The sequence below is a fragment of the Sulfitobacter sediminilitoris genome (genome assembly GCF_010667575.1).
GTDB classification, from domain to species: Bacteria; Pseudomonadota; Alphaproteobacteria; order Rhodobacterales; family Rhodobacteraceae; genus Sulfitobacter; species Sulfitobacter sediminilitoris.
Genome location: NZ_JAABNT010000006.1, coordinates 53,898 through 162,681, shown reverse-complemented (window position 1 = coordinate 162,681; position 108,784 = coordinate 53,898). Strand labels below are relative to the sequence as shown.

The 108,784-nt window shown below is 58.1% G+C and carries 125 protein-coding genes, 1 tRNA gene and 1 pseudogene (2 of these 127 only partly in view); 68 read left to right on the top strand and 59 right to left on the bottom strand.

Annotated elements, in window-relative coordinates; genetic code table 11:
* A protein-coding gene (locus GV827_RS11920; RefSeq protein ID WP_235930332.1) for a helix-turn-helix transcriptional regulator crosses the window boundary here: on the top strand, window positions 1-824 show its 3' portion. The gene continues 103 nt to the left of window position 1, outside the view; only the last 824 of its 927 coding nucleotides appear in the window; the start codon falls outside the window, past its left edge; its stop codon occupies window positions 822-824.
* The gene (locus tag GV827_RS11915; RefSeq protein ID WP_164354025.1) at window positions 821-1,333 is read left to right on the top strand and encodes a 3-hydroxyacyl-CoA dehydrogenase family protein; all 513 of its coding nucleotides are present in this window, start codon (window positions 821-823) and stop codon (window positions 1,331-1,333) included. The genes GV827_RS11920 and GV827_RS11915 overlap by 4 nt, the downstream gene beginning before the upstream one ends.
* 143 nt (window positions 1,334-1,476) lie before the next feature.
* Here the strand turns inward: GV827_RS11915 and GV827_RS11910 are convergent, their stop codons facing one another.
* The 6 genes from GV827_RS11910 to fahA form a co-directional block, all read right to left on the bottom strand.
* A complete protein-coding gene (locus GV827_RS11910) occupies window positions 1,477-3,159 on the bottom strand; it encodes an ABC transporter substrate-binding protein (RefSeq protein WP_164354024.1) in 1,683 nt (560 codons plus the stop codon).
* 485 nt (window positions 3,160-3,644) lie between these two features.
* Complete coding sequence (locus GV827_RS11905; RefSeq protein ID WP_164354023.1) at window positions 3,645-3,842, bottom strand: DUF2783 domain-containing protein; 198 nt, start codon at window positions 3,840-3,842, stop codon at window positions 3,645-3,647.
* Complete coding sequence (locus GV827_RS11900; protein ID WP_164354022.1) at window positions 3,839-5,443, bottom strand: FAD-dependent oxidoreductase; 1,605 nt, start codon at window positions 5,441-5,443, stop codon at window positions 3,839-3,841. The genes GV827_RS11905 and GV827_RS11900 overlap by 4 nt, the downstream gene beginning before the upstream one ends.
* A gap of 9 nt (window positions 5,444-5,452) precedes the next feature.
* Window positions 5,453-5,716 carry a hypothetical protein gene (locus tag GV827_RS11895; RefSeq protein ID WP_164354021.1) on the bottom strand — a complete coding sequence of 88 codons (264 nt, stop codon included), beginning with the start codon at window positions 5,714-5,716 and terminating at the stop codon, window positions 5,453-5,455.
* 27 nt (window positions 5,717-5,743) lie between these two features.
* Window positions 5,744-6,694, bottom strand: coding sequence for an MBL fold metallo-hydrolase (locus GV827_RS11890; protein ID WP_164354020.1), 951 nt, complete (start codon window positions 6,692-6,694; stop codon window positions 5,744-5,746).
* Between the two features lie 64 nt (window positions 6,695-6,758).
* Window positions 6,759-8,012 (bottom strand): fumarylacetoacetase, encoded by a 1,254-nt coding sequence (gene fahA, locus GV827_RS11885; protein ID WP_164354019.1) that lies wholly within the window; start codon window positions 8,010-8,012, stop codon window positions 6,759-6,761.
* Window positions 8,013-8,039: 27 nt separating this feature from the next.
* Between fahA and GV827_RS11880 the strand changes: the two genes are divergently transcribed.
* Window positions 8,040-8,204: a hypothetical protein gene (locus GV827_RS11880; protein WP_164354018.1), complete on the top strand. Its 165-nt coding sequence runs from the start codon at window positions 8,040-8,042 to the stop codon at window positions 8,202-8,204.
* A gap of 7 nt (window positions 8,205-8,211) precedes the next feature.
* On the opposite strand, the gene hmgA is transcribed toward GV827_RS11880, so the two are convergent.
* Window positions 8,212-9,573 carry a homogentisate 1,2-dioxygenase gene (gene hmgA / locus GV827_RS11875; protein ID WP_164354017.1) on the bottom strand — a complete coding sequence of 454 codons (1,362 nt, stop codon included), beginning with the start codon at window positions 9,571-9,573 and terminating at the stop codon, window positions 8,212-8,214.
* Window positions 9,574-9,651: 78 nt separating this feature from the next.
* Here hmgA and GV827_RS11870 point away from each other — a divergent pair, with 78 nt between their 5' ends.
* Together GV827_RS11870 and GV827_RS11865 are read left to right on the top strand one after the other, a co-directional pair.
* Entirely contained in the window at window positions 9,652-10,101 is a 450-nt protein-coding gene (locus GV827_RS11870; protein WP_164354016.1) for a MarR family winged helix-turn-helix transcriptional regulator, read from the top strand.
* Window positions 10,102-10,127: 26 nt separating this feature from the next.
* The gene (locus GV827_RS11865) at window positions 10,128-11,015 is read left to right on the top strand and encodes a DMT family transporter (protein WP_164354015.1); all 888 of its coding nucleotides are present in this window, start codon (window positions 10,128-10,130) and stop codon (window positions 11,013-11,015) included.
* Between the two features lie 38 nt (window positions 11,016-11,053).
* Here GV827_RS11865 and GV827_RS11860 read toward each other — a convergent pair whose 3' ends face one another.
* On the bottom strand, window positions 11,054-11,863 hold the full coding sequence (locus GV827_RS11860) for a division plane positioning ATPase MipZ (protein ID WP_164354014.1): 810 nt from the start codon (window positions 11,861-11,863) through the stop codon (window positions 11,054-11,056).
* Between the two features lie 307 nt (window positions 11,864-12,170).
* Between GV827_RS11860 and GV827_RS11855 the strand changes: the two genes are divergently transcribed.
* Together GV827_RS11855 and GV827_RS11850 are read left to right on the top strand one after the other, a co-directional pair.
* Window positions 12,171-14,231 carry a Hint domain-containing protein gene (locus tag GV827_RS11855; protein WP_164354013.1) on the top strand — a complete coding sequence of 687 codons (2,061 nt, stop codon included), beginning with the start codon at window positions 12,171-12,173 and terminating at the stop codon, window positions 14,229-14,231.
* A gap of 178 nt (window positions 14,232-14,409) precedes the next feature.
* On the top strand, window positions 14,410-15,372 hold the full coding sequence (locus GV827_RS11850; RefSeq protein WP_164354012.1) for a hypothetical protein: 963 nt from the start codon (window positions 14,410-14,412) through the stop codon (window positions 15,370-15,372).
* Between the two features lie 76 nt (window positions 15,373-15,448).
* Here the strand turns inward: GV827_RS11850 and rpmE are convergent, their stop codons facing one another.
* Entirely contained in the window at window positions 15,449-15,670 is a 222-nt protein-coding gene (gene rpmE, locus GV827_RS11845; RefSeq protein WP_164354011.1) for a 50S ribosomal protein L31, read from the bottom strand.
* Between the two features lie 14 nt (window positions 15,671-15,684).
* On the bottom strand, window positions 15,685-16,059 hold the full coding sequence (gene rplS / locus GV827_RS11840) for a 50S ribosomal protein L19 (RefSeq protein ID WP_164354010.1): 375 nt from the start codon (window positions 16,057-16,059) through the stop codon (window positions 15,685-15,687).
* A 322-nt stretch (window positions 16,060-16,381) separates the two neighbouring features.
* On the opposite strand from rplS, the gene ppk2 reads away from it, so the two are divergent.
* A complete protein-coding gene (gene ppk2, locus GV827_RS11835; protein WP_235930343.1) occupies window positions 16,382-17,266 on the top strand; it encodes a polyphosphate kinase 2 in 885 nt (294 codons plus the stop codon).
* Window positions 17,267-17,312: 46 nt separating this feature from the next.
* A complete protein-coding gene (locus GV827_RS11830; RefSeq protein WP_164354008.1) occupies window positions 17,313-17,558 on the top strand; it encodes a YdcH family protein in 246 nt (81 codons plus the stop codon).
* A gap of 18 nt (window positions 17,559-17,576) precedes the next feature.
* Here the strand turns inward: GV827_RS11830 and trmD are convergent, their stop codons facing one another.
* The 8 genes from trmD to GV827_RS11795 all read right to left on the bottom strand — a co-directional run bounded on the left by trmD (window position 17,577) and on the right by GV827_RS11795 (window position 21,908).
* Window positions 17,577-18,365, bottom strand: coding sequence for a tRNA (guanosine(37)-N1)-methyltransferase TrmD (trmD, locus tag GV827_RS11825; RefSeq protein WP_164354007.1), 789 nt, complete (start codon window positions 18,363-18,365; stop codon window positions 17,577-17,579).
* Window positions 18,362-19,150: a hypothetical protein gene (locus GV827_RS11820; protein ID WP_164354006.1), complete on the bottom strand. Its 789-nt coding sequence runs from the start codon at window positions 19,148-19,150 to the stop codon at window positions 18,362-18,364. Before GV827_RS11820 ends, trmD begins: the two co-directional genes overlap by 4 nt.
* Window positions 19,150-19,671: a ribosome maturation factor RimM gene (rimM, locus tag GV827_RS11815; protein ID WP_164354005.1), complete on the bottom strand. Its 522-nt coding sequence runs from the start codon at window positions 19,669-19,671 to the stop codon at window positions 19,150-19,152. The genes GV827_RS11820 and rimM overlap by 1 nt, the downstream gene beginning before the upstream one ends.
* Before the next feature lie 175 nt (window positions 19,672-19,846).
* Complete coding sequence (locus GV827_RS23390) at window positions 19,847-19,996, bottom strand: hypothetical protein (protein WP_204325850.1); 150 nt, start codon at window positions 19,994-19,996, stop codon at window positions 19,847-19,849.
* Window positions 19,996-20,625, bottom strand: a complete 630-nt coding sequence (gene bluB, locus GV827_RS11810) for a 5,6-dimethylbenzimidazole synthase (protein WP_164354004.1) — start codon at window positions 20,623-20,625, stop codon at window positions 19,996-19,998. Before bluB ends, GV827_RS23390 begins: the two co-directional genes overlap by 1 nt.
* Window positions 20,626-20,643: 18 nt before the next feature.
* Window positions 20,644-21,060 (bottom strand): 30S ribosomal protein S16, encoded by a 417-nt coding sequence (gene rpsP / locus GV827_RS11805; protein WP_164354003.1) that lies wholly within the window; start codon window positions 21,058-21,060, stop codon window positions 20,644-20,646.
* 42 nt (window positions 21,061-21,102) lie between these two features.
* Entirely contained in the window at window positions 21,103-21,399 is a 297-nt protein-coding gene (locus GV827_RS11800; protein ID WP_164354002.1) for a chorismate mutase, read from the bottom strand.
* Window positions 21,396-21,908: a GNAT family N-acetyltransferase gene (locus GV827_RS11795; protein ID WP_328823142.1), complete on the bottom strand. Its 513-nt coding sequence runs from the start codon at window positions 21,906-21,908 to the stop codon at window positions 21,396-21,398. Before GV827_RS11795 ends, GV827_RS11800 begins: the two co-directional genes overlap by 4 nt.
* Here GV827_RS11795 and GV827_RS11790 point away from each other — a divergent pair.
* The gene (locus tag GV827_RS11790) at window positions 21,897-22,136 is read left to right on the top strand and encodes a hypothetical protein (RefSeq protein WP_164353857.1); all 240 of its coding nucleotides are present in this window, start codon (window positions 21,897-21,899) and stop codon (window positions 22,134-22,136) included. The genes GV827_RS11795 and GV827_RS11790 overlap by 12 nt on opposite strands.
* A gap of 40 nt (window positions 22,137-22,176) precedes the next feature.
* Here the strand turns inward: GV827_RS11790 and ffh are convergent, their stop codons facing one another.
* From ffh to GV827_RS11775, 3 genes are all read right to left on the bottom strand, one after another.
* Complete coding sequence (gene ffh / locus GV827_RS11785) at window positions 22,177-23,673, bottom strand: signal recognition particle protein (RefSeq protein WP_164354000.1); 1,497 nt, start codon at window positions 23,671-23,673, stop codon at window positions 22,177-22,179.
* Between the two features lie 162 nt (window positions 23,674-23,835).
* The gene (locus GV827_RS11780; RefSeq protein WP_164353999.1) at window positions 23,836-24,327 is read right to left on the bottom strand and encodes a hypothetical protein; all 492 of its coding nucleotides are present in this window, start codon (window positions 24,325-24,327) and stop codon (window positions 23,836-23,838) included.
* Between the two features lie 143 nt (window positions 24,328-24,470).
* A complete protein-coding gene (locus tag GV827_RS11775; protein ID WP_164353998.1) occupies window positions 24,471-25,055 on the bottom strand; it encodes an FMN-dependent NADH-azoreductase in 585 nt (194 codons plus the stop codon).
* Window positions 25,056-25,164: 109 nt separating this feature from the next.
* Between GV827_RS11775 and GV827_RS11770 the strand changes: the two genes are divergently transcribed.
* Both GV827_RS11770 and GV827_RS11765 read left to right on the top strand, forming a co-directional pair.
* Window positions 25,165-26,043, top strand: a complete 879-nt coding sequence (locus tag GV827_RS11770; RefSeq protein ID WP_164354117.1) for a LysR family transcriptional regulator — start codon at window positions 25,165-25,167, stop codon at window positions 26,041-26,043.
* Window positions 26,040-26,933 (top strand): DMT family transporter, encoded by an 894-nt coding sequence (locus GV827_RS11765; RefSeq protein ID WP_268895738.1) that lies wholly within the window; start codon window positions 26,040-26,042, stop codon window positions 26,931-26,933. The genes GV827_RS11770 and GV827_RS11765 overlap by 4 nt, the downstream gene beginning before the upstream one ends.
* Before the next feature lie 272 nt (window positions 26,934-27,205).
* Here GV827_RS11765 and GV827_RS11760 read toward each other — a convergent pair whose 3' ends face one another.
* Window positions 27,206-27,547, bottom strand: a complete 342-nt coding sequence (locus tag GV827_RS11760; RefSeq protein WP_164353997.1) for an ArsR/SmtB family transcription factor — start codon at window positions 27,545-27,547, stop codon at window positions 27,206-27,208.
* Window positions 27,548-27,942: 395 nt separating this feature from the next.
* Here GV827_RS11760 and GV827_RS11755 point away from each other — a divergent pair, with 395 nt between their 5' ends.
* From GV827_RS11755 to GV827_RS11730, 6 genes are all read left to right on the top strand, one after another.
* Window positions 27,943-28,815: a LysR substrate-binding domain-containing protein gene (locus GV827_RS11755; protein ID WP_204325849.1), complete on the top strand. Its 873-nt coding sequence runs from the start codon at window positions 27,943-27,945 to the stop codon at window positions 28,813-28,815.
* Between the two features lie 189 nt (window positions 28,816-29,004).
* On the top strand, window positions 29,005-29,334 hold the full coding sequence (locus GV827_RS11750; RefSeq protein WP_164353995.1) for an AtpZ/AtpI family protein: 330 nt from the start codon (window positions 29,005-29,007) through the stop codon (window positions 29,332-29,334).
* A gap of 1 nt (window position 29,335) precedes the next feature.
* Window positions 29,336-30,094 carry a F0F1 ATP synthase subunit A gene (locus GV827_RS11745; protein WP_164353994.1) on the top strand — a complete coding sequence of 253 codons (759 nt, stop codon included), beginning with the start codon at window positions 29,336-29,338 and terminating at the stop codon, window positions 30,092-30,094.
* Between the two features lie 56 nt (window positions 30,095-30,150).
* Window positions 30,151-30,375 (top strand): F0F1 ATP synthase subunit C, encoded by a 225-nt coding sequence (locus GV827_RS11740; protein ID WP_011567586.1) that lies wholly within the window; start codon window positions 30,151-30,153, stop codon window positions 30,373-30,375.
* Between the two features lie 83 nt (window positions 30,376-30,458).
* Window positions 30,459-30,986 (top strand): F0F1 ATP synthase subunit B', encoded by a 528-nt coding sequence (locus tag GV827_RS11735; RefSeq protein ID WP_164353993.1) that lies wholly within the window; start codon window positions 30,459-30,461, stop codon window positions 30,984-30,986.
* Between the two features lie 4 nt (window positions 30,987-30,990).
* A complete protein-coding gene (locus tag GV827_RS11730) occupies window positions 30,991-31,551 on the top strand; it encodes a F0F1 ATP synthase subunit B (protein WP_164353992.1) in 561 nt (186 codons plus the stop codon).
* A 107-nt stretch (window positions 31,552-31,658) separates the two neighbouring features.
* Here GV827_RS11730 and GV827_RS11725 read toward each other — a convergent pair whose 3' ends face one another.
* From GV827_RS11725 to def (GV827_RS11700), 6 genes are all read right to left on the bottom strand, one after another.
* Window positions 31,659-32,426 (bottom strand): FadR/GntR family transcriptional regulator, encoded by a 768-nt coding sequence (locus GV827_RS11725; protein WP_164353991.1) that lies wholly within the window; start codon window positions 32,424-32,426, stop codon window positions 31,659-31,661.
* Between the two features lie 75 nt (window positions 32,427-32,501).
* Window positions 32,502-32,738 carry a hypothetical protein gene (locus GV827_RS11720; protein WP_164353990.1) on the bottom strand — a complete coding sequence of 79 codons (237 nt, stop codon included), beginning with the start codon at window positions 32,736-32,738 and terminating at the stop codon, window positions 32,502-32,504.
* A gap of 3 nt (window positions 32,739-32,741) precedes the next feature.
* Window positions 32,742-33,656, bottom strand: a complete 915-nt coding sequence (fmt, locus tag GV827_RS11715; RefSeq protein ID WP_164353989.1) for a methionyl-tRNA formyltransferase — start codon at window positions 33,654-33,656, stop codon at window positions 32,742-32,744.
* 38 nt (window positions 33,657-33,694) lie between these two features.
* Window positions 33,695-34,192, bottom strand: a complete 498-nt coding sequence (def, locus tag GV827_RS11710) for a peptide deformylase (RefSeq protein WP_164353988.1) — start codon at window positions 34,190-34,192, stop codon at window positions 33,695-33,697.
* Complete coding sequence (def, locus tag GV827_RS11705) at window positions 34,189-34,686, bottom strand: peptide deformylase (protein WP_164353987.1); 498 nt, start codon at window positions 34,684-34,686, stop codon at window positions 34,189-34,191. Before def (GV827_RS11705) ends, def (GV827_RS11710) begins: the two co-directional genes overlap by 4 nt.
* On the bottom strand, window positions 34,683-35,201 hold the full coding sequence (def, locus tag GV827_RS11700; protein ID WP_164353986.1) for a peptide deformylase: 519 nt from the start codon (window positions 35,199-35,201) through the stop codon (window positions 34,683-34,685). Before def (GV827_RS11700) ends, def (GV827_RS11705) begins: the two co-directional genes overlap by 4 nt.
* Window positions 35,202-35,300: 99 nt before the next feature.
* Here def (GV827_RS11700) and GV827_RS11695 point away from each other — a divergent pair, with 99 nt between their 5' ends.
* The gene (locus GV827_RS11695; protein ID WP_164353985.1) at window positions 35,301-36,470 is read left to right on the top strand and encodes a MalY/PatB family protein; all 1,170 of its coding nucleotides are present in this window, start codon (window positions 35,301-35,303) and stop codon (window positions 36,468-36,470) included.
* Window positions 36,471-36,568: 98 nt separating this feature from the next.
* On the opposite strand, the gene GV827_RS11690 is transcribed toward GV827_RS11695, so the two are convergent.
* On the bottom strand, window positions 36,569-36,922 hold the full coding sequence (locus GV827_RS11690; RefSeq protein ID WP_164353984.1) for a hypothetical protein: 354 nt from the start codon (window positions 36,920-36,922) through the stop codon (window positions 36,569-36,571).
* Between the two features lie 169 nt (window positions 36,923-37,091).
* Here GV827_RS11690 and GV827_RS11685 point away from each other — a divergent pair, with 169 nt between their 5' ends.
* Window positions 37,092-38,066, top strand: coding sequence for a glutathione S-transferase family protein (locus tag GV827_RS11685; protein WP_164353983.1), 975 nt, complete (start codon window positions 37,092-37,094; stop codon window positions 38,064-38,066).
* Here GV827_RS11685 and GV827_RS11680 read toward each other — a convergent pair.
* Window positions 38,063-38,428 carry a response regulator gene (locus tag GV827_RS11680; RefSeq protein WP_164353982.1) on the bottom strand — a complete coding sequence of 122 codons (366 nt, stop codon included), beginning with the start codon at window positions 38,426-38,428 and terminating at the stop codon, window positions 38,063-38,065. The genes GV827_RS11685 and GV827_RS11680 overlap by 4 nt on opposite strands.
* A gap of 198 nt (window positions 38,429-38,626) precedes the next feature.
* On the opposite strand from GV827_RS11680, the gene GV827_RS11675 reads away from it, so the two are divergent.
* The 4 genes from GV827_RS11675 to GV827_RS11660 are packed head-to-tail and all read left to right on the top strand — an operon-like array spanning window position 38,627 to window position 42,073.
* Window positions 38,627-39,577, top strand: a complete 951-nt coding sequence (locus GV827_RS11675; protein WP_235930330.1) for a threonine-phosphate decarboxylase — start codon at window positions 38,627-38,629, stop codon at window positions 39,575-39,577.
* Window positions 39,574-40,485: an adenosylcobinamide-phosphate synthase CbiB gene (gene cbiB, locus GV827_RS11670; protein ID WP_164353980.1), complete on the top strand. Its 912-nt coding sequence runs from the start codon at window positions 39,574-39,576 to the stop codon at window positions 40,483-40,485. The genes GV827_RS11675 and cbiB overlap by 4 nt, the downstream gene beginning before the upstream one ends.
* An 8-nt stretch (window positions 40,486-40,493) precedes the next feature.
* On the top strand, window positions 40,494-41,663 hold the full coding sequence (locus GV827_RS11665) for a lytic murein transglycosylase (RefSeq protein WP_164353979.1): 1,170 nt from the start codon (window positions 40,494-40,496) through the stop codon (window positions 41,661-41,663).
* A 14-nt stretch (window positions 41,664-41,677) separates the two neighbouring features.
* Complete coding sequence (locus GV827_RS11660) at window positions 41,678-42,073, top strand: rhodanese-like domain-containing protein (RefSeq protein ID WP_164353978.1); 396 nt, start codon at window positions 41,678-41,680, stop codon at window positions 42,071-42,073.
* Between the two features lie 19 nt (window positions 42,074-42,092).
* Here GV827_RS11660 and GV827_RS11655 read toward each other — a convergent pair whose 3' ends face one another.
* The 10 genes from GV827_RS11655 to GV827_RS11610 form a co-directional block, all read right to left on the bottom strand.
* Window positions 42,093-42,440, bottom strand: a complete 348-nt coding sequence (locus GV827_RS11655; protein ID WP_164353977.1) for a hypothetical protein — start codon at window positions 42,438-42,440, stop codon at window positions 42,093-42,095.
* Window positions 42,441-42,482: 42 nt separating this feature from the next.
* Window positions 42,483-45,938: a chromosome segregation protein SMC gene (gene smc, locus GV827_RS11650; protein ID WP_164353976.1), complete on the bottom strand. Its 3,456-nt coding sequence runs from the start codon at window positions 45,936-45,938 to the stop codon at window positions 42,483-42,485.
* Window positions 45,939-46,070: 132 nt separating this feature from the next.
* A complete protein-coding gene (locus GV827_RS11645; RefSeq protein WP_204325847.1) occupies window positions 46,071-46,469 on the bottom strand; it encodes a hypothetical protein in 399 nt (132 codons plus the stop codon).
* 69 nt (window positions 46,470-46,538) lie between these two features.
* Window positions 46,539-47,162, bottom strand: coding sequence for a trimeric intracellular cation channel family protein (locus GV827_RS11640; RefSeq protein ID WP_164353975.1), 624 nt, complete (start codon window positions 47,160-47,162; stop codon window positions 46,539-46,541).
* Window positions 47,159-47,611, bottom strand: a complete 453-nt coding sequence (gene rnhA, locus GV827_RS11635; protein WP_164353974.1) for a ribonuclease HI — start codon at window positions 47,609-47,611, stop codon at window positions 47,159-47,161. Before rnhA ends, GV827_RS11640 begins: the two co-directional genes overlap by 4 nt.
* Entirely contained in the window at window positions 47,604-48,197 is a 594-nt protein-coding gene (locus GV827_RS11630; RefSeq protein WP_164353973.1) for a class I SAM-dependent DNA methyltransferase, read from the bottom strand. The genes rnhA and GV827_RS11630 overlap by 8 nt, the downstream gene beginning before the upstream one ends.
* Window positions 48,194-48,646: a DUF3429 domain-containing protein gene (locus tag GV827_RS11625; protein ID WP_164353972.1), complete on the bottom strand. Its 453-nt coding sequence runs from the start codon at window positions 48,644-48,646 to the stop codon at window positions 48,194-48,196. Before GV827_RS11625 ends, GV827_RS11630 begins: the two co-directional genes overlap by 4 nt.
* Before the next feature lie 10 nt (window positions 48,647-48,656).
* Window positions 48,657-49,271 (bottom strand): LysE family translocator, encoded by a 615-nt coding sequence (locus GV827_RS11620; RefSeq protein WP_164353971.1) that lies wholly within the window; start codon window positions 49,269-49,271, stop codon window positions 48,657-48,659.
* 89 nt (window positions 49,272-49,360) lie between these two features.
* Window positions 49,361-50,311, bottom strand: coding sequence for a 4-hydroxy-3-methylbut-2-enyl diphosphate reductase (ispH, locus tag GV827_RS11615; RefSeq protein ID WP_164353970.1), 951 nt, complete (start codon window positions 50,309-50,311; stop codon window positions 49,361-49,363).
* Window positions 50,312-50,462: 151 nt separating this feature from the next.
* Complete coding sequence (locus GV827_RS11610; protein ID WP_164353969.1) at window positions 50,463-51,008, bottom strand: LabA-like NYN domain-containing protein; 546 nt, start codon at window positions 51,006-51,008, stop codon at window positions 50,463-50,465.
* Between the two features lie 132 nt (window positions 51,009-51,140).
* Between GV827_RS11610 and folK the strand changes: the two genes are divergently transcribed.
* From folK to recO, 12 genes are all read left to right on the top strand, one after another.
* Entirely contained in the window at window positions 51,141-51,752 is a 612-nt protein-coding gene (folK, locus tag GV827_RS11605) for a 2-amino-4-hydroxy-6-hydroxymethyldihydropteridine diphosphokinase (protein WP_235930329.1), read from the top strand.
* A 72-nt stretch (window positions 51,753-51,824) separates the two neighbouring features.
* The gene (gene rpoZ, locus GV827_RS11600; RefSeq protein WP_164353968.1) at window positions 51,825-52,178 is read left to right on the top strand and encodes a DNA-directed RNA polymerase subunit omega; all 354 of its coding nucleotides are present in this window, start codon (window positions 51,825-51,827) and stop codon (window positions 52,176-52,178) included.
* Window positions 52,179-52,212: 34 nt separating this feature from the next.
* The gene (locus tag GV827_RS11595) at window positions 52,213-54,357 is read left to right on the top strand and encodes a RelA/SpoT family protein (RefSeq protein WP_164353967.1); all 2,145 of its coding nucleotides are present in this window, start codon (window positions 52,213-52,215) and stop codon (window positions 54,355-54,357) included.
* A gap of 57 nt (window positions 54,358-54,414) precedes the next feature.
* Window positions 54,415-55,080, top strand: a complete 666-nt coding sequence (locus tag GV827_RS11590; protein ID WP_164353966.1) for a DUF2062 domain-containing protein — start codon at window positions 54,415-54,417, stop codon at window positions 55,078-55,080.
* A gap of 12 nt (window positions 55,081-55,092) precedes the next feature.
* Window positions 55,093-55,842 carry a pyridoxine 5'-phosphate synthase gene (locus GV827_RS11585; protein WP_164353965.1) on the top strand — a complete coding sequence of 250 codons (750 nt, stop codon included), beginning with the start codon at window positions 55,093-55,095 and terminating at the stop codon, window positions 55,840-55,842.
* The gene (locus GV827_RS11580; RefSeq protein ID WP_164353964.1) at window positions 55,839-56,318 is read left to right on the top strand and encodes a nucleoside deaminase; all 480 of its coding nucleotides are present in this window, start codon (window positions 55,839-55,841) and stop codon (window positions 56,316-56,318) included. Before GV827_RS11585 ends, GV827_RS11580 begins: the two co-directional genes overlap by 4 nt.
* A gap of 8 nt (window positions 56,319-56,326) precedes the next feature.
* A complete protein-coding gene (acpS, locus tag GV827_RS11575) occupies window positions 56,327-56,734 on the top strand; it encodes a holo-ACP synthase (RefSeq protein ID WP_164353963.1) in 408 nt (135 codons plus the stop codon).
* 126 nt (window positions 56,735-56,860) lie between these two features.
* Window positions 56,861-57,697, top strand: a complete 837-nt coding sequence (gene lepB, locus GV827_RS11570; protein ID WP_164353962.1) for a signal peptidase I — start codon at window positions 56,861-56,863, stop codon at window positions 57,695-57,697.
* The gene (rnc, locus tag GV827_RS11565) at window positions 57,694-58,380 is read left to right on the top strand and encodes a ribonuclease III (RefSeq protein ID WP_164353961.1); all 687 of its coding nucleotides are present in this window, start codon (window positions 57,694-57,696) and stop codon (window positions 58,378-58,380) included. Before lepB ends, rnc begins: the two co-directional genes overlap by 4 nt.
* Window positions 58,377-59,285 carry a GTPase Era gene (gene era / locus GV827_RS11560; protein ID WP_164353960.1) on the top strand — a complete coding sequence of 303 codons (909 nt, stop codon included), beginning with the start codon at window positions 58,377-58,379 and terminating at the stop codon, window positions 59,283-59,285. Before rnc ends, era begins: the two co-directional genes overlap by 4 nt.
* Before the next feature lie 15 nt (window positions 59,286-59,300).
* On the top strand, window positions 59,301-59,630 hold the full coding sequence (locus GV827_RS11555; protein WP_164353959.1) for a DUF1491 family protein: 330 nt from the start codon (window positions 59,301-59,303) through the stop codon (window positions 59,628-59,630).
* Complete coding sequence (recO, locus tag GV827_RS11550; RefSeq protein ID WP_164353958.1) at window positions 59,630-60,355, top strand: DNA repair protein RecO; 726 nt, start codon at window positions 59,630-59,632, stop codon at window positions 60,353-60,355. The genes GV827_RS11555 and recO overlap by 1 nt, the downstream gene beginning before the upstream one ends.
* Here recO and GV827_RS11545 read toward each other — a convergent pair.
* From GV827_RS11545 to GV827_RS11535, 3 genes are all read right to left on the bottom strand, one after another.
* Window positions 60,339-60,731, bottom strand: a complete 393-nt coding sequence (locus tag GV827_RS11545) for an META domain-containing protein (RefSeq protein WP_164353957.1) — start codon at window positions 60,729-60,731, stop codon at window positions 60,339-60,341. The two genes, recO and GV827_RS11545, sit on opposite strands and share 17 nt — an antisense overlap.
* Before the next feature lie 9 nt (window positions 60,732-60,740).
* Window positions 60,741-61,256, bottom strand: a complete 516-nt coding sequence (locus tag GV827_RS11540; protein ID WP_164353956.1) for a TetR/AcrR family transcriptional regulator — start codon at window positions 61,254-61,256, stop codon at window positions 60,741-60,743.
* A gap of 116 nt (window positions 61,257-61,372) precedes the next feature.
* Window positions 61,373-63,064: an acyl-CoA dehydrogenase family protein gene (locus GV827_RS11535; protein WP_164353955.1), complete on the bottom strand. Its 1,692-nt coding sequence runs from the start codon at window positions 63,062-63,064 to the stop codon at window positions 61,373-61,375.
* A 145-nt stretch (window positions 63,065-63,209) separates the two neighbouring features.
* Between GV827_RS11535 and GV827_RS11530 the strand changes: the two genes are divergently transcribed.
* The gene (locus tag GV827_RS11530) at window positions 63,210-63,974 is read left to right on the top strand and encodes a sulfite exporter TauE/SafE family protein (protein WP_164353954.1); all 765 of its coding nucleotides are present in this window, start codon (window positions 63,210-63,212) and stop codon (window positions 63,972-63,974) included.
* A 10-nt stretch (window positions 63,975-63,984) separates the two neighbouring features.
* On the opposite strand, the gene GV827_RS11525 is transcribed toward GV827_RS11530, so the two are convergent.
* Window positions 63,985-64,344 (bottom strand): helix-turn-helix domain-containing protein, encoded by a 360-nt coding sequence (locus tag GV827_RS11525; RefSeq protein WP_164353953.1) that lies wholly within the window; start codon window positions 64,342-64,344, stop codon window positions 63,985-63,987.
* Between the two features lie 151 nt (window positions 64,345-64,495).
* Here GV827_RS11525 and GV827_RS11520 point away from each other — a divergent pair, with 151 nt between their 5' ends.
* Both GV827_RS11520 and GV827_RS11515 read left to right on the top strand, forming a co-directional pair.
* Window positions 64,496-65,437 (top strand): helix-turn-helix domain-containing protein, encoded by a 942-nt coding sequence (locus tag GV827_RS11520; RefSeq protein ID WP_235930328.1) that lies wholly within the window; start codon window positions 64,496-64,498, stop codon window positions 65,435-65,437.
* 99 nt (window positions 65,438-65,536) lie between these two features.
* The gene (locus GV827_RS11515; RefSeq protein WP_164353952.1) at window positions 65,537-66,253 is read left to right on the top strand and encodes a hypothetical protein; all 717 of its coding nucleotides are present in this window, start codon (window positions 65,537-65,539) and stop codon (window positions 66,251-66,253) included.
* Window positions 66,254-66,315: 62 nt separating this feature from the next.
* On the opposite strand, the gene GV827_RS11510 is transcribed toward GV827_RS11515, so the two are convergent.
* Window positions 66,316-67,914, bottom strand: coding sequence for a phosphoenolpyruvate carboxykinase (locus GV827_RS11510; protein ID WP_164353951.1), 1,599 nt, complete (start codon window positions 67,912-67,914; stop codon window positions 66,316-66,318).
* 350 nt (window positions 67,915-68,264) lie between these two features.
* On the opposite strand from GV827_RS11510, the gene GV827_RS11505 reads away from it, so the two are divergent.
* Genes GV827_RS11505 through GV827_RS11475 form a run of 7 tightly spaced genes read left to right on the top strand, consistent with a single transcriptional unit; the run spans window position 68,265 to window position 73,639 of the window.
* Complete coding sequence (locus tag GV827_RS11505; RefSeq protein WP_067288024.1) at window positions 68,265-68,966, top strand: response regulator transcription factor; 702 nt, start codon at window positions 68,265-68,267, stop codon at window positions 68,964-68,966.
* A 33-nt stretch (window positions 68,967-68,999) separates the two neighbouring features.
* Complete coding sequence (locus tag GV827_RS11500; protein WP_164353950.1) at window positions 69,000-70,694, top strand: sensor N-terminal transmembrane domain-containing protein; 1,695 nt, start codon at window positions 69,000-69,002, stop codon at window positions 70,692-70,694.
* A gap of 7 nt (window positions 70,695-70,701) precedes the next feature.
* On the top strand, window positions 70,702-71,139 hold the full coding sequence (locus tag GV827_RS11495) for an HPr kinase/phosphorylase (protein ID WP_164353949.1): 438 nt from the start codon (window positions 70,702-70,704) through the stop codon (window positions 71,137-71,139).
* The gene (gene rapZ, locus GV827_RS11490) at window positions 71,136-72,041 is read left to right on the top strand and encodes an RNase adapter RapZ (protein ID WP_164353948.1); all 906 of its coding nucleotides are present in this window, start codon (window positions 71,136-71,138) and stop codon (window positions 72,039-72,041) included. Before GV827_RS11495 ends, rapZ begins: the two co-directional genes overlap by 4 nt.
* A 9-nt stretch (window positions 72,042-72,050) precedes the next feature.
* Window positions 72,051-72,443 carry a PTS sugar transporter subunit IIA gene (locus GV827_RS11485; RefSeq protein ID WP_164353947.1) on the top strand — a complete coding sequence of 131 codons (393 nt, stop codon included), beginning with the start codon at window positions 72,051-72,053 and terminating at the stop codon, window positions 72,441-72,443.
* Between the two features lie 11 nt (window positions 72,444-72,454).
* Window positions 72,455-72,724: an HPr family phosphocarrier protein gene (locus GV827_RS11480; RefSeq protein WP_164353946.1), complete on the top strand. Its 270-nt coding sequence runs from the start codon at window positions 72,455-72,457 to the stop codon at window positions 72,722-72,724.
* A gap of 33 nt (window positions 72,725-72,757) precedes the next feature.
* On the top strand, window positions 72,758-73,639 hold the full coding sequence (locus tag GV827_RS11475) for a lysophospholipid acyltransferase family protein (RefSeq protein ID WP_164353945.1): 882 nt from the start codon (window positions 72,758-72,760) through the stop codon (window positions 73,637-73,639).
* A gap of 73 nt (window positions 73,640-73,712) precedes the next feature.
* Here GV827_RS11475 and GV827_RS11470 read toward each other — a convergent pair whose 3' ends face one another.
* Window positions 73,713-74,588 carry a 3-hydroxybutyryl-CoA dehydrogenase gene (locus GV827_RS11470; RefSeq protein ID WP_164353944.1) on the bottom strand — a complete coding sequence of 292 codons (876 nt, stop codon included), beginning with the start codon at window positions 74,586-74,588 and terminating at the stop codon, window positions 73,713-73,715.
* 157 nt (window positions 74,589-74,745) lie between these two features.
* On the opposite strand from GV827_RS11470, the pseudogene GV827_RS11465 reads away from it, so the two are divergent.
* Window positions 74,746-75,579: pseudogene (locus GV827_RS11465) on the top strand (DUF6473 family protein).
* A gap of 69 nt (window positions 75,580-75,648) precedes the next feature.
* Here the strand turns inward: GV827_RS11465 and GV827_RS11460 are convergent.
* Together GV827_RS11460 and GV827_RS11455 are read right to left on the bottom strand one after the other, a co-directional pair.
* Complete coding sequence (locus tag GV827_RS11460; protein ID WP_164353943.1) at window positions 75,649-76,578, bottom strand: electron transfer flavoprotein subunit alpha/FixB family protein; 930 nt, start codon at window positions 76,576-76,578, stop codon at window positions 75,649-75,651.
* Entirely contained in the window at window positions 76,578-77,336 is a 759-nt protein-coding gene (locus GV827_RS11455; protein WP_164353942.1) for an electron transfer flavoprotein subunit beta/FixA family protein, read from the bottom strand. Before GV827_RS11455 ends, GV827_RS11460 begins: the two co-directional genes overlap by 1 nt.
* Before the next feature lie 184 nt (window positions 77,337-77,520).
* Here GV827_RS11455 and GV827_RS11450 point away from each other — a divergent pair, with 184 nt between their 5' ends.
* Complete coding sequence (locus tag GV827_RS11450; RefSeq protein WP_164353941.1) at window positions 77,521-77,886, top strand: VOC family protein; 366 nt, start codon at window positions 77,521-77,523, stop codon at window positions 77,884-77,886.
* Window positions 77,887-77,927: 41 nt separating this feature from the next.
* Here the strand turns inward: GV827_RS11450 and GV827_RS11445 are convergent, their stop codons facing one another.
* The 4 genes from GV827_RS11445 to GV827_RS11430 all read right to left on the bottom strand — a co-directional run bounded on the left by GV827_RS11445 (window position 77,928) and on the right by GV827_RS11430 (window position 80,329).
* Entirely contained in the window at window positions 77,928-78,518 is a 591-nt protein-coding gene (locus tag GV827_RS11445; RefSeq protein WP_164353940.1) for a cob(I)yrinic acid a,c-diamide adenosyltransferase, read from the bottom strand.
* Window positions 78,518-78,724, bottom strand: a complete 207-nt coding sequence (locus GV827_RS11440; protein WP_164353939.1) for a twin transmembrane helix small protein — start codon at window positions 78,722-78,724, stop codon at window positions 78,518-78,520. Before GV827_RS11440 ends, GV827_RS11445 begins: the two co-directional genes overlap by 1 nt.
* Window positions 78,725-78,783: 59 nt before the next feature.
* Window positions 78,784-79,623, bottom strand: coding sequence for an SDR family NAD(P)-dependent oxidoreductase (locus tag GV827_RS11435; RefSeq protein WP_386333726.1), 840 nt, complete (start codon window positions 79,621-79,623; stop codon window positions 78,784-78,786).
* Window positions 79,624-79,690: 67 nt separating this feature from the next.
* Entirely contained in the window at window positions 79,691-80,329 is a 639-nt protein-coding gene (locus GV827_RS11430) for an SH3 domain-containing protein (protein WP_164353938.1), read from the bottom strand.
* A gap of 196 nt (window positions 80,330-80,525) precedes the next feature.
* On the opposite strand from GV827_RS11430, the gene GV827_RS11425 reads away from it, so the two are divergent.
* Genes GV827_RS11425 through GV827_RS11415 form a run of 3 tightly spaced genes read left to right on the top strand, consistent with a single transcriptional unit; the run spans window position 80,526 to window position 85,287 of the window.
* Window positions 80,526-82,832: a DNA topoisomerase IV subunit A gene (locus GV827_RS11425; RefSeq protein ID WP_164353937.1), complete on the top strand. Its 2,307-nt coding sequence runs from the start codon at window positions 80,526-80,528 to the stop codon at window positions 82,830-82,832.
* Window positions 82,833-82,843: 11 nt separating this feature from the next.
* Complete coding sequence (locus tag GV827_RS11420; RefSeq protein ID WP_235930327.1) at window positions 82,844-84,196, top strand: DUF898 domain-containing protein; 1,353 nt, start codon at window positions 82,844-82,846, stop codon at window positions 84,194-84,196.
* A complete protein-coding gene (locus GV827_RS11415) occupies window positions 84,193-85,287 on the top strand; it encodes a M48 family metallopeptidase (protein ID WP_164353936.1) in 1,095 nt (364 codons plus the stop codon). Before GV827_RS11420 ends, GV827_RS11415 begins: the two co-directional genes overlap by 4 nt.
* 9 nt (window positions 85,288-85,296) lie before the next feature.
* On the opposite strand, the gene GV827_RS11410 is transcribed toward GV827_RS11415, so the two are convergent.
* Together GV827_RS11410 and GV827_RS11405 are read right to left on the bottom strand one after the other, a co-directional pair.
* Complete coding sequence (locus tag GV827_RS11410; RefSeq protein ID WP_164353935.1) at window positions 85,297-86,262, bottom strand: class I SAM-dependent methyltransferase; 966 nt, start codon at window positions 86,260-86,262, stop codon at window positions 85,297-85,299.
* Window positions 86,263-86,338: 76 nt separating this feature from the next.
* On the bottom strand, window positions 86,339-87,730 hold the full coding sequence (locus GV827_RS11405) for a cytochrome P450 (protein ID WP_164353934.1): 1,392 nt from the start codon (window positions 87,728-87,730) through the stop codon (window positions 86,339-86,341).
* A 134-nt stretch (window positions 87,731-87,864) separates the two neighbouring features.
* Here GV827_RS11405 and GV827_RS11400 point away from each other — a divergent pair, with 134 nt between their 5' ends.
* From GV827_RS11400 to GV827_RS11375, 6 genes are all read left to right on the top strand, one after another.
* Window positions 87,865-88,443, top strand: a complete 579-nt coding sequence (locus GV827_RS11400; protein ID WP_235930326.1) for a hypothetical protein — start codon at window positions 87,865-87,867, stop codon at window positions 88,441-88,443.
* A gap of 120 nt (window positions 88,444-88,563) precedes the next feature.
* Entirely contained in the window at window positions 88,564-89,739 is a 1,176-nt protein-coding gene (gene tuf / locus GV827_RS11395; RefSeq protein ID WP_164353910.1) for an elongation factor Tu, read from the top strand.
* 174 nt (window positions 89,740-89,913) lie between these two features.
* On the top strand, window positions 89,914-90,456 hold the full coding sequence (locus GV827_RS11390) for a hypothetical protein (RefSeq protein ID WP_235930325.1): 543 nt from the start codon (window positions 89,914-89,916) through the stop codon (window positions 90,454-90,456).
* Between the two features lie 117 nt (window positions 90,457-90,573).
* Window positions 90,574-91,230 (top strand): CatB-related O-acetyltransferase, encoded by a 657-nt coding sequence (locus tag GV827_RS11385; protein ID WP_204325845.1) that lies wholly within the window; start codon window positions 90,574-90,576, stop codon window positions 91,228-91,230.
* A gap of 222 nt (window positions 91,231-91,452) precedes the next feature.
* Window positions 91,453-92,298 (top strand): FAS1-like dehydratase domain-containing protein, encoded by an 846-nt coding sequence (locus GV827_RS11380; RefSeq protein ID WP_164353933.1) that lies wholly within the window; start codon window positions 91,453-91,455, stop codon window positions 92,296-92,298.
* A 1-nt stretch (window position 92,299) separates the two neighbouring features.
* Window positions 92,300-93,541, top strand: a complete 1,242-nt coding sequence (locus GV827_RS11375) for a CoA transferase (RefSeq protein ID WP_164353932.1) — start codon at window positions 92,300-92,302, stop codon at window positions 93,539-93,541.
* A 75-nt stretch (window positions 93,542-93,616) separates the two neighbouring features.
* Here GV827_RS11375 and GV827_RS11370 read toward each other — a convergent pair whose 3' ends face one another.
* Window positions 93,617-94,114: a ferritin-like domain-containing protein gene (locus GV827_RS11370; protein WP_164353931.1), complete on the bottom strand. Its 498-nt coding sequence runs from the start codon at window positions 94,112-94,114 to the stop codon at window positions 93,617-93,619.
* A gap of 137 nt (window positions 94,115-94,251) precedes the next feature.
* Between GV827_RS11370 and GV827_RS11365 the strand changes: the two genes are divergently transcribed.
* Window positions 94,252-94,327: transfer RNA gene (locus GV827_RS11365), tRNA-Trp, on the top strand.
* A gap of 33 nt (window positions 94,328-94,360) precedes the next feature.
* Here GV827_RS11365 and GV827_RS11360 read toward each other — a convergent pair.
* The gene (locus GV827_RS11360; RefSeq protein ID WP_164353930.1) at window positions 94,361-95,044 is read right to left on the bottom strand and encodes a helix-turn-helix transcriptional regulator; all 684 of its coding nucleotides are present in this window, start codon (window positions 95,042-95,044) and stop codon (window positions 94,361-94,363) included.
* A 99-nt stretch (window positions 95,045-95,143) separates the two neighbouring features.
* Between GV827_RS11360 and GV827_RS11355 the strand changes: the two genes are divergently transcribed.
* The 4 genes from GV827_RS11355 to nusG all read left to right on the top strand — a co-directional run bounded on the left by GV827_RS11355 (window position 95,144) and on the right by nusG (window position 97,836).
* Window positions 95,144-95,995 carry a DMT family transporter gene (locus GV827_RS11355; protein ID WP_164353929.1) on the top strand — a complete coding sequence of 284 codons (852 nt, stop codon included), beginning with the start codon at window positions 95,144-95,146 and terminating at the stop codon, window positions 95,993-95,995.
* A gap of 110 nt (window positions 95,996-96,105) precedes the next feature.
* The gene (locus GV827_RS11350) at window positions 96,106-96,798 is read left to right on the top strand and encodes a hypothetical protein (RefSeq protein WP_164353928.1); all 693 of its coding nucleotides are present in this window, start codon (window positions 96,106-96,108) and stop codon (window positions 96,796-96,798) included.
* Between the two features lie 90 nt (window positions 96,799-96,888).
* Window positions 96,889-97,086 (top strand): preprotein translocase subunit SecE, encoded by a 198-nt coding sequence (gene secE, locus GV827_RS11345; protein WP_164354108.1) that lies wholly within the window; start codon window positions 96,889-96,891, stop codon window positions 97,084-97,086.
* Window positions 97,087-97,302: 216 nt separating this feature from the next.
* Window positions 97,303-97,836, top strand: coding sequence for a transcription termination/antitermination protein NusG (gene nusG / locus GV827_RS11340; protein ID WP_164353927.1), 534 nt, complete (start codon window positions 97,303-97,305; stop codon window positions 97,834-97,836).
* Between the two features lie 75 nt (window positions 97,837-97,911).
* Here the strand turns inward: nusG and GV827_RS11335 are convergent, their stop codons facing one another.
* Window positions 97,912-98,481, bottom strand: coding sequence for a Hint domain-containing protein (locus GV827_RS11335; protein WP_164353926.1), 570 nt, complete (start codon window positions 98,479-98,481; stop codon window positions 97,912-97,914).
* 20 nt (window positions 98,482-98,501) lie between these two features.
* Window positions 98,502-98,942 carry a hypothetical protein gene (locus GV827_RS11330; RefSeq protein WP_164353925.1) on the bottom strand — a complete coding sequence of 147 codons (441 nt, stop codon included), beginning with the start codon at window positions 98,940-98,942 and terminating at the stop codon, window positions 98,502-98,504.
* 351 nt (window positions 98,943-99,293) lie between these two features.
* Between GV827_RS11330 and rplK the strand changes: the two genes are divergently transcribed.
* Together rplK and rplA are read left to right on the top strand one after the other, a co-directional pair.
* On the top strand, window positions 99,294-99,719 hold the full coding sequence (gene rplK / locus GV827_RS11325; protein ID WP_164353924.1) for a 50S ribosomal protein L11: 426 nt from the start codon (window positions 99,294-99,296) through the stop codon (window positions 99,717-99,719).
* Between the two features lies 1 nt (window position 99,720).
* A complete protein-coding gene (gene rplA / locus GV827_RS11320) occupies window positions 99,721-100,425 on the top strand; it encodes a 50S ribosomal protein L1 (protein ID WP_164353923.1) in 705 nt (234 codons plus the stop codon).
* Window positions 100,426-100,633: 208 nt separating this feature from the next.
* On the opposite strand, the gene GV827_RS11315 is transcribed toward rplA, so the two are convergent.
* The gene (locus GV827_RS11315) at window positions 100,634-101,083 is read right to left on the bottom strand and encodes a hypothetical protein (protein ID WP_164353922.1); all 450 of its coding nucleotides are present in this window, start codon (window positions 101,081-101,083) and stop codon (window positions 100,634-100,636) included.
* A 532-nt stretch (window positions 101,084-101,615) separates the two neighbouring features.
* On the opposite strand from GV827_RS11315, the gene rplJ reads away from it, so the two are divergent.
* From rplJ to rpoC, 4 genes are all read left to right on the top strand, one after another.
* Entirely contained in the window at window positions 101,616-102,128 is a 513-nt protein-coding gene (gene rplJ / locus GV827_RS11310) for a 50S ribosomal protein L10 (protein ID WP_164353921.1), read from the top strand.
* Window positions 102,129-102,200: 72 nt separating this feature from the next.
* The gene (gene rplL / locus GV827_RS11305; RefSeq protein WP_164353920.1) at window positions 102,201-102,575 is read left to right on the top strand and encodes a 50S ribosomal protein L7/L12; all 375 of its coding nucleotides are present in this window, start codon (window positions 102,201-102,203) and stop codon (window positions 102,573-102,575) included.
* 285 nt (window positions 102,576-102,860) lie between these two features.
* Complete coding sequence (gene rpoB, locus GV827_RS11300) at window positions 102,861-107,000, top strand: DNA-directed RNA polymerase subunit beta (RefSeq protein WP_164353919.1); 4,140 nt, start codon at window positions 102,861-102,863, stop codon at window positions 106,998-107,000.
* A gap of 100 nt (window positions 107,001-107,100) precedes the next feature.
* Window positions 107,101-108,784, top strand: the 5' portion of a protein-coding gene (rpoC, locus tag GV827_RS11295) for a DNA-directed RNA polymerase subunit beta' (protein WP_164353918.1). 2,561 nt of this gene lie beyond the right edge of the window; only the first 1,684 of its 4,245 coding nucleotides appear in the window; its start codon is at window positions 107,101-107,103; its stop codon lies beyond the right edge, outside the window.

Here is a 108,784-nt window from a genome sequence, read left to right as displayed (position 1 = left end):
TTGCCGAGGTACGTAAAAAGCGGGGTCTGCCCCGTCGCGTCCTGTCCGAGATGTCGGGCGTATCACCGCGCTATCTGGCGCAGCTTGAAGCCGGAGAAGGCAATATATCTGTCATGCTGTTGCAGCGGGTGGCTGAAGCGCTTGACGTAAGGATCGAGGCGCTTCTGGCTGAGGAAGTGCCGTTGGACCACGATGTGCAGCGGATGGCCGTCCTCTTTCGGCAAGCCCCGCTGGAGATCCAGCATGAGGTGCGCCGTCTGCTGGCGCCGCAAAACCCGGCGATGATGCGCGCGGGGCGCATCTGCCTGATTGGATTGCGCGGTGCAGGCAAATCGACCCTGGGACGCATGGCTGGTGAGGCGCTGGGCATCCCCTTTGTTGAGCTGAACCGGGACATTGAGGAACATGCGGATATGCCGCTGGCCGAAGTTATGGCGTTCTATGGGGACACAGGGTATCGACGCTTGGAAGCCGAAGCGCTGGAGCGGATCAGTGCGAAATACGACCGGGTGATCCTTGCCGTGGCAGGGGGCATCGTGGCCGAGGAAAAGACCTACGCCCATCTGCTTGAACGTTTCCACACGGTCTGGATCAGGACCAGCGCGCCAGAGCATATGCAGCGTGTCCGCGCGCAGGGCGATCACCGCCCGATGCAGGGCAATCCGGCTGCGATGGCGCATTTGCGCGAGCTTCTCAAAGCGAGAACACCGCTTTATGCGCAGGCAGAGGCGCAGGTGAACACGGCAAATAAGACAGTCCAGTCATCGCTTAACAACCTCTTGGCGGTCATCGCCAACAAGCGGTTTCTCGACCCAGGCACATGAAGGACTTGGACGCCGTCGTTGCGCTTCAGGATGCATTCTGGCTGGCGGGCGAGGACCTTTTGTATCACCATACAAACCCTTGGGAGCTGGATGAAGCATTGACGGCGTGGGGGTATGACATGGGCCCCTGCGAGGCACAGGATCTGGTTGGGCTTGAGAAGGTGCTGGCGCGACAGCCGGATCGCCCTACGCCCGTACTTTCCCGTATGGTAGCGGAAGGCCGTATGGGAAAAGGCGGTGGCGTGGGGTACTATCGCTATCCCGGTGGCGGTGGTGCAGTGATTGATCCACTGATCGAAGATCTGATCCTTGAAGAGGCTTGGTTTGGCAAGGTAGCGCGATCTGAGTTATCCGATGAGGCGCTGGTCGCGCGCATGCATGATGCACTTGGACCGGTATGTGCACGACTGCTGGGAAAAGGAATGCGGAAAGGCGAATTGCGCAGTTTGCTGCAAACAGCTTTGCACTTTCCCAAGACCGGGGACCTGTCGGTGGTTGGCATCAGTTAAGATTCAAGCTGCGGATCTGACCTTGCGTCTGACAAGAAGACGCTAACGATCTCCAAATCATTCTGATGGTAGTTCAGACATCTCTCGGAAAACGAAAAGGGCCGCGACGAGCGCGGCCCTCTCTAAATTGACTAAAACGAGGCTTATGCGTCGCCGGTCCATGCCATCCGTGCTGGGTGGTACTCAAAGCTGATGTGGTGCTCTGCGCCAACCAGACCTTCTTTGGTGTGGTTATAGAGCGACCGCCAGTACGGCTGGATCGTCACGCCATCTTCTTGCAGCAGGGCTTCGGCCTCTGCCATGATCGCGCGACGCTTTTCAACGTCCGCTGTTGCCAGTGCCTTGGTCAGCAGACCGTCAAACTCATCGCTGGCATAGCCAAATTCGTTCCAGGCTTCGCCCGAACGGTAAGCAAGCGCCCAGACCTGAACGCCCAGTGGACGGTGGTTCCAGTTGGTTGAGCTGAACGGATACTTTGACCAGTCGTTCCAGAACGTCGAGCCGGGCAAGATGGTCCGCTTGACCTTGATGCCTGCGTCACGCAGCTGGGCTGCCACCGCATCAGTGGTATCCTTGCGCCACGCGTCGTCAATCGACATCAGCTCGTGCTCAAAGTCTGCCATGCCGGCTTCTTCCATCAGGGCTTTGGCACCTGCGGGATCAACCTTGCGTGGGGGAAGCTCAGCATACTCTGGGTGCATCGGGCCGACATGATGGTTCTCGGCAGGGATGCCGCGACCAGCATAGCCAAGCTCAAGCAGAACGTTGTTGTCGACAGCCATGGAGATCGCCTGACGCACACGCTTGTCTGCATATGGCTTCATGCCGTCGACTTCCGCCAGCTGGTTAGGGCGGATCACGATGGTCGCAGCCGTCGCGATGGAATGCTCAACCCAGCCGTCCAGTGTGGACATGATGTCGATGTACTCACCTTCCATAGAATAGAAGGCGTCGACTTCCTCGGCCTCGGCCGCCGCGATCCATGCGGAGGGGTCAGTGCCGTAGTCAATGTATTCCAGACGGTCAATGTAGGGTCCGCCAAACACGTCGGTGCCCCACCATGTGTGGCCTTCGTTCTTGACCAGAACGCCTTTGACGCCGACTTCCAGCGACTCTGGCAGGTATGGGCCTGTGCCGACAGGGTTTGCTGTTGGATCAGTTGCGTCAAAGTCCGCAGGCACAATCGCCGCAGGATAGTCCGCCATGCCAGCGATCAGCGTGATGTCGGAGGCAGGCAAGTTCAGCTTGACGGTGTGGCTGTCCACAACCTCGATCGCACCTTCGATGGCCTTGTTGGTGTCGCCGTCGATCAGTGTCGCGAAACGGCCGGCCATTGAGTTACCCTCAACGTCCTTATCACACCAGCCTGTGATGTTACGCGCGACGTCTTCGGCAGTGAAATCATCGCCGTTATTCCACTTGACGCCTTTGCGGACGTTCAGCGTGTACTCTGTCGCGTCATCGTTGATCTCCCAGCTTTCCAGCAGAGCAGGAGAGAACGTACCGTCGTTCTCGTAGATCGCCAGATACTCAAGCCAGCCGCGTGAGAAGTTTGCAATCTGGGACCAGTCGTAGGTACGTGGGTCTTTCAGTGCGCGCACTTCCTGCTGCATGCGAACGGTGCCGCCCATCTTTTTGTTGGCATGGGCTGCGGCATGAGCGGGTGCTGCCATGCCGATCATGGAATAGGCTGTCGCGGCTGTTGCACCAAAGGCGCTTGCCAGCGCAAGGAACTCGCGGCGGTTGACCGGGTTCTTCTTGGCCGCTTCAGCCGAGTCTAGAATGGACTGCGGTAGTGGCTTACCAGTACGTGTCAGAAAACTCATTATTCTTCCTCTCTGTTGTAGGTGGCTGCATTCGTGGCAGCCGGTAGGTGATGCGGGTTTGCCGCTTTTGTTCTTGTGCGTCGGATCGGCGCATCGCGGACAGTCAAACACAGTGGCGCGTCAGGTCAAGGGTGACTGTCAAAGTTGTATAGTAGAGTGAGCGCTCTTGACGGTGCAAATCACTGCGCCCTTGCCTCGTGATTGTGCTCAGGCCTGTCCCGATAGAATACGGTCGGGGCGGTGATGCCGGTATTATGCTTCTATTCCGCCGTTTGAGCCTATCGTGATGTCGTTTTTGTACAATCACGGACTGCGCGTTTTGCCTTGTTTTATGGACCGTTTCCGCCGTTCGAAGGCGTTTCGGTTATAATGAGAAAACTTGGCTGAACGGTCATTTTTGAAACCGCCGCACTCAAAAAACGGCGGATTGTCGGTTCTTTTGGATCCGATTGACATGATTCTTTGTCTGTTCGCCACGTTGGCCGTTACTTAACGTCTGCCGCCTGAGTAGCAGTAGAGAGCAGGTTTTTGAGTGTAGTCAAATCACCGATCTGGTTGGCCATGATCAGAACGAGCCGCGCATTCAACGCATGACTCTCCGCTTCGCTCAGTCCTTCATGTGCATCCATCAACGCATTGTAGAATGCGTCGCCGTCAGCCCCCAGATTATCTTGCATGATCATGTCGCCATCCCCCTTGCGCGGTTGTAGGCGGTCTGGATTGCCGCATTATCAGCGCTGTCAAATACCGCGCAGATATGTCCGTCAGGACGGATCAGATAGATGTGGTCGGTTCCGAAGCGTCGCCTTGCGTGCCCTTCACTGTCATCAAAGCACGGATAGGCGTGCTGGCCGCCGATACCCAATCTGGCAATCCCTTCAATTTCTGGCAGCTCGGTATCGCCAAAGCCAAGCAGCGTAAACTGTCCTTTGACCTCGGAGATCAGCCAGGTTGGACCGTCCGGTCCGCTGAGCGGTGCGTCGATCAATGGCGCGCCGGGCGGCTGCGGTGCGCTACCCGGTGTTTGAAGGGATTTCCCTTCAAGTGAACAAGGGCGCGAGAGGCGTCCTGAATTGATCAGCTTCCGCGCGAAAGGATGGTCGCTTGCAAGGTTTAGCACCTCGTCTCGGAACAAGGCCTCGATGGGTGACTTCGGCGTCATGAAATTCGTGGCGCGTGAGGAATTCAAGATGTTCTCTGCCGACCCGTGAGTACGTTCTTCGCTATAGGTCTCTAACAACGTTTTGGGCGCATCGCCTTGCAGCACGGCGGCCAGCTTCCAGCCTAGGTTGTCAACGTCCTGAATGCCGCCATTGCCTCCGCGTGCGCCAAACGGGCTGACGACGTGGGCGCTGTCCCCGACAAAAAGGACGCGGTTATGCACAAAGCGATCCAGTTTGGCGCAGCGGAACTTGTAGACGCTCATCCAATCGAGGCGAAAAGGCGTATCACCCACGATGGCCTTGATGCGCGGTATGACTTTCTCTTCGGTGGCTTCTTCCGTCGGGTCCGTTTCTGGTCCGAGTTGCAGATCGATCCGGTAGATGTTGTCGGGCTGCTTGTGCAGCAGCGCGGACTGTCCTTTATGAAAGGGTGGTGCGAACCAGAACCAGCGTTCAGGCGTGTCGTGATCGCCAAACGGGGATTGCTCCATTTCCACATCAACGATGAGGAAATGCTCTTCAAATGTCTGTCCTTCGAACGGCAAATCCATACGCTGCCGTGTGGGAGAGCCTGCGCCCTCGCAGGCAATGTAGAATTCTGTCTCAAGTCCGTAGGTGCCGTCGGGTGTCTCGACCGTCAATTCCACATGATCGCCATGGTCTTTGTGATCTATCACCTTGTTCAGGAACCGCAGGTCGATCAGGTCGGGAAACTCTTGTGCGCGTTCGACCAGATATTGTTCGACATAGTATTGCTGCAGGTTGATGAAGGCGGGGTATTTGTGGCCGGGTTCTGGCAACAGGTCAAAACTGTAGACCTCCTTGTCGCCGTGAAACTGGCGGCCGACCTTCCATGTCACGCCCTTTTCCAGCATCCGCTCGCCCACGCCGAGGCGGTCAAAAATCTCTAACGTACGTTTGGCCCAGCAGATCGCACGCGAGCCAACTGAGACGACGTTGTTATCATCCAAGATCACGGATCTGACGCCGTGCTGGGCAAGGTCAATGGCCATGGCCAGGCCAATGGGACCAGCGCCGACGATGACAACAGGATGCCGGGCCTCTGGTTCGGTCAGGCCGGGTGGTGCGACGTAGGGGAATGGGGCGTAATCATAGGGCATGTCAGGTTCCTAAGGGTTGGGTGTTGCTGACAGGAAGAAAAGATAACCAAGCAGGAAAACGGCAAGTGTCATCAGCAACAGTTGCCGACGCTCGCGCTGAAAGTCTGGTTCGCGCAGCCAAATCCCCCACTCGTGAAGTGTGTCGAGGGGACCGGGCCAAGTTTTGCCAGTACGCGCGACCGCTCTGCGGCGCAGGGAAAAGAGAACGCGGAACATTGAGAAAGCCCACATCAAGAAAACAAGGCCGCTCATTAGTAGTGATATGATCTGCATCGGTGTCCTCCACGCTCCACGTTTCGCTCAGCCTTGCAACTGTTCCCACATCTCGATGTCACGTTTGTCAGTCCAGATGCGGGGATGCAGGATACCGCGCGCCTCGTCATAGGCGCGGCTGACATTGAAGGGGAGGCAGTGCTCGTAAATCGCATAATCCTTGAATTTCGGATCACATTCGGCACGGACGGCGTCCCATGCTTCCTTGAGTGTACCGCCACGGGCGGCGACACGTGCGGCAGGCGCATAGGTGCTGTTGACGAAGTCGCGGGTGGATTCAATGGCACGCGCGACGGCGTCCTTGCCGACGAGCGCGTCGCCGCGACCGGGCGCGATGGCATCCACGTCATAGGATTTGATCGCGTCGAGCGTGTTGCCCCAATCCGCGAAATAGCCATCGCCGCAGTAGCAGGCAGAGTGGTCTTCGACGATGTCCCCGGTGAACATCACGTTTTCATCAGGCACATGGATCACCGCGTCACCGGCGGTATGGGCACGCCCGATATGTTTGATGTCGATCCGTCGTTTGCCAAGGTAGACGGTCATGCTGTCGCTGAAGGTCGTGGTGGGATAGGTCAGGCCCGGGATACTCTCGTGCCCTTCAAACAGGCGGGGAAAGCGTTGGAATTCACTGTCCCAATCCTCTTGCCCGCGTTCTTCGACCATGCCGCGTGCGACATCGGACATGATAATCTGGTCAGCGTTGTAGGCCGATGCCCCAAGTACGCGCACTGCGTGGTAATGCGTCAGCACCAGATGGGTGATCGGCTTATCCGTAACCTCGCGCACCTTTTCGATGACCTTGTTCGCTAGTCGTGGTGTCGCCTGCGCCTCAACGATCATGACGCTGTCATCGCCGATGATCACGCCTGAGTTCGGGTCACCTTCGGCGGTGAAAGCCCAAAGGTCGCGCCCCACCTCGTCAAAGGTGATCTTTTTTTCTGTCAGGTCGCCTTGGGAGGCAAATGCTTTGGCCATTTATATGTCCTATCGTTCGGTTCGGCCCGAAACGGGCGTGTGGTGATTTGTGACTGAGCGCCAGTCAGGGAAAACTGACGGCAGGTGCGATCTTGCCCACGCAGGCACCAAAACCGATGCGGAAGCCGTCGCCTTGCGCGTGACCGGTCAGGATCATCGTGTCGCCGTCCTCAATAAAGCTGCGGGAGGTGCCGTCCTGGAGAGTAATGGGTTCTTTTCCGCCCCAGCTCAGTTCCAGCAAGCTGCCACGCTGGTCCTTTTCGGCTCCTGAGATGGTACCAGAGCCCAAGAGGTCTCCTGCGTTCATCGCGCAGCCAGATGAGGCGTGATGTGCCAGTTGCTGGGCAGAGGAATAGTACATCTCTTTGTAGTTGGTGCGCGCAATAACTTCCTGTTCGCCGCCATCAGGTTGAATGATGACCGACAGGTCGATGTCATAGAGCATGGGGCCGGGTTCCTGCAGATAGGGCAAGAGTTCGAAGTCACGCTCAGGCGTAGAGGTTCGGAACGGCTCAAGCGCTTCCTTTGTGACGATCCAGGGAGAGATCGAAGTCGCAAAGGCCTTGGCCTGAAAGGGTCCGAGCGGCTGGTATTCCCATGCCTGGATGTCTCTCGCGGACCAGTCATTCAGGATCACGTAGCCAAAGATCATTTCGTCCGCCTCGGCCGTGGTGACGGGCTGGCCCATCTCGGTCGAGGTGCCGACGATGGCGCCCATTTCCAGCTCGATATCGAGGCGCTTGCAGGGACCAAAGCCTGGCACATCGGCGTCAGGCGCTTTGAGTTGACCATTCGGACGGGTGATATCCGTACCGGAGACAACGACAGTTGAGGCGCGGCCATTATAGCCGATGGGGATATGCAGCCAATTTGGGGGCAACGCGTTTTCTGCCCCGCGGAACATAGTGCCGACATTGGTGGCGTGGTGACGGCCTGCGTAGAAATCGGTGTATTCGGAAACAACCATCGGCATGTGCAGATATGCATCTTCCATTGGCACCAGATGAGGGGCCACCAGTGCTTGTTCTGACGCGTCCGTCTGCAGCAGTTCGGTCAGGCGATTGCGCAGGGCACGCCATGTCTCTGGTCCCATCTCCATCACGTCATTCCAGTAGGGGACGTCAAACACCGGATCTTCGGACAATATGATGATGCCTGCTTCTTCCAACGCGGCCATATCAAGGATCTGATCGCCAATGGCCACGCCACAGCGTGCCTCAAGACTGTTCGTAGAGAACACGCCGTATGGCAGGTTGTTCAGCGGAAAATCAGTGTCTGCGCTGTTTGCGCTTTCCACCCAAGAGCTCATCAATGTCATTTGGTATCCTTGCAAGTGTTTGTCGGCATGCCGCTGCTCTGGTCAATCTCCACCAACGTCAAAACCGCCCGCACCAGCGTCGGCGGCATTGCCTTTGGTTTTTCGAAGTCCTCGTGCCTGGGCGCTCGGGTCGGGGTCAGCCATATGATCGCACCGACCGCGAACGCCAAAGAAATCAGGATCAAGAACTGATCTGCGGTCATTTTTCACCCGGTGTGCCGTCGAACTTCTTTTCAAGGCTCTCCCAGCAGTCGATATAGTCGTCCTGCAAAGGTGCTTCCTTGGCCGCAAATTCTGTCAGGTGCTGTGGAAAGCGCGTTTCGAACATGAAGGACATGGTGTTGTCCAGTTTTTCCGCTTTCAGGTCTGCATTTGATGCGCCTTCAAAGGCGTTCTTATCCGGCCCATGTGGCAGCATCATGTTGTGCAGGCTCATCCCGCCGGGGACAAAGCCCTGCGGTTTGGCGTCATACTGGCCGTAGATGTTGCCCATCAGTTCGGACATGACGTTCTTGTGGTACCATGGCGGGCGGAAGGTGTTTTCGGCCACCATCCAGCGTTCACGGAACAGAACAAAGTCAATGTTTGCCGTCCCCGGGGTGCCCGACGCCGCTGTCAGCACGGTAAAGATTGAGGGATCGGGGTGATCAAACAGGATCGCACCGACCGGGCAATAGGTACGCAGGTCGTATTTCACCGGCGCGTAGTTGCCATGCCATGCCACCACATCGAGAGGCGAGTGACCAATGTGGGTCTCGTGAAACTGACCGCACCATTTGATGGTGACGGTCGACGGTGTCTCACGATCCTCGAACGCGGCCACCGGCGTTTTGAAATCACGGCGGTTTGCCATGCAGTTGGCGCCGATGGGACCACGGCCCGGCAGTTCGAACTTTTGACCATAGTTTTCACAGACAAAGCCCCGCGCAGGGCCTTCCAACACCTCAACGCGGTAAAGCAGTCCACGCGGCAGAATGGCAATTTCCTTGGGTTCAAGGTCGATGATGCCAAGTTCTGTGCAAAAGCGCAGCCGGCCCTCCTGCGGGACGACCAGCAACTCGCTGTCGGCAGAATAGAAATAGCTGTCTACCATACTTTGGGTCACAAGGTAGATATGGCTTGCCATGCCCACTTGGGTATTCACATCACCAGCAGTGGTCATTGTGCGCATGCCCGTGAGCCATGTCAGTTCTTCGTCTGCGTGTGGCACCGGGTCCCAGCGGTATTGACCCAGCGATGTAACGTCCTCAGGGATATGGGGAGCGGATTTCCAGTAGGGAAGGTCAATTCGTTCGTAGCGATGCGAGTGCTTTACAGATGGGCGGATGCGATAGCACCATGTGCGCTCATTCTGGTGACTGGGGGCTGTGAAGGCCGTACCGCTCAACTGCTCCCCGTAAAGACCGTAATTACATTTCTGAGGTGAATTCATGCCCTGCGGCAGTGCGCCGGGCAGGGCCTCGGTTTCAAAATCATTGCCGAAACCGGGCATGTAGCCTTCGTGCGTACCCATTGGCGTGGAGGCAGTGACCATGTCACTTGGGTTTAGCTGGCGGTTCATCGTACATCCCCTTTTGGCTCTGTTCAGAATCTGTTGCATGTGTAATAGTTGATTTTGTAACTAACAACAAATGATCCTATGGCTGGCGCAAAATTCGAGCTTGAGACATTCCTTCCCTACATGCTGAACCAGGCTGCCGAGGTCAGTTCGCTGGCCTTCCAGAAAGTGTACAAAGAACGCTATGGCATGCTGCGTACCGAATGGCGCGTTCTGTTTCATCTGGGTCTTTATGGTCAACTTACCGCAAGTGAGATCAGCAGCCGGGCCCGCATGCACAAAACCAAGATCAGCCGGGCCGTTCAGCGGCTCTCAGAACGCCGGTTTGTCGAACGGGCGCGGGATGCGAATGACCGGCGTGTCGAACATTTGACGCTGACGTCACAGGGGCGGGCGGCCTATCAAGATTTGCGTACCGTGGCTGAACGGTATGAGCGTGCGTTGATCCATGATCTGAATGAAACGGAAACAGCGGCACTGCGCCGCGCGCTTGGCAAACTGGCCAATACAGCGCCTGCCGACTTTACTTGAGCGGCAATTCCGGTCACCGATGACGCATGAGCGATCAGGTCAAAGGTCTTTTGATTACGTTTCTTGGCGTCTTGTTTGTGGTGCCGGACTCTCTATTCGTTCGCCTGATTGACGCGGATGCCCTGACGATCGCCTTCTGGCGTCTTCTGTTGGCTGGCGGGATTTCCGCGATTTGGATTTTGGCGACGAAAGGGACGAAGCCATTTCGCGCAGTGCTGGCAACCGGTCGCTATGGTCTGATCTACATGCTGGGTGTGGGCGGCAGTGGTGTCTTGTTCGTGGTGGCGGTCAGCCTGACCTCGATCGCCAACGTTGTTTTCATCATCGCATCACTGCCGGTATTCGCGGCGGTGTTCAGCCGCATATTCCTGTCCGAACCATTTAGTCAGCGTACACTGCTGACCATCGCGGCGGTGGTGCCCGGATTGGCGATTATCGCTTATGGCTCGGGTGAGACGGAAAATGCGAGCCTTGCCGGTGATCTGCTGGCCCTGAGCGTGTCGGCGTTGTTTGCCGCCGGGCTGACCGCGGCGCGACATGCCCGGGCGACGTCCATGGTGCCCGGTGTCGCCATGGGATACGTCATCGCCGCCCTTGTGATCGCACCTTTTTCGGCGCCCTTATCGATGCCGCTTGGGCAGACCCCTCTGGTGCTGGGCCATGCGGCGGTGATTTTGGTCAGTTCAGTCATGCTGGCCATTGGTCCGCGTTACATCACCTCTGCCGAGGTTGGCCTGCTGGTGCTGTTGGAGTCTGTTTTGGCCCCGCTACTGGCCTGGGCGGTGATTGCGGAATATCCAGGTGCGAACACATTGATCGGTGGCGCGATTGTTATCGGGACTCTTTTTGTTTCAAACATGATGCTGCTGTCGCGGCAACGACGGACCAAAAACCGATCTGGCCTAAAGCCTTAGCGGATTGTGAGGCACAAGAAGCGTATCTGCCCCCAGCCTTAGAAATCAGCCGTGACGCCGGGAAGGTTCAGCGCCTTGATCAGATCGCGCAATTCCTGTCGCGCGGCCACGTTTGAAATGTTGAGTTGTTTCACCCCGATATCCTTGAGGTCAAGCAGCGTCAGACCGCGTGGGAACAACTCGCGAAAGATCACACGTTCGTTAAAGCCGGGGGCGATACGGAAGCCGATGCGCTTGGCAAGCTTGTTGACCGCGCGCTCCATTTTTTCCTTGTTCACCATGCGCTGTGCGCCCATCCGGTTACGCACCACGACCCAATCAATAGGGGCCAAACCCGCCTGCGCTCGCAGCTGTCGTGCGCTCCAGACCATTTCTGAATAGACCGAAGGCCCTGTGATTTTCTCTCCAGTTGCATCTGTGTGGGCCAGAAGATCAAAGTCGATGAAACTGTCATTCAGCGGTGTGATCAGGGTGTCGGCCAATGAATGTGCAACTTGGCTGAGCCGCGTGTGCGAGCCGGGACAGTCGATCAGGATAAAATCGTTCTTGGGTTCCATTTCGGCCACAGCCGCACTCAGCCGGTGATCATAAACGTTCTCGCCGGGTTTAAGGCTGCTGGCCTCGATCTCGGGCAGTTCAGCGAGATCTGGGCTGGGCAGGTCCAGCCCGGTTTGCTGGAGAAATCTTCGGCGGTTCTCAATATAGCGTCCAAAAGTGCGTTGCCGCAGGTCCAGATCAAGTCCGCAGACCTTATGGCCCATCCGGGCCAGCGCAGTCGCCACATGCATGGAAACGGTCGACTTGCCAGCGCCGCCCTTTTCGTTACCGACGACGATAATATGCGCCATTGCCTGTTCCTCTGCTCGCCTGCGATTGGTGCAGGCTTTTATTGAGGCCACTATATGTGGGGTTTCGTGCTTTGGGAAGTCTGGCTTTGGTCTTGTACACACAAGATTTGCTGACGTAGCGGCAGGACACATCGTCATCAGTCGGTAACTTCAGACAATTTGCCTCAAATTTGCCGCGTCTGGCCTCCCAATAAGCACATTCTCCGCCAATCGCCGCCACACTCAACAATTAAATTCAAATTCGAAACAATAGAACAGTTCGCGCTGAGAATCGGGATCTGTTCTCCACATTCGCTGGATGGCAGGCATGGACGTTAGACTTTATGAATTCGACCCCTTGGGCGTTTTCAATACGACAATCGGGGGTACAACTACCTACACCGGGCCCTCTGTCCCTGCGGGAACCGCGACGATCATCGACACTGCGGGTGGCACGAATGGTCTTTACCTCGACGATATCGCTAATGAAACGGCGACGGCCACTACCACGATCAACGGGGTAACGGACGCGGCAGGTGCCCCAGTCTATGCGGAAGAAACCTGGACATTGGTCGATCAGACAACCGGCCAGGAATTCCAGCTGATTACTTTCCGGGTAAATTCGGGGCCAAACGCCGGATACTACACATTGTCAGAGCTCCCTCTTGTTGTGGGCCGTGTCTACCAGACGACGGGTTATGACACGGTGCCCAATGCCAGCGCGGGTGATGCGGCGTTCCTTTACACAGACTATGTGGAATCTGACGACATTGTAGAAGGCACTGCTGGCGATGATGTTATTGATGAAAACTACACCGGTGATCCCGGCAACGATCAGATCGATCAGTCTTTCACGGCACCCACGCCATCCGAATTCAACTGGTCAGACTACGCAGACGAACAGGACCTGCGCGGCGGTGTCACGCAGAACACCGGCGGTGTCGAGGTGCAGGTCACCTACGATGACGTTCAGACCAACGAGAACTTCTCGGCAGAGCTGAGCGGCGGTGGGGCCGATGCCATCTACGTTGCACCCGGTGAGACCTTTAGCAACAATTCAGCCGGATACCTGTTTGCCAATGGTAGCGCGGACAACTCCACAATTACCTTCGATTTCGCGGCGACGACCGGATCTGGGTTCGAAGGCGCAGTTCAGAACGTGCGGTTCAGGATCAGCGATATTGATGGCCTGAACGACGGGACGAACAATTTTCAGGACATCGTCACGGTCCGCGCCTATGACGCCGATGGCAACGAGATTGCGGTCAATATCACCGGTGGCAGCAATCACACCGTTTCCGGCAACACAATCACCGCAGGTCTGACAAACTATACCCCCAGCAGTGTCGAAGCATCCGCACTGATCGAAATCGCAGGGCCAGTTTCGCAGATCGTAGTCACCTACGACAATGGCGGCACCACGCAGCAGGCGGTGTATTTCTCGGATATTGAATTCGACGCCATTCCAGAAGGATCGAATGACGACACCGTTGAGGCGGGTGCAGGCAATGACCTGATTGATGCTGGTGCCGGTAACGATTCAGTCAGCGGCGGTACCGGCAACGATACCATCTTTGGCGGGCAGGGGGCGGACACGCTTTCCGGTGATGCGGATGATGACACGATTTATGTCGGCAGCAACGATGTTGCGACCGGTGGTGACGGTGACGATACGTTCCTGATCGACGACACGCAGATGAACGGCGGCAGCCTGAGCATCACGGGTGGCGAAGGGGACGAAACAACCGGCGATACGCTCGACTTTAATGGTCAGCTTCAGGTTGGATCGGTGGTCATTACCACCGATGGCGAAACGGCCGGGGGCAAATCAGGCACGGCCACATTGCTTGACGGTACTACGGTCACGTTTTCGGAAATCGAGAGCATCATCTGCTTTACCAAAGGTACACGGGTCGAGACGCCCTACGGCCCTCAGCCGCTGCGCTGGATGGGGTCGCGCAGCGTGGTGGGCGAAGGATCCTTTGCGCCGATTGAATTCGCACCGGGTAGCATTGGAAACGAGCGACTGTTGCGCGTATCGCCCCAGCACCGGATGCTGATCGAGGATTATCGCGCCGCGATGTATTTCGGCGAGGATGAAGTCATCACAGCCGCAGACTTCCTTGTAAACGGCGATACAATCATTCAGCGCGAAGTTGATTTGGTGACTTACTATCACCTGCTTTTCGACGCGCATGAATTGGTTTTGTCCTCGGGTGCATGGTCAGAAAGTTACCAACCGGGCAGCTACAGCTTGCCGGGGCTTGAGGATAAGTCACGCTTGGAATTGTTTGAGTTGCTTCCTGATCTGCGAACAAATCCGAATGGATATGGTCAGGCCGCACGTCAGAGCGTGAAGCGGCAACAGGCGCGGCTTCTCGCCGCTTGAGTGTCTTGGTTGCCACCAGAATTCGCCCGGCATCCTAGAGTAGTGACGTTTGCCCGCTCTGCGCGGCTTTCCATGATGCTTGATCTGAGCGAGAAAATCACACGGTCTTTTGCCAGCGATGCTTCAAACACCGGAGCGAGATCGTTTTTTTATATATGTATTCATGGAGCAACTTATGGTGACCCGAACACCCCAAGAGGTTATGGAGGATCGCAAGATCGCGGTCATTCTGGATGATCTATTGGAGACCTGCATTGACAGTCTGTCTGATGCCAAAAAGATCACAAATGGCAGCACTTTCAAGGCCTTGGATAGTGACTCAAAATCCAAGTTCAACAAATGCCAGGACAGTGTTCTGACCGCGACCGAAGCCACCGAAAAAGAACGCGACAATTGCCTATCTGGCAAATCGAAGGACCTCAACAAGATGAAGTCCTGTTTGAACAAGCAGCTTGATGCGCTCGACAACATGGAGGAATTCAATGGTCGGATGCAGGTGCTGGAGGATGCAGCACTAGAAGCGAAGTTGATCGCCTTTTTCGCCGTGGTCGGTCAGTTCCAAGGCTATCTTGGTGAACTGAAGACGCTGGAGAAGAAATTCAACGACGCTGCAAAGAAGATCGAAAAAGCCATCAAAGCTTGCCGCGATGCCAAGATTAAAGGGGTACTTGGCGCTGGTCTGGGTGCTATCGGTCTTTGCCTCGTCCCTGTTGGCGGCGGCATTGCGCTGGGCGGTGGCATCGCGCTTGCGGGGATTGAATTCGCGCTTGGCTGTGCGCTTAAGGGAAATGAAGAAACGACACTGAAGAAGGCTTGGAACTATGGCTCAACAGCGGGTGCTGTCGCCGATGGTCTGGGCAAGATGCCAAAGACATTCGCTCCGGCTATGCTGATCGTGACGGGGGCAGTTGATCTGCGCGAAGCGTTCTTGAACGAAAAGGAACTGGCAACGCTGCAAAAGGAACTCAAAGGCATCCAGGCCGATATCAAACGTTTGGGGCCGAAGGTATCGAAGCTTTATGCCGAGTTTCAGAAACTGGCGACCTCAACAGCGGCTGCGTACAAGAAAGCCGTGGCGGGGGTGAAGTCCTTCAAGCCAAGCAAAGGCGCCTACCACAGACTGCCCTCTTTGCTGAAATAGCAAACCTGATCTCAAAAACGCAAAAAAGCGCAGCCCGCAAGCTGCGCTTTCATGTCTTCCGCAAGGATTGCGCTGATTACAGCGACAGACCCGCGTACTTGTTCTTGAACTTGGACACGCGGCCACCGGTGTCCATCAAGCGGCTTGTACCGCCGGTCCATGCAGGGTGCACGGTTGGGTCGATGTCGAGCGACAACTGGTCGCCTTCCTTGCCCCATGTAGATTTCATTTCCAAGATCGTGCCGTCTGTCATCTTGACGTTGATCATGTGGTATTCGGGATGTGTATCGGCTTTCATCTGTCCGGCTCCCCTCAGGCTTTTTTGGCTTTGTAGTTGGCGTTCTCGGCGATACGTGCGGATTTACCGCGACGCGAGCGCAGATAGTACAGCTTGGCGCGACGCACACGACCACGGCGTACCACGGTGATGCTGTCGATGTTGGTGGAGTGCAGCGGGAATACGCGCTCAACACCTTCGCCGAAGCTGATCTTGCGCACGGTGAACGATCCGGCGATGCCGTGACCGTTGTTGCGTGCAATGCAGACACCTTCGTAGTTCTGCACACGGGTACGTGTACCCTCGGTCACTTTAAAGCCGACGCGAATGGTGTCACCCGCACGGAAATCCGGGATCTCTTTGCCCAGCTCGGCGATTTGTTCCGCCTCGAGTTCTGCGATCAGGTTCATCTGACCTTCTCCTTTGATGCTCGTGGTGTTCCACGAAGATTGTTACGCGATCAGAGCTTCGGTCTGTCTGTCGGGTCAGTCAGGGCCGCCCACCGGAGAGTGCATCGTCATTCCTTATCAGCAATGCGAAAAACGCAAAGCACCGGAGTCGCGCCAAGCGATTCCGGATGGGCGGGGTATAGGCAGGTGTGGGCGCGGGATCAAGGGCGGATTTATCTCACGGGCCCCGCGTGGGTTTGATCCACGTCAATGCAGAAAAGGCCCCGGTTTCTTATCGTCAGGTCGCTACCGCATTGCGAACAGAAAAGGCGATAAGATGGCCATGCAGACAAAGACAGCTTCGGCAAGCGAAGTGGACAGTAAAACTACAGCGATCCTTGGGTTCGAGCAAGGCGAATATCCCTACGCGGAAAAGATGGACCGCAAGACCTATGAGGCTGAGAAATCCGCATTGCAGGTCGAATTGCTGAAAGTGCAGCATTGGGTACAGGAAACGGGGCAAAAATTCGTCCTGCTTTTCGAAGGCCGCGACGCGGCAGGCAAGGGCGGTACGATCAAGCGCTTTACCGAACACCTCAATCCCCGCGCTGCCCGTGTCGTGGCACTGAACAAACCAACGGATGAAGAGCGCGGGCAGTGGTATTTTCAACGCTACATCAAACACCTTCCTACCGCAGGTGAGATCGTCCTTTACGACCGCTCTTGGTACAACCGGGCAGGTGTGGAGCGGGTGATGAACTTTTGTCAGCCGACGGAGTACCTTGAATTCATGCGGCAGACGCCTGAGTTCGAGCGCATGCTGGTCCGCTCTGGCATCAAGCTTTTCAAATACTGGTTCTCGGTCACGCAGGATGAGCAAAAGGCCCGTTTCGCGTCGCGTGAGACGGATCCTCTGAAACGCTGGAAGTTGTCCCCGATTGACCGTGCATCGCTGGACAAGTGGGACGATTACACCGAAGCTAAAGAAGCGATGTTCTTTTACACCGACACCGCTGATGCACCTTGGACCGTGATCCGATCAAACGACAAGAAACGCGCGCGGCTGACCTGCATGCGGCATTTCCTGTCTCAACTGGATTACCCGGACAAAAATCTGAAGGTTGCAACACCGCCCGATCCGCTGATCTATCATCAGGCCGAAGCGGTCTTGAACAAATCGGATCATATCCTCGCTGCGTCATTGCATCCGCAAGCGCGCAAGACCTGAACCCAACACTCAACCGGCTATAGATAGCTAAGAAGGAAGACCAATAATGTCTCACGTACCCCACGAACTGCCCGAAGAGTTTCCAGATATGGTGGAGCAGATGGCAGCATTGCGCCAATCTGATGCTCATTTCGCCAAGCTGTCGGACAGCTACCATGAACTCAACCGTGCGCTCCACCGCGCCGAGACGGATGTTGAGCCGACAAGCGATGAACATATGACCGAAATGCGCAAGGAACGGATGGCGCTCAAGGACGAAATCTACGCCTATATCAAGGCACACGCCGCCTGATGCGGCGGGTGAGGGCGCTTAGCTGCCCTCACCCTCTTCCTTCAAAAGATCGGGGCGCCGCGCGCGGGTCAGTGCTACGGATTGCGCATGTCGCCACTTTGCAATTTCCTTGTGATTGCCAGACATGAGAACAGGCGGTATCTCACGGCCTTCCCAGACTGCGGGCCGGGTGTATTGCGGATGCTCAAGCAGCCCGTTTGAATGGCTCTCTTCTACCGTGCTTTCAGCGTTGCCCAGCACACCGGGCAAAAGTCGGACGGTCGCGTCGATCATTGCCTGCGCTGCCAGTTCTCCGCCAGTCATCACGAAATCACCCAAGGACACTTCGGTGATCTTGTAGTGTTCGATCACGCGCTCATCCACGCCCTCGAAGCGACCGCACAGCATAGTGGCCCCGGTGCAGGTCGCCAGATCACGCGCCATTGCCTGATCAAAGCGGCGTCCGCGCGGCGACATGTAAAGAATAGGCCAGCGCCCGCGTGCGTGTGCCTGTGCTGCTTCGATGGCAGGGCCAACCACGTCGGCGCGCATCACCATGCCAGCGCCGCCGCCCGCAGGTGTGTCATCCACGTTGCGGTGCTTGCCGATGCCAAACTGGCGCAGATCGTGAGTGTGCAATTGCCACAGCCCGTCCTGCAAGGCCTTGCCGGTCAGACTGGCCCCCAGCACGCCGGGAAATAGTTCAGGAAACAGCGTGATCACGCGCGCTTGCCAGACATCGCGGTAGTCCGGGTTGGGCTGCATCAACTCGCGCGGCTTAAGGCTGGCCTGCACCGATTGGCGACCGTGAGAGCGGGAAGGTTTCATGCGTTGCGCGCCTCTGCAAGAATGGCTGCTTTGGCCGCGTTGCGTGCGGCAGGGGTTTTGTGAATTCGGTTGGCTTCCAGCATCGCGTGCAAAACGTCATCGCCAAGCCGTTCGTTGCTGGGGGGAACAGCGACCAGTTCAGACCGAAGCGTTTGCGGAAGATCACACAGGTCCAGCAACGGATCAGCGGGGCCAAGCGCGAGATCTCGGCAGTCCTCAAGCGCATGGGCGTACACGGGTGCCGGGACGCGGCTTGCGATTTCGGTCACCATGTCATCCAGTTTTGCAGCCTTTATATAGCGCGTGCTGAAAGCGTCGAAATCCATCGTCATATTCGATGACTTCACATGCTCCCAATATGCCGATGCCAGCCAGGCAGTGGGGGACCGCGTAGAGAGATAGATCAAGACCTCTGCTTGCGGATAGCGGGCCTTGGCAATCTCCCAATAAGCATAAATTAGCACGGGTGCTGCGGCGTAATCCATAAGGTCACCCCGCCCCGGCAGGTGGCCACTTAGTTCCTCTGCCGAGATGATAAGTGTCCGGCGCGGCATGCCGGGAAGCGCGTTCATCATCGACCCGAAACGGGATTGCACTTTGATAAGGGCAAGTGGGTCCTGATCCGTAGAGTATCCCCTGCTGGCAGCGACGATGTCTTTCATGTGCCAGCGCAGGCGAAGTGCGATATGTTTCTTTAGTGTGGTGCGATTTTCGCGCAAAGTCGCCTGAAGAGTGGTCGTGCCTGTCTTGTGAAAGCCTGCGTGTATGATGATGCGGCGAGGCATCAGTCCGCGTCCTCCTCCGGCAGAATACCCAAAGGCGGGTCGGCAACGATACGACCTGAGGCTAGGTCCACGGTCGGGACGGCCGCCTTCGTAAACGGCAAGAATACCGTGGCGGACGTACCGGCAAGTTGAAGTTCCAGCAGATCATCCGCGCCATGGTTCTGAACCGTTTTGACATGTCCCAGCAGCACACCGCCGGTATCATAGACCTCAAGCCCGATCAGATCGGCATGATAGAATTCGTCATCAGGCAACGACGGCAACTGTCCGCGCTCCGCATATAGTGTCGTGCCGCGCAAGGCGTCGGCCTCTTCCTTGGTCGCTATTTCGGAGATGCGCGCTGCAAAGCCGTTCTTGATCGGGTGCAGGATGGCGAGGGCGAAGGTCTTGCTGCCATCCTCATTGGAAAGCGGGCTGTAGTTTTCGATGTCTTCTGGCACCGCGCAATAGCTCTTCACGCGCAGCTCGCCGCGCACGCCGTAAGCACCGGCGATGGCACCGACAGGGATAAGATCGGTCATTGTGATTTCTCCGCTATGGTGCAGAATCCGTCGGCCCATTTTCCTTCAGACAACAGACACTCGGTGTGCATCGCAGATATGCTGGAGGATGAACCGGCAAAAAAGCCTGCCGCGAAGACGGTTGAGAGGACAACAAACGAAAGCACGATTTGCCGTCCAGCGGAGCGTAGTAAGTTCATTGCAGCAACTCCGAATTCACGCAAATTGTACCGGTCCATTCGCCTTCGCCATTGGCGCATTCCACAGTCATTTGATGCCTGTCATACCAGATGCCCAAGCCAAAGCCGACAAACAGAGTAAGCACAAGAATGACAAGACGAAGCATCAGCGGCTCTCAATTTTCAGGCGGGTGGAGCGGGCCTCCCAGCCTTTGGTTTCCAACTCTGGCGTCAGCGTGTTTTCCTGCGGCCAGCCGAGGCACAGATAGGCGACCAGCGTCCAGCCCTCTGGCACCTCAAGATCAGCGTTGAGGCGATCAGGGTCAAGGATGGAAACCCACCCGACACCAAGGCCCAAGGCGCGGGCGGTTAACCACATCAGCGTGACAGCGCCCACAACGGAGTATCGCCGCATTTCAGGCATGGACACCGCCCCAAGGCCAGCGCCCTTGGCGGTTTCGTCATCGCAGTAGATGGCCAGATGTTCCGGCGCATCCTGCATCCCCGAAAGCTTGAGAGACGCATAAAGTTTCGCCTGATCGCCGGTGTAGCCAGCAAGAGCTTTGGCGTTGGTGTCTTTGAAATTCAGTATTGCCGCGTCGCGCATGGTTTCTGATCTGACACGGACAATGCGCCATGGTTCAGACAGACCAACGGAAGGGGCAAGGGAAAAGGTATCTAGGCACTGCTGGAGCAATGCCTCATCCACCGGATCGGTGCGAAAGTGGCGTACATCGCGCCGCCATCGCATCAGATCGTGCAGCCCGGCACGGAAATCGTCAGTAAAGGCGTCCATGCCGGGCAGCTCTTTTGCTTATTCAGACGCCGCTTCTTCTGCGGGTGCCTCATCAGCAGGCGCTTCTTCGGCAGGCGCGTTTGCTGCTTCGGCGGCCGCAGCTGCCTTGTCGGCTTTCTCCTGTGCGCGCTCTTGCGCTTTCTTGCCCGGTGTACCCTTGTTGGGGTTGTTACGCTCGGTCTTGGGCAGGGCGCCTGCGGCTTCCAGCATGCGGCGGACGCGGTCCGTGGGCTGTGCACCCTTAGAGATCCACTCTTGAACCTTCTCCACGTCCATTTTCACGCGCTCTTCGCTGTCTTTGGGCAGCAGCGGGTTGTAGGTGCCCAGCTTTTCGATAAAGCGGCCGTCGCGTGGCATGCGGCTGTCAGCTGCAACGATACGGTAAAATGGGCGCTTCTTGGAGCCGCCGCGGGCGAGACGAATTTTCATTGCCATGATGTGGTTTTCCTTTGGTTGGAGCGGTGGGGGTCACCCACCTTACGATTGATGTTGTTTATGGTGCTGAATGACTTCAGCGATGATGAAGTTGAGAAACTTCTTGGCGAATTCGGGATCGAGGTCAGCCTCTTTCGCCAAATCTTCGAGCCGTGCGATCTGATCCGCTTCGCGGTTGGGATCGGACGGGGGAAGGTCGTGTGTGGCCTTGAGTTTCCCCACGGCCTGCGTGTGTTTGAACCGCTCGCCCAGCGTGTAGACGAGGATGGCATCCAGCCGGTCAATAGAAGCGCGGTGTTCTTTCAGCACCTCGGCTGCAAGCTTTACGGGGTCGGTCATGCGGCCTCCTTGGGGTGGCGCCAGATCTGGCAGGGGGTGCCCATTACCGCGCCGTCGCGTTCATAGGCGGCACCGAGCTTCTCGGCCAGTGCGCGAGAGCGGGTATTGTCGGGGTGAATGTAGCTGATCAACCCATCGAGCTTGAATTCCTGTGCGGCGAAGGCGCGGGCCGCGCGGGCGGCCTCGAAGGCGTAGCCTTTGCCCTCGGCATGGGCGAAGAGCGTCCAGCCCAGTTCAGGTTCGTCCCAACCGGGCGGGTTGATGATGCCAGCCCAGCCCAGAAAATCGCCATTCTCGCGGCTGTCGATGTGCCAGAGCCCGTAGCCGAGCACGGCCCAATGGCCGATGCGTGCGGTCAGCTTGGTAAACGCGCCTGTCGCATCCGCCGGGCCCCCGACCATATGGCTGCGCTCCGTTTCGAAAAAGGCGGTCAGCGTCGGAAGATCGGCCTTCTTCGGCGCACGTAGCGTCAGGCGCTGGGTATCGAGCACCGGGATATGATCGAGCATCGCGCTCATGACGTGATCCTATTGCCGCGCGGGCGCGCGACGACATGCTTGGCGGCGGATGAGGTGTTTTCGCAGGAGATCACCGGGGCGCAGGTCGAGGGCAAGGCCCCATTCGCTGAGAGGCGCTTGAGGGCGCAATGCGTCCTCAAGGCACCTTTTCGAGGTTGCGTGGCGATTCTCCACGGCCTCAAGGACAAGCCGCGCAAGCGCGGTGCTGCGCATCCTTGACCCCGTGCAGAATCACCGGAAGGTATCTGGAACGCTGGCGTCATTTCTTCTTGCCGAAACCGCTGAGACCGGGGGGCAGTTGCATGCCGCCGCCACCAAAGGGGTTTTTGCCGCCCATCTGCTTGGCCGCGGCTTCCAGCGCCTTGGGGTCCATGCCCTGCGCCATGGCCGCCGGATCCATGCCGCCCTTGCCCATCATGCCTTTCATGGCCTGCTTGAGCATGCCGCCTTTACCCATCTTGCCCATCTTCTTCATCATGTCGGACATCTGGCGGTGCATTTTCATCAGCTTGTTCAGGTCAGAGACCTCCATGCCAGCACCTTTGGCGATCCGCTTTTTCCGGGACGCCTGCAAAAGCTGCGGATTGGCGCGCTCTTTTTTCGTCATGGACTGAATGAGCGCGATCTGCTGCTTGAGCATCTTGTCATCAAGGCCTGCGTCTTCGACCTGCTTGGCCATTTTGCCCATGCCGGGCATCATGCCCATCATGCCCTGCATGCCGCCCATCTTGATCATCTGCTCAAGCTGCATCTTGAGGTCGTTCATGTTGAACTGACCCTTGGCCATGCGCTTCATCATGCGTTCGGCCTGTTCGGCCTCGATGGTTTCCTGCGCCTTTTCAACCAAAGCGACGATGTCGCCCATGCCAAGGATGCGGCCCGCGATGCGCTCTGGCTCGAAGGTTTCGAGCGCGTCCATCTTTTCGCCAAGGCCCACGAATTTGATGGGCTTGCCGGTGACCGCACGCATCGACAGCGCCGCACCACCACGCCCGTCGCCGTCCATCCGGGTGAGAACCACGCCGGAGATGCCGATACGTTCGTCAAAATTCTCAGCCGTGTGCACGGCGTCCTGACCTGTCAGGCCATCAACAACCAAGAGGGTCTCACGCGGGGTGACAACGTCACGGACAGCTTCGACCTGCTGCATCAGCTCTTCGTCGATGGAGAGGCGCCCGGCGGTGTCGAGCATGTAGACGTCGTAGCCGCCCAAGCCCGCCTGTGTTTTGGCGCGTTTGGTGATGGCGACGGGGTCCTCGCCCTTGACGATGGGCAGGGTGTCAACGCCGATCTGCTGACCAAGGATGGCAAGCTGCTCCATCGCGGCAGGACGGTTCACGTCAAGCGAGGCCATCAGCACGCGCTTGCCCTCTCTTTCTTTCAGGCGCTTGGCGAGCTTTGCTGTTGTTGTCGTCTTACCACCACCTTGCAGACCGACCATCAGGATCGGCGCGGGCGGGTTGTCGATCTTGAGCGCGCCGGGTTCGCCTTCGCCCTTGAGCACGTCAATCAGCGCATCATGCACAATCTTGACGACCTGTTGCCCCGGCGTGATCGACTTTGTAACAGCCTGACCGGTCGCCTGCTCCTGAACCGCTTTGACAAAGTCACGAGCAACGGGCAGCGACACGTCAGCCTCAAGCAGCGCCACACGTACCTCGCGCAGGGCGGTTTTGACGTCGTCCTCGGACAGCGCGCCCTGCTTGGTCAGGCGGTCAAAGACACCGGACAGGCGTTCGCTCAGGTTTTCAAACATGGGGCAAGCCCCCTCTCTCGTTTCGGTTGCGGAATACATCCTAGATAGGAAGGTCCGCTCAAATGCACAAATGCCTCCGTGGGCGTATAACGCTGACGGAGGTCGATCCCTGCCTTATGGCAATGGGACCGGAAGGCTTTGCTTCCGGGATTTCAGGGCCGTTTAGGGGGTGGGCGGGGATGAGTCAAGCGCGGCGCACCAATCGTTGATGGCGTCCACGGCACGGCGGGCACCCCGGCCGCTGGAATAGACTGATGTGATCGGGTGTGTCCCCGCGTCCATTCCGCCCCTGATCACCAGCGCTGCGCGGTGCGTGTCGGTGTCACCGGAATGCGAGGTCTCGACGACGGCTCCGCCAAGATGCTCCAAACTCCAGCTTAGCACCGAATAGCCAAGCCACGAGCGACGGCGTAGTTCCACCAAGTTACGCGGCCTGTCGAGGATCAGCTGCGTGCGGCGAATGAAGATCATGTTAAAGCCTACGCCGACCCCCAAACCACCCAGCATGAAGGCAAGCGCCATGCCGGGCTGTGCCCCCAGATTGGCAAGACCGATGCCAAGAAAGGTCAAACCGAAGAGGGAGAGGAAAATCGCCAGCCAGATCGGATTGTTTTCAAGGATCAATTGGTCCGGGGTGCTGCGTTTGATCTTCACAGATTTGCACCGCGCGCTGTCAAAATCGCATGGGTCAAAAATTGTCTACGCAGCCCGATGGGGCTGCGTAGAGATATGGATTGTGCCTGCTCATGGAAATTCATGCCTGCACTATGGCAATTGTCATGTATTCGGCCAAGAGATCAGGCTGCCAGCGCAAGTTCCTTGATCTGCTGATGTGCGTCGGCGATCGTCTCTTCAGGATTGAAAGCCAGCTTGTCTGCCGCAACAATGGAAACATCCGTGATGCCGATAAATCCCAATACGTGGCGCATATAGCCAGTTGCAAAGTCGATATCTGAGCCGACCGGCGTGCCGCCAGAGGCCACGGCAAGGATAGCCCGCTTGCCAGAGAGCAACCCTTCCGGACCGTTTTCGGTGTAGCGGAAGGTTTCCCCGGCGCGGGCAATCAGATCGATCCATGCTTTCAAGGCGGCGGGGACGGAGAAGTTGTAGACAGGCAGCCCGATCACCAGCGTTTCCGCCGCACGAAGCTCTTCAATCAGGGCGTCGGATTGCGCAAGAGCGGCGCGTTGCGCATCACTGCGTTCGGCCTTGGGAACCTCACGGGCCTTTGTCCACGTGTGGGTGATCTGGGGCAGGGGGCTGATCGCGAGATCACGGGTGATGACCGACGTTTTGCCAAGTGTGGCGACAATCTTGTCTGTCAGATCACGGGTGACCGAAGTTTCGGTGTTGGCTGAACTGTCGATGCGTAGGATCGTCATGGGGGCATTCCTTTTCTGTCTTTGTCAGACCAAAAGTTGGCTATTGCATTTCCGAACGCAACGTCGAAAATTGTGCACAGACTGTTCGCCTGTGCACAGGAGAGGTGAGATCGAAAACTGGGATGAAATCAGGACCGCCTATCAGGTTGCCCGGATGGGCACGGTGAGCGGAGCGGCGGACGTGCTTGGTGTGCACCATGCGACGGTGATCCGCCATATAGATGCGTTGGAAGGACGGCTTGGCGTCAAACTTTTCCAGCGGCATGCGCGGGGATACACGGCCACGGAAGCCGGAGAGGACCTGTTGCGGGTCGCGCAGGCAACGGATGACCAGTTCAGTCAGCTTGCGGGCCGGATCAAGGGGCGTGGGTCTGAGGTATCTGGTGACCTTGTCGTCACCTCGCTTGCGTCCCTGTCGCCGCTGATTGCGCCGTTGCTGGCTGATTTTCAGAAGCTGCACAAGGACGTCATGGTGCGTTTCCTGACCGGCGACAGACTGTTCCGGCTTGAATACGCGGAGGCACATGTGGCGATCCGCGCAGGTGCGCCACCAGATCAGCCGGACAACGTGGTCCAGCCGTTTATACTGAACCCTATGGCCGCATATGCCAGCCGGGACTATATCGACGCTTACGGGATGCCCAAAGGGCCGGATGATTTTGCCAACCATCGCTTTGTCGGGCCAGACCGCGAAGACAGCCGGGCGCCGTTCTATGTTTGGTTGCGCGAGAATGTTCCGGCAGCTTCGGTGACTTTTCGCTGTTCCGACCAGCCCGCAGCAGAGGCCGCGGTTATGGCTGGCGCGGGCATCGGTTTCTTCAGCCAAAGGGAAGGTGAAAAACAACCTGACCTGATTGAGGTGTATCCGCCGCGGTCGGAGTGGATGACACAGCTTTGGCTCGTCACGCATGTCGATCTGCACCGCACGACCAAGGTTCAGACGCTTTTGAAATTCCTCAAGGATAGAGCAAAGGAAGACCTGAGTTGAGCCCCGGTGCGCTGGGCCATCTGTCAATGCTGGCGTTCTCGGCTTTGGTGGCGGGGTCATTCTCGCTTGGCGGGCTGATGGCGAACGACATTGATCCGGCGGCATTTACAGCAGTGCGTTTTTGGCTTGCGGCAGTTTTTGTGGGGGCACTGGCGCAAATGCGGGGCGGGTTTGGCGCGGGCAGTTTCAAAGCGCCTTGGCGCTATGCGGTGCTGGGTGGGCTCTTTGGTATATATTTCGTGCTGATGTTCGAAGGGCTCAAGACTGCACCGCCGGTCAGCGCAGCGGCGGTCTTTACCCTTGTACCCCTGATGGCCGCTGGATTTGCCTACGTGCTGTTACGGCAAATTTTGACGTCGCGCATGGCAGCCGCTCTCTCAATCGGCGCAGTGGGCGCGCTTTGGGTTATCTTCCGGGCGGATCTTTCTGCCTTGCTGGCGTTTGACGTGGGGCGGGGAGAAGCGATTTATTTCATCGGATGTGTCAGCCACGCGATCTATACGCCAATGGTGCGGCGCCTGAACCGGGGCGAGACGGCGGTGACTTTTACGTTCGGCACCGTTGTTGCAGGTGGCGCGCTCTTGCTTGTCTATGCCTGGGGCGATTTGGTGGCTATTGACTGGTTCAGCCTGCCCATCCGCGTTTGGGTAGCATTGTTCTACACCGCGTTTTTTGCAACGGCCTGCACGGTTGTGCTGTTGCAGTTTGCCACCCTGCGCCTGCCTTCGGCCAAGGTGATGGCCTATACTTATCTTACGCCCTCATGGGTCATTGTCTGGGAAACCGTGCTGGGCAATGGGGTGCCGCCGACACTGGTTCTGGGCGGCGTGGCCCTTACCATTTTGGCATTATTGCTGCTGCTGCGCGATGACGAAGCAAGAAAGACTTAGAACCACCGGGAACCGAATACCCGTTTCTGACGTTAGGGTCTTAGTAGCTGAAAGGTAACGTCGTTCGGACAGCCATCCAAATCGTCGGTTTCGTCGTTTTGATGATTGCGGTCGGGTAAGTCGCCCGGCCCGCTGAATATCCTTTTGCAACACTACTTAACTCGGGAGGCGCACATGCGTGGTATTATTTATCTTGTCGGACTGGTCGTAATCGTTCTGGCTATCGTACAATTCGTACTTTGATCTAAGCAAAAGGTGGCGCGGGCAAAGGCTCAGGCGCCATCTTCGCTTTCATGCGGCAACTCCGCTGCCAAGAAGCGTTCGAACGCGTCAAGATTGACCGGTTCAAACTGACCGAACCCCTGCATCCAGATGGACGCATCGCGCATCGCGTCAGGTTCCAGTTTGCACCATTTGACCCGCCCTCTTTTTTCCTGTGAAATCAGGCCGGCATTGGTCAAAACATTGAGATGCTTTGAAATCGCCGCAAGCGACATCTCGAACGGGTCGGCCACATCCGTCACGGCCATATCATCCTCGAGCAACATAGCGAGTATTGCCCGCCGGGTCGGGTCGGCCAGTGCTGCAAAGACCTGATCGATGTTTCGCGTCATTTACACCGTCTACCGTGTGCACAACGAGAGTGGAAGCTATTCAACCTCGCGGATGATGAGTGTGCTCAGATGGCCATTTGTGCTGTAATCGCGCAAATTCGGCACTCGATAGTCCTATGTCCTTTGCCAAATGGTGGCTCAGTTTACTCGCATGGCGGCTGCGATCTACATGCAGGACCCTCCTGAATAGGCTGATCAGTGTCCATATCTGTGACTTTTTCGCAAACTTTTCTTGATCACGCTCCTGCGTGTTCAGCTCGATACAAGCCATTGCATCTCTCCTGATCTGTATATTCCTGAAAATCGCAGATCAAAGCATGAGTTACAAAGACAAATCCTTGACGCATTATGTGCAAAAAATGCACATGTAGAAGATGTTCCGAAAGTTACCTCCTTTGAACGCCATACGCGCTTTTGAAGCTGCAGGCCGTCATCAAAGCTTTTCGAAGGCCGCCGAAGAACTTGGTGTCAGCCATTCTTCGATCAGTCGGCATGTGCGCGGCCTTGAAGATAGACTTAATGTGCAATTGTTTCGCGATCTGCCGCGCGGGATTGCGTTGTCTCAGGACGGTGCGGCCTATCTTGCGCAGGTGTCGCCGGCGCTGGATGCTATCGCAATTGCCACAGAAGGCCTTGCTGAGACGCCGCAGGGCACGGTGACTGTCAACGCAGAGCCGCTTTTCGCCACCAAATGGTTGGTCCCGCGCTTGGGGTCATTCGGTGCTGACCATCCCGAAATCGATATCCGGCTTGAGGCATCGCGCCATCTGGCAGACGTCGCCCGGTATGAGGCTGATCTGGCGATCCGATTTGTCCCGCCCGGCGGTCAATACCCGGACTCAGAGTTGATCAGCGATGCCAAGTTGCATCCTTATGCCGCTCCTGTTCTGATCTCCAAGGCTCTCTCTGCAAGAGAGATGTTGCGCTATCCGTTGCTGCGGGACCGTACCAGCGACAGTTGGAACACGTGGTTCGCACAGGCTGGAGGCGTCGATCTTGCGGACGTGCCCGAGTTCACCTGGCGCATGAGTTCCGTTCTGGCGGTTGAGGCGGCAGTAGCCGGGCAGGGTATCTTGCTTGTCTCGGACGAGGTCGTTGCGGGTGAGGTCGCGGCGGGCCGATTGTTGCGCGTCTCGGACATCGGATTCCGGGAAGGGGGTTATTATCTGGTGCGCAGCGAAGGCGCTTTCAGGCGCAAGGCGGTGCGGGTCTTTCGCGATTGGCTGATAGCTGAAAGCGCAGTCTGGCGCAGCAGAGTGGATGGATAATCAACCAAAGAGTTGAATATCGGAATAATATGCTTGCCGCTGAGACTGCGGGATTTCCATACTTCAAAATTATGGCGACACTCATAAAAATCATTTTTTAACAGATGCTTATTGCCTAACTCACCGTTGTTGACTCTCTGGGCCCCGCCAAGTAGCTACAGCGTGAAAATTCCGAAGGGGAATTGCAACGTGTCCGAACCGGATGGTCATAAGCTTGAAGAGCTGGATGCCCGGATCAAAGCTGCGAAAGAACGCGGGGCACCAGCGAAACCTCATCAGAAAGAGCACTACTCTCAGGCGCAGCTTGCCTGGCGTATGGTGATTGAACTTGTGGCCGGTCTGGGGATCGGCTTTGGCATCGGATACGGGCTTGATGTGCTGTTTGGCACGCTTCCGATATTCATGGTGCTGTTTACGATGCTGGGCCTTGCGGCGGGGATAAAGACGATGCTCCGCTCCGCACAGGAAATCCAGGACAAGAAGTTAGCCGCCGATGCGGCAAAAGACGAAGGAGCCTGAGATGGCGACAGAAGCAGCAAAAGAAGAAAGCGGTCTGGTCTTCCACCCGATGGATCAGTTCATCATCAAGCCGTTTTTCGGCGATGGATCCGAAGTGGCATGGTACACTGTGACAAACGCAACGGTCTGGATGTTCCTTGCCGTGATCGCGACCTTCCTGCTGTTGGTATTGGGCAGCTCCAAGCGGTCAGTCATTCCGTCCCGGATGCAGTCTGTCGCTGAACTGGCCTATGGTTTTGTCTACAAGATGGTCGAGGACATCTGCGGCAAGGACGGGGTTAAGTATTTCCCCTACATCATGACGTTGTTCATGTTCATCGTCTGCGCCAACTTCCTTGGTTTGATCCCGACATCCTTTACGCCGACATCACACTTTGCCGTGACAGTTGTGCTGGCCCTCGCCGTGTTCCTGACCGTGACTATCCTCGGTTTTGTCAAGAACGGCGCATCCTTCCTCAGCCTTTTCTGGGTGGCTTCGGCCCCACTGGCGCTGCGCCCTATCCTCGCGATTATCGAACTGATCTCGTACTTCGTTCGCCCCGTCAGCCACTCCATTCGTCTGGCTGGCAACGTCATGGCGGGACACGCAGTGATCAAGGTCTTCGCAGGCTTTGCCGCACTTACTGCCGTGTCCCCGATCGCGATTGTGGGCATCACGGCAATGTACGGTCTGGAGGTCCTCGTGTCCTTCATTCAGGCATACGTCTTTACCATTCTGACATGCGTGTACCTCAAGGACGCGCTGCATCCGCATCACTAATTCGGGCGACATAAACCCGTCCAAATACTCAACTTCCAACGCATAGGAGAATTATCATGGAAGGCGAACTCGCACACATCGGCGCAGGTCTGGCAGCAATCGGTTCCGGCGCAGCCGCAATCGGGGTTGGTAACGTTGCAGGCAACTACCTTGCAGGCGCTCTGCGCAACCCATCCGCTGCTGCTTCTCAGACAGCAACACTCTTCATCGGCATCGCGTTTGCCGAGGCTCTGGGCATCTTCGCCTTCCTCGTCGCGCTGCTGCTGATGTTCGCTGTATAAGCTCTCGGTAACGACTTCCTTGCGTGCGGGCAGGGGTACCCCCCTGTCCGCTGACAAGACACCGTTTCCAAGGAGAAGCCGATATGGCAACTGAAACAAATAGCGCAGAGGCGGCCTCCGCCCCCGGCATGCCACAGCTGGATTTCTCCACTTGGGGAAACCAGATTTTCTGGCTGATCCTTGCGCTCATCGCGATTTACCTGATCCTGTCACGGGTCGCGCTGCCCCGCATTGGTGCGGTTCTGGCAGAACGTGCTGGCACGATCACCAATGATCTGGCAGCAGCCGAAGACCTCAAAGCTAAAGCGGTTGAGGCCGAAGAGGCTTACAACAAGGCGCTTGCAGATGCGCGCGCTGAAGCGCAGCGGATCGTCGACGAAGCCAAGGCTGAGATCAAAGGCGAATTGGACGTGGCAATTGCCAAGGCTGACGCTGAGATTGCCGCGAAAGCAGCAGAATCAGAAAAAGCGATTTCCGAAATTCGTGCCTCCGCTCTGGAGAACGTGAAGGTCGTCGCCAAAGACACCGCAAAAGAGATTGTCGCCGCCTTTGGTGGCAAGGCAGATGCCAAGACAATCACAGCGGCCGTTACAGCCCGGATGAAAGGTTAAGACCATGCGTTATACCCTGACAGCCGCGCTTACCGCCCTGTTCGCAACACCTGCTTTCGCCGCGAAAGGCCCCTTCTTTTCGCTGGGCAACACAGACTTCGTCGTGCTGCTGGCCTTCATTCTGTTCATCGCAGTTTTGTTCTACTTCAAAGTACCCAGCCTGATCGGTGGGATGCTGGACAAGCGTGCGAACGATATCAAGTCCGAGCTGGACGAGGCGCGCAAGCTTCGTGAAGAGGCGCAGACGCTGCTTGCAAGCTATGAGCGCAAGCAGAAAGAAGTGCAGGAGCAAGCCGATCGGATCGTCGCCGCGGCCAAGGAAGATGCAAGCATTGCGGCCGCGCAGGCCAAGATCGATCTGGAGAAATCAGTTGCACGTCGTCTGGCCGCAGCCGAAGACCAGATCGGATCGGCCGAAGCTGCAGCGATCAAGGAAGTCCTTGATCAGGCCGCAACCATTGCAGTTGCTGCCGCGCGTGACGTGATTGCCAAGCAGATGTCTGCCGCTGACGGGAACAAGTTGATCGACGATGCGATTACGCAGGTCGATACCAAGCTGCACTAAGCGACACCTTCTACTGAATAGATGAAAGGCCCCGGAATGTTCGGGGCCTTTTTTCATGTGTCGCGGACCTTTCAGCAAGCAACCGTGCTAAGTAAGAACTGGAGCGATCAACCACTCGTTTCGTGTTGAAGACGTTGCTGTGCAATCACCTCGTTTCGTTCTGCCTTTTGGTGGTCGGCCAGCGAAGCCTCCACGAAGTCCAGGTGTGCCTCAATCGCTGCGCGCGCACCCGCCGGGTCGCGCGCCTGCAAGGCCTCATTGATGGCGCGATGCTGGTCCAGCAGCGCCGCGCGGCTGGTGCGCTGCTTGAACATCACCTGGCGATTGTAAAAGACACCCTCGCGCAGCAGCTCGTACATGGAGCGCATCATATGAAGCATGACGACGTTATGACTGGCTTCGACGATAGCCATGTGAAACTGCGCGTCGAGCTGTGCTTCCTCATCGGCATTGCGCTTTGAATGGGCGGCCTCCATCTTGTTGAAGACAGTCTGAACGACAGCCAGATCTGTGTCCGAAGCTGATTTCGCGGCCCGCTCGGCTGCCAGCGCTTCCATGTCGCGCCGAAAAGACAGGTAATCAAACACAGCCTCGTCGTGGCGAGCAAAAAGCTGGACCAGCGCAGGTGCAAAGGCACTGCCCAGCACGTCCGCTACGTAGACGCCAGCGCCGGGGCGCGCCGTCAGCAATCCGGCCTCCTGCAACTCAGAGATCGCCTCACGCAGGGACGGGCGCGATACTTCGAGCCGTTCCGCCAGCTCGCGTTCAGGCGGCAGGCGCTCGCCCGGTCGCAAGACGCCACGCAGGATAAGCTGTTCGATCTGACGGATCACAGCGGCGGACAACTTCTCGGGGGTCACGGGGCGAAAGGGCATGCGTTCTCCTGAATTGGTTAAGTCATATGACCAAACAGGAAATGCCGCAACGGGGATTGATTTGCGCCTGCCGCGTCAGCGACGCCAGTGAAATGGCACGATGATCAAGGCCCCGATCGAGGAGGCGACAGCGTTCATACCCGGTGAGGCAAATCCTATGCCGAACATGATGCGGATGAAGTAAAACAGAAACGCACCGCCGATGCAGATGATGATCGATTGTAGATAACCATTGTGGGTCCAGCCGGTCTTTTCTGAGACATAGCCAACGATGCCCGCAATCACGACCGTACCGAAAAGGGTCAGAAACATCGCTCAGCCTCCGTTCAGCTTGGTGCCGGGTGCAATCTGTGCCCCGCTTTGGAACACATCGACATCCTGCGCTGCCTTGCCCGCGCGTTGCAAGCGGGTAAGCTGCACGGCACCGTTGCCGCAGGCCACGCGAAGGCCAGTATCCAACACCTCGCCGGGGGTGCCATGTCCATCGCTCAGTGATGAGCCCAACACCTTGATCCGCACCCCCTCAAGCTCGAACCATGCGCCGGGGAAAGGGGAAAGACCGCGTATCCGCCGGTCGACTTCGGCGGCGGGCAGGGACCAGTCAATGCGCGCTTCGGATTTGTCGATCTTCTCGGCGTAGGTGACGCCGGTCTCTGGCTGCGGCTTGGGATCGAGCGTTGAAAGCCGCGACAGCGCCTGCACGATCGCCTCGGCACCCATGTGGCTCAGCCGGTCGTGCAACTGCGCCGTGGTCTCAGTCGCGCCGATGCTGGTTTCCCTGCACAGCAGCGTCGGACCTGTGTCCAGTCCCGTCTCCATCTGCATGATGCAGACGCCGGTTTTCTGATCTCCGGCCATGATCGCACGATGTATCGGTGCCGCCCCCCGCCAGCGCGGCAACAGGCTCGCATGTATGTTCAAACAGCCCTGTGCCGGGGCATCAAGAATAGCCTGAGGCAGGATTAATCCATAAGCGACCACGACCGCGACATCAGCGTTTAGTGCTGCGAATTCTGTCTGCGCCTCCGATGATTTCAGTGAAGTGGGATGTCGCACCTCCAGACCGAGCGCGTCTGCACGGGCATGCACCGGGCTGGGGCGGTCTTTTTTGCCACGACCGGCGGGGCGTGGCGGTTGGGTGTAGACAGCCGCAATTTCATGTCCCGCCGCAACCAAAGCGTCGAGGACAGGAACCGAAAAAACAGGTGTTCCCATAAATACGATGCGCATTCTTGGTCTCTTTCCTTGCGCCGGGGGTACCCAGTACCCTAACCGTTCAGTTTCTTCGCCCGGCGCAACAGCATATCGCGCTTCATCTTGCTGAGGTTGTCGAAATACATCCGCCCCGCCAGATGGTCGATCTGGTGCTGGACACTCGTTGCCTCAAGCCCCACGAATTCTCCCCGGACGATGACGCCATCCTCGTTCAGGTACCGGACCGAAACGGCGCGCGGGCGGGTGATTTTGGCCGATACACCCGGCAGGCAAGGGCTGGCCTCTTCGTGGACGTTGGGCTTTGCAGAGCTTTCCAGGATTTCAGGGTTTGCCATGCGAATGCGCTTGTTTCGATCAGAAGAAGCATCAACCACGGCCAGTTGCAGCGTCACGCCAATCTGTGGCGCGGCCAGTCCGACACCGGGCATCGCATCCATGGTCTCGATCATGTCTTCCCAAATTGCGCGCACCTCGTCAGTGATCTCACTGACGGGTTCTGCTTGCGTGCGAAGCCTCTTGTCGGGCCATCTGAGGATCTTGCGGACGGTCATTGCGCCTCGAACTCCGCGATCAGGGCAAGCCGGTCTGATTCCTTGAGATGATCAAAGGTCACAACCCCGTCCAGATGGTCCAGTTCGTGCTGCACACAGGCAGCGGCAAACCCATCGAAACTCTGCACGTAGCGGCCCCCGTTCAGGCCGGTCCAGACCATCTGGACCAGCGCCGGGCGGCTGATCTGGGCGGAAACGCCGGGGATACTCAGGCAGCCTTCGGAATTCGTGGCACGCTCTTCGCTGACCTCTTGCAGCATCGGGTTGATGCAGACGATGGGATCGGGCCTGCCTTCTTTCCAACCGGCATCCATCACAAAGATGCGCTGCAAGACGCCCACCTGTGGCCCGGCAAGCCCGCGACCGGGTGCATCGTACATCGTTTCAAGCATGTCACTGGCCAGTGTCTTGATCTCTGGGGTGATCTCTTGAATGGGCGCACAGATTTCGGCCAAACGCGGGTCTGGCCATTTCAGGATCGGCAGGACGCTCATCCGCGCGCCAGCTCCCGCTTGAGCTTGACCATCTTGCGGGTCATCATCTGCCGCTTGAGGGGCTTCAGGTAATCGATGAACAGCTTTCCATCCAGATGGTCGATCTCGTGCTGCACACAGGTCGCCCAAAGCCCATCGAAAGTTTCGGTCTGCAGCTTGCCGTCGCGGTCGATCCATTCGACATCCACCACCTTGGGGCGGGTTACGTCCGCATAAAGATCAGGCAGAGACAGGCACCCTTCCTCGTAGCTATTCTGTTCGTCCGAAGACGCCTTGATCTGAGGATTGAACATGATCAGAGGACGTGGCTTTTCGCCTTCTTCCTTGACGCAATCAAGCACGATCAGACGGTTCAGATTGCCGACCTGCGGTGCGGCCAGCCCGATGCCGGGTGCCTCGTACATGGTTTGCAGCATGTCATCGGCAAGCGTGCGCAATTCGTCCGTCAAATCATCGACGGGCTTTGCGACTTTCTTGAGCCGCGGGTCGGGGTGCAAAAGGATGTTGCGTTTCATGCGCTCGATGTAGGCGATGGAATGGGCGTCTGCAAGCTGGGGCTTGCGGCTGAAGCTGATCCCGTTAGCTTGGCGCACAAGATCAAAGGAGCAACCACCATGAGTTTTGACGAGATCATCGACCGCCGCGGCACCCATTGCGCAAAGTGGGACAAGATGGAGGCGCTTTATGGGGTGCCCCGGGACAGCGGCATCGCGATGTGGGTGGCCGATATGGATTTCCGTCCGCCGCAGGTGGTGCAGGATGCGCTTCAAAAGATGCTGGATCACGGAGTTTATGGCTATTTCGGCGATGACAGCGCCTATCTGGCGGCGATCCAGTGGTGGATGGAAAACCGTCATGGCTGGAAGGTCGAGCCGGACTGGATTTTTACCACACATGGTTTGGTGAACGGCACGGCGATGTGCGTCGACGCGTACACCAATCCGGGCGATGGTATCGTTCTGTTCACGCCCGTATATCATGCATTTGCCAAGGTCATTAACGCCGCGGGCCGCAAGGTGGTGGAGTGCGAGATGCCCAATGTGAACGGGCGTTACGAAATGGACATTGACGCCTGGGATGCGCAGATGACCGGCGCTGAAAAGATGGTCATCCTGTGTTCCCCGCATAACCCCGGTGGGCGTGTCTGGACCCGCGAAGAACTGCAGGGTGTTGCCGATTTCGCGCGACGACATGATCTGATCTTGGTCTCGGACGAAATTCACCACGATCTGGTCATGCCCGGTCATACGCATATTCCGATGGCCAAGATCGAAGGCATAGAGGACCGGCTGGTGATGATGACCGCCACCACCAAAACCTTCAACATCGCGGGCAGCCATTCAGGCAATGTGATCATTCCGGACCCGGATTTGCGTGCCAAATTTGGTGCGCGGATGCTGGCGCTGGGGCTGTCGCCAAACTCTTTCGGATTGTTTATGGCCACGGCGGCCTATTCGCCCGAGGGCGCCGCATGGGTCGATGATTTGGTGCAGTATCTTGATGGCAATCGACAGCTCTTTGACGAGGCGGTGAATGCCATCCTTGGCCTGGCATCGATGAACCTTGAGGCGACTTACCTTGCGTGGGTCGATTTCGAAGGCACAGGCATGCCCCGCGAAGAATTCACGCGCCGCGTGGAAAAAGACGCCTGCATCGCGGTGAACTATGGGCCCACCTTCGGCAAGGGTGGCGATAGCTTCTTGCGGTTTAACATTGCCACCCCCCGCGCACGGGTCGAGGAGGCGTGCAATAGGCTGTCAGAGGCGTTAAAGGATTTGCAGTAAGCGCAGGGCTTCCGCCGAGGAGCTGGCGCTGGTGAATGGCTATCAGGCCTGCATGACAGCATGATCAGGCAAGATACCGATCCGCCGCTGTGTATGGGTCAGCGCGCTTTTGTGATCAACGCAACCGGCGCATCCGTCGCCTTTTCAAAATCCAGCGCCGCTGCACTGGCCACTGCCGTCGCACGTTTGAATTCATAACGCATCTCGCCGGCTTCTTCTTCGCTCGCGACAATCAGACACTGAAAAAGGTGGTTTGCCCCATCATAGAGGTCGACAAGGCCGCGCAGATGTGGTGCGTTTTCGGCTGCTATCGTGAAGCCGGTCTTTTCCAACCGCAGCACCGGGTAGAGCTGGCCATCCACGTCGACACGCAGCCGCGATGCTTTTCGCAGGCTCTCCAGTCGGGCGGCATCAAGGCCCGCCTGTACCTCTTTTGACAAGACTGCTTCCATATACATCTCCAAACACGTTTACCTTATTTGAATTAACTGTAGACAAAATCAAGTAATTCCCAGATTTCGCCCAGGCTGTGCATCTGCGCAGGGCCGCTGCGCCCCTGTCTGATATGGGTAGTTTATGACAGGCAGACTACATAACTCGTTAACAGCGACGGAGGATGGCATGGGCCTTTTGGTAGACGGTGAATGGCAAGACAAATGGTACGATACCAAATCGACAGGCGGGAAGTTTGATCGCTCGGCCGCGAAGTTCCGCAACTGGGTCACCGCAGACGGATCAGCCGGGCCATCAGGCAAGGGTGGTTTCAAGGCAGAGAGCGGGCGCTATCACCTCTATGTCAGCTATGCCTGCCCTTGGGCCCACCGCACGCTGATCTTTCGCCAGATCAAGGGACTGGCTGATCACATCACCTTTTCCGTCGTCCATCCCGACATGCTGGGCGACGGTTGGAGCTTTGACGACAGCTTTGACGGGGCCACGGGCGACACACTTTTTGGCCTGCCCTTTGCGCGGGACATCTACACCAAAGCAGATCCTGTTTTCACGGGCCGGGTGACAGTGCCAATCCTGTGGGACAAGGCGCAGAACACCATCGTTTCCAACGAAAGCTCTGAAATCATCCGGATGCTGAACAGCGCTTTCGATGGGCTGACGGGAAACACCGAGGATTTTTGGCCTGAAGACTTCCGCGAGGCGATCGAGCCGGTGAACGAGCGCATCTATGACACGTTTAACAATGGCGTCTACCGGGCCGGGTTCGCGACAACACAAGAAGCATATGATGAGGCCGTCGGTCCGCTTTTCGACACGTTGGATTGGCTTGAGGATTGCTTGTCAGAAAATCGTTACCTGATGGGGGACAGGATTACCGACGCGGACTGGCGTTTGTTCCCGACGCTTATCCGCTTTGATCCGGTATATCATCTGCATTTCAAGTGTAACCGAAAGCGGATCGTGGATTACCCCAACCTCTGGTCCTACACGCGCGAACTGTATCAGTGGCCCGGTGTGGCCGATACGGTAAATATGGATCACATCGTGCGCCACTATCACTACAGCCACGACAGCATTAATCCGAACCGGATTATTCCCATCAACCCTGTTCTGGATTACGACGCACCGCACGGGCGGGCCTAGTGCAGATCAGACCCGTACTGTTCGACCATCGCGGCAAGATCTTCGGGCGGCGTGCTTGGAGGTAGAAACGCGCGTGCATTCGCGGAATGGGCAAAGATAGACCCATCCGAGAAGAAGGTTGTGTTGGTCACAAAGATCACGCGCGCATCGGGTTGGCGGTAATTGGCATAGTCCGACACCGCGAGGGCGGCGCCCTCATCCAGCACAAGATCAAGGATAATAATCTCTACAGGGTTTTCTGCCAGAAAGCTGGTTGCGGCTTCCTGTGTGCTGACGCAGCTCACTTTCATATGATGACGCTCAAGATGCCGCTTCCACAACGCGCCAAGCTCAGATCGGCTCTCGACGATCAGCACATTCAAGTGCGTGGTCCCCTCGGCAGTTGTTAATGATGTCTGAGCATTCATACATATGTGCTCTGCCTAATACGTTAACAAATGGTTAATAGCCGCGCAAAGAAGTTAACGCGGCGACGTTCACTTGAAAAAGCGGCGCTTTTCCGCTTTGTCGAAACCGTTGGGCTGGCATGTGTTCGCCGACCCGCAGGATGGAGTGCACAATTGGCAAACACGGAAAAGCGGGATCATGGCGGCAATCTGGACGCCGCCGTCGCGCGTTTTGGTGGCACGCGCAGCGATTGGATTGACCTGTCAACAGGCATCAACCCGATTGCGTTTCCGATACCGGAAATACCTGATGACGCTTGGACAGCCCTGCCTGACAAGGCGGCGCTAGAACGGCTGCACGATGCGGCACGCCGTTTCTGGCATGTGCCGGAGGGCGCTGGCGTTCTTGCAGTGCCCGGGGCCTCTGCTGCCATCGCGCATATCCCCCTGCTTGCCCCTTTGGGGCGGGTTTGCATTCCCGCACCGACGTATAATGAACATGCGGCCAGTTTCACTGACACTGGCTGGAAGGTGGTGCAGGAGGGCAATGATTGCAGCGCCAGCGTCCATGTTCATCCCAACAATCCTGATGGCAGCGTGTGGCAGGTGCAGGACCTCACCGGGGGCTTGCGGATCATTGACGAAAGTTTCTGTGACGTGTCGCCGGATGCGACGCTGATCAGTGAAGCCTCGGTGCCCGGCACGCTGATCCTGAAAAGCTTTGGCAAGTTCTGGGGGCTGGCCGGAGTGCGGCTGGGTTTCGTGATTGGTGACCCTGCGTTGCTTGTGCGGCTGTCGCAGATGCTGGGCCCTTGGTCCGTCGCAGGGCCAGCTTTGCATATCGGCGCTGCCGCATTGGAGGATATGCCGTGGGCAGATAAGACGCGTCACCGGCTGCAGATTGACGCTGACCGCTTGGATGATCTGGTCACAAAGCAGGGTACGACCGTGGTCGGAGGCACCTCACTGTTTCGGCTGTATGATGTGGAGAATGCTGCAGATTTTCAGGAAAGGCTGGCTCAACACCATATCTGGAGCCGGATATTCCCCTACAATCCCCGCTGGTTGCGTCTTGGACTGCCGGGCGCAGGCGGCTGGGACCGGCTGAGCGCGGCCTTGGCATGAGCACTGCATACATCCTGATTGCCGCGCTCATTCTGGATGCCGTGTTGGGCGAGCCGGATTGGCTTTGGCGACGGCTCCCTCATCCTGCTGTCTTGATGGGGCAACTCATCGGCTGGTGTGATGCCAGGTTCAACGCCGGTGGGATGCGCAAAGCCAAAGGTGTCGCGGTTGTGCTTGGCCTTGTCATTCTGAGCGGCGCGCTTGGCGGTTTGCTCAGCTTCTTTGGCCCGGTGGTTGAGATCATTTTGGCTGCGATCATGTTGGCCCAACGCTCGCTCGTTCAACATGTACGCGCGGTTGCGGATGGGTTGCGCCTGTCATTGCCGCAAGGACGTCGGGCTGTATCAATGATAGTCAGCCGGGACACCGGCGACATGCCGGCACCCGCCGTCGCCCGTTCCGCCATCGAAAGCGCGGCCGAGAACCTGTCCGACGGCATCATAGCGCCAGCGTTCTGGTTCTTGATCGGCGGGCTGCCCGGTATGGTGATCTATAAGTTCATCAATACCGCTGACAGCATGATCGGCTACCGCACAGCGCGTCATGCTGAATTCGGCTGGGCTGCGGCAAGACTGGATGATGTGCTGAATTTTATCCCGGCCCGGTTGACGGCGGTCTTGATCGCCTTGCCATCGGGCAAGCTGAGTGCTTGGCAGGAGATAAGGGCCGATGCGCGGCTGCATCGTTCCCCGAACGCGGGCTGGCCCGAGGCTGCGATGGCACGCGCGATCGGTGTGGCCCTTGCCGGTCCCCGCGCCTATGATGGCGCGATGCAGGACTTTGCCTGGGTCAATGCTGCGGGCGACCGGGAAATTGGTCCCTTGGCGATTGACGCGGCAATCTCCCGGCTTTGGTCGGCATGGGGTGTGATGCTGGTTCTCCTTGTGCTGTTCGGCCTGATGACGTGAGGAATGTCATGAAGAAACTGTTTTTGCCTGCAGTCCTTGCGCTGAGCACTTCGGCCAGCACCGCCGTGGCCTTTGGCGGATCCTTCGCGACATTTGTTGAAGGGCTAAAGTCAGAAGCCGTCGCAAATGGCATCGCGCCCGAAGTGGCCAGCGCGTTTTTCGCAGGCGTGCGGCAAGACCAGAGCGTGTTGAAGGCGGATCGCAGACAGGGGGTGTTTCAACTGCCCTTTGTCCATTTTGCGCGCCGGTTGATCTCGAACGACCGCATCAACCGGGGCCGTGCGAACGCAGAGAAATACGACACCGTCTTTGACCGGATCGAGCAGAGCTATGGCGTCGACCGGGGGGTCCTGCTGGCCTTTTGGGCGTTCGAGACGGATTACGGGACGTATCAAGGGGATTTCAACACGGCCAACGCGTTGGTTACACTTGCACATGATTGCAGACGGCCTGAACTCTTCCGCCCTCAGGTGCTTGCCGCTGTAGAGTTATTTGAAAAAGGTCAGTTCGATCCGCGTACCACGACAGGTGCCTGGGCCGGTGAGATCGGCATGGTTCAGATGCTGCCCCGCGATATTCTGGAAAACGGTGTGGATGCGGATGGGGACGGCAAGGTCTCTTTGAAAACCTCGACCCCTGATGCGCTGATGTCCGGGGGCAAGATGCTGCAGGATTTGGGCTGGCGTGCAGGCGAACCTTGGCTGGACGAGGTAACCCTGCCTGCTGATTTTGATTGGTCCCTGACCGGTCTTGAAACGATCAAAACGATTGCCGAATGGCGCGCGCTGGGCGTCAAGCCGCGCAATGGTCCATTGACCGATGGGCTGGCGGCGTCGGTTCTCTTGCCGCAGGGGCACAAAGGTCCGGCTTTCATCGCCTACCCTAATTTCCGCGTTTATTTCGATTGGAACCAAAGCTTTACCTATGTGATGACCGCGGCGTATTTTGCCACCCGGTTGCAGGGGGCCAAGGTATTTGATGCCGGCACGCCAGAACCCGGTTTGGACGGTGGTCAGATGAAAGTACTCCAAACACGATTGCAGGCGCGCGGACATGACGTAGGCGGCATCGACGGCATCCTTGGTGCTGGCATGCGTGCGGCCGTACGTGCCGAACAAGCCCGCTTGGGATTGCCCGTTGACGGCTGGCCCACACCAACCCTTCTTTCGCTGCTCTAAGAAAAGGAACCTTCATGGCTCTCAAGAAAACTGCCGCCCAAATGGTTGCGGACGCCCGCGCCCGGATCGAAGAGATCGACACAGAGGATGGCATCGCAATGATGGATGATCCGAATGTGCAGATCGTCGATCTGCGGGATCCGCGTGAACGCGAACGCACGGGCTTTATCCCCGGCAGCTTTCACTGTCCGCGAGGGATGCTGGAATTCTGGGTAGACCCGGACAGCCCCTATTTTAAAGAGATCTTCGGGCGGGATAGAAAGTTCGTATTCCACTGTGCCTCTGGCTGGCGGTCCGCGCTTTCGGTGGCGACGCTGCAGGACATGGGCTTTGACGCAGCGCATCTGAAGGAGGGTTTCAGCGGCTGGGAAAAGGCGGGCGGACCGGTGGAAAAGGTCGCACCGAAGTGAGGTAAAAAGGCTCTGGCGCTTAGGGTCTGATCGGATACCTGTCGCCTAATTGCGTGATCATCACCAAACGCCCGTGACTGCGGACAAACCTGTCACAGCGGTCACGGCCATTGTTGAAGACGATGCAGATTACTCCGTCTGGCCCTATTTCATACTGACCAAAAGCGGTACCGCCGCCCTGATAGGTATAGCTATAGGCACCGCCTGCTGAGTAGCGCGATTGCCCGCCCTCGAAAAACTCAACCAGATGGCCCTGCGTCATTTCTACGACCTCTTGGCGGCTCAATAGTTGGTCATCTTTGAGAAGGGCAAAGCCATCGGCAAGGCCCAGACCGGGCATCAGTACGAAGGGTAACAGGTAGCGCATGCAGCAAGCCTAGGCCAAGCTCGCCCAACGCACCATTAACGTTTACGCGACCAGTGTTTCAGCTTTCTTGAGATCAACGGAAACAAGCTGACTGACCCCTTGTTCTGCCATTGTCACACCAAACAGCCTGTCCATCCGGGCCATGGTGACCGCATGGTGCGTGATGATCAAAAACCGCGTATCCGTCTGGCGGCACATCTCGTCGAGCAGGTCACAGAACCGCGTGACGTTGGCATCGTCCAGCGGCGCGTCGACCTCGTCCAGCACGCAGATTGGCGCAGGGTTGGCAAGGAAGACCGCAAAGATCAATGCCATCGCGGTCAGTGTCTGCTCACCACCCGAAAGCAAGCTCAGCGTGCTCAGTTTCTTGCCAGGCGGTTGGCACATGATTTCCAGACCGGCCTCAAGCGGATCATCGGATTCCACCATCACAAGATTGGCCTCACCACCGCCAAAAAGGTGCTTGAACAGCATTGAGAAGTTCGAATTGACCTGCTCGAACGCGGTCAACAACCGCTCGCGCCCTTCCCGGTTCAGGCTTGCGATGCCGGAACGCAGGGTCTTGATCGCTTCTTCCAGATCAGTCTTTTCGTTGGTCAGCGTGTCGTGCTCTTCCTGAACCTCCTTGGCGTCCTCCTCGGCCCGGAGGTTCACAGCCCCCAAGGCATCCCTTTGACGCTTGAGCCGGTTCACATCGGCCTCAAGGGTATCGGCACCGGGCATCTGGTCCGGGTTCACGTCAAGCGATGTCAAAAGCTGATTTGGGGTCAACTGGCTGTCTTCTGCGATGCGCTCAGCGGCGGCGGCAACGGTTTCCTTGGCCGCCTCAGCCCGGGCTTCAGACCGCGCACGCGCCTCACGCGCTTCAGACGCATCCCGCTCCGCTTCACGTTCCGCTACCGTGGCCTCGCGCAGCGCATTTTCCGCCGTAGATAACTTGTCGGAGGCCTGCGCCTTGCGCGCCTCAGCGGTAGCGATCTCGCGGCTCAATTCATCGCGCTTTGCGGCAATCTCCGCCGGGGCGGCACTGGCATCGCGTAGCTCTGTCTCGGAGGCTTCCTTGCGCTCTACCAGTTCGGCACTGCGTTTTTCTGCCGTCTCCAACCGGTGCTGCCAGCCGCTGATTTCCTTGGTCACTTCCTGTGCGCGCTTCGTGCGGGCTTCGCCCTCGCGGCGCAATTCGTCATGGGCCGACCGGCGCGACATCATGGTAATGCGCGCGGCCTCAACCGTCATGCGCAGGTCTTCGATCCCGGCGCGGGCTTCATCCAGATCGCCCAGATCGGCCAGCGCACGCTCAGCCTCCAGCACTCGACCACGGGCGGCCATCGCCTCATCCTCGTGGCGTTTGACGGCCAGCCCAAGGCTTTCCAGACGCCCCTCGGCCAGATTGCGGTCCGCTTCCGCACGGCTCAGCGCGCGGCCCGCATCGGCGACCGCGCGATCCGCGTCACGACGCGCCTCGCGTGCGCGTTTGTCGGTCTCGGTTTGCTCGGCCAATCTGCGTGTCAGGCTGTCATGGGCATCGCGTGCGCCCTCTGCCCGTTGGCTGGCCTGTTCAAGCGATTGCTTAAGGACTTCCAGTCGGTTGAGTTGTTGCAACCGTAGGGCCGCTGCAGAAGGCGCGTCTTCGGCCCAGGCACGAAAACCATCCCACCGCCACAAATCACCCTCAAGCGAGACAAGGCGCTGGCCCGGCAAGAGCGCGGCTTGCAGGGCAGCCCCTTCATCTGGGTCCACCAGCCCGATCTGCCCCATGCGCCGCGACAGGACATCGGGAACGGAAACATGCTGGGTCAGCGGCGTGACACCGGCGGGCAGGGGCTGTTCGTCATCATAAGAGGGCAGGACGGCCCAGCCAGAAGGGCCATCAGCATCCACCTGTGGCGCTCTCAGATCATCGGCCAATGCCGCACCAAGGGCTTTTTCAAATCCGTGTTCGACCTGAAGCCGGTCAAGAATCTGGCCGCCTTCCGCCGTGTCACGCTCCACCAGTTTTGCTAGGGCACCCACCTCGGCGCGGAGCGCGTTCATCTCGCCCTCGGCCTCGGAGCGTTCGGCGCGGGCGTCTGCTTCGCGGGACTGTGTTTCGGCCCGTGCTTCTTCAGCCTCGATCAAGGCTGCGTCGGCCTCTGACGCCGCCGTCACCGCTGCAGCCTCAGCTGCCTTTGCGGTGTCGAAATCCTGCCCGGATTTTTCCAGCGCCGCACGGCTTTGTGCGACAGCTTCCTGCGCCTTCTGCGCTTCTGCTTCCGACTTGATCTGTGTCTTGCGGCTGTCTTCCAGCAGCCGCTCAGCCGAGCCGTGCCGTGCCGCCAGACGCGCAACATCTTCCGTCTGTTCTGACAGATCCGCCTCGCGTGTCTGCAATACCGATGCCGCCTCTCGGGCTGCTTCGGCCGCAGCCTCAAGCGCCTCGCCATGACCCTCTCCGGCCTTGGCAAGCTCTTTGGCTTCCCATTCCAGCCGTTCGATGGTCTCTCCCGCGTCGCGGTTCAGCCCGCTTTCGCGCTCGATATCCCGGGTCAGTTGAGAAATCCGGCCCGCCAGTGTCTCAATCGTCTGCTGTGCGCGGGCTTCCTGATCGCTGAGGGTGTCACGCTGGACGGTCAGACGCTGCAGAACGGCTGCGGAGATTGCCTCTTCCTCGCGCAGCGGGGGCAAGGCGTCTTCTGCGGCCTGCCGCAGTTTTGTCGCCTGTTGCACGAGCCCCTGCGCCTGCGCGGCAGCCGTGACCCGGTTGCGCAATTCCTCGTCTGCCAAAGCGCGGGCATCGTCCGCCTCGCGCCAGCGGCGGTACAACAGCATACCTTCATTCCGGCGCAGCTGATCCCCGATCTCACGGTAACGGGCTGCCTGTCTGGCCTGCCGGGCAAGCTGCGCCAATTGCGTGGCCAGCTGTTCGATCACATCATCGACACGGGACAGGTTGGTCTCTGCCGCGTTCAGCTTCAACTCCGCCTCGTGACGGCGCTGGTAAAGGCCCGAAATGCCTGCTGCTTCTTCGAGGATGCGGCGGCGGTTCCTGGGTTTGGCGTTGATCAGTTCGGCAATCTGGCCCTGACGCACCAGCGCAGGGCTGTGCGCCCCGGTCGAGGCATCGGCAAAAAGCATCTGCACATCGCGCGCGCGCACGTCCTTGCCCGCGGCCTTGTAGGCGCTGCCGACGTCGCGGGTGATCCGCCGGACGATCTCCAACTGATCACTGTCGTTAAAGCCAGCAGGGGCCAGACGGTCGGAGTTATCGATATGCAGAGCCACCTCGGCAAAGTTGCGGGCGGGCCGGGTGGCGGCACCGGCAAAGATCACGTCTTCCATCCCGCCGCCGCGCATGGCGGTCGGGCGGTTCTCTCCCATGACCCAGCGCAACGCTTCGAGCAGGTTGGACTTGCCACAGCCATTCGGACCCACAACGCCGGTCAGACCATCGGCGATGATCAGGTCGGTGGGGTCCACAAAGCTTTTGAAGCCTGTCAGTCTGAGTTTGGAAAAGCGCACCTTCTGAGCGGCTCCAATGATTCCTGCATCAGTCGAAAATGGGGGCTTAGGGGCGGGCGTGTCAAGGAAACACCACTACAGGCAGCGCGCAGGGGTGGGTTATCCACAAGATATTGAGGGTTTGGGCGGAGGTCAGCCGCAATCAAGATCTACGCGGATTTGTCCGATCTCTTTGATCGCGGTCCCGCGTTCCGGCACGCATTCCACCTCGATAGGCGCAGGTCGTACTGGCGGCGGTCCATCGCCACAATCCAATCGGCCAAAGGCATGTGCCTGATCGCCCTTCACGCTGACGACTTTGCAGCGACTGACCTTGGACATGGCAACGGCGGAACGTTCCCGCATTGCGCCAAAGCGCGGGGCATACTCCGGATTGATGCGTATCGCTTCTGCCCGGTTGCCCCGGACCCGGATATCAAATCTTGATCCCTCTACCGTCACCCGCACGGGCACCGACCCACGAAATGCCGGGCTGGCCGTATTACAAGCCGCGATCATCACGCACAGAAGGAGGATAAGGAAGTGGCGCATTTCTCAAAGCTGCGCAGTCGGCGTTAAGATATTCCTAACTTAAGATCAAAGCAGCGCCATCCGAAGTCTTCAGGTCTTGGGAGGTGTGCTTTTGTAGACGGGCAGATGCCAGCCAAACCAAAGCGATCCCGCGCGCAGCACCCAAGCGACAGCCGCACAGGCCAACAGGGCGAGGGGTGTCTCCACCAGATAGAAACGGGCCAGCACCGCCGTTGCGGCCCCTGCGAAAGCAGCGGTCACATAAAGTTCGCCCTGTTTCAGGATCAGCGGCACCTCACCGACCACCACGTCGCGCATCAATCCGCCCATGCAACCGGTGATCATGCCCATCAGGATCACGATCACGGCCGCCTGATCCAACGCCAGGGCGACACCAGCCCCCGCTGCGACAGCAATTGCCAGCGCAAAACTGTCAAGCCAGATCAGTGCCCTTAAACGGCTTTCCAGAAGATGCGCGGTGAAGAAAATGATCAGCGCGGCCCCCGCGGCGACGGCAAGGTAGGTCGGGTTCGCAATCCAGAAGATCGGGTTGCGATCAAGCAGCAGGTCCCGGATGGTGCCGCCGCCAAGCGCTGTCAGACTGGCAATAAAGGCAAATCCCACCAGATCAAGCTGCGCCCGGCTGGCGACCAGCGCCCCCGTAATGGCAAAGATCAACACTGAGCCATAATCCAAAAGTGCAACCATGCTCATGGTTTGAAGCGCTTCATACCGTCACGGGCCAATTGATCGGCGCGTTCGTTTTCCGGATGACCCGCATGGCCCTTGACCCATTCCCATGTCACCTTGTGGCGTCCGGCCGCTTCATCCAGCCGTTGCCACAGCTCCGCGTTCTTCACCGGCTTTTTGGCTGCGTTTTTCCAGCCATTCTTTTTCCAGCCAAAGATCCACTCGGTAATGCCGTTTTTGACGTAGTTGCTGTCCGTCACGATCGTGATTTCCGAAGGCCGCGCGAGCGCCTCAAGCGCGTTGATCGCGGCCAGCAGTTCCATCCGGTTGTTGGTGGTCTCGGCCTCGCCGCCTTTCAGCTCGCGTTCCCGGATGACTTTATCGCCCGTCTTGGCCTGCATCAGCACACCCCATCCACCCGGCCCCGGATTTCCGGAACATGCACCATCTGTATAGGCATAAAGTTCAGGCATGAGCGTGCAATGCAATCCAGTCGGCAAGGGACCCGTCGAGGCCCTTGTCACGTCCCGAAAACCGGTCAGTCACGGTAAAGCCAGCCTCGCACAGAAGCGCTGCAAGCTCATCATCGGTGTAGTAGGTATATAATCGGCCCAGCCTGTCGCGTTTACTGTCTTGACCGGACTTAAGTGCGATGTGGAAAAGGCCATCATTTTTGAGCGCCTTGTGCAACGCCGCCAGATGCCGCGGCATCGCGTCTCGTGCGGCATGCAGCAGACTGAAGTTGGCCCAGACGCCATCGTAGGCATCTTCGCCTTCGATCTGATCGAAGGTGGCAAGCTGTGCTGTAACCCCGGCATGTTTCTTTGCCCGTTCGATCATTTCGGGGACGGCGTCCGTGGCGGTCACCCGGTGGCCCGCCGCAGCGATGGCAGATGCACAAAGGCCCGGCCCGCACCCCAGATCGAGCACATGCGATCCGGGGGGCAGTTCCGAGATGAATTTCGCCAGCAGCGGGTCCTCGGCAGCAGCACGCCCTGTCACCTCTTCGTATTCTGCCGCCTTGTGTGCATAAACCCTGAGTGTTTCGTCATCGGTCACAGGAATATCCCGATGCACAAACAGGCCACGACAACGACCGTCAGCTGTGTGCGAAGGGTCATCCACCATGGGGGCGCAAGTCCCCAGCGGTAGAAAGCATAGTCCAGTAACAACAGACCAAGAAAACCGGTCGTCAAATTGGTCAGGGCGCTGGTCACACCGGTGCCGGGCATAAAGAACCACCAAAGTGCCGGAGAAACCGACAGCGCATAGGCAGCAAAAGCTTGCATGCCGTTGGCTTGCGCGGCAAAGCCAAACAGGACACCTGCCATGAACGTCAGAATGATGCCGCCGTAGCGGATCATGATGAGGTGGCCATCACCCTTGAGCACAGGCGGCAACGGGGAATTCGAGACGTCAAAAAGTTGCAGAACCAGAAGGGCCGCCCAAACGAAAGGCACGAGGCCGGCAATTCCAAGAAGGAGTGCAGCGGGAGGAATGCGGATCATTGTTCAGACCTCACACCCGTTCAAGGGCCAGACGGCCCGCCAAGGCTGCAAAGAGCGCGGCAAAGGTTCTGTTCAGCCAGCGCATCACGATTTCTGATCCCAAGAAACACTTTCGTGCCGCCGCAGCGAACGTGCCGTACGTCACAAAGACCGCAAAGGTCATGCCCATAAAGATTGCGCCCATCAGAGACATCTCAACGGTTGCAGTTGCTGCATTCCCGCTCAGGAACGGGGGCAGCAGGGCAAGAAAGAAGATCGACAGTTTTGGGTTCAGAATGTTGATCAGCGCCCCGCGTCTTGCAATGACCCAGCCACTTTCCTGCGTCTTGGTTTCCGACACTGCAAGGGCACCGCCTGATTTCAGGCTTTGCCAAGCGAGATAGAGAAGATAAGCCACACCCGCCCATTTCACAGCGGTGAACAAGACCGCACTGGTATGCAACACCGCAGCCAAGCCCAGTGTTGCTGCCGCCAAATGCGGCAAGATTCCAAAGGTGCACCCCAGCGCGGCCCAAAGGGCGGCGCGGCGGCCCTGACCCAGACCAAGGGCGAGTGTGTAAATAACACCCGTACCGGGTGCGATGACGACCACGAAGGCCGTCAAAAGAAATTGTAATGTAATCATGTCTGTTCTTGCATATTGTTTATGCACAGACCGTAGTCTGCATGCAATAGGGCGTAAAGTGGTGGTTGTCTTTGCTATGCAGGTTTTGCTCAGGCAGGTTCGCGCAGGACGCGGGGCACCTTGAACTCCACGTTTTCTTTTGCCGTCTCAACCAGTTCCTGAGTGACGTCGAACCGCTCACCAAAGGCGGCGATCACTTCATTGATCAGGACTTCAGGGGCCGAGGCGCCGGCGGTGATCCCTACGCTTTTGATGCCCTCAAGGCTGCGCCAGTCGATGTCATCTGCCCGCTGTATAAGTTGGGAATAGTCACACCCGGCGCGTGCGCCTACTTCGACCAGTCTTTTGGAGTTGGAAGAGTTTGGGGCACCGACCACAAGCATCGCATCGCATTTCGGGGCCATCGCCTTGACCGCTTCCTGCCGATTGGTTGTGGCATAGCAAATGTCTTCCTTGTGAGGTCCGACAATAGCCGGAAAGCGCGCCTGAAGCGCCGTGACGACTTCTGCCGTGTCGTCAATGCTCAGGGTGGTCTGCGTCACGTAAGCCAGACGTTCTGGGTCGCGCACTTCAACAGTGGCGACGTCTTCGGGTGTTTCGACCAACAAGACTTCGCCTTCGGGCAGTTGGCCCATGGTGCCGATGGTTTCGGGGTGGCCCTCGTGACCGATCATGATCATCTGAAGGCCGGCATCGGCATGGCGCTGGGCTTCGATGTGAACCTTGCTGACAAGGGGGCAGGTGGCATCGACATAGACCAGGTTACGCGCCTGCGCGGCAGAGGGGACCGATTTTGGCACGCCATGCGCAGAAAAGATAACCGGGCGGTCATAGGGACATTCGTCTAGTTCTTCGACAAAAACCGCGCCTTTGTCGCGCAAGCCATCGACAACAAATTTATTGTGCACAATCTCATGGCGCACGTAGACCGGCGCTCCCCACTTCTCGAGGGCCATCTCGACCATCTTGATGGCGCGGTCGACGCCTGCGCAGAACCCGCGTGGCGCTGCCAGGTAAAGTGTCAAAGGGGGCTTGGTCATGCGGCTCTCCTTGGTTGGAACCACAGGTACTGTGTCAGGTCGCGTTGGTCCAGTGGCGGTTGGCTTGGATCAGCGCGATGTTTTGGCAATTCGAATGAAAGAAGGGGCAGTCTGAATGGCTGCCCCTTCACTATGCTTTGACTGGGTCTGTTTACCCTTGATCGGTATCGCGCGGAGGCCGGCCAATCACGTCACGCAGGTCTTCCAGTTCAATGAAATTGTCGACCTGTCGGCGCAGATCGTCGGAAATCATCGGCGGCTGGCTGCGGATGGTCGAGACACAGGACACACGGACGCCTTGGCGCTGCAGGCTTTCGACCAAAGGTCTGAAATCACCGTCGCCAGAAAAGATCACGATGTGATCAACATGCGGCGCCAGTTCCATCGCATCAACGGCCAGTTCGATGTCCATGTTCCCCTTCACCTTACGGCGGCCCATGCTGTCGGTGTATTCCTTGGCGGGCTTGGTCACCATGGTAAAGCCGTTGTAGTTCAGCCAGTCTACCAACGGGCGGATTGGAGAATATTCGTCGTTCTCCAGCAGGGCCGTGTAATAGAAGGCGCGCAGAAGTTTACCCCGGCGCATGAATTCATGGCGCAGCAGCTTGTAGTCGATATCAAAGCCAAGGGTCTTTGCGGCTGCATAAAGGTTGGAGCCGTCAATGAACAATGCAAGCCGCTCGTCTTTGTAAAACATGTACTATCCTTCCGGCGTTGCCGCCGTTACTCTTTCACATCTCTTTTAGTGTGGTGCAGAACCAATAAAAACACTTCAATTCAATTTTGGGCTGGCACGCGCGGTCGCGCGCCTGTCTAAGGATTTTTGACCATGCTGCAAGCCCAAGTTCACGAAGAAACTGACGGGGAGATGCTCAACCCTCGGAAATCCATACTTTTGGCGTTGGGTTCTAACCTTACGTCAAGTGCTGGTTCTCCTGATGAAACCCTGCGGGCGGCGCTGCATCGCCTTGAAAAACTTGGCGCTGCGATTCGCGCCGTTAGTACGTTTTATAGCACGCCTGCCTTCCCAGAGGGCAATGGACCTGATTTTGTGAATGCCGCAGTAGACATCAGTGCAGATTGGTCAGCGCAGGAGACACTTGCGATCTGTCATCAGATCGAGGCTGAAATGGGACGTGAACGCGCGCAACGCTGGGGGCAGCGTACACTTGATCTGGACCTCATTGCCTATGGCGATGTCGTGTTGCCCGATGCGAAAACCCATGTAGAATGGCGTAATCTTGCGCCGGACAGACAAATCAGCCGCACACCGAGCGAGCTTATTCTGCCCCATCCCCGTATGCAGGACCGCGCCTTTGTCTTGGTTCCTCTGGCGGATGTGGCCCCCGATTGGAAACATCCGCTGCTGGGGCAGACCGTGATCCAGATGCGCGACGCGCTAAATCCAGCAGATATCAAGGCTGTTGTCGCGCTGGAATAACGGCTTGTAAATCGGCCCAAAGCGACCTACATAACGCACTTCTGACTGCCTTTTGAGATATTGGAGAGTTCCATGGCCCGCGTCACCGTCGAAGATTGTGTAGACAAGGTTCCAAACCGTTTTGAGCTTGTCATGCTTGCGGCCCACCGGGCGCGCGAAATCTCTGCCGGTTCGCCCGTGACCGTGGATCGCGATAACGACAAGAACCCTGTCGTATCCCTGCGCGAAATTGCCGAGGAAACCCAGTCTGCCGATGATCTGCGTGAGCGTCTGATCGAAAGCAACCAAAGCCAGATCGAGGTTGATGAGCCAGAAGAGGACGCAATGGCGCTTCTTATGGGTGCAGAGCAGGACAAGCCGGAAGAAGACAGCATGTCTGAGGAAATGTTGCTGCGTCAGCTCATGGCTGCGCAAGGGCAGGGCTAACCCCGCCGCCCCCTTTTTGGGGATATGAGGCAGAATGCTGGATACCGCTGAAATCACTGCCGACGATCTTGTAGCCCTTGTTCGGGCCTACAATCCAAAGACAAACGAAAAGCAAATTCGCGCGGCCTTTACCTATGGCCGCGATATGCACGACGGACAGTTCCGTCATTCGGGCGAGCCCTATTTCACCCATCCCGTTGCTGTCGCCGCCATCTTGGCAGAACAACATCTGGATGATGCGACCATAATCACCGCCCTTTTGCATGACACAATTGAGGACACCCGCGCTTCCTATTCGGATGTGGACAAGCTCTTCAGCACCGAGGTGGCCGAGCTTGTCGATGGCGTCACCAAGCTGACCAACCTGCAACTCACCTCGACCGAGACCAAGCAGGCCGAAAACTTTCGCAAGCTCTTTATGGCGATGTCCAAGGACCTGCGTGTTATTCTGGTCAAGCTCGCCGATCGTCTGCACAACATGCGCACGATCAAGGCGATGCGCCCTGACAAGCAGGCAAAAAAGGCGCGCGAGACGATGGACATATATGCGCCGCTTGCGGGTCGCATGGGTATGCAGTGGATGCGCGAAGAACTCGAGGACCTTGCCTTCAAGGTGCTGAACCCCGAAGGCCGCGCCAGTATCATCCGCCGCTTTATCACGCTTCAGCGCGAAACCGGCGATGTGATCCAGCGCATCACCGGCGACATGCGCCGCGAGTTGGAGGCCGCAGGGATCGAAGCCGAAGTGTTTGGCCGTGCCAAAAAGCCTTATTCGATCTGGCGCAAGATGCAGGAAAAGGAACTTAGCTTTTCCCGCCTGTCGGACATTTACGGATTTCGAGTGATTACGAAGTCCGAAGAAGACTGCTACCGTGCGCTGGGCGCCATTCACAAACGCTGGAAGGCGGTGCCGGGTCGTTTCAAGGACTATATCAGCCAGCCCAAATCAAACGGTTATCGGTCGATCCACACCACCGTGTCTGGACGCGATGGCAAGATCGTTGAAGTTCAGATCAGAACCCGACAGATGCACGATGTGGCCGAAACAGGTGTGGCGGCGCATTGGTCCTACCGCGACGGCGTGCGCTCCAAGAACCCCTTTGCGGTGGATCCGGCCAAATGGATTTCGCAGCTCTCAGAGCAATTTGACGCCGAGGAAGATCACGAAGATTTCCTCGAAGCCGTCAAGCTTGAGATGTATGCCGATCAGGTCTTCTGCTTCACCCCCAAGGGCGACGTGGTCAAGCTGCCGCGCGGGGCTACGCCGATTGATTTCGCCTATGCGATCCACACCCGCATCGGCAATGCCTGTGTAGGGGCCAAGATCGACGGTATGCGCGTGCCGCTTTGGACCCGCGTCAAGAATGGTCAGTCTATCGAGATTATCCGTGCCCAAGGTCAGACGCCGCAGGCGACCTGGCTTGACATTGCAACGACGGGCAAGGCCAAATCCGCAATCCGCAGGTCCCTGCGCGAAGAAGATCGGGTGCGGTTCGTGAAACTGGGGCGTGAACTGGCACGCTCCGCCTTTGCCCAAGTGGGCAAGCGCGCGACGGACAAGGCATTGCGCACAGCTGCAAGACGGATGCAGTTCAAGGGGGCCGAGGACCTGTTGGCAAGCTTGGGCAGTTCAGAGATCACAGGCCGCGAAGTGGTCCAGTCGGTCTATGCGGACCTTGCGCCAAAAGAAGGTGAGCAGATCGATGCGGCCCGCGCCGTGGTGGGTCTGGAGCCGGGCCAATCGTTTAACCGTGCACCATGCTGCAACCCCTTGCCAGGCGAACGCATCATCGGGATTACCTTCAAAGGCGAAGGCGTGACCGTCCACGCCATCGACTGCGAAAAGCTGTCTTCGTATGAGGACCAGCCAGAACGCTGGATCGACCTGCGCTGGCACGAGGGCAACCATCCAGCCGTTTACGAAGCGGTGATTGACCTAACCATTGGCAATGGCGCAGGCGTTCTGGGCCGCATCTGTACCTTGATCGGAGAGGCGTCGGCAAATATCTCGGATCTGGAATTTTTGGAGCGGAAACCTGACTTTTACCGTCTGCTGATCTATGTGGCATTACGGGATGTTGCGCATCTGCATTCCTTGATGTTGACGCTGGAAGCAGAAAGCGACGTGGCGGCAATCTCAAGATACCGCAAAATAGACGCGCAAAAGCCCGCGAGATGACCGAGACACCATTTATGCCGCTGGGCCCAAAGATACGACCGATACTGGATTTCTGACTTGATCTTTAAACGCCGTGATCCGAAACCAACCTTACGCGCGGTGGCCGAATTCTTGTGGCCACGCGGGGGTTGGACGCGCGCGTTTCACTACGTCAAACACAGGATGAAGCGCCTGCCTGACAGTCCCGAGCGCATCGCGCGTGGGGTGTGGGCGGGGGTGTTTGTCACCTTTACTCCCCTATTTGGCATGCATTTCGTCTTCGCGGCCCTTCTGGCGCGGATGATGAAGGGCAATATTCTGGCCTCATTGATGGCGACCTTTGTGGGCAACCCGCTGACCTTTGTCTTTATCGCGCTATCATCGCTCAAAACCGGGCATCTGATCCTTGGAACAGAGTTGGAAGAGGGCGAACTGCGCGCGCTCAGCCGCAAGTTTGGCGACGCGGGAAGTGACCTGTGGCACAATTTCATCGCCGTTTTCACCGATGCCAAGATGGACTGGTCCGGCCTCACTATTTTTTCGCGTGAGGTTTTCTATCCCTATTTGATCGGCGGCATCATTCCCGGTGTGATTTGCGCCACTGCGGCCTATTATCTCATGGTGCCGCTTCTGCAAGCCTATCAAAAGCGGCGGAGGGGTCTGATCAAGGCCAAGTTTGAAGCGCTGAAACAGAAAACTGCCGCCAAGGCCGAGGCCAAGCGCAAGGCTGATGAAGTCAAATAGGAAGGACACGGGATGTCAGGAACAGAAAAACTTCGGCTGGGCGTGAACATCGACCATGTGGCGACCGTGCGCAACGCACGCGGTGGGACGTACCCGGATCCGTTGCGCGCCGCCAAGATTGCCGAGGTCGCTGGCGCTGATGGCATCACGGCGCACCTGCGTGAGGACCGCCGCCACATCTCTGATGCAGATATCGAGGGGCTGATGGATGTCCTGTCCGTGCCGTTGAACTTTGAGATGGCAGCGACCGATGAAATGCAGAAAATCGCCCTGCGCCACAAACCCCATGCCGTCTGCATCGTGCCGGAAAAGCGCGAGGAACGCACAACGGAAGGCGGGCTTGAGGTCGCGCGCGAAGAAAACCGACTTGCCCATTTCATTGCGCCACTGCGCGAGGCAGGGAGCCGCGTGTCGATCTTCATCGCCGCAGACGAGCGTCAGATCGAAGCGGCCAACCGCATTGGCGCGCAGGTGATCGAACTGCACAGCGGGGCCTATTGCGACGCCTATACCGAAGGTCGTTTCGACGAAGCGGATGAAGAGCTTGAAAAGATGCGGCAAATGGCGACCTACGGTCATTCTCTTGGGCTTGAGGTTCATGTGGGCCACGGCCTGACCTATGACACCGTGTCGCCCGTCGCCGCCTTCCCCGAGGTCCGAGAACTTAACATCGGTCATTTCCTGATTGGCGAGGCGATCTTCCTTGGGCTTGAACCGGCGATCAAGGAAATGCGACGCCTTATGGATGAGGCCCGCGCGTGAGCGACCCGATTAAGGCCAGCGCGCAAGAGCGGGCGATCATGGCGGAGATCAACGCTTGGGCGGCCGAGATAGGCAAGACCGAAGGCAAGCCAGCGTTTACCGCCGCAATCCTTAAAGACGGCCAAGAGATTGTCCGGGGCCGCAACACGGTCGGTCAGGATCAAGACGCGACGCGTCATGCCGAGGTGGTGACGATCGGCAAGGCCGGCGCCGCGCTGGGCCAGCGCGACCTGTCCGGCTACACGCTGCTGGCGTCCTGCCAACCCTGCGAGATGTGCCTTGCTGCAATGCGCTGGGCCGGGATCGACCGTGTTATCTTTGGTGCGCGCAAGGAAGAGATCGACGCCGAGATGTTCCGCTTTCCTGATCTGTCTCTGGCGCACTTCCACGCGGCCTGCGGTGGTGCTTTCGATTATGCGGGCGGTGTACATGCGGAAATGGTGACGCATCTCTACCGGCTCGATAACGAGGGCTAAGGACCAGCATGATCCTTGGAATCGGGACGGACCTTGCGAATATCGAGCGGATCCAGGGCACGCTCGACCGTTTTGGTGATCGTTTCCGCAACCGTGTCTTTACGGAGGTAGAGCAACGCAAGGCAGAGCGCCGCAAGGATGTGGCGGGCACCTATGCAAAACGCTGGGCAGCCAAGGAAGCCTGCTCCAAGGCGTTGGGCACCGGCCTGCGCATGGGGATCAGCTGGCGTGATATGGCGGTCAGCAATCTGCGGACCGGACAGCCCGTTATGGAAGTGACCGGGTGGGCCGCCGATCGGCTGGCAGAGATGACCCCACCGGGACATGAGGCGATCATTCATGTAACACTGACCGATGACCATCCATGGGCACAGGCCTTTGTCCTGATTGAAGCGCGCCCTATCGCCGAGGCCTGAGCTTGCTGCAGTCCTATGAAGTGAAAGCCAGCCACCGGCGGCCTGAGGTCACAACCCTATCCCCCACCTTGACAGCACCGCCCCCCACCCGCATGTACCCTTAAATTTCCATGGAAGGGACGCCGCATGGCTGACAAGGAAAAACCAGGCAACGCTTTTGTCGAAACGGTCAAAACGATCGTCTACGCGCTGCTGATTGCGGGCATTTTTCGCACGCTGTTTTTTCAGCCGTTCTGGATCCCTTCGGGGTCGATGAAAGAGACGTTGCTGATTGGTGATTTCCTTTTTGTGAACAAGATGGCCTATGGCTATTCCTACGCGTCCTGTCCCAGCCTGATGCTGCCAAACATAGGCATCGAAGTGGACGCCGAGGACGTCTGCGGATTTTTTGACGGGGACAACACCCGTCTGATCGGCGGTGAGCCGGAGCGGGGCGATGTGGTGGTCTTTCGCCATCCGGTATCGGGTCGGGACTATATCAAGCGGTTGATCGGTCTGCCGGGCGATACGGTGCAAGTGAAACAGGGTGTCATCCACATCAACGGCGACCCCGTCAAGCTTGAGCAAGACGGCACCTTCGAGGAAGAGATGACCGCGCAAGGGCCACAGCGCCTGCGCCCACGCTGCGAAAATGGACCGCTGGGCGAGGGCGGGACTTGCATAAAATCGCGCAAGATCGAAACGCTGCCCAACGGGGTGTCCTATCCGGTTCTTAACATCGGCAACCAACAGTCCGACAACACAGGTCTCTATACGGTGCCTGCGGGACATTACTTTTTCATGGGCGACAACCGCGACAACTCTGCTGACAGCCGTCTGGCGCAGCAGGTCGGCGGCGTGGGTTTTGTCCCCTATGAGAACCTCATCGGACGGGCCGATCGCATCATGTTCAGCTCGGCCGGGCGGTCGATGCTGTTCTTCTGGACATGGCGCGGTGACCGGTTCTTCAAAGCAGTTGAATGAAGCTGAACGGTGATCTCAGGGCCTTTGAGGGGCGCATCGGACATACGTTCGCCGATCCGGCGCTTCTGAGCCGTGCTGTCACCCACGCCTCAATGTCCTCGGCCAACCGAGACGACAACCAGTTGCTTGAATTTCTGGGCGACCGTGTGCTGGGTCTGGTGATGGCGCAGGCGCTGCTGGAACTGGACCCGAATGCGACTGAAGGGCAGCTTGCTCCGCGTTTTAACGCCTTGGTGCGTAAGGAAACCTGCGCAGATGTCGCGCGCGAGATTGATCTGGGAAAAGTCCTGAAACTGGGCCGGTCCGAGATGATCTCAGGCGGGCGGCGCAAGCAGGCGCTTTTGGGCGACGCTATTGAAGCGGTGATTGCGGCTGTCTATCTGGATGGCGGCTTTGATGCGGCCAAGGCATTGGTCTTGCGGCTTTGGGGCGACCGGATCGAAATGGTCGAGGAAGACGCGCGCGACGCCAAGACCGCGTTGCAGGAATGGGCGCAAGCGCGCAAACTGCAGCCGCCCAAGTACGTTCAGACCGGCCGCACGGGGCCGGATCACGCCCCGGTCTTTACCATCGCCGCGCGATTGGAAAACGGGGCCGAAGCACAGGCCAGCGCCCCATCGAAACGGGCCGCAGAACAGGCCGCCGCCAGCACATTGCTGGCGCAATTGGAGAATGACACATGACAACCCGCGCCGGTTTCGTCGCCCTGATCGGAGAGCCAAACGCTGGCAAATCCACGCTGCTCAACCGCATGGTGGGCGCAAAGGTGTCGATCGTGACGCACAAGGTCCAGACCACCCGCGCCCGCATCCGCGGGGTCGCCATGGAGGGGGACAGCCAGATTGTTTTCGTGGATACTCCTGGGCTCTTTCAGCCACGTCGGCGGCTCGACCGTGCAATGGTTGCAGCGGCCTGGGGCGGTGCTGCGGATGCCGATGTGGTCGTCCTGCTGGTCGAGGCAAATCGCGGCGTCACCGAAGGGGTTGAGCGTATCCTCGAAGGGCTCGCTGATATCGGACAAGGCCGCAAGGTTGCACTGGCCATCAACAAGATCGACAGGGTAGAGGCCCCCGTTCTGCTGGGGCTCTCCAAGGACCTCAACGACCGATATCCATTTGCCGAAACGTTCATGATCTCAGCCGAGCGGGGGCATGGCGTGGATACGTTGCGCGCATGGCTGGCAAAAGAACTGCCCGAAGGTCCGTGGTTGTACCCTGAAGACCAGATTGCCGATCTGCCCATGCGAATGATTGCCGCAGAGATGACCCGCGAAAAGCTGACCCTGCGCTTGCATCAGGAGCTGCCCTATCAGTTGACCGTGGAGACGGAGAGCTGGGAAGAGCGCAAGGATGGCTCGTGCAGGATCGACCAGTTGATCTATGTGATACGCGACGGACACAAAGGCATCGTACTGGGCCACAAGGGCGAAACGATCAAGGCGGTCAGCAAGGCCACACGGGAAGAGCTTGAAGAATTCCTTGGCCGCCGCGTGCATCTGTTTTTGCAGGTCAAAGTGCGTCCAAACTGGCTGAACGAAGCGGAGCGGTATTCCGAGATGGGTCTCGACTTCAAGGACGGGAATGGCTGAGGGCGGGAACATAAGATGGCGCGCCTGACAGCCCGGTTCTGGGTGGACGCCTATATCGCGCGCCTGTCGCAACACGGCATTCCTGCGTTTGTGGTTTCCCATGGGGATGACACCAGCGGTGCTGTCCTGATCAAGCTCTCTACACTGGACGGTCAGGCGGCGCTGTTCCACCGCTCCTTTGACCTTGATACAGGCGCACAGCGCTGGACCGAGATGAGTTGCGGGACCGATCGCGAGGTGGACGAGAGCATCATGCGCCAGCGCAGTTTCGATCCCGATCTCTGGGTGATCGAGGTTGAGGACAAGCACGGGCGGCATCTGCTGGATGAGGAAGGCCTTGCCTGATGGAATGGCGTGATCAGGGGATCCTTCTGGCCACGCGCCGCCACGGTGAAACTTCTGCTATCATCGAAATGTTCACGCCCTCGCAGGGCCGCCACATCGGCGTTGTGCGCGGCGGGACCAGTCGCAAGATCGCCCCCATACTCCAGCCCGGCGCGCAGCTTGACGTGGCGTGGCGCGCGCGACTGGAAGATCACATCGGCAGCTTTACCGTGGAACCGGTCCGCAGTCGCGCGGCCACCGCGATGGGCGACAGGCTGGCACTGGCCGGGCTGAATGCAGTTACGGCGCTTTTGTCTTTTTGCCTGCCCGAAAGGGAAGCTCACCCCGCGCTTTACGCCCGAACAGAGGCGTTGCTTGATCTGCTGGGGCAGGGGGATGTCTGGCCACTTGCCTACTTGCAGTGGGAATTGGGATTGCTCGAAGAGATGGGCTATGGCCTTGATCTTGGCTCATGTGCTGTGACCGGCGCGACGGAGGGCCTTGTGTATGTCTCTCCCAAGTCGGGGCGTGCCGTGTCGGAAAAAGGCGCAGGCGATTGGGCCGACAAGTTGTTGCCGCTGCCGGATGTGCTGCGCGGACAAGGGGAGGCACCGGATGCCGAGATCGCACAGGCCTTCAAGACAACCGGCCATTTCCTGAACGCCCATCTGGCCCGTAATCTGGGAGACAAGCCCCTGCCAGAGGCCCGCGCACGATATGTCGAAAGGTTCAGTCGCGGGCTTTGAAGACCAGAAGCGGCGTGTCTTCGTCCGACAGGGTAAGCCTGTCACCTTCCACGACTGCCACCCGCGCCGCGCGCAGAGCGTCGAAATACGCGGCTTCGGCATCCAGGTCGGGACAGGCGCGCCGGGTGGCGGCGATCGGCCCCACCTTGATCCACGGATATGGCATGATGTTGGTGCTGGTATAGCTGTTGCACGGTGCCATGCCCGCGATCCGGTTGCGCGCTGGAAAGGTGATCGTGGCGCGGGCGTTGAATGGTGTGCCCCTCAACATCTCCAGATGCCATTCGTAATCTGCCGCCCCGTAGCGGCGCAGGGTCTCATCCGGTTGCCACACGGTCAGCGCAAGGATCACGGCAAAGATCACATGGCTTGGCATCAGGTCGGCCTAACGCAGGGCCAGCACGGTATCGATCAAGGTGTCGAAAGGTGCCATGTCCGTATCCGTGCTGAGCGATAGGCCTGTCAGCGCCGCCTGCAATGCGCGGGCAAAATCAGTGTTGCGCAGCCCCAGCTGGCCCAAAAGCCGGGTCAGATAAGCCAATCGTTCCGTGTCCACCTCAACCAAGGCTTCCCGCACGCGATGGTCATTCTGCGCCCAGATGCGCAACTGCGGTTCAACAGGATCGGCCAGAATAGCCCGTCCAAAATCCCGCAGTCGTTTGTCCGCGTCGTCGCTTTGCTGCAACTGGTCCAACACCTGTTCCAGCGCGCGGGTCTGCCATTTGGTCAGCAGCGCGTCCTGAAATGCGGGAACGTCCTTGAAATGCCAATAGAACGACCCTTTCGTCGTCCCCAGCGCGCGCGCCAGAGGTTCAGCCGCAAGTGCCAATGGGCCAGAAGCTGCAAGGGCATCGAAGCCAGCAGAAATCCACTTTTCAGGAGAGAGTCGGGGGCGTGACATGAGGGTCTGATACCGCCCGCAGGGGTGGAGAGGCAAGTGGTGCCTCTCCGATTGGTAAGCGGCTCTTGGCGCAACAGGCGACGTGCATCGCCTGTGCCTGAATTTTCAGCGTGCAGTTAGCCCAGCAGGCGGCGCGCGATGACCTGCGCCTGAATCTCGGCGGCACCCTCGAAGATGTTGAGGATACGGGCATCGCAGAGCACGCGACTGATCTTGTATTCCAGCGCAAAGCCGTTGCCGCCGTGGATTTGCAGGCCGTTGTCTGCCGCAGCCCACGCCACGCGGGCCCCCAGCAGCTTGGCCATCCCGGCCTCAACGTCACAGCGACGGCCTTCGTCCTTCTCAAAGGCCGAGAAATACGTCAGCTGACGCGCCACCATGATCTCAACCGCCATCATAGCAAGTTTCGACGACACGCGCGGGAAATTGATCAACGCCTTGCCGAACTGCTTGCGGTCCTGCGCGTACTGCATCGAAATATCGAGTGCCGATTGTGCCACGCCAATGGCGCGGGCAGCGGTCTGGATCCGGGCGGACTCAAACGTCTCCATCAGTTGTTTGAAGCCTTTGCCCTCTTCGCCGCCCAGAAGGTTCTCGCCCTTCACATGGAAGTTGTCGAAACCCAGCTCGTATTCCTTCATGCCGCGATAGCCCAGCACCTCGATCTCACCGCCGGTCATGCCTTCGGTTGGGAATGGGTTGGCGTCATCGCCCGGCGTCTTTTCGGCCAGGAACATCGACAGGCCCTTGTAGTCGGATGTCGTGGGATCAGTCCGCGCGAGCAGCGTCATGACGTGCGTACGCGCTGCGTGTGTGATCCATGTCTTGTTACCGGTGATCTTGTAATCGCCGTTCTCGTCCTTGACCGCGCGCGTGCGCAAGCTGCCAAGGTCTGACCCGGTGTTCGGTTCTGTGAACACGGCGGTCGGCAGCGTCTCGGCACTTGCGATTTGTGGCAGCCACTTTTCTTTTTGCTCTTGTGTGCCGCCGGCGATGATCAGCTCTGCCGCGATCTCGGACCGGGTGCCAAGGGAGCCGACACCGATGTATCCACGGGACAGTTCTTCAGAGACAACGCACATCGACGCCTTTGAAAGGCCGAAGCCGCCGAACTCTTCAGGGATTGTCAGGCCGAACACGCCCATTTCGGCCAGTTCCTCGATCACCTCCATCGGGATCAATTCGTCCTTGAGGTGCCACTCATGCGCATAGGGCTCTACCTTGTCTACAGCATAGCGGCGGAACTGCTCGCGGATCATCTCAAGCTCTTCATCAAGGCCAGAGGCGCCAACGGTGATGTTCGCGGAGTGCTCCTGCATTAGCTCAACCAGACGGGTGCGCGCTGCTTGCGTGTTGCCACCCTGCGTCAAGGTCTGAATGGCTGGCTCCATCATGCCGCGCATATCTTCTTGGGACAGGCCCAGATCCTGGAAACGCAGGATTTCGCCCTGGTTCATCTGAATGCCGCCGTAGATCTGCCAAAGGTACTCGCCAAAGGCGATCTGGTGGATCAACTGCTCGGTCTCACCGAACTTGCCTTGTTCTTGCAACGCAAGCGCCCACCGCTGCATTTCACGCAGGGACTGTGCGTATGTTGCCAGCCACGCAAGGCCATGAGCAGCGGTCTGGTGCGCTTCGATCAGACCGGCAGAAACTCGGCCATCCTTGCTCACCAACCCGCGGACGGAGGTTTTTGCTTTTTCCATCAACGCTTCAACCGGGGGCACCGCCGCTGCCGTCAATGCCAGCAGGTCGTCCAGAATAACCGGAGCTTGTGCAAGTGCCATGTCCTGACCGTCATGTGCCATAGAATCTATCCCTTGTATGTTTGACACGCAGATAGCGCCTTCGCAGGTGCAGCACAATAAAGATACGTTTTGCTGCGTCAATTTGTTCGATAATTGCGCGACCAATTTGGCCGTGCACCCGAATTCAAGGGTGGTATGTAGAGCTATGGACGCTCTTTTCCCCTTTTTGACCCCGACTTATCTGATCCTAGCTTTGAGTATCGCCTTTTGCGCCGGATTCGTCAAAGGCGTGGTGGGGTTCGCGCAGCCGTTGGTAATGATTTCGGGGCTGACGCTGTTTCTATCACCAGAACTGGCGCTGGCGGGTCTGATCCTGCCGACGTTGATCGGGAATATCTTTCAGGCAATGGGGCAGGGTGCCCGTGCGGCCTGGACCTCAATCGTCCAGTTTCGCTATTTCCTGATCTCGGGGGGCATCACCTTGGTGATCGCGGCGCAGATGGTGCGCATTGTACCCGAGCCGGTCCTGCAATTCGCTATTGGCGTACCTGCGCTGGCCTATGCTGCTCTGCAGCTTGGCGGCATCCAGTTTCATCTGACCCGGCGTCGTGCAGGCGTAGAAACGGCTGTTGGGGCACTTGCGGGGGTGATGGGCGGCTTTGCCGGGGTCTGGGGGCCGCCAACCGTCATGTACCTAACGGCGCTTAGCACGCCGAAACATGATCAGATGCGCGTTCAGGGGGTGATTTATGGGATGGGATCGGTTGCCCTTCTTGGGGCACACATAGGATCAGGCGTTCTGCGGACAGAGACTGCGCCGTTCTCGGCGTTACTGATCCTTCCTGCCCTTCTGGGCATGTGGGTTGGTGGCAAGGTCATCAACCGCATTGATCAGGCGATGTTCAAAAGAGCGACGCTGATCGTACTGTTGATCGCCGGTGCGAACCTCATCCGGCGTGCGTTGTTCTGACGTCAAAGTCTTAGCCGCGCCGTGCGACGGTCAGACCGGACACGTCTTCGATAAAGGTGACGATCCGTGATTTGATTTCCTCGTCCTTGATTGCTGCAAGGGCATGGACGATTTCGAGGCCCGCGTCTTCTTTTGGGGCCGTGTTCTGATTGTCATGCAGGCCTTCGAAAAAGAAAGAAGGCGGCACATCCAGAATCTGTGCAAGTTCAAACAAGCGGCTGGCAGCGACGCGGTTGGAACCGATTTCATATTTCTGGATTTGCTGGAATGACAGATTAAGTTTGCGAGCGACGTCCGTTTGGGACAGACGCCGCAACGTGCGGATTTGCTTGAGTTTGCGACCGACGTGCAGATCGACGGGATGCGACATAAAATGAACCTCTGGTTGTGTTTGGCAACCTTATTCGCGAGATTCTCATTTCCATTCAATTGCATAGATTTTTTCAAATTTAGGTCACGAATCATCTGTATATGGGTGATATCTGTTGCATTAATGTATGATTTGTATACCAATGGTTGTGATGAACCAAGCCAGAGACATTGAAACTGCAACGGTACTGCGGGCGAACAATGAACCGCCTGCGCTGCTTTTTGAGATGATCCGCTCTTTCGTCACTCTCGCGGCTACATTGAATTTAAGCCATGCTGTAAAGGATTTGGGGAGCACACGGCAGACTGTACGCCGTCACATCTCTCACCTTGAGGCCTCCATGGGGGAGCCGCTTTTTCAGGTTGAGGACCGCCGTTATCAACTTAGCCCCTTGGGCAAAGCGGTCCTGCCTTCTGCGAAGGATATTCTCGCACGGGGCGTGCTTTGGCTGAATGGTCAATCCCGTTCTGTGGGCCAATTGCAGCAGTTGCACGCCAGTGCCGATGACTGGGACTTCTATCAACAGCAGCAACCTTTGGGTTTGATCTGGAATGATTCGTCGGTTTTGCTGCGGGAAACCTTCCGCGCCTGGAGCATGGCAAGCGGAGAAATCGAGAGCCCGCTGTTTGCCCATGTGCGGCCGTATCTCATCATCTATCGGCAGTCAGACGTAGGTTGGATTTGTGTCGAGTTCGGTCAGAAGTCCGTCTACGTCAATTGGTTTGGTCAGGATTATGCGCGGTCAAGTATCGGCAGGCCGATCAGCAAGATGCCAGCAGGTGAAGAATTCTCTCACCTGATTTACGAGGCCTTCGATGAGGTGCAGGCCGCGCAGATGGTCCGGCTTGATCACGTGTTCACCCGCATGCCTCGGTCCGACAGTGAAGGTCTTGCACCCGTGGCATATCAAAGGCTGATGCTAAGCGGGTTCTTCCCGGATAGGTCATCCGCTGTCATGTCCCTTGTGGTGCCCGTTCATGACGTGAAAATTGCCGGTCTCGACCTATCCAAGGTAGAAGGTTTGGACCCTGTCGAAATGATCGATATTCCGCTTTCTGAGGCGCGATTTGAGAGCATGCTGCGGGACGCATAACTGCTTTGTGTCAAAATCTGGGCAGCACAGTGTCAAAACGCGGGTGTTTTTTTGTCATATGTATTAACCTTTTATCAAGATTGGTGAAAGGAACACTACATGACAATTCAATTCCCGCGCGATGCAGCGCCCTTCATTGCGACCAGCCGCGATATCTTGAGGTCACATGGGATTGAAATAACCATAGGTAGTAATTTCGAGGAATATAGCGGGATCATCAAATCTGAGCGGAAGGTGCAGAATCTTGGCGCACCTTTCGATTTTGAGAAGTACGATTTGCACAAGAAAGAATCGTTCTGGTTGATCGGACGGAACGCCAAAGGCGAACTTATCCACACACAAGCGGCAAAAAAGGTACACTTATCTGGCAAGAACCTTGCCGGCCATCTGCTGAACAGTTTTCGGGATTTCCCGCCGCCAATTCCGGGTGTCGACTTTGAGCGCTCCCGTTTCCGCGCGACGCCGGGTGCACACCGGATCGAGGGCGATGTCGTCTATCACGGAGAGGTGTGGATAGCGCCGGAGGATGGCACCTACCGGGGCACGGGGCTTTCAACGGTTCTGGCCCGCACAGGGCTGCTTGAGATCATGCGCCGCTGGAACCCGGACTACATCTACGGCTTCATGCTGCGTCAGGTGGCTTTCAAAGGCTTCTCTGAACGGATGGGGTATTTCCACAATGAGCCCGGTGCGCTGCACTGGCAAATTGCGGGGCGTGAAGAACCGCTTGAGGCGTTTCTGACGTGGTTGAGTGAGGAAGACGCCAGATATCTGCTCGACATCCCAGTCGAGGATCTGGTCAAGAACGCTGCCTGAACAACATACCAACGAAAAAGGGCCGCAGCATGCTGCGGCCCTTTTCTTTTGTGCTAGCTTGTTCAGCCAATCGCAGCTGATTTCACATCATCGTCGATGAATGGCAAATATTGCGAGAAATTCACCGAGAACATCCCGACCAGCTTGGCCGCCTGGCGATCATAGGCTTCGGGATTGTCCCAGGTCCGGCGCGGATCAAGCAGGATATCCGGCACGCCTTCCACGGACACCGGCACTTCAAAGCCAAAGTTCGGGTCCTTGCGGTATTCCACGTCTGCCAGATCGCCCTCAAGCGCGGCTGTAAGCAGGGCACGGGTCGCCTTGATGGGCATCCGTGACCCGGTGCCATAGGCGCCACCGGTCCACCCGGTATTCACCAGCCAGCATGTCGCACCATGCTGAGCAATCTTTTCACGCAACAGGTTGCCATAGACCTCGGGGCGGCGCGGCATGAAAGGCGCACCAAAGCAGGTCGAGAATGTTGGCTCTGGCTCTGTCACGCCGCGCTCTGTACCGGCCACCTTCGACGTAAAGCCCGAAAGGAAGTGATACATCGCCTGCGCAGGCGTCAGCCGTGCAATGGGGGGCAGAACGCCAAAGGCGTCACAGGTCAGCATAATAATGTTCTTTGGATGGCCGCCCACGGCCTTTTTGGACGCATTCGAGATATAGTGCAGCGGATAGGCGCAGCGCATGTTCGCCGTTAGGCTGTCGTCGTCGAAATCCAGCTCCTTGGTCTCTTCGTCATAGACCATGTTCTCGATCACGGTGCCGAACTTGGTCGTTGTGGCATAGATCTCGGGCTCTGCTTCGGGCGACAGGTTGATCGTCTTGGCATAACAGCCGCCCTCGAAGTTGAACGTGCCGTGATCGGACCAGCCGTGTTCGTCGTCGCCGATCAGGGTGCGCTGGGGATCTGCCGACAGCGTTGTCTTGCCCGTGCCGGACAGGCCAAAGAAAACAGCCGTATCCACCGGATTGCCCGTCGCGTGGTTGGCCGAGCAGTGCATCGGCATGATGCCTTTCTCAGGCAGCAGGTAGTTGAGCAGGGTAAAGACAGACTTCTTGTTCTCGCCTGCGTATTCGGTGCCGCCGATCAGGATCATCTTGCGGTCAAAGTTCATTGCGATCACCGTCTCAGAACGGCAATCGTGCTTTTTCGGGTCCGCCTGAAAGCTGGGGCAGTTGATGACGGTGAAATCCGCGGTGAAGTCGTCCAAGTCTGCGCGGTCCGGGCGGCGCAGCATGTGGCGAATGAAAAGGCCATGCCATGCCAGCTCCGTCACCATGCGCACATTGATCGAATGGCGGGGGTCGGCGCCGCCCACCAGATCCTGAACAAAATATTCCTTGCCCTGCATGTGCGCGACCATATCGTCATAAAGCGCGTCAAACCCTTCGGGTGACATTGCGGCGTTGTTTTCCCACCAGATGCTGTCGGTAACGCTGTCTGTCTTGACGACGTGCTTGTCTTTGGGGGATCGCCCGGTGAATTTTCCGGTGGTCACCAGAAAGGCACCGCCGTTGCCCAGTGTGCCTTCGCCGCGCTTGAGCGCGGTTTCGATCAGCGCGGGCTCCATCAGGTTATAATAGACATTGCCCAGCCCGGTGATCTGTTGATCCTCAAGGCGGAACTGCGGGTTTACCCGTCCAAATGTCATGCAATCTCTCCTGTAGGCGCGCGATAACGGGCGCAGACTGACGTGAGCGACCGTTCAGGCCGCGACCCTTTGGGGCCATAAAGCGCCTCTTAGCACGAGGGTTTCTCCGATGAACAGGCAGCTTTGCCGCAGTTAGCGCCATCATGGCAAACTTTGGCCCGAGAGCCTGAAACTCTCTATCAACCCAGACGTAAAAGTGCGGCAATTTAGCCATTCCTAACCAAATTATGGCGGAAATGTGGCTGAGGATCAGAGTGATTCGCAGTTAGTGATTGATTCGAGGGGCCAAAATGGTGATCAATAACAAAAAAACTAAAAAACAATAATTGAGCAGTACAAGGAAACAGGCAATGTCAAAAATTGCATTGGTGGACGACGACAGGAATATCCTGACGTCTGTGTCGATGACTCTTGAAGCCGAAGGTTTCGAGGTGGAAACATACAACGACGGTCAGGCCGCACTTGACGCGTTTAACAAGAAACTCCCGGATATGGCCGTGTTGGACATCAAGATGCCACGCATGGACGGGATGGATTTGCTGCAGCGTCTGCGTCAGAAGACAGCGATGCCAGTGATTTTCCTCACGTCCAAGGACGATGAGATCGACGAGGTTCTGGGCTTGCGGATGGGTGCCGACGATTACGTCAAGAAACCCTTTAGCCAGCGGCTCTTGGTCGAACGCATTCGCGCGCTGTTGCGCCGTCAGGATGCTGTTGAAACCGGCGAGGTGGGCGACACAGAAGAAACCAAAGTGATGGAGCGCGGCGATCTGCGGATGGATCCGCTGCGTCATGCCGTGTCCTGGAAGGGCAAGGACGTATCGCTGACCGTGACCGAATTCCTGCTTTTGCAGGCGCTGGCACAGCGTCCCGGCTTCGTAAAATCCCGCGACCAGCTGATGGATGTGGCCTATGACGATCAGGTCTATGTGGATGACCGGACCATCGACAGCCACATCAAGCGTTTGCGCAAAAAGATGCGCACAGCGGACGATGAATTCTCCGCGATTGAGACACTGTACGGTATCGGCTACAGATATAACGAAGAATAAGCCGAGACTGTGGCGATTGCCGAAAGGAACTTCGTGCGCGATCTGAGCACCCCTACGCAAGACGGCGATGTGGTTCTGGGCGACGATTGGGTCGCCCCGGATAACACTGGGTCGGACGAACTGCGTGCGCGGCGGGAACGGCGCGGGCTCTTTTCGCTGCGTGGATCGCCGCTGACGCGCAAGATTATCACCTTTAACCTGATCGCGCTCAACGTTCTGGTTGCCGGCATCCTTTACCTCAATTCGTCGCGTGACTCCCTTGCTGTTCAGCGGGCCGCATCGCTGGTGGCCGAAGCAGAACTGATCGCCGATGTGATCGAAGCAAAGCTGCCTGAAGGTCAGCCGGTCAATCTGGCAACCGGTACGGGGGTTGATGTTCCTGAAGCACTGGCAGCAATTGATTTGCGCGGCGGGATCGACGTGTTCGTGTTCGATCCGTCCGAGGTACTTGTTGCACAGTCCCAGAATGGATTGGGCGCTGGCAGTGATGCTGCCGAAGGCAACTCTCCAACTCTGCTGACGGACGGATTGAGCTGGGTGTGGAACAGGATTTCGGGCGCATTCGGGATCGGTTCCGGCGGCGAGGCTGTCGCGCTTGAAGAGAAATTCATGCCGTTGATCGCAAGCACGCTTGAGAACGGCACGCGGACCGACAATACGCTGGATGGTGACGGCGGGACGCTTCTGACCGTCCTGACCCCAATCATGCAGGGGGATACCGCAGTTGGCGTCGTGGCAATCGCCTCCGCTGCCGGTGAGATAGACAATCTGGTGCGCAGTGAACGCGAGCGCGTGCTGCAGATGTTCGTGATCGCCACGGTAGTTTCAATCGGCCTTAGTCTTGTGCTGGCATCTACCATCGCAAATCCGCTTGCCGATCTGGCCGCAGCCGCCGAACTCAGCCGCGACAAGAATTCGCGCAAGGTGAATCCCGGGCGCATCCGTATCCCGGATCTCACCGCCCGCCCGGATGAGATTGGTCGTCTGTCCGGTGCTTTGCGCGGCATGGTCTCTGCGCTTTACAACCGCATTGATGGCAATGAGCAATTCGCCGCGGATGTGGCGCATGAAATCAAGAACCCGCTTGCCTCGCTCCGCTCTGCGGTTGGCACGTTGCGGATGGTCAAACGCGACGATCAGCGTGAAAAACTGCTGGATGTAATCGACCACGACGTGCGCCGACTTGACCGTCTGGTCAGCGATATCTCCAACGCGTCACGGCTCGATTCAGAACTGGTCAAGGAAGAACAGGAACAGTTCGACCTGCTTCATATGGTGGGCAACCTCGGTGAATACCTGGGTGAGGATGCCAAGAGCAAAGGCATCGACTTTATCACAGACCTGCCCGATGAACCGATCATGGTACACGGACTTGAGGCGCGTCTGGCGCAGGTCTTCGTGAACCTGATCACCAACGCTATCTCCTTCTGCGAAGACGGTGACGCCATTCGCGTCTGGGCGCGCAAGCGTGAAAACCGCGTGCTGGTCGTCGTCGAGGACACCGGCCCGGGCATTCCGGAACAGGCGCTGTCCAAGATCTTTAAACGCTTCTACTCCCAGCGCCCCGAAGAGCACTTTGGTAACAATTCCGGCCTTGGACTTGCGATTTCCAAGCAGATCATCGAGGCGCATGGCGGCGTGATCTGGGCCGAGAATATTCGCCCGACAGAGGCGGATATCACCTCTGATCCGCTGGGTGCACGTTTCGTGGTGGGTCTTCCGACCTGACCCGGTGATGACAGCGCCGAACGCCCCCCAGATCATTCATGCGACCACCGTCAGCCATCATGGACGCGCCGCTGTTATCCTCGGGCCGTCAGGTGCCGGAAAATCATCGCTCGCCTTGCAACTGATTTCCCTCGGCGCAGAACTGGTCTCGGATGATCGGACGGTTCTGAGCAAGGTCGGAGGTATCTTGCGCGCCGATACCCCCGAAGCAATTGCCGGTCTGATTGAGGCCCGCGGCGTGGGTCTGCTGCGGATAGGGCATACCGGCGCGGTGCCGGTCGCACTGGTCATCGACCTGTCGCAGACCGAGACCTTGCGCCTGCCGCATCCGCACACCCATGACCTGTGCGGCCTCAGTTTTCCGTGTCTTCACAACGCACCCAGCCCGCATTTCGCCGCAGCCATCTTGTTTTGCCTTTCAGGCAGTGTAAATCACAACGCATGAACGGCGCCAACGAGACTGAAAAGACGACAAGTCTACCCGCGAAACGCCGGGTTGTGATGGTGACCGGGCCGTCAGGGGCCGGACGGTCTTCTGCGCTGAACGTGCTTGAGGATGCAGGGTTCGAAGCCATCGATAACTTGCCGCTGCGCTTGCTGCCGACACTGCTGGACGGCCCGGGCGAACATCGCCCTGTCGCGCTTGGGATCGACGCCCGCACGCGTGATTTCTCGACCGATGCCGTAATGGACATTCTGGCACGGTTGTCTGACCGATCCGACCTGTCGGTCGAACTCCTTTTTCTTGATTGTTCCGCAGAGGTGCTTCTGCGCCGCTTTTCCGAGACCCGCCGCCGACACCCGATTGCCGAAGGCGGCCCGCCCTCGGTCGGGATCGACCGCGAGATTGCCCTGCTCAGCCCGCTCAAGGCACGCGCCGACGTGTTGATCGATACAAGCTCTCTTAACGTGCACGATCTGCGGGCCGAGGTGGAGCGCTGGTTCGCCCCCGATGGAAAGCACCACCTGAGCGTTTCAATACAATCGTTTTCCTACAAGCGCGGGCTGCCGCGGTCAGTCGATATGGTTTACGACTGTCGCTTCCTGCGCAATCCGCACTGGGATGCCAGCTTGCGCGACGCCAATGGCAAGGATGCGCGTGTCGCGGCCTTCGTGGCGGAAGACCCGCGTTATGCACCCTTTGCCGAACAGGTGCTTGAGCTAAGCAAATTGCTCCTGCCTGCCTTCCGCGAAGAAGGGAAATCCAATATCTCCATCGCCTTTGGCTGTACCGGCGGGCAACACCGTTCCGTCGCCCTGGCAGAAGAGCACGCTTTGCGACTTGCGCAACTGGGGTGGCAGGTGTCAATTAGGCATCGCGAGCTTGAGCGGCAGCATGAAGGGTAAGGCGGGTACGTGATCGGTATTGTGATAGTCGCACATGGCGGTTTGGCGCGGGAATATCTTGCTGCCATTGAACATGTGGTCGGATCGCAAAACGGCGTCCGTGCAATTTCAATTCAGGCCGACCACGACCGCGACGCCAAACAGATCGAAATCTGTCAGGCTGCCGACGAAGTGGATCAGGGCGATGGTGTGGTGGTCGTAACCGATCTGTTCGGCGGTTCACCGTCCAATCTGTCGTTGATGGCCTGTCAGCCTGAAAACCGGCGAATCCTGTATGGTGCGAATTTGCCGATGCTGATCAAATTGGCAAAGTCCCGCCAGATGGATGTGCCTGACGCCGTGCGCGCCGCCATGGAAGCAGGTAAGAAATACATCGACAGCCAGAATGTCAGCGCAAGCTAAGGGCCCGAAAAATGACGCAAGTTTCCCTCAAGATCGTGAACGAGAAAGGTTTGCATGCCCGGGCCTCCGCCAAGCTGGTCGAAGTGGTCGAGGCTTTTGACGCGCGCGCCGAAGTCAGCAAAGATGGCATGACGGCATCTGGGGACAGTATCATGGGCCTTTTAATGTTGGCAGCCGCGAAGGGAAGCATTATTGACGTGCAAACCTCTGGCCCTGACGAAGAAGCATTGGCCGAGGCGCTGACCGCCTTGGTGGCAGATAAGTTTGGTGAAGGCTTCTGACGCCTGAACGCCGACCTCACAAGGGTGACCTTTATGGTGGACGACGTACAATCGATCTCTGGTAACGGCGCGACAGCGGAAGAGGACGCGCCGCTGAAATACGACCGCCGCAGTCTTTCCTATGCCTCCACCTTCGAGGATCCTTGGAAAGCGCGCATGATCAGCGCCATCGAAATGGTGACAGGCAAGCTGACCATCCTGCGGCTGGTGCGCAAGTTCGAACGGGCAGGCGCCCCCACCGGGCAGGCGTTCTGGCGCGGTGCGCTGGACACCATGGGCATCGACCTGCAGACCCCGCAGGAACAGCTTGACCGCATCCCCAAGGAGGGGCCGGTCATTGTGGTGGCCAATCACCCGCATGGCCTTGTCGATGGCATGATCTTTGCCGATCTCATCGGCCGGGTCCGCCCTGACTACCGCATCCTGACGCGATCACTGCTGACCAACATCGACAAGGCGGCGGGAACTTTCATGATCCCGGTGCCCTTCCCGCATGATCCCGAAGCACAGCGCAAGGGCGTGGAGATGCGCGCGGCGGCGATGAACCACCTCAAGGAGGGCGGCGTTGTGGCGCTTTTCCCGTCCGGCGTGGTGGCTGCGTCCGAAACCTGGTGGGGTCCGGCGATCGAAGCGGAATGGAACGTCTTCACCGCCAAGCTGATCCGCCGTTCGGGGGCGACGGTGGTGCCAATGCGCTTTCCCGGCCAGAACAGCCGCGCCTATCAGATAGCCAATCAGGTCAGCCCGATGCTGCGCCAGAGCCTGTTGCTGCACGAGGTTGTGAAGGCCTGCAACAAGCCGCAGGCCCCCGTCGTCGGCCACCCTGTGCCGCAGTCCGAAATCGAGGCCCGCGCCGACGATCCGCGCAACTTCATGGCGTGGCTCCGCGACCGCACGCTTGAGCTTAGGGACTGACCCCCGGCTTCATCTTTCCAATACAATTCATATCCCGGCCGCGCGGCCGGGCGCACCCTACCGACTGTGACGCTCAACGTGTGGGAACTGGCATGTCCCCGCGGTAATCGTAGAAACCGCGCTGGGACTTGCGCCCAAGCCATCCGGCCTCGACATATTTTGTCAAAAGCGGGCAGGGGCGGTATTTTGTATCCGCCAGCCCATCATGCAGCACGTTCATAATTGCCAGACATGTGTCCAGCCCGATGAAATCTGCCAGTTCCAGCGGCCCCATCGGATGGTTCGCCCCCAGCTTCATGGAGCTGTCGATCGACTGAACGTTCCCGACACCTTCATACAGCGTATAGACCGCCTCGTTGATCATCGGCATCAGGATGCGGTTCACGATGAAGGCGGGGAAATCCTCGGCAGAGGCGGCTGTCTTGCCAAGCCGGTCTACCACCGCCTTGCAGGCGCTGAAGGTTTCCTCATCGGTCGCAATCCCGCGGATCAGCTCCACCAGTTGCATGACCGGCACGGGGTTCATGAAATGAAAGCCCATGAATTTTTCCGGCCGGTCCGTGCGGCTGGCCAGCCGCGTGATCGAGATAGATGACGTGTTCGAGGTCAGGATGGTATGCGGCTTCAGATGTGGCAGCAGGTCTTCGAAAATGGCCTGCTTCACGGTTTCCCGTTCGGTTGCCGCCTCGATGATCAGGTCGCTTGGCCCCAAGTCGGTCAGCGTTGTTGAGGTATCGATCCGCTTGAGGGCGGTTGCCATGTCGTCTTCCGAGATTTTGCCGCGACCTGCCTGCCGCGACATATTCCCCTCGATCAGCTTCATGGCGTTTTCCAGCGCCTCGCCGCTGACATCCGTCATTTTCACATCATAGCCCGCCAACGCTAACACATGGGCGATCCCGTTGCCCATCTGTCCTGCGCCCACGATGCCGATTGTCTGGATGTCCATGCCCCGTCCTTTCAAGAATATGGCTCACATTATGACCCGGAGGGGGGTGCCGCAAGGGCGCGCGGTCGTGAAAAGTCTTGGCAAATTCGCTCATTAACAGAATCGCAAGGATCGCTGGACATAGTCCCGCACGGGTGAATGAAAAAAGGTGGGTGAGATGACCTATGATGTACTGGGGCCTGGGCTCCTAGACTATCAGCCGTGCCGGTATGGCACGTCCAGACTGCTGTTTCGCGGGCCAAAGCGGGATTTGGGCAACCCCTATATTGCGTTTGTTGGGACCAACGAAACCTACGGCAAGTTTGTCGAACAACCGTTCCCGGCGCTTGTAGAACAGGCTTTGGGCGTCACTTGTGCCAACTTTGGTCAACTGAACGCCGGTGTCGATGCGTTCTCGTTCGACCCGTTTGTGCTTGATGCCGCCTCTGCTGCCGACATTTCGGTCATACAGGTATTGGGTGCCCAGAACATGACCAACCGCTTTTATTCAGTGCATCCCCGGCGCAATGATCGATTTCTTGAGGCGGCAACGCTTCTCAAGACCAATTACAGAGAAGTCGATTTTGCTGATTTCCATTTCAACAAGCACATGCTTGGCGCGCTGCTCAGTGTTTCAACAGAAAGGTTCCAGACCGTTCGGCAGGAACTGCATTAGGTCTGGGTTGCCCGCATGCGGCTGATGTTGAAACAGGTGAAGGGCAAATCGATCCTCTTGTGGATTGCAGGTCATTCACCCGATGACATCGACCCCTACGATATTGATACCCTGGGGAGCGATCCGCTCTTCGTGACGCGGGATATGATCAATCAAGTCAAACCCTATGCAACTTCTGTCGTTGAGGTTGTCGTATCCGAAAAGGCGCAAAGGGCCGGGACGGACGGAATGATTTTCGGTGAGTTGGACGCAGCTGCTGCAGCAGAAATGATGGGGCCGATGGCGCATGCCGAAGCGGCGAAGGCTGTAGCCAAGGAAATTCGCGCACTCTTTTGAACGAAAAAGGCCCGCCTGAATTGGCGGGCCCTTAAAAATCTAGTCAGGCTTCACAGCCCAGGGGCGGTATCAGCCCAGCTTTTCCATCAGCTCTGGCACTGCCTCAAAAAGGTCAGCCACAAGGCCGTAGTCCGCGACCTGGAAAATCGGCGCTTCTTCGTCCTTGTTGATCGCCACGATCACCTTGGAATCCTTCATGCCGGCCAGGTGCTGGATCGCGCCGGAAATACCAACCGCGATGTAGAGGTCTGGTGCAACAACCTTGCCCGTCTGGCCAACCTGCCAGTCGTTCGGTGCATAACCGCTGTCAACAGCCGCGCGGGACGCGCCAACGGCGGCACCCAGCTTGTCAGCCAGTTTCTCGATCAGGGTAAAGTCATCTTCGGAGCCCACACCACGACCGCCGGACACGACGATACCGGCCGAGGTCAGTTCGGGACGGTCGCTTGCGGCAACCTTGTCCTCGACCCAGGAAGACAGACCCGGATCAGCAGCAGCGCCCACTGTCTCAACCGAGGCAGAGCCGCCTTCGCCCGCAGCGTCAAAGGTCGCTGTCCGGAAGGTGACAACTTTCTTTGCGTCCGTGGACTTCACCGTCTGAACCGCGTTGCCGGCATAGATCGGACGCTCAAACGTATCGCCATCCACAACACCGGAAGCGTCAGAAATGATCATCACGTCCAGCAATGCTGCGACACGGGGCATCACGTTTTTCGCGTCGGTCGTCGCAGGGGCCACGATGTGTTCGTAATCACCTGCCAGCGAGACGATCAGCGCTGCCGTGGCTTCCGCGAGGCGGTGACCCAGCGACGGGTCCTCGGCAACCAGCACCTTAGATACACCATCGATCTTGGCGGCGGCTTCGCCTGCTGCGGCGGCGGAACCACCGGCGGCCAGAACGGTCACGTCACCCAACTGCTTGGCTGCGGTCACCGCCTTGGCCGTTGCGTCCATCGCCAGTTCGCCGTCGGTTACTTCTGCAAGAAGAAGAACAGCCATTACACAACCCCCTTTTCTTTAAGCTTCGCCACCAGCGTATCGACGTCAGGCACCATTTCGCCTGCGGCACGCTCTGCGGGCTCAACCGTTTTGACGATCTCCAGACGGTTTTCGACCTCAACGCCGTAATCGGCAGGGGTCTTTTCATCCAGAGGCTTCTTTTTCGCTTTCATGATGTTGGGCAGCGACGCATAGCGTGGTTCGTTCAGGCGCAGGTCAACGGTGACGACTGTTGGCATGGAGACCTCGATCGTTTGCAGACCGCCGTCCACCTCGCGCGTGACCTTGGCCTTGTCGCCTGCGATCTCGACCTCAGAAGCGAATGTTGCCTGGGACCAGCCCATCAGCGCCGCCAGCATCTGGCCGGTGGCGTTCATGTCATTATCGATGGACTGCTTGCCGCACAGCACGAGGCCCGGCTGCTCTTCGTCCACGATGCCCTTGAGGATCTTGGCCACTGTCAGCGGCTCGATGTCGTTGTGCACGTCGTCGGTTGCAACAACCAGGATTGCCCGGTCCGCGCCCATCGCCAGCGCCGTCCGCAGGGTTTCCTGCGCCTGCTTGACGCCGATGGAAACCGCGACGACCTCATCGGCCTGACCCGCTTCTTTCAGGCGGATCGCCTGTTCGACGGAAATTTCATCAAACGGGTTCATCGACATTTTCACGTTGGCAAGATCAACACCCGATCCGTCCGCTTTGACGCGCACCTTCACGTTGTAGTCGATCACGCGTTTGACAGGTACAAGCACCTTCATGAGCGTTTTTCTCCTATATTTTGGGCACCGGGGTTCCGGCAAATCAAAAAAGTCTTGCTGGGTGATATAACGTTCGCCAGCGGTGAAACAGGGTAAAATCGCCAGAATTATGTGGTAGAACGTCACGTTCGTGATGGTGTTAGCGCCAAACGTGCCGGTTTGCGCCAAGTTAGGGGGGCAGGGGATGCAAAAGGTTTTGGGAATCGGTGGCTTTTTCTTTCGGGCAAAGGACCCTGCGGCACTCGCGCGGTGGTATCGCGATCACCTCGGCATTGACCCAGTGCCAGAGGATTCGGGCGGCACGCCATGGATCGCGCAGGGCGGCGCGATGGTATTTGCGCCCTTTTCCGCTGACACGGATTATTTCGCAGCGGACAAAAGCTTTATGATGAATTTCAAGGTTGCCGATCTCGACGCCTTCTGCGCCCAGCTTGAACAAGCGGGCGTTGCCACGCGCTCACTCGGAGAAGTGCCGGGGATCGGACGCTTCGCGCACCTCAACGATCCCGAGGGCAACGCGATCGAGCTGTGGGAACCGCATCAGGACTAAAAGCCTCGGCCAGAACCTCCGCAAAAATCGGCGGTGTCGCGCTACCGGTTGGCACCCGGCACCCAAAGAACATCGTCCTTGCCGTTGTTGTTGGCGACCCGCGCGGCGACGAAGAACCAGTCGCTGAGGCGGTTGAGGTATTTCACTGCCGCCTCGTTCACGTCCTCTTCACCCGCCAGCAAAACTGCCAGCCGCTCGGCCCGGCGCGCCACGGTGCGGCAGACATGCAGATGCGCGGCCAGTTTCGAACCACCGGGCAGGATGAAACTGCGCAGCGGCTGAAGCTTTGGTTCGTCCTGATCATTGCCGATCATGTCGTCGACTTCGGCCTCCAGCCGCTCAACCTGTTGGATGGCCATGCGCAGCGGCGGATACTCGGCCTCTGCGTCCTTGGCCATGTCCGGACGGCAGAGATCTGCGCCAAGATCGAACAGGTCATTCTGGATACGCGACAGGGCCGCGTCCATCTCTCCGGTGGCTTCAAGCCGCGCGACGCCTACGAAACAGTTCAGCTCATCCACCGTGCCATAGGCTTCGACCCGCGCATCATGCTTGGCGACACGGTCACCATTGCCCAGTGCCGTTGTGCCCTTGTCGCCGGTGCGGGTGTAAATCTTGTTCAGAACGACCATCAGTTTGTGCCTCCACGCAGCCAGACAAATCCGACAATCAGCACCACCGCGATGAATTGCGCGATGATCCGGTAGCGCATCAGCCGGTTCGAGTGTTTCTTGTTGAACGCGCCGCCGCCTGCGAAACCACCCAGCCCAATCATCAGAACAACCACAACCGCCAACACGGCGAGCAGGACAATAGTGAACAGTGGATCATCAAACATGGCGCTTTTCCTTTGCTGACGCTGTGATGTAGCCGCCCATCGCCGGGGCGCAAGGGCAATCAGCGGCTGAGTATCCAATCAACCGCACTGGTCGGCAGGATACGGCGCAGAATGCCAGCAACATACGTGGGCACTGTGACGTAATAGCGCGGGCGCGGTCTGGGATGTGTCACCGCATGGATCAGCTTTTTCGTAACAGCCGCGGGCGGCAGTTCAAACCGGTCTGGCCCCGACGATTCGTATAGTCGGGGTATCAGTTTCTCGCGGTATTGTGCGGCGCGCGCTGAATTCTCCCAATCCAGCCAACGCTCAAAATGCGGAATAGAGTTCACTCTAATTTTTGAAGTAACCGGCCCCGGCTCAATAAGTATGACATGAATTCCTGTGCCGCGCATTTCGTTACGCAAAGTATCCGTCAGCCCCTCAAGCGCGAATTTCGTCGAATTGTATGCGCCTCGCAAAGGCAGTGTGACAAACCCCAGCACGGAAGAGCATTGCACGATCCGCCCGCTTCCCTGTGCCCGCATCACCGGGATTACGGCGCGGGTCAGTGTATGCCAGCCAAAGAAATTCGTTTCGAAAATCGCACGCAATGCGTCTGTCGGCAAATCCTCAACCGCGCCCGGCAATCCATGCGCGCCATTGTTAAAGAGCGCATCCAGCGTACCACCGGTCGCCTCAAGCACTTCGGCAAGTGCCGCGTGAAGGGTGTCTTCGTCCGCGTAGTCCAGCAGCGGCGCTTCAAACCCTTCTGCTTTCAGTCGTGTGCAATCCTCCGCCTTGCGACACGCGGCAAACACCCGCCAGCCTTGCGCCCGCATGCCAAGAGCAGCGTCATAGCCGATGCCGCTGGAACAACCGGTGATCAGGATCGATTTTTTTGGCAATGCTGCGGACATGAAAAAGGCCTCCGGTTCTGGAGGCCCTTCATCGCGGGATGCGCCTGCAATAGCAACCGGGTACCGGTTAGCCGTCGATCAGAAGGAAATCCGCCATCCAGCCACCGGTGCCGCCGTTCACGGTTTCGAACCGGACCCAACCGTCCCCGTTGTCTTCAAGGACTTTGACCTCATCCCCCCGGACCAGCCGGGCGACAACGCCAAAGTCGGTTCCCGGACCGCCACGCACGTTTACACGGTTGCCAGAGACGGTGCGGATATCTTCATAGCTCGTTACCACTTCTGTTGTTGTGGTCATTCCATCGCTGGGTGCAATCAGGCTTGGGATGATTGGAGGCGTATCAGCCGAAGAAGTCACGGTGCCGACATTCTGCGGAACCGCAACCGTAACAGGCTGGACGCTCTCGGAAACGTCAGAACTGCGTGGTGTATCTGCCTGGGGCAAATCGTCGATAGATGTCAGGTTCAGGGCGACCCGTGTCACTGCATTTGTTTCGGGGGGATCGGTATCCACAAATACTTTGGGTGCTTTGGCGACAATAACAGGGGCACTTTTGGCCGCAGTTTCCGAGATGACGGATTCTTGTGCTTCCAATGCGTCAATACGCGCCATCTTGATCGCTTCGGGATCAAATCCGGCACCGCCGCTCATTTCGTAGAATGCAAATGCCAAAAAGCCAAACGACAGCAGAATGAACTTTTTCATTAATAATCCCCTACGGACGATTCTTATTCCCAGTTTAACACGAAACTTCGAGCCACGGTTCCAATAACAAAGTTAAGGCAGCATGCGAGAGGGGAATTCGCGAAACCTGCTCCCCGTGGCATCGCTGCCGCAAAGAATGCGGATGCACCCAAACCAAGCGCTTGCCGCCCCTTCGCGCCCCGGCTACACCAAACGCATGTCAGACGTCACCGATCCACCTCAGGCTGATCCAAACAACATCTCCGAACCCCTGCGTCGCGCGCTGGGGGAGCGGTATCTGACCTATGCACTGTCGACGATCATGCACCGGGCGCTGCCCGATGCCCGCGATGGCCTGAAACCGGTACACCGGCGCATCCTTTTCGCGATGCGCGAATTGCGGCTGGCCTCAAACGGGGGGTTCCGGAAATCGGCCAAGATCAGCGGCGATGTGATGGGCAACTACCATCCCCACGGGGATGCCGCGATCTATGACGCGATGGCGCGTCTGGCGCAGGACTTCAACGTTCGCTACCCGTTGGTCGACGGGCAGGGCAACTTTGGCAACATCGACGGGGATAACCCGGCCGCCAGCCGTTACACCGAGGCGCGGATGACAGCGGTGGCCGAGGCCATGCTGGAGGGGCTGAACGAGAACGCCGTTGATTTCCGCGAGAATTACGACGGCACACTGACCGAACCCGCGGTGCTGCCCGCGCAGTTCCCGAACCTGTTGGCCAATGGCTCAAGCGGCATTGCCGTGGGCATGGCCACGAACATCCCGCCGCATAATATTGCTGAGCTGTGCGACGCCTGTATCCATATGATCAAGGTGCCCGATTGCCGGGAGGATACGCTGCTCAACTTCGTGCCCGGCCCCGATTTCCCGACCGGCGGCATCATCGTTGAGCCACCAGAGAATATCGCAACCGCGTACCGCACCGGCAAAGGCGGCTTTCGTCTGCGCTGTCGGTGGGAAGTCGAAGACCTCGGGCGCGGCCAGTGGCAGATCGTTGTCACCGAAATCCCCTATCAGGTTCAGAAGGGCAAGCTGATCGAAAAGATCGCTGAGGCCATCCAGACCAAGAAGATCCCGATCCTCGCTGACGTGCGTGATGAGAGCGCCGAAGACGTCCGCATGGTTCTTGAGCCGCGCTCAAAGAACGTGGATCCAGAAGTGCTGATGGGCATGCTCTATCGCAATTCCGATCTGGAAGTGCGGTTCTCGCTCAACATGAACGTGTTGATCGATGGGGTAACGCCCAAGGTCTGCTCGATGAAGGAAGTGCTGCGGGCCTTCCTCGATTTCCGCCGCGAGGTACTCCAGCGCCGGTCACAACACCGGATGGAAAAGATCGACCACCGGTTGGAGGTGCTGGAAGGGTTTATCGTCGCCTTCCTGAACCTCGACCGCGTGATCGACATCATCCGCTACGATGATGATCCCAAGGCCGCTCTGATGCGCGAGGATTGGGGCAAGACACATGTCCGGGCGATGGATGAAAAGGATTATGTCAGCCCGCCGCCGGGCGAAGGCGAACTGTCCGAAGTTCAGGTCGACGCGATCCTGAACATGCGCCTGCGCAGCTTGCGGCGTTTGGAAGAACTGGAACTGATGCGCGAGCAATCCGAATTGATGGAAGAGCGCGCCGGGCTTGAGGATCTGCTGGAAAGCGAAGACCTGCAATGGCAGGCAATCACGGACCAACTGCGGCAGACAAAGAAACAGTTTGGCAAGGACTGGGAGGGTGGCGCGCGCCGCACGACCTTTGCCGAAGCGGGCGAGATCGAGGATGTGCCGCTTGAGGCGATGATCGACCGCGAGCCGATCACGGTAGTCTGCTCGCAGATGGGCTGGATCAGGGCCATGACCGGCCATATCGATCTGAACCGCGAGCTCAAGTTCAAGGACGGCGACGGCCCGCGCTTCATCTTCCACGCCGAGACGACGGACCGCTTGCTGGTCTTTGGCTCAAACGGACGGTTCTACACGGTTTCCGCCTCGAACCTGCCCGGCGGGCGCGGCATGGGCGAACCCCTGCGGCTGATGGTCGATCTGCCAAACGAGGCGCAAATCGTGGCGCTGTTTATTCATCAGCCCGATCGCAAGTTGTTGGTGGCCTCCAGTGCGGGTGATGGTTTCATCGTGCCCGAAAATGACGTCGTCGCGCAGACGCGCAGCGGCAAGCAGGTGCTGAACGTCCGGGGCGAGACACAGGCTTTGGTGTGCAAGCCCGTGGGCGGCGATACGGTGGCAACCGTGGGTGAGAACCGCAAAGTGCTGATCTTCCCAATCGAAGAGCTGCCGGAGATGGGACGCGGCAAGGGCGTACGGCTGCAAAAGTACAAGGATGGCGGGCTGTCGGATGCCACGACCTTCACGCTTGCTGACGGGCTAAGCTGGCTTGACCCCGCGGGGCGCACGCGGACGGAATTGGAACTATCCGAATGGTCCGGCAAACGCGCCTCCGCAGGACGCATGGCCCCACGCGGTTTTCCCCGTGACAACAAGTTCACCTCATAGGGCGGCGCCCGATGAACGATACGCCAATTATTAACAGCCCTTGGCAGTCCAAGCCGCAACCAAAAGTTGTCCCCGCGGGGACAGAGGCGGAAAGTGGTCTGACGGTTGAGTTTACCGGAAAACGCGCCGCTTTGTTCTGGCTGGCGCTCAAGACCGGTTTCTTTACAATCTTAACACTTGGGTTTTACCGCTTCTGGATGAAGACCCGGCTGCGGCGCTGGTACTGGTCGGCGATGCGCCCCGGTGGGCACCCGTTGGAATACGTTGGCGACCCGATCGAGAAACTACTGGGGTTCTTTATCGCGGTGGTGATCCTGACATTCTACATCGGAATCGTGAATCTGCTGCTGATGTTTGTCAGCTTCTCTGTCTTCAACTCGTCGGTCATCGGCTATGTCGCTAGTTTCGCCGGCTTGATCCCGCTGTGGTTCTATGCCCGCTACCGCGCACGGCGCTATGTGTTGGGCCGCACGCGCTGGCGCGGGGTGCGGTTCGGGTTGGAAAAGGGGGCGTGGGGCTATGCCATGCGGGCGCTGTGGTACTGGTTTCTGACCATCATCAGCCTTGGCATCCTGTGGCCCCGCATGACGTTCCTGCTTGAGAAATACCGCACGGACCGGACGTTCTTTGGCTCCGCCCAGATGGTGCAGGGGGGCAGGTGGCAGAACCTGCTGCCCGCAACGCGGCCTTTCGTGGCCAGCCTGTTGTTTCTGGGTGCGGTCCTGCTGTGGACGCTGCGGGTCGATCCGGTGTTTCCGGGTGGGATTGCAGACGGTGCAGAACTTGCCGGTGCGCTGGATGGTCTGGTCGAAGGGCGCATCGAGGGGCTTGAATGGGTCAATCCGATACGTCTGATATTGATCCCACTGGGGCTGTCGGGGCTGCTTTTCGGGGCGATCTGGTACGTCTGGGTGTCCAAGCGCATCATGGCCAACCACAAGATAGGGCCGGGTGTACAGTTCGCCTCGGACCTCAGTGGTTTGCGCGTCACATTCATTTACGTTCTGGGCAATTTCATTGCCTACATGATGCTGGTAATCGGCGTCGTCGCGCTGGTGCTGCTTGCTGCGTTTGTCTTTTCTGACAGTTTGGTGTTCTTTGCAGATATGCCGGGGGCGGGCGCTGTTTCTGACCTGCCGCGCTGGGTATCCGTGGTATTGCTTGCCGTCCTTTATCTGACGTTTTTCCTGTTGTGGGGTGTCCTGTACAACACCTTCGTCACTTATCCGCTGATGCGCCACATGGCCGTCACGACCACTCTGCCAATCGTCGTCGGGTTGCCCCTGATCAGCCAGCGTGACCGTGACGCATTTGCCGAGGCAGAAGGTTTTGCCGAGGCGTTGGATCTGGGGGCGGCGATATGAGCGTGGGATTTGATGGCATGGGTGCGGCCTATTTCGATGGTGACAGCCCGGAGCCGAGGGAGGTCAGCCTGCATGTCGCAGAGGGCATGCTGCAGATCGGAATGGATAATGGCACCACGTTGCGTTGGCCGGTCGAAGAGGTGCGGCAGTTGCCTGACATCGCTGTGAAAACGGGGATCGTGTTGCGCCGTGCGAGCGACCCGGTGGCGCGGCTTTTCGTGACCGACAAGACGCTGCTGCCGCATCTGCCGCAGTTGACGCGTCGTGCGCCGCCCAAGTGGTGCGGGCGGTTGGCGGCATGGGCCGTGGCGGCGGTGGCTGCTGTTGGATTGCAGATTTTTGTACTGATCCCCCTTTTGGCGGACAATCTTGCCGGGTTCATCCCACCCGAAGGTGAACGTGCGCTTGGAGAGGCGACCTATGGTCAGATCCGTGAAGCGCTGGATGATACCGGCCTGAACCCGCTTGAGGTCTGTGAGGCCCCTGATGGTGTCGCTGCTTTGGATGCCTTGGTGGACCGGTTGAGCGGAGAGCGCGATTTTCGTCAGCAGGTGAACGTGTCGGTGCTGGATCACAAGATGGTCAACGCCTTTGCCCTGCCCGGCGGTTTTGTGGTGATCTTTCGCGGATTGATCGACGCGGCGGATGGCCCGGATGAGGTGGCTGCCGTTCTGGCCCATGAGATTGGCCACGTGGTCAGTTCAGATCCCACGCGTCATGCGCTGCGCACTGCCGGATCTATCGGTGTGCTGGGTCTGTTGTTCGGGGATTTTGCGGGTGGTGCGGCGGTGTTGTTCCTGACGGAACGGCTGATTTCGGCGCAGTATTCGCAGGCGGCAGAGACCGGGGCCGACGCCTTTGCGCATGATGTTCTGGCTGAGGCCAACATCAGCCCCGGCGCGCTGGGCGACATGTTCGCCAGCATGAGAGCGGAACATGGTGATGCCGAAGGCGTGGTGGCGCATTTTCTGACCCACCCGTCTTTGGGAGAGCGGATCAAGGCGGCGCGCGCGGAGGTGGATGAAGGCGCCACCTATCAGCCGTCGATGTCTCCCGAAGAATGGGCCGCGGTGCAGACGATTTGCGACTGACCTCAGGCGTTAGACGCTTTTGACCGCAAGGAAGGAATGAGAGCCCGGCATCCCGGTGAACTGGTCCTGCAAGACCTCGCGCAGCTCAAACCCCTTGGCCCTCAGCAATTCAAGCACCTGATGCATGGGCACCGCATGCATTTCCATCTCACGCGCCGTGTCGTTTAGGTATGTCTCAACCGAAAAGCTGTAGTCGGGGATGAAAGTGGGGATCTGAAAATAGGCGATCCCACCCGGATTGATCTTGTCGAGCAGGACGTCGAGAATGAATTTCTGCACAGGCGGTGGGTTATGTTGCAGCACGATGATCGAAAACAGAACGTCAAAACCGGGGGCCTGCCGGATGTCTTCGATGTCGGTCATCAGCCGGGTGGTGATGTTCTCGCGACCCTTCGCTTTGATCAGCGCCTCGCATTCCCGCAGGTTCCCCGGAGAGATGTCGTAGGCGGTCACATGGTCAAAAACCTCGGACAGGGGCAGCGTCAGCCGCCCGACACCGCATCCAAGCTCAAAACAGGTCTGATGCTTGCCCAGCTCGACGCCATTGCGCTTGGCGATGTTCTGCATCCAATTGATGTTGGTCTGCCCGCTTTGGAAAAAGTCATCGAGGTGTTTTTGAATGTTTTCGCTGCGGAAGGCGTCTGAGGTCAGGACTGACCAATAAGGCTCGGTTTCGCCCAACGCGGCCCACTCTCCCCTGATCCGGTCGAACATCTTGCTCAGGATCTGGGGCGGTACGTCCACTTCGATATCCAGATGATCGTAGGTGTTGTTCAGCATCAGGCAGTCATGGATGGCCTGCTCTGATGTATGTTTACGGAACTCGTCGCTGTTGATGAATGACTGCATCATCGCTTCGGGTGACAGACCGGCGGCTGCGCGTTCCTCAACGACCTGTTCGTTCTCCGGCTCCCGGCCCAGCAGGGCACGATAACAGGCGCGGGCCAGATCAGCAAAAGCCAGCGTGTTCGACATGTTGACGCTCCCTTGGCTTTCTCAAGAAAACGCGAGGCTGTGCAGAATGTCACGCCCAATCTTTCAAGAGAGTGATTCAGGCCGGTTCCGCCGTCATCCAGACCCCGCCGTCGGGCCGCAGGGTCAGGATCATCACCGGCTCGGGCTCCTTGCCCGGCACGGGGGTGAATTTAAACCGCGACAGCATGGTCGCAAGGATGATCACTGCCTCTTGCAGGGCAAAGGACGCGCCGATGCAGATGCGCGGACCGTCACCGAAGGGCAGATAGGCATAGCGGTCAATCGCCTTGCGGTCGGCAAAGCGTTCGGGACGGAAGGCGTCGGGGTCTTCCCACAGTTGGTGGTGCCGTCCAAGCGCGTAGATCGGGATCATCACCGTATCACCCGGCAGGATTTCGCGCCCGCCCAGCGTGTCTTTCTTTTGTGCTGTCCGCGAGATGATCCCGGCGGCGGGGTACATGCGCAATGCCTCGTCGATGATCATGCGGATGAAGGGCAGGTTTTCCACGTCGTCACCGGTGCAGGCGCGGCCCTGAAGCACCGATTGCGCCTCGGCTCTGGCGCGGTCCTGCACGTCCTGGTCAAAGCCCACCAGATACATTGCCCATGCCAGCGTCAGCGCGGTGGTCTCGTGGCCCGCCACGATAAAGGTCAGCAAATTATCGCGCAGTTCGGCGGTGGACATCCTGCGTTTTGTCTTTGGGTCTTCGCCTTCCAGCAGCAGATCCAGCAGGTCCGGTACGCCTTCGTGCCCGCGCGCGGCACGGGCTTCGATGGCCTGATCGGCCATGGCTTTCATTTCCTTCAGCGCCGGGCCGGACATCAGACGTCCGGGCCGTGGCACCCAGTCCGGGAAACCGAGAATATCAAAGAGACTGATCTTGCCTGCTTCGGCAATGTACTGATCGATGGCCTTGTGAACTGAATCGCGGTCAAAGGTATCACCGCCGGAAAAGGTCACGTCACCGATCACGTCAAAGGTGGTTGTCACCATCTCATCCAGCATGTTCACGGCGCGGGGACCTGCCTGTGTGATCCGCTCTGCCGCCCGCTCTGCTGCGGCGGTCATGATGGGCGAGAGATTCATCACATTGCGGTGCGAGAAAACGGGCGCTGCGGCACGGCGTTGCCAGCGCCAGTGCGCGCCTTCCGCGATGAACAAGGATTCTCCGATGGCTGGTTTCAGGAGGTTTTTGGTCACCACAGACTTGGGGTAATCCTCCAGCCGGTCCAGCAGCATTTCCCGAATGGCGGTCGGTTCCATGACCATGTGCCAGCGCTTGCCGGTCTTGCCTGACACCATGGGCTGCCTTGTTGCGAGATCGGGTATGATGCTGAGCACGTTGCGCCGCGCCATCTGAAGGCTTTTCAGGATGCCCCATGGTTCCGTCACCAATGGCACGCGCACGGGATGTGCTGACGCTTTGGGCAGCGGGACGCGGACGGGCGTGGCGGTCGCATTTGTCATGAACATGTCCTCTCAGATCACTCTATCATAGATAGGGGTGCTTGGCGGTACGTCCAACGCGTCAATTGATTGCACCCGGTCAGGGGGTGGGGTATCGCAGAAAGATATCTGCGCCAGAAAGGGTGTTCTTGATCATGGTTCGTGTGCTTGCTGTATTGATGTCTGTCGTGATGCTGGCCGCCTGCAACGGAGCCCGCGATCTGAACGAGGCACCGGTACCTCTTGGGAATTTCAACCTTGTGCACAATATTGCCGTGGCCCCCAAGGCCGTGAAAGGCCCGCTTAGCCGCGAGGTGAGCGAGGCAGAATTGACCAAGGCGCTGACCGACGCGACCAAGGAACGGTTTGGCCGATACAAGGGAACAAAGGACTACCACTTTGGCATGAGCGTGGAAGGCTACGTTCTGGCCCAGCCCGGTATTCCGCTGGTGTTTGCGCCCAAATCGATTCTGATCATCAACCTGACGGTCTGGGATGACGCGGCCAACAAGAAGCTGAACGCCAAGCCGCACCAGATCACGGTGCTGGAATCGTTTGATCAGGGGCCGGTCATCGGCTCTGGCTACACCAAGTCAGCGCAGCAACAGCTTAAGAACCTCAGCCAGAACGCGGCAAAGCAAATTGAGAATTATCTGGTTAAGCAAAAGCGGGAAAATGGCTGGTTCAATGAGGGTGCTGAAACGACTGCGGCGGCCAGCACCAGCTCTGAATAGGGGCATGGCACGGATTGTGCCGAAACCCGCTTGATTTTACCCTCCAGACCCAATACATCGCCCGCCATATCAGGACCCGGGCCCCCAGTGGCCCCTCAAATGCAAAAGGGCGCTACGACCATGGCAAAGGAAAAGTTTGAACGTACGAAACCGCACGTCAACATCGGCACGATTGGCCACGTTGACCACGGCAAGACGACACTGACGGCAGCGATCACGAAGTACTTCGGTGACTTCCAGGCGTATGACCAGATTGACGGCGCGCCCGAAGAGAAAGCCCGTGGCATCACGATCTCGACCGCGCACGTGGAATACGAGACCGACGCACGTCACTATGCGCACGTCGACTGCCCCGGCCACGCCGACTACGTCAAGAACATGATCACCGGTGCCGCCCAGATGGACGGCGCGATCCTGGTGGTGAACGCGGCCGACGGCCCGATGCCCCAGACCCGCGAGCACATCCTGTTGGGCCGCCAGGTTGGTATTCCCTACATGGTTGTCTTCATGAACAAGGTTGACCAGGTCGACGACGAAGAGCTGCTGGAGCTGGTGGAAATGGAAATCCGCGAGCTGCTGTCCTCTTACGAGTACCCGGGCGACGACATTCCGATCATCGCGGGCTCCGCGCTGGCGGCGATGGAAGGCCGTGATCCAGAGATCGGCGAGAACAAGATCCGTGAACTGATGGCGGCCGTGGATGAGTACATCCCGACACCTGCACGTGCGGTGGACCAGCCGTTCCTGATGCCGGTGGAAGACGTGTTCTCGATCTCCGGCCGTGGTACGGTTGTGACCGGGCGTGTCGAGCGTGGCGTGATCAACGTCGGCGACGAGATCGAGATCGTGGGCATCCGCGACACCAAGAAGACGACCTGCACAGGTGTGGAAATGTTCCGCAAGCTGCTGGACCGTGGTGAAGCGGGCGACAACATCGGCGCCCTGCTGCGCGGTGTGGACCGTGACGGTGTCGAGCGTGGCCAGGTGCTGTGCAAGCCCGGTTCGGTGAACCCGCACACGAAGTTCGAGGCCGAGGCCTACATCCTGACCAAGGAAGAGGGTGGCCGTCACACGCCGTTCTTTGCGAACTACCGTCCACAGTTCTACTTCCGGACGACAGACGTCACCGGCACTGTTCAGCTGCCCGAGGGCACCGAGATGGTGATGCCTGGCGACAACCTGAAGTTCGACGTTGAGCTGATCGCACCGATCGCGATGGAGCAGGGCCTGCGCTTTGCTATTCGCGAAGGTGGCCGCACCGTTGGCGCGGGCGTGGTTTCCAAGATCACGGACTAAGCCCAGTGAGGCGGGCGATACGCCCGCCGACAGAACAAACACAAAAGGCCGCAGCGCGATGCTGCGGCCTTTTTCGGTTTGCATTGATCAAAGCTGCCAGCAGGTAAGCTTGATGCGTTCGGTGGTCTTGGCAATTCTGCTGACAAACACTCTTTACCATGCTAAAATTTGAATATGAAAAACCTGCTTGTCCGACTTCGCGTTCTTGTTGCTGCGCTTTTCCTCATGTTGCCGGGCCTAGTGCTGGCGGGTGAGATCGAGCGTTTTGAGGGCGAATACGCGGGCAGCGCTGAATTTGTCTATCAGGGCGAAGTACAGCAGCGTGATATGAGCACGAGAATCGAGGCCACGAAAAACGGCTTCGTGATTACCTGGACATCAGTAAGCTACAAGAGCGACGGGCGTATCAAAGAGAAGACCTACACCATAGAGTTTACACCAAGCGCGCGGGAACACATCTACAAGTCAGCGATGAAGTCGAACCTTTTTGGCAAGGCGATACCGCTCGATCCGTTGCAGGGAGAGCCCTTTGTCTGGGCGCGTGTGGATGGAGAAACATTCACGGTCTATTCGCTTTTCATCAATGAGGTAGGCGACTACGAGATCCAGGAATATCACCGCACGCTGGTCGAAGAAGGCTTGGACCTGAGGTTCCAGCGGGTTCACAATGGCGTTCCGCAAAAGGAAATCCGAACACTGCTGAAGCGGATGAATTAGCGCCGCCAACCCGAACACGGGCCAGTTCCTGCGCTTCATCACGGGTGGTTTTTGAACAGGATCAATTTCTGATATGCCGATGAACAGCTGTTTCATGCCTGTTCGAAGGACCGCCCGATGACCATTGATTTCTCCGATCCCGACGAGGTCCACCCGATCCGGGACGCCAATGGTGCACCACTCAGAAAGACCGTGTTCCTCAGACCTGCCATTGACCATTCCAGGATCGAGGTGGGGGCTTATACCTATGCCAGCGCATTTGAACCGCCCGAAGACTGGGCCGCGCGTCTTGCACCCTATTTATTTGATTTCAGTCCTGAACGACTGATCATCGGAAAGTTCTGCCAGATTGCTGATGGGGTCACCTTTATCACCGCATCTGCCAATCATCGCTACGATGGGATTTCCTCGTATCCGTTCGCGATTTTTGGCGGTGGTCCCCTTGAGGGGAGGCCGTCGATGCCGGGACCGGGTGCAGATACGGTCATCGGCCATGACGTGTGGATTGGTCAAGGGGCCACGATCCTGCCAGGTGCGCGGATCGGGAACGGCATGATCGTGGGTGCCGGTGCGGTGGTTGCGGGAGAGGTGCCTGATTATTGCATCCTGGCGGGCAACCCTGCCCGCATTGTTCAAGAGCGGTTCTCGAAGGGGGATGCGGCAAGGCTGAGCAAACTCGCATGGTGGGATTGGCCGATATCCGCGATTCTGGCACACGAAGCGCGGATTATGGATGGAGATATTGCCGCATTGGAGGCCGTTTCGCCCAGTTAGTGGGCTGAATACCTTTGTATGCTGAAAAAGTCAGCGCGTGCGCCGTTTTGCTGCACGCGCAAAGCCAGTCGGAAAAGGTGTAGAAGTTTCAAAGCCTCCCGATATCTTTGCAGACGCAGCATTTGCTGATTGTATACGATGGTCTACCGTTAACTCATTAAAATCATTTGATTTTTTCCGTTCTCCCTGCAATTGAAGTGCAACAAAGCCGGGAGGAATGAAATGGATCAGATCAATTTAGGCGCTTGGGTTGACCGCAGCGACACAACTGATGGTGGCATCTCAGAACAGCAGGCCACACTGATCCAGGCCGTTCTTGGCGCAAAGGGGACCAAGGCCCCCAAAGACGGGGATTTGCTGCCTCACCTGTGGCATTGGTATGCTTTCCCGCCGACCGCTGGCATGGACCAGCTGGGTGAGGATGGGCATCCTCGTCTGGGCGATTTCATGCCGCCCGTTCGGCGGAACAGGCGCATGTGGGCCGGCGGCAGCCTTGAGTTTCTGGCCCCGTTGCATGTGGGCGAACCGCTGAAGAGACGGACAAGGATCGCGAATATTTCAGAAAAGACCGGGGCTGCGGGCGATATCGTCATCGTGGCGCTGGATCATGAGGTACACGGTTGCAATGGGTTGGCGGTTCTTGAGCGTCAGAACATCGTTTACCTGCAGATCCCCGACGCGTTCACACCGCCCAAGGCAATTCCAGCACCCGAGACCGCGCAGATTACCGAAGCCGTCAAGATGAGCACACCGCTGCTTTTCCGCTACTCGGCGATTACGTTCAATGCGCACCGCATTCATTATGACCTGCCCTATACGCAGCAGGTTGAGCATTACCCGGATCTGGTCGTGCACGGACCATTGCAGGCCCAGTTGCTGATGCAGATGGCCACCCGCCAACGTGGCGCGGCGCCGTGCGTCTTTTCTTACCGTGGGGTGCATCCGTTGTTTGCGGGTAATGCGCTTGATCTGCGGGCGGTCAAGAAGTCGTCGTCTGAATGGGACCTATGCACGGTGGCCGACGGGACGCATCAGACCATGCAAGCCAACGCAATGTGGGAGATTTAAGATGAGCCAGATACTCAAAGGCATGCGGATCGTTGAAGGATCGGCTTTCGTTGCGGTTCCGCTGGCGGGCATGACATTGGCGCAGATGGGCGCGGACGTGATCCGGTTTGACCGGATCGGTGGCGGGTTGGATGCGAAACGCTGGCCGGTCGCGCCGTCGGGCCAAAGCCTGTTTTGGGCCGGGATGAACAAGGGCAAACGGTCCATCGCCGTCGATATGAGAGCGCCGGAAGGTAAGGAGTTGATCACACGCATCATTACCGCCCCCGGCGAGGATGCGGGAATGTTTCTGACCAACCTGCGGGTGCGCGGCTGGATGGATCATGAAACGCTCAGCAAGCACCGCGCGGATCTGATCATGGTCACGCTGATGGGGGACCGGCATGGTCGCCCGCAGGTGGATTACACGGTGAACCCCGCGCTGGGTATCCCTGACATTACCGGGCCCGAAGGGTATGCGGAGCCAGTGGCCAATGCCTTGCCTGCATGGGATCTGATTGCAGGTAATATGGTGGTGTCATCCCTTCTGGCAGCAGAGCGGCATCGCCTGCGGAAAGGTGAAGGGCAGGATGTCGAGCTGTCGCTCAAGGACGTGGCAGCGGCAACCTTGGGTCATCTGGGCATGATCGGTGATGCGATGCTGAATGACGATGCGCGCGGTAAATCGGGTAATGCGCTGTACGGTGCTTACGGACAGGATTTCCTTTGTGCGGACGGAAAGCGCGTGATGGTGATCGGGCTGACTGGACGGCAATGGGCGGCGCTGGTCAAGGTAACAGGGTCCGGTGATGCGATCGACAGCCTTGCGGCGCAGACAGGTTTGGACCTCAAGGAAGAAGGGGTTCGGTGGGCCCTGCGTCATCAGATCACAGAGATTTTCAAGCCATGGTTTGCAGCTCAGAATGCCGCGATCGTGGGTCGCAAGCTGGACGAGGCAGGGGCGACGTGGTCTCACTTCAGGACGGTGAAAGAAGCCGTGGCAGAAGATGCAGATCTTTCAACGGACAATCCAATGTTTGAAATGTTGCATCAGCCGGGGTTGGGGACGTTCCCGGTGCCCGGTGCCCCGATGACATTCTCGGCCAGTGCGCGGAAGCCTGCAGCAAAGGCACCGGTTCTAGGGGCGCACACAGAAGAGATCCTGGGTGATGTGGTGGGTATGGACGATACAGAAATTTCCAGACTGTTCGATACCGGGATTGTGCAAAGTCCGAACTTTGCAGTGTCACGCCACGTCGCCTGATCAATTCTAGGTTATCAAAATAAAAAGCCCCTGCGCGCATGCAGGGGCTTTTCGCGTTTCTTAAGGATATGCCGTTCAGGCGGCCTTCTTGTTTACGCCACCATCGGTTGCAATTGCGGTCATACGGCGGTCGCCGCCATACGTCTCGTCCAACTGCTTTTGCAAAATTGCGGCGTCTTCATCCAAGTTCAGACGGTTGGCGAATGCTACTAAGCAGCCGTATCCAGCAAGCGCGTAGTGGACCATGCGCTGATACTGGGTGATGATCATTGCGTCGCGCGTTGCGTCATTGCCAAATTCGGCCTCAAGTACATGTGCGTCGACCTCGTTTACGAGACCTTCCATGCCTTTGCAGTGTTCACCGTCTGGGTCGATGTCATGGGTGGCGCATAGCGATTTCAGCTTGTCCATGCCCTGGCTGATGCCATTCGCACCGGCGATCAGTGCTTCGCTCAGCTCTTTATCGGTGGCGGCGCGGCCCAGCTTGGTTGTGGCGTCGAGCGACAGCTTACAGGCGCTGTAAAGGTCCTGGAGTTGGTCTTGATAGACGTCTTTCAGATTGTCCATTGTCATTCTGTATCTCCTGTTCTTGTGTTCCATAGGTTTCACCAAACCAACGTGCGATGCGCGTCAATGTTCCTAAAATCTTGGCGTGGATGCGATCTGCTCTTGATCGTCGGGGGATTTGCGACTACCCAACGGCTCGGCATAGGGGTTTAGCTCAGTTGGTAGAGCATCGGTCTCCAAAACCGAGGGTCGTGGGTTCGAGTCCCTCAGCCCCTGCCATTTTCCAAAGACATGAACGACAGGACTGCCCGGTCAGAAGCCGCGCGTGAGTACAGTGTCGTCCTTTTGGGTCTGCTCCCATTGTTCAAGCAGCGCTGACCCCTCGCCAGTGAAGTGTTCGTCACTGACTGACCAGTCCTGCACCCGGTCCAGCCGGAAGTGCCGCAGGTCGGCACGCAATTCGCACCAGGCCACGACCATTGCCGTATCTACATAGTAGTTTAGGGCGAGCGGCCAAATGGTGCGCGTTGTGGCCTGACCGTTCTCATCACGGTACCGGAGATCGATTTTTTGTTCCGCGCGGATGGCGCGGCGCAGGGCTGCAAGATCGATGGTCTGGATATCCTCCAATCCCCAGCTTGACGCGATCAGGCGGCGGGTCCCCGGTGCGACCTCGTTCAGCTTGCGTGCTGCACGTCCGGCCGCACGCCAAAGGTCGGCATCACCGGTGCGCGCGATCATGCTCAGACCCACAGCGATGGCCTCGGCCTCATCAACATCCAGATTGAGAGGCGGCAGATCGTAGCCCTTGCGCATGACATAGCCGATGCCCGCCTCCCCGTAGATCGGGGTCTGCATGGCTTGCAGCGATGCGATGTCACGGTAGATCGTGCGCTTGGACACCTCCAGACTGTCGGCCATCTGTTGGGCCAGAAGCGGGCCTTTCGCAGCACGCAGCATCTGGATGATTTCAAACAGGCGTGAAGATTTTGACATTGGCCCTCCCGATTTTCCTTTTTCACCATAATGCTGCTGACAAATAGATGTCAGCAGCCTTGTCGTAAGTCCGTCCTTGCGTGGGGAAAGGACAAGGGCATGACAAAGGGACAGACAGGGGCGGTACTGGTTGTTGTATTGGCACTCGTGTTCAGCACCGCTGGAATCTTCACCAAGGCGGTCGATGCGGTGGCGTGGAACATCATTTTCTGGCGCGGGGTATCGGCATCGGCTTTTACGGTCGGGTATTTGGCCTTGCGTGGTGCGCTTGTAAGGGAAGTGATGGTGTTTGGTCGCCCGGCGCTCGCTGTTGCGGTTATGATGGCGGCGGGGACGGCTGCGTTTATTCCTGCGTTCAAGCTGACTGCGGTAGCAAATGTTGCGCTGATCTATGGCGCGGCCCCGTTTCTGGCGGCCCTGCTGGCCTGGGGGTATCTGCGTGAACTTTCGAGCCTCACAGTCGCCTTGGCCAGCTTGGCAGCGTTTGCGGGAGTTGTGCTGATCGTGTCAGGGTCTTTTGCGGGCAATGCGTGGCAGGGGGACCTGTTGGCGCTGTTCATGACGCTGATGATGGCGGGGACGATGGTGGTCTATCGTGCACGGCCAGCCACGACAGCTGCATTGCCGGCCGCGCTGTCTTCGGTGCTTCTGTTGCCGCCTGCGTTCTATCTGGGAGAGCCCTTTTCAGTCACGCCCGCAGAGATACCTTTGCTTGTCCTATTTGGTCTGGTTTTTGCTGTCGCGTCGGTGACCCTGTCTGAGGGCGCGCGCCGTTTGCCAGCGTCAGAAACAGCGTTGTTGTCCATCCTTGAGATGCCCTTGGCCCCTATGTTGGCCTTTGCCATTCTGGCTGAGCGTCCCTCGCTAGAGGTCGTAACGGGCGGCGCGGTTGTTTTCGCAGCGGTTCTTTGGTCGCAGAAACCGAAAGTGCGCGGGCGCAGATCGCAGTAAGGCGGCGTGCTGGCGAACACAGTCTTACCATATTCCTGCCGCGCAACAGTCTGAAACGCCTGTTACCGAAAGTTGAAGACTGGGACCGAGAGACGATCATGCCGACAGAGATGAAGAGCCAACCAATTGCCGATAAAGAACCATCTGGCGCAGAGGAGCTTGATCCGCAGGCCCTTGCCGCGATTCGCAATCTGTTCGAAACGGAGGCAGAGGCAGTTGCGGCATCACGCGGTGACGCGTCTGCAGCGCCACCGGCGAACAAACCGAGCGTCGACGTCAATGAAATGGCAAAACAACCCGCAAACGTTTTGCCCCAGCAAAACAACCAAACGCATCGGTTTGACGAGGTGAGGCCGCAAGAGCCAGAGGTAGCTGTCGTAAAAAAGGGCCTGGTTGCGCGCCTCAAGTCGCGCGTCACCGGTTACAGGCCAAAGCCAAAACACTTGGTTTTCGCAGCGCTCGCCTTGTTGGTGCTATTGCGCCCCTGGCTTGTCGTCGGATTGATACTCCTGTCGATATTTCTGTTTATCGGAGTGTTCCTGATCCTTGGGTATGACGGGTTCTGGAGACGTGCGATGGGCCTTGGCCGTTGGTACGCGCGGCGCCGTCCGTCCCGTGCCGTGGAACTTCACCGCAAGCTGGATGCCTTTGCCATGAAGTGGGACGCAATCCTTGACCGTTTTCCCGAAGGGTCGGTCGATGGGCTGTACCTGCCTGATTTCGGTGATCTTGCTACCGCTGACAAACGTCATGACGAAGCGCTGGACCGGCGGTTTTCGGACATGCGTGAAGGCGAAGCCTGAGACCAGCTGCTTGGTGCGGCTGAGGTGAGGCTTGAAACCTATCCCGCCAGCCGTTAGATGCGTCGCACAGGTAACGTTGAGGACAACGACATGGCGATGACCAATCCACTTCAGTTCATCCAGCAGGTGCGTGCTGAGGTTGGCAAGGTTGTCTGGCCCACGCGTCGCGAGGTCGTACTGACCACGATCATGGTGTTTATCCTTGCGGCGCTGACAGCCGTCTTCTTTGCCATCGTAGATATCATCATCCGCAGTGGTTTGCAGGGCGTGCTTGGAATGTTCAGCTAGGCGCTGGCATCGTCCCGAACACAGGCAAAATTCTACAGGCAGGCTTGAATCCCAGATCATCTGGGGCTACTCAGCATCCCTAACATGACAGGGCGCACGGCGAATCAAGCCTGCGCCCCGTTTTCTATCAGGCAGCCGGTTACGCCCGGCTTTATTTACGGATCAGATGGCAGGGCAGGTGGCCCGGCCCATCGCAAGACAGGGATCAAAGATCACATGGCAAAGCGTTGGTATTCAGTCAGTGTCCTGTCCAACTTTGAAAAGAAGATCGCCGAGCAAATCCGCCAGAACGTGGAAGAGCAGGGGCTTGAGGACCAGATCGACGAAGTGCTGGTCCCGACCGAGGAAGTGATCGAAGTTCGTCGCGGCAAGAAGGTCACCACCGAGCGGCGCTTTATGCCCGGCTACGTACTGGTGCACATGGAAATGTCCGATCAGGGCTATCACCTGATCAACTCGATCAACCGCGTCACCGGTTTTCTGGGTCCGCAGGGCCGCCCGATGCCGATGCGTGATGCCGAAGTTCAGGGTATCCTGGGCCGCGTGCAGGAAGGCGAAGACGCGCCTCGCACGCTTATCCATTTTGAAGTGGGCGAAAAGGTCAAGGTCGGCGACGGTCCGTTCGAGGACTTCGATGGCATGATCGAAGAGGTCGACGAGGAAAATCAGCGTTTGAAGGTTTCCGTGTCGATCTTTGGCCGGGAAACCCCGGTGGAGCTGGAGTTCACGCAGGTGATTAAGCAGAGCTGATCGGGGCGACAGAGACGGCGCCAGCAGTTCGAGGTCTTTGGCGCGTCATGCGGTGCAGGCCGCCGAAACGCGGCGTCATCGCAACGACATTTCCACCATGTCGCGCTTGTTTTTGAGGTGCCGCGCAACCAGTCGGGCTTGCTGTCTGGCATTCGGAACGGGCCGAGCAAATTCAATTGCTCGGCTTGGGTTCAGCCGAAGTTCGGCAAAAACATCGAGGATTTCATGGCAATTGCTGTTTGGTAGTTTTCCGACGGCTTGTTCACCAAAATACAGGCTCTCGGAAGGGACGCCGTTTGCGATGATGATATCGTGGCTGTCCAGCATCAGATGGACATAGCGCAGGAGCGCCGGTGTCGAATCGAGGCGAATGCCGCCCAGTCCGGCCAGCTTGACCGCCGGAATGAGAACTTCATGGGTGCCAAACATTCGCTCGGCGATGCGGGAGCGGACGAGCATCCGGTGTTGGCGTGACACGCGTAAGTCCCGCTCGGGCAATCCCGCACCCATGGCGCCTGCCGGGATCAGGACCGGCGCGTTCTTGCCTTGGGCGATGACGTAACGCCCCGAGATCCAGCGAATTGGCTGCGCATCGCCACCATCGGTGCAGACTAGATCGCCGACCCGCAGTTCCTCAATCCGCACGTCGCCCGTCGGCGTGCGGATCAGGGTGCCATTGGTCTAGCAGGCGAAAGTGGCGGCATAGTGGTCACCGGCCAAACCATAGCCTTCGTTACCGTTGAAGAAGACCTCGCTGCCCAGCGTGATGGACTCGATCGGTTTGGCCTCAAGCGCAATCTGGTCGGAATTGTAGGAGGTCTCGGGCGCGAGGTAGGTGTTACCCGCCGTTCGAACTGTTGATCCGCCCCGCCATCGATAGTAAAGTTTTCGTGGTTGCTGATGTTGTGGTCGTAACCGGCCGGGTTGGTGCCCGAAAAGCCGCCGGTGCCTGGCGCGAATTGCTGGATGTGGTTACGCAGCGGGTCCGCCTCGCTGCCGAAAGTTAGACCGCTGAGCGCGCCGGAATTCTCGGCGATGAAGTTGCCTTCGACCTTATCGATATCGGCGGCCGTGCCTAGATAAATGACTTCGAAGGTTGTCGCCAAGTTGTATCCTCCTGTCGGTATTGGGACGCGAAGCCGTCAAGGTCCTAATTCGCTATCTTGTTAAAGCTGAATGTTGGCATGAATTGGAAAAGAACGTGTTTAATATTCGGAAGGGCCTGGTACCGGGCATAGGCGCGTCACGGCGATGCACTGGAAAGCCGGGGAAGAGCGCCATTGCCGAGCGAGCGGGTGCGAGGCTTGCATCGCCGTCACGGTCGGTGTAAGGCGCCCTGTCGCCAATGCGGCGGCACATTCGTGGGAGGCGAGGGTATCGCGATATCTGGACCTGACCACGCAACATAACCTGCCCTGAAGACGCGTCGACAGGGTGTTGAGAAAAGGAGAAGGCCAATGGCCAAGAAACTCGTCGGTACGATGAAGTTGCAGATCCCTGCGGGGCAAGCCAACCCATCCCCACCTGTCGGTCCTGCGCTGGGTCAGCGCGGCATCAACATCATGGAATTCTGCAAGGCGTTCAACGCCAAGACCGCAGATATGGATCCCGGTGCACCATGCCCAACCGTGATCACGTATTATCAGGACAAGTCCTTTACCATGGACATCAAGACGCCTCCTGCGTCCTACTACCTGAAAAAAGCCGCCAAGGTGAAATCCGGTGCGAACACGCCATCGCGTGAGACCGTCGGCTCCGTGACCACCAAGCAGCTGCGCGAGATCGCAGAAGCGAAGATGGCTGACCTGTCCGCGAATGACGTGGAACAGGCAATGAAGATCATTCTGGGCTCTGCGAAGTCCATGGGCATCGAGGTAAAGTAAGATGGGTAAAGTAGGAAAGCGTTTTGCCGCCGCCCGCGAGGCATTTGCCGGCAAAGAGGACGTCACGGTTGAAGAGGCCGTCGCCCTGATCAAAGCCAACTCGAACGTCAAGTTCGATGAGACCATCGAAATTGCGATGAACCTGGGCGTTGACCCACGTCATGCGGACCAGATGGTGCGCGGCGTTGTGGGCCTGCCAAACGGTACGGGCAAGACCATGCGCGTGGCTGTGTTTGCCCGTGGCCCCAAGGCTGAAGAAGCCCAGGCCGCTGGTGCTGACATCGTTGGTGCAGAGGACCTGATGGAAACCGTGCAGTCGGGCAAGATCGAGTTTGACCGTTGCATTGCGACACCTGACATGATGCCGATCGTCGGTCGTCTGGGCAAGGTGCTGGGCCCCCGCAACCTGATGCCGAACCCCAAGGTGGGTACGGTGACCATGGATGTGGCTGACGCTGTCAAAGCTGCCAAGGGCGGTGAAGTTCAGTTCAAGGCCGAGAAGGGTGGCGTGGTCCACGCGGGCATCGGCAAACTGTCCTTTGACGAGAAGAAGCTTGTCGAGAACGTGCGCGCCTTTGTGGGTGCCGTGGCCAAGGCGAAGCCTGCTGGTTCCAAGGGCACGTACATGAAGAAGATCAACCTGAGCTCAACCATGGGTCCAGGGATTTCAGTTGCCGTGGATGATGCGGTGTCCGAGAACGCCTGATCAGTAGGACAGGTACAGAATTGGAAGAGGGCGCTGAGTTTTCGGCGCCCTTTTTTTGTTTCTTGCAAGCGGTAACGATTGAACCGCTAATGGCTGCATGTGCAAACCGTGCACGAAAAACATGTGAGCGGACTGACACCGCCTTGCAGTTGTCTGTCCCCTTTGCAGCATGATTTGGCGGGCGGAAGTCAAACGGTGGTACGTGCTGTCACCGGCTTGGCCCTATCCATCCTGTATGGCGATCCACTTTCAGACGCTCCACAAGCGATCCGTCTTGCGTGACAATCTCGGCGGTGATGGTGTCTGTGTCGCTTACTTCGACTTTGCCAAGCTTGATGTTCGGGTTGTCCATCCAGCGAAGTCTATACTCCATCATTTGCCTGACATCGTCTGTATCGAGTTTCCCTCGCAGGGACGGCATCGTTCCGGGCGCAACATTGCCCTGTCGACTGAAACCGGGGCCCATCATATGACCCAGACCCATGCCGTATCCCGGACCCATCATGTGGCCCTGTCCCATGCCGTGACCGAAGCCCGACATATGACCTTGGTGCCATCCGTTCGAGCGGTTCAAATCATGAGCCAGACTAGGGCTGGAAAGCGACAAGGCCGTCAAACCTGCGGCCGCTACAATTTCTACAATGTGTTTCAGTACCATTGGTTCTCTCCACAGTGTTGTGATGCAGACACCGTAACCCTAGCCCGTGCGGCAAAGGCTCAACTGATCTAGGTCAATGCAGACAGCGGATTGAGGAAGGCTTTTGGCTGGTCTTTGCTTGGGGTAATTGCATAGCGACATATTGCCGCGGCCATAGACGAGCAGGTGCACGAACCACCCTGTCGCAACGGCTCAACGCTCCTCGCGTGGCATCGCGCCAACCCGATCTGGCATCGTGCGCAGAAAAACGCGCGGGAGGGGTTGGAAATTCCCTGTCAAGCGTTTATTGCACCCATCAAGTACCCAAGCGCGATTCGTCGCGCTTTTGTGCTTTTCGTCCGAGACGGTGGGTGTTGGTGATTTGATCAACATAATTCCTGCCTGAGACGGGAAAAAGCAGATTTTCTTCGGATGCACCCGCTTGGGCCATCCGCAGCGATGCGCAGGACCCCGTAAGGACCCGAAATGTCGGGACCATCAGTCCCGGCAAAACTGAGCCGGAGGGGAAACCCTCCCTTACTGGAGTGAAACTGTGGATAGAGCACAAAAAGAACAGCTGGTCGAAGAGCTCGGCCAGATCTTTGAAAGCTCTGGCGTTGTTGTGGTTGCCCACTACACCGGTCTGACAGTTGCCGAAATGCAGGACCTTCGTCAGCGCGCACGCGACGCTGGTGGGGCCGTGCGTGTTGCCAAGAACAGGCTCGCCAAAATCGCCCTCTACGGGAAGCCATGCGAAAGCATTTCTTCCCTGCTGACGGGTATGACCGTTCTGACCTATTCTGAGGATCCTGTGGCCGCGGCCAAGGTTGCTCAGGAATTCGCCAAGGAGAACCAAAAGTTCGTTATCCTTGGTGGTGCCATGGGTGAGAATGCTCTGGACGTCGCCGGTGTCGAAGCCGTGTCCAAGATGCCTTCGCGGGAGGAGCTTATCTCCACCATCGCGGGCATGCTGGGCGCACCTGCATCGAACATCGCCGGGGCCATTGGCGCACCTGCAAGCAACATCGCATCCATCCTGTCCACAATTGAGGACAAGGCTGCGTAAGCAATCGTCAAGCCGGCGGGTGGTTGAACACACACGTTGGAACACACATATCGTTAACGGAAAGAGCTAAACATGGCTGATCTGAAGAAACTGGCAGAAGAGATCGTTGGTCTGACACTGCTTGAAGCACAAGAACTGAAAACCATCCTCAAAGACGAGTACGGCATCGAGCCCGCAGCAGGCGGCGCAGTGATGATGGCTGGTCCTGCTGACGCCGGTGGCGCAGCAGCTGAGGAGAAAACTGAATTTGACGTCGTTCTGAAGAACGCGGGCGCATCCAAGATCAACGTGATCAAGGAAGTGCGCGGCATCACCGGTCTGGGCCTGAAAGAAGCCAAGGACCTGGTTGAGGCCGGCGGCAAGATCAAAGAAGGCGTCGACAAAGCCGAAGCAGAAGACATCAAGGGCAAGCTGGAAGCAGCTGGCGCGGAAGTCGAGCTGGCCTAAGTCGGTTAACACGGGGATCGCTTTTGTTCATAGAAAGCGGTCGGAAACAGAGATGTTTTCGGTGTTCCCCGACAAAAACATTGGCTGGATGGAGAGATTCTCTGTCCAGCCAAACCTGTCTTGAAGGGTGCTTTTGACCAAAGAGCCCCCTTCTGGAGAGGTCCACAGGTCGGAAGGGTTGCGGTGGGACGCAGCCCAGCATTGACCGGACTAATCCGCTCTGATGGACGCGCCACGGCCCCGGTGGCGGCGTTCAGGCAAGAGATACGAAAGGTATTTTGACACATGGCGCAATCCTTCCTTGGCCAGAAACGTCTCCGTAAATATTATGGCAAAATCCGCGAAGTGCTGGACATGCCGAACCTCATTGAGGTGCAAAAATCTTCCTACGACCTGTTCCTGAACTCGGGCGATGCCGAGACGCCAACAGATGGCGAAGGGATCATGGGCGTTTTCCAGTCGGTTTTCCCGATCAAGGATTTCAACGAAACCTCCGTGCTGGAATACGTCAAGTACGAGCTGGAAAAGCCCAAGTACGACGTTGAGGAGTGTCAGCAGCGCGACATGACCTATTCCGCGCCGCTCAAGGTGACACTGCGTCTGATCGTTTTCGATGTGGATGAGGACACTGGTGCGAAGTCCGTCAAAGACATCAAGGAACAGGATGTCTTTATGGGCGATATGCCCCTGATGACCCCCAATGGTACGTTCATCGTGAACGGTACCGAGCGTGTGATCGTATCCCAGATGCACCGCTCTCCTGGCGTGTTCTTTGACCATGACAAGGGCAAGACGCACTCTTCGGGTAAACTGCTGTTTGCATGCCGGATCATCCCCTACCGCGGCTCCTGGCTCGACTTTGAATTCGATGCCAAGGATATCGTCTTTGCCCGCATCGACCGCCGCCGCAAGCTGCCTGTGACGACCCTGCTTTATGCGCTGGGCCTGGATCAGGAAGCGATCATGGACGCGTATTACAATACCGTTACCTACAAGCTTAAAAAGAAGAAGGGCTGGGTTGCACCGTTCTTCCCCGAACGTGTGCGCGGTACCCGGCCGACATACGACATCGTGGATGCGAAATCTGGTGAGGTTCTGTTTGAAGCTGGCAAGAAGGTCACGCCACGTGCCGTCAAGAAGCTGATCGACGAAGGCGAAGTCAAAGAGCTGCTGGTGCCCTTCGACCATATTCAGGGCAAATTTGTTGCCAAGGACATCATCAACGAAGAAACCGGCGCGATCTATGTCGAAGCTGGCGATGAGCTGACGCTGGAGTACGACAAGGACGGTGAGCTGATCGGTGGTACGGCCAAGGAACTGGTCGACGCAGGCTTTACTGAGATCCCCCTGCTGGACATCGATAACGTCAACGTTGGTCCGTACATGCGCAACACAATGGCGCAGGACAAGAACATGAACCGCGACACCGCGCTCATGGACATCTACCGCGTTATGCGTCCGGGTGAGCCCCCCACCGTTGAAGCGGCGTCGAACCTGTTCGACACGCTTTTCTTTGATAGCGAGCGGTATGATCTGTCGGCCGTTGGTCGCGTGAAGATGAACATGCGTCTGGATCTGGATGCAGAAGACACCGTGCGCACGCTGCGCCGCGAGGACATCGTGGCCTGTATCAAGGCGCTCGTCGATCTGCGTGACGGCCGCGGCGACATCGACGACATCGACCACCTTGGCAACCGCCGTGTGCGTTCCGTCGGTGAGTTGATGGAGAACCAGTACCGCGTTGGCCTGTTGCGCATGGAGCGTGCGATCAAGGAGCGGATGTCTTCCGTTGAGATCGACACGGTGATGCCGCAGGACCTGATCAACGCCAAGCCTGCTGCCGCTGCGGTACGTGAGTTCTTTGGCTCTTCCCAGCTGTCGCAGTTCATGGACCAAACCAACCCGCTGTCCGAGGTGACGCATAAGCGTCGTCTTTCAGCGCTTGGACCAGGCGGTCTGACACGTGAGCGTGCGGGCTTTGAGGTGCGCGACGTGCACCCGACACACTATGGTCGCATGTGCCCGATTGAGACACCGGAAGGTCCGAACATCGGTCTGATCAACTCGCTGGCGACATTTGCCCGCGTGAACAAGTACGGCTTCATCGAAACACCATATCGCGTGGTCAAGGACAGCAAGGTGACCGATGAGGTACACTATATGTCCGCGACCGAGGAAATGCGTCACACTGTGGCTCAGGCGAACGCGTCGCTGGATGAAAACGGCAAGTTCATCAACGAGATGGTCAACACTCGTCAGTCCGGCGATTACACCTTGGCCCCGACGGAAAGCGTTGATTTGATTGACGTATCGCCCAAGCAGTTGGTCTCTGTTGCGGCCTCGCTGATCCCTTTCCTTGAGAACGACGACGCGAACCGCGCCTTGATGGGATCGAACATGCAGCGTCAGGCCGTGCCGTTGCTGCAGGCGGAAGCACCGCTTGTGGGTACAGGTATCGAAGAGGTAGTAGCACGGGATTCCGGTGCTGCGATCATGGCCAAGCGTGCCGGTGTCATCGACCAGGTAGATGCGAGCCGTATCGTGATCCGGGCCACTGAAGACCTTGAGCTGGGCGACGCGGGTGTGGACATCTACCGCATGCGTAAGTTCCAGCGTTCGAACCAGAACACCTGCATCAACCAGCGTCCGCTGGTGAAGGTGGGCGACACAGTTCAAAAAGGTCAGGTGGTTGCCGATGGTCCGTCCACCGATATGGGTGAACTGGCGTTGGGCAAGAACGTGGTCGTCGCGTTCATGCCGTGGAACGGCTACAACTACGAAGACTCCATCCTGATCTCCGAGCGCGTGTCTCGCGACGACGTCTTTACCTCGATCCACATCGAGGAATTCGAAGTTGCCGCCCGTGACACCAAGCTGGGGCCAGAAGAGATCACTCGCGACATTCCGAACGTCGGTGAAGAAGCGCTGCGCAACCTCGACGAGGCGGGCATCGTTTATATTGGCGCGGACGTTGAGCCGGGCGACATTCTGGTGGGCAAGATCACACCGAAAGGCGAAAGCCCGATGACGCCGGAAGAAAAGCTTCTGCGCGCCATCTTTGGTGAGAAAGCATCCGACGTGCGCGACACCTCGCTACGCGTGAAGCCGGGTGACTTTGGTACCGTCGTGGAAGTACGTGTCTTTAACCGCCATGGTGTGGAAAAAGACGAGCGTGCGCTGCAGATCGAGCGTGAGGAAGTCGAACGTCTGGCCCGTGACCGGGACGACGAGCTGGCGATCCTTGACCGCAACATCTATGCACGTCTGCGCGAAATGATCCTTGGCAAGGTGGCTGTCAAAGGCCCCAAGGGCATCAAACCCAACAGCCAGATCACCGAAGAGATGCTGGACGAGCAACTGACCCGTGGTCAGTGGTGGCAGCTGGCGCTTGAGGACGAGGATGACGCGAAAATCGTTGAAGCGCTGAACGAGCAGTACGAGATCCAGAAGCGGACCTTGGATGCCCGTTTCGACGACAAGGTCGAAAAGGTCCGTCGTGGCGACGATCTGCCTCCGGGTGTCATGAAGATGGTCAAGGTCTTTGTCGCGGTGAAGCGCAAGCTGCAGCCGGGTGACAAGATGGCGGGTCGTCACGGGAACAAGGGTGTGATTTCGAAAGTCGTTCCGATGGAGGACATGCCGTTCCTCGCGGATGGTACGCCGGTTGATTTCTGTCTGAACCCGCTGGGTGTGCCGTCGCGTATGAACGTTGGTCAGATCCTTGAGACGCACATGGGCTGGGCCGCACGAGGCCTGGGCGTGAACATCGACGAGGCGCTGCAGGAATACAAACGGTCGGGAGATCTGACACCGGTGCGCGAGGCGATGAGCCTTGCCTACGGCGATGACGTCTATGCCGAAGGTATCGAGGGCATGGACGAGGACACGCTGGTTGAAGCGGCTGGCAATGTCACACGCGGTGTGCCGATTGCAACGCCGGTTTTCGACGGTGCAAAGGAAGCGGATGTGAATGACAGCCTCACACGCGCTGGCTTTGACACGTCGGGTCAGTCGATCCTGTTCGACGGGCGCACGGGCGAGCAGTTTGCGCGCCCTGTTACCGTGGGCGTCAAGTACTTGCTGAAACTGCATCACCTTGTGGACGACAAAATCCACGCGCGGTCTACCGGTCCATACTCGCTTGTTACGCAGCAGCCGCTTGGTGGTAAGGCGCAGTTCGGCGGACAGCGTTTCGGGGAAATGGAGGTCTGGGCGCTGGAAGCTTACGGTGCCGCCTACACCCTGCAGGAAATGCTGACGGTGAAGTCGGACGACGTGGCGGGCCGGACCAAGGTCTATGAAAGCATCGTCAAGGGCGAGGACAATTTCGAAGCGGGCATTCCAGAGAGCTTTAACGTTCTCGTCAAGGAAGTGCGCGGCCTCGGCCTGAATATGGAACTCCTGGATGCGGAGGAGGATGAGTGAGCCAACGGCGGCGGGGTCAACCCCGCCCTACGGCCCCATCGGCATGGCGGGGTTTTCCCCGCCACGCCGCTCCCACTCCCACCCGATTTGAGGTATCAAAATGAACCAGGAACTGACAAACAACCCGTTCAACCCGCTTACACCGCCAAAGGTTTTTGACGAAATCAAGGTCTCTCTGGCAAGCCCGGAGCGGATCCTGAGCTGGTCCTTCGGTGAGATCAAGAAGCCCGAAACCATCAACTACCGGACGTTCAAGCCAGAGCGTGACGGTTTGTTCTGCGCGCGGATTTTTGGCCCGATCAAGGACTACGAATGCCTCTGCGGCAAGTACAAGCGCATGAAGTATCGCGGCGTTGTCTGCGAAAAGTGCGGTGTGGAAGTCACGCTGCAAAAGGTCCGCCGCGAGCGGATGGGCCATATCGAACTGGCGTCGCCTGTCGCGCACATCTGGTTCCTGAAATCGCTGCCGTCCCGCATCGGCCTGATGCTGGACATGACCCTGCGCGATCTGGAGCGGGTGCTGTATTTCGAAAACTACGTGGTGATCGAACCCGGTCTGACGGATCTCACCTACGGTCAGATGATGACCGAAGAAGAGTTCATGGACGCGCAGGATGCTTACGGCATGGACGCGTTCACCGCGAACATCGGTGCCGAAGCCATCCGCGAAATGCTGGCGGCGATCGATCTGGAAGCAGAAGCGGACCAACTGCGCGAAGAGCTGAAAGAAGCCACAGGTGAATTGAAGCCCAAGAAGATCATCAAGCGCCTGAAGGTGGTTGAAAGCTTCCTTGAATCCGGCAACCGCCCGGAGTGGATGGTCCTGACCGTGATCCCCGTGATCCCGCCGGAACTGCGCCCGCTGGTGCCACTGGATGGTGGTCGTTTCGCAACGTCTGACCTGAACGACCTGTATCGTCGTGTGATCAACCGGAACAACCGTCTGAAGCGTCTGATCGAACTGCGCGCGCCCGACATTATCGTGCGTAACGAAAAGCGGATGCTGCAGGAATCCGTTGACGCCCTGTTCGACAACGGCCGCCGTGGCCGTGTGATCACCGGTGCCAACAAGCGTCCGCTGAAATCGCTGTCCGACATGCTCAAGGGCAAGCAGGGTCGTTTCCGTCAGAACCTTTTGGGTAAGCGCGTCGACTTCTCTGGCCGTTCGGTCATTGTGACGGGTCCTGAACTGAAGCTGCACCAGTGCGGCTTGCCGAAAAAGATGGCGCTCGAACTCTTCAAGCCGTTTATCTATTCGCGGCTTGAGGCCAAAGGTCTGTCTTCAACCGTGAAGCAGGCCAAGAAGCTGGTGGAGAAGGAACGTCCCGAGGTTTGGGACATCCTTGATGAGGTTATCCGCGAACACCCTGTCATGCTGAACCGTGCGCCGACGCTGCACCGTTTGGGCATTCAGGCGTTTGAGCCTGTGCTGATCGAAGGTAAAGCCATTCAGCTGCACCCGCTGGTTTGTTCGGCCTTTAACGCCGACTTTGACGGTGACCAGATGGCGGTACACGTGCCGCTTTCGCTGGAAGCCCAGCTTGAAGCGCGTGTTCTGATGATGTCCACGAACAACGTGCTGTCGCCTGCAAACGGTGCGCCGATCATCGTGCCGTCGCAGGACATGATCCTTGGCCTTTATTACACCACGCTTGAGCGTCGGGGCATGAAGGGCGAAGGCAAGGTCTTTGGTACCGTGGATGAAGTGCAGCACGCGCTGGACGCCGGTGAGGTGCATCTGCACACCAAGATTCAGGCCCGGATCAAGCAGATCGACGACGAAG

What these genes read in the sequence shown, in the direction of transcription:
- GV827_RS11535 (WP_164353955.1), bottom strand. Translation starts at nt 63,064, where the DNA reads ATGGCACATGACGGTCAGGACATGGCACTTGCACAAGCTCCGGTTATT.
- GV827_RS11555 (WP_164353959.1), top strand. Translation starts at nt 59,301, where the DNA reads ATGGCGCGCCTGACAGCCCGGTTCTGGGTGGACGCCTATATCGCGCGC.
- rpsP (WP_164354003.1), bottom strand. Translation starts at nt 21,060, where the DNA reads ATGGCAATGAAAATTCGTCTCGCCCGCGGCGGCTCCAAGAAGCGCCCA.
- GV827_RS11690 (WP_164353984.1), bottom strand. Translation starts at nt 36,922, where the DNA reads ATGGAAGCAGTCTTGTCAAAAGAGGTACAGGCGGGCCTTGATGCCGCC.
- GV827_RS11315 (WP_164353922.1), bottom strand. Translation starts at nt 101,083, where the DNA reads ATGGTACTGAAACACATTGTAGAAATTGTAGCGGCCGCAGGTTTGACG.
- bluB (WP_164354004.1), bottom strand. Translation starts at nt 20,625, where the DNA reads ATGGACGCCTTTACTGACGATTTCCGTGCCGGGCTGCACGATCTGATG.
- hmgA (WP_164354017.1), bottom strand. Translation starts at nt 9,573, where the DNA reads ATGAACCGCCAGCTAAACCCAAGTGACATGGTCACTGCCTCCACGCCA.
- GV827_RS11860 (WP_164354014.1), bottom strand. Translation starts at nt 11,863, where the DNA reads ATGGCGCATATTATCGTCGTCGGTAACGAAAAGGGCGGCGCTGGCAAG.
- GV827_RS11725 (WP_164353991.1), bottom strand. Translation starts at nt 32,426, where the DNA reads ATGCCCTTTCGCCCCGTGACCCCCGAGAAGTTGTCCGCCGCTGTGATC.
- recO (WP_164353958.1), top strand. Translation starts at nt 59,630, where the DNA reads ATGGAATGGCGTGATCAGGGGATCCTTCTGGCCACGCGCCGCCACGGT.
- GV827_RS11820 (WP_164354006.1), bottom strand. Translation starts at nt 19,150, where the DNA reads ATGCCTCGCCGCATCATCATACACGCAGGCTTTCACAAGACAGGCACG.
- GV827_RS11375 (WP_164353932.1), top strand. Translation starts at nt 92,300, where the DNA reads ATGAGCCAGATACTCAAAGGCATGCGGATCGTTGAAGGATCGGCTTTC.
- rplK (WP_164353924.1), top strand. Translation starts at nt 99,294, where the DNA reads ATGGCCAAGAAACTCGTCGGTACGATGAAGTTGCAGATCCCTGCGGGG.
- GV827_RS11480 (WP_164353946.1), top strand. Translation starts at nt 72,455, where the DNA reads ATGACGCAAGTTTCCCTCAAGATCGTGAACGAGAAAGGTTTGCATGCC.
- nusG (WP_164353927.1), top strand. Translation starts at nt 97,303, where the DNA reads ATGGCAAAGCGTTGGTATTCAGTCAGTGTCCTGTCCAACTTTGAAAAG.
- cbiB (WP_164353980.1), top strand. Translation starts at nt 39,574, where the DNA reads ATGAGCACTGCATACATCCTGATTGCCGCGCTCATTCTGGATGCCGTG.
- GV827_RS11475 (WP_164353945.1), top strand. Translation starts at nt 72,758, where the DNA reads ATGGTGGACGACGTACAATCGATCTCTGGTAACGGCGCGACAGCGGAA.
- GV827_RS11445 (WP_164353940.1), bottom strand. Translation starts at nt 78,518, where the DNA reads ATGGTCGTTCTGAACAAGATTTACACCCGCACCGGCGACAAGGGCACA.
- GV827_RS11470 (WP_164353944.1), bottom strand. Translation starts at nt 74,588, where the DNA reads ATGGACATCCAGACAATCGGCATCGTGGGCGCAGGACAGATGGGCAAC.
- GV827_RS11905 (WP_164354023.1), bottom strand. Translation starts at nt 3,842, where the DNA reads ATGATCATGCAAGATAATCTGGGGGCTGACGGCGACGCATTCTACAAT.
- rapZ (WP_164353948.1), top strand. Translation starts at nt 71,136, where the DNA reads ATGAACGGCGCCAACGAGACTGAAAAGACGACAAGTCTACCCGCGAAA.
- GV827_RS11520 (WP_235930328.1), top strand. Translation starts at nt 64,496, where the DNA reads ATGAACCAAGCCAGAGACATTGAAACTGCAACGGTACTGCGGGCGAAC.
- rimM (WP_164354005.1), bottom strand. Translation starts at nt 19,671, where the DNA reads ATGACCGATCTTATCCCTGTCGGTGCCATCGCCGGTGCTTACGGCGTG.
- folK (WP_235930329.1), top strand. Translation starts at nt 51,141, where the DNA reads ATGCTGCAAGCCCAAGTTCACGAAGAAACTGACGGGGAGATGCTCAAC.
- GV827_RS11585 (WP_164353965.1), top strand. Translation starts at nt 55,093, where the DNA reads ATGTCAGGAACAGAAAAACTTCGGCTGGGCGTGAACATCGACCATGTG.
- GV827_RS11800 (WP_164354002.1), bottom strand. Translation starts at nt 21,399, where the DNA reads ATGACCGACCCCGTAAAGCTTGCAGCCGAGGTGCTGAAAGAACACCGC.
- GV827_RS11385 (WP_204325845.1), top strand. Translation starts at nt 90,574, where the DNA reads ATGACCATTGATTTCTCCGATCCCGACGAGGTCCACCCGATCCGGGAC.
- rnc (WP_164353961.1), top strand. Translation starts at nt 57,694, where the DNA reads ATGAAGCTGAACGGTGATCTCAGGGCCTTTGAGGGGCGCATCGGACAT.
- GV827_RS11540 (WP_164353956.1), bottom strand. Translation starts at nt 61,256, where the DNA reads ATGTCACGCCCCCGACTCTCTCCTGAAAAGTGGATTTCTGCTGGCTTC.
- rpmE (WP_164354011.1), bottom strand. Translation starts at nt 15,670, where the DNA reads ATGAAAGCCGATACACATCCCGAATACCACATGATCAACGTCAAGATG.
- fmt (WP_164353989.1), bottom strand. Translation starts at nt 33,656, where the DNA reads ATGCGCATCGTATTTATGGGAACACCTGTTTTTTCGGTTCCTGTCCTC.
- GV827_RS11495 (WP_164353949.1), top strand. Translation starts at nt 70,702, where the DNA reads ATGACAGCGCCGAACGCCCCCCAGATCATTCATGCGACCACCGTCAGC.
- GV827_RS11730 (WP_164353992.1), top strand. Translation starts at nt 30,991, where the DNA reads ATGCGTTATACCCTGACAGCCGCGCTTACCGCCCTGTTCGCAACACCT.
- GV827_RS11430 (WP_164353938.1), bottom strand. Translation starts at nt 80,329, where the DNA reads ATGAAAAAGTTCATTCTGCTGTCGTTTGGCTTTTTGGCATTTGCATTC.
- GV827_RS11695 (WP_164353985.1), top strand. Translation starts at nt 35,301, where the DNA reads ATGAGTTTTGACGAGATCATCGACCGCCGCGGCACCCATTGCGCAAAG.
- GV827_RS11790 (WP_164353857.1), top strand. Translation starts at nt 21,897, where the DNA reads ATGATCGAGCATCGCGCTCATGACGTGATCCTATTGCCGCGCGGGCGC.
- GV827_RS11420 (WP_235930327.1), top strand. Translation starts at nt 82,844, where the DNA reads ATGAACGATACGCCAATTATTAACAGCCCTTGGCAGTCCAAGCCGCAA.
- GV827_RS11425 (WP_164353937.1), top strand. Translation starts at nt 80,526, where the DNA reads ATGTCAGACGTCACCGATCCACCTCAGGCTGATCCAAACAACATCTCC.
- GV827_RS11400 (WP_235930326.1), top strand. Translation starts at nt 87,865, where the DNA reads ATGGTTCGTGTGCTTGCTGTATTGATGTCTGTCGTGATGCTGGCCGCC.
- GV827_RS11450 (WP_164353941.1), top strand. Translation starts at nt 77,521, where the DNA reads ATGCAAAAGGTTTTGGGAATCGGTGGCTTTTTCTTTCGGGCAAAGGAC.
- GV827_RS11685 (WP_164353983.1), top strand. Translation starts at nt 37,092, where the DNA reads ATGGGCCTTTTGGTAGACGGTGAATGGCAAGACAAATGGTACGATACC.
- GV827_RS11350 (WP_164353928.1), top strand. Translation starts at nt 96,106, where the DNA reads ATGAAGAGCCAACCAATTGCCGATAAAGAACCATCTGGCGCAGAGGAG.
- GV827_RS11855 (WP_164354013.1), top strand. Translation starts at nt 12,171, where the DNA reads ATGGACGTTAGACTTTATGAATTCGACCCCTTGGGCGTTTTCAATACG.
- GV827_RS11390 (WP_235930325.1), top strand. Translation starts at nt 89,914, where the DNA reads ATGAAAAACCTGCTTGTCCGACTTCGCGTTCTTGTTGCTGCGCTTTTC.
- lepB (WP_164353962.1), top strand. Translation starts at nt 56,861, where the DNA reads ATGGCTGACAAGGAAAAACCAGGCAACGCTTTTGTCGAAACGGTCAAA.
- GV827_RS11435 (WP_386333726.1), bottom strand. Translation starts at nt 79,623, where the DNA reads ATGTCCGCAGCATTGCCAAAAAAATCGATCCTGATCACCGGTTGTTCC.
- GV827_RS11525 (WP_164353953.1), bottom strand. Translation starts at nt 64,344, where the DNA reads ATGTCGCATCCCGTCGATCTGCACGTCGGTCGCAAACTCAAGCAAATC.
- rpoZ (WP_164353968.1), top strand. Translation starts at nt 51,825, where the DNA reads ATGGCCCGCGTCACCGTCGAAGATTGTGTAGACAAGGTTCCAAACCGT.
- secE (WP_164354108.1), top strand. Translation starts at nt 96,889, where the DNA reads ATGGCGATGACCAATCCACTTCAGTTCATCCAGCAGGTGCGTGCTGAG.
- GV827_RS11530 (WP_164353954.1), top strand. Translation starts at nt 63,210, where the DNA reads ATGGACGCTCTTTTCCCCTTTTTGACCCCGACTTATCTGATCCTAGCT.
- GV827_RS11795 (WP_328823142.1), bottom strand. Translation starts at nt 21,908, where the DNA reads ATGCTCGATCATATCCCGGTGCTCGATACCCAGCGCCTGACGCTACGT.
- GV827_RS11735 (WP_164353993.1), top strand. Translation starts at nt 30,459, where the DNA reads ATGGCAACTGAAACAAATAGCGCAGAGGCGGCCTCCGCCCCCGGCATG.
- fahA (WP_164354019.1), bottom strand. Translation starts at nt 8,012, where the DNA reads ATGACATTGATGAGCTCTTGGGTGGAAAGCGCAAACAGCGCAGACACT.
- trmD (WP_164354007.1), bottom strand. Translation starts at nt 18,365, where the DNA reads ATGAAACCTTCCCGCTCTCACGGTCGCCAATCGGTGCAGGCCAGCCTT.
- rplA (WP_164353923.1), top strand. Translation starts at nt 99,721, where the DNA reads ATGGGTAAAGTAGGAAAGCGTTTTGCCGCCGCCCGCGAGGCATTTGCC.
- GV827_RS11460 (WP_164353943.1), bottom strand. Translation starts at nt 76,578, where the DNA reads ATGGCTGTTCTTCTTCTTGCAGAAGTAACCGACGGCGAACTGGCGATG.
- GV827_RS11415 (WP_164353936.1), top strand. Translation starts at nt 84,193, where the DNA reads ATGAGCGTGGGATTTGATGGCATGGGTGCGGCCTATTTCGATGGTGAC.
- GV827_RS11370 (WP_164353931.1), bottom strand. Translation starts at nt 94,114, where the DNA reads ATGACAATGGACAATCTGAAAGACGTCTATCAAGACCAACTCCAGGAC.
- GV827_RS11610 (WP_164353969.1), bottom strand. Translation starts at nt 51,008, where the DNA reads ATGTTTTACAAAGACGAGCGGCTTGCATTGTTCATTGACGGCTCCAAC.
- GV827_RS11455 (WP_164353942.1), bottom strand. Translation starts at nt 77,336, where the DNA reads ATGAAGGTGCTTGTACCTGTCAAACGCGTGATCGACTACAACGTGAAG.
- GV827_RS11620 (WP_164353971.1), bottom strand. Translation starts at nt 49,271, where the DNA reads ATGATTACATTACAATTTCTTTTGACGGCCTTCGTGGTCGTCATCGCA.
- GV827_RS11595 (WP_164353967.1), top strand. Translation starts at nt 52,213, where the DNA reads ATGCTGGATACCGCTGAAATCACTGCCGACGATCTTGTAGCCCTTGTT.
- era (WP_164353960.1), top strand. Translation starts at nt 58,377, where the DNA reads ATGACAACCCGCGCCGGTTTCGTCGCCCTGATCGGAGAGCCAAACGCT.
- GV827_RS11405 (WP_164353934.1), bottom strand. Translation starts at nt 87,730, where the DNA reads ATGACAAATGCGACCGCCACGCCCGTCCGCGTCCCGCTGCCCAAAGCG.
- GV827_RS11360 (WP_164353930.1), bottom strand. Translation starts at nt 95,044, where the DNA reads ATGTCAAAATCTTCACGCCTGTTTGAAATCATCCAGATGCTGCGTGCT.
- GV827_RS11745 (WP_164353994.1), top strand. Translation starts at nt 29,336, where the DNA reads ATGGCGACAGAAGCAGCAAAAGAAGAAAGCGGTCTGGTCTTCCACCCG.
- GV827_RS11665 (WP_164353979.1), top strand. Translation starts at nt 40,494, where the DNA reads ATGAAGAAACTGTTTTTGCCTGCAGTCCTTGCGCTGAGCACTTCGGCC.
- rnhA (WP_164353974.1), bottom strand. Translation starts at nt 47,611, where the DNA reads ATGCCTGAACTTTATGCCTATACAGATGGTGCATGTTCCGGAAATCCG.
- GV827_RS11510 (WP_164353951.1), bottom strand. Translation starts at nt 67,914, where the DNA reads ATGACATTTGGACGGGTAAACCCGCAGTTCCGCCTTGAGGATCAACAG.
- def (WP_164353988.1), bottom strand. Translation starts at nt 34,192, where the DNA reads ATGACCGTCCGCAAGATCCTCAGATGGCCCGACAAGAGGCTTCGCACG.
- GV827_RS11740 (WP_011567586.1), top strand. Translation starts at nt 30,151, where the DNA reads ATGGAAGGCGAACTCGCACACATCGGCGCAGGTCTGGCAGCAATCGGT.
- GV827_RS11870 (WP_164354016.1), top strand. Translation starts at nt 9,652, where the DNA reads ATGGCTGGCGCAAAATTCGAGCTTGAGACATTCCTTCCCTACATGCTG.
- ffh (WP_164354000.1), bottom strand. Translation starts at nt 23,673, where the DNA reads ATGTTTGAAAACCTGAGCGAACGCCTGTCCGGTGTCTTTGACCGCCTG.
- rpoB (WP_164353919.1), top strand. Translation starts at nt 102,861, where the DNA reads ATGGCGCAATCCTTCCTTGGCCAGAAACGTCTCCGTAAATATTATGGC.
- def (WP_164353986.1), bottom strand. Translation starts at nt 35,201, where the DNA reads ATGAAACGCAACATCCTTTTGCACCCCGACCCGCGGCTCAAGAAAGTC.
- GV827_RS11895 (WP_164354021.1), bottom strand. Translation starts at nt 5,716, where the DNA reads ATGCAGATCATATCACTACTAATGAGCGGCCTTGTTTTCTTGATGTGG.
- GV827_RS11900 (WP_164354022.1), bottom strand. Translation starts at nt 5,443, where the DNA reads ATGCCCTATGATTACGCCCCATTCCCCTACGTCGCACCACCCGGCCTG.
- GV827_RS11910 (WP_164354024.1), bottom strand. Translation starts at nt 3,159, where the DNA reads ATGAGTTTTCTGACACGTACTGGTAAGCCACTACCGCAGTCCATTCTA.
- ppk2 (WP_235930343.1), top strand. Translation starts at nt 16,382, where the DNA reads ATGCAGACAAAGACAGCTTCGGCAAGCGAAGTGGACAGTAAAACTACA.
- GV827_RS11545 (WP_164353957.1), bottom strand. Translation starts at nt 60,731, where the DNA reads ATGCCAAGCCATGTGATCTTTGCCGTGATCCTTGCGCTGACCGTGTGG.
- GV827_RS11645 (WP_204325847.1), bottom strand. Translation starts at nt 46,469, where the DNA reads ATGCGCCACTTCCTTATCCTCCTTCTGTGCGTGATGATCGCGGCTTGT.
- GV827_RS11655 (WP_164353977.1), bottom strand. Translation starts at nt 42,440, where the DNA reads ATGCGCTACCTGTTACCCTTCGTACTGATGCCCGGTCTGGGCCTTGCC.
- GV827_RS11865 (WP_164354015.1), top strand. Translation starts at nt 10,128, where the DNA reads ATGAGCGATCAGGTCAAAGGTCTTTTGATTACGTTTCTTGGCGTCTTG.
- GV827_RS11410 (WP_164353935.1), bottom strand. Translation starts at nt 86,262, where the DNA reads ATGTCGAACACGCTGGCTTTTGCTGATCTGGCCCGCGCCTGTTATCGT.
- GV827_RS11720 (WP_164353990.1), bottom strand. Translation starts at nt 32,738, where the DNA reads ATGTTTCTGACCCTTTTCGGTACGGTCGTGATTGCGGGCATCGTTGGC.
- rplS (WP_164354010.1), bottom strand. Translation starts at nt 16,059, where the DNA reads ATGAACCTGATCGCAGAACTCGAGGCGGAACAAATCGCCGAGCTGGGC.
- GV827_RS11440 (WP_164353939.1), bottom strand. Translation starts at nt 78,724, where the DNA reads ATGTTTGATGATCCACTGTTCACTATTGTCCTGCTCGCCGTGTTGGCG.
- GV827_RS11640 (WP_164353975.1), bottom strand. Translation starts at nt 47,162, where the DNA reads ATGAGCATGGTTGCACTTTTGGATTATGGCTCAGTGTTGATCTTTGCC.
- acpS (WP_164353963.1), top strand. Translation starts at nt 56,327, where the DNA reads ATGATCCTTGGAATCGGGACGGACCTTGCGAATATCGAGCGGATCCAG.
- GV827_RS11660 (WP_164353978.1), top strand. Translation starts at nt 41,678, where the DNA reads ATGGCTCTCAAGAAAACTGCCGCCCAAATGGTTGCGGACGCCCGCGCC.
- GV827_RS11355 (WP_164353929.1), top strand. Translation starts at nt 95,144, where the DNA reads ATGACAAAGGGACAGACAGGGGCGGTACTGGTTGTTGTATTGGCACTC.
- GV827_RS11830 (WP_164354008.1), top strand. Translation starts at nt 17,313, where the DNA reads ATGTCTCACGTACCCCACGAACTGCCCGAAGAGTTTCCAGATATGGTG.
- GV827_RS11625 (WP_164353972.1), bottom strand. Translation starts at nt 48,646, where the DNA reads ATGATCCGCATTCCTCCCGCTGCACTCCTTCTTGGAATTGCCGGCCTC.
- GV827_RS11890 (WP_164354020.1), bottom strand. Translation starts at nt 6,694, where the DNA reads ATGGCCAAAGCATTTGCCTCCCAAGGCGACCTGACAGAAAAAAAGATC.
- GV827_RS11505 (WP_067288024.1), top strand. Translation starts at nt 68,265, where the DNA reads ATGTCAAAAATTGCATTGGTGGACGACGACAGGAATATCCTGACGTCT.
- GV827_RS11775 (WP_164353998.1), bottom strand. Translation starts at nt 25,055, where the DNA reads ATGACGATCCTACGCATCGACAGTTCAGCCAACACCGAAACTTCGGTC.
- ispH (WP_164353970.1), bottom strand. Translation starts at nt 50,311, where the DNA reads ATGACCAAGCCCCCTTTGACACTTTACCTGGCAGCGCCACGCGGGTTC.
- def (WP_164353987.1), bottom strand. Translation starts at nt 34,686, where the DNA reads ATGAGCGTCCTGCCGATCCTGAAATGGCCAGACCCGCGTTTGGCCGAA.
- rplL (WP_164353920.1), top strand. Translation starts at nt 102,201, where the DNA reads ATGGCTGATCTGAAGAAACTGGCAGAAGAGATCGTTGGTCTGACACTG.
- GV827_RS11915 (WP_164354025.1), top strand. Translation starts at nt 821, where the DNA reads ATGAAGGACTTGGACGCCGTCGTTGCGCTTCAGGATGCATTCTGGCTG.
- GV827_RS23390 (WP_204325850.1), bottom strand. Translation starts at nt 19,996, where the DNA reads ATGCTTCGTCTTGTCATTCTTGTGCTTACTCTGTTTGTCGGCTTTGGC.
- GV827_RS11880 (WP_164354018.1), top strand. Translation starts at nt 8,040, where the DNA reads ATGCCGCTGCTCTGGTCAATCTCCACCAACGTCAAAACCGCCCGCACC.
- GV827_RS11760 (WP_164353997.1), bottom strand. Translation starts at nt 27,547, where the DNA reads ATGACGCGAAACATCGATCAGGTCTTTGCAGCACTGGCCGACCCGACC.
- GV827_RS11380 (WP_164353933.1), top strand. Translation starts at nt 91,453, where the DNA reads ATGGATCAGATCAATTTAGGCGCTTGGGTTGACCGCAGCGACACAACT.
- GV827_RS11515 (WP_164353952.1), top strand. Translation starts at nt 65,537, where the DNA reads ATGACAATTCAATTCCCGCGCGATGCAGCGCCCTTCATTGCGACCAGC.
- tuf (WP_164353910.1), top strand. Translation starts at nt 88,564, where the DNA reads ATGGCAAAGGAAAAGTTTGAACGTACGAAACCGCACGTCAACATCGGC.